Annotated in this window: 93 protein-coding genes and 1 pseudogene (1 of these 94 cut by a window edge); 43 read left to right on the forward strand and 51 right to left on the reverse strand. The window is 65.4% G+C overall.

Translation table 11 applies throughout. The annotated features are described in order from the left end of the window. A protein-coding gene (locus tag ACTIFK_RS14945; RefSeq protein ID WP_439543882.1) for an MBL fold metallo-hydrolase crosses the window boundary here: on the forward strand, window positions 1-773 show its 3' portion. It extends 22 nt beyond the left edge of the window; the window shows 773 of its 795 coding nt (coding positions 23-795); its start codon lies beyond the left edge, outside the window; its stop codon occupies window positions 771-773. Between the two features lie 65 nt (window positions 774-838). Next, on the forward strand, window positions 839-1,207 hold the full coding sequence (locus tag ACTIFK_RS14950) for a GIY-YIG nuclease family protein (RefSeq protein WP_439543883.1): 369 nt from the start codon (window positions 839-841) through the stop codon (window positions 1,205-1,207). A 137-nt stretch (window positions 1,208-1,344) separates the two neighbouring features. On the opposite strand, the gene ACTIFK_RS14955 is transcribed toward ACTIFK_RS14950, so the two are convergent. From ACTIFK_RS14955 to ACTIFK_RS15010, 12 genes are all read right to left on the reverse strand, one after another. Then, on the reverse strand, window positions 1,345-2,106 hold the full coding sequence (locus ACTIFK_RS14955) for an SDR family NAD(P)-dependent oxidoreductase (RefSeq protein WP_439543884.1): 762 nt from the start codon (window positions 2,104-2,106) through the stop codon (window positions 1,345-1,347). Window positions 2,107-2,590: 484 nt separating this feature from the next. After that, window positions 2,591-4,027, reverse strand: a complete 1,437-nt coding sequence (gene purF, locus ACTIFK_RS14960; protein ID WP_439543973.1) for an amidophosphoribosyltransferase — start codon at window positions 4,025-4,027, stop codon at window positions 2,591-2,593. A 237-nt stretch (window positions 4,028-4,264) separates the two neighbouring features. Further along, window positions 4,265-4,831, reverse strand: a complete 567-nt coding sequence (locus tag ACTIFK_RS14965) for a CvpA family protein (protein WP_439543885.1) — start codon at window positions 4,829-4,831, stop codon at window positions 4,265-4,267. Window positions 4,832-4,889: 58 nt separating this feature from the next. Then, window positions 4,890-6,269: a DNA repair protein RadA gene (gene radA, locus ACTIFK_RS14970; protein WP_439543886.1), complete on the reverse strand. Its 1,380-nt coding sequence runs from the start codon at window positions 6,267-6,269 to the stop codon at window positions 4,890-4,892. Next, the gene (gene alr / locus ACTIFK_RS14975) at window positions 6,270-7,394 is read right to left on the reverse strand and encodes an alanine racemase (RefSeq protein ID WP_439543887.1); all 1,125 of its coding nucleotides are present in this window, start codon (window positions 7,392-7,394) and stop codon (window positions 6,270-6,272) included. A 358-nt stretch (window positions 7,395-7,752) separates the two neighbouring features. Continuing rightward, window positions 7,753-9,267: a replicative DNA helicase gene (locus tag ACTIFK_RS14980; protein ID WP_439543888.1), complete on the reverse strand. Its 1,515-nt coding sequence runs from the start codon at window positions 9,265-9,267 to the stop codon at window positions 7,753-7,755. Between the two features lie 222 nt (window positions 9,268-9,489). Next, the gene (rplI, locus tag ACTIFK_RS14985) at window positions 9,490-10,074 is read right to left on the reverse strand and encodes a 50S ribosomal protein L9 (protein ID WP_439543889.1); all 585 of its coding nucleotides are present in this window, start codon (window positions 10,072-10,074) and stop codon (window positions 9,490-9,492) included. 22 nt (window positions 10,075-10,096) lie between these two features. Beyond that, complete coding sequence (locus ACTIFK_RS14990) at window positions 10,097-11,098, reverse strand: DUF2232 domain-containing protein (RefSeq protein WP_439543890.1); 1,002 nt, start codon at window positions 11,096-11,098, stop codon at window positions 10,097-10,099. 81 nt (window positions 11,099-11,179) lie between these two features. Continuing rightward, complete coding sequence (gene rpsR, locus ACTIFK_RS14995; RefSeq protein WP_439543891.1) at window positions 11,180-11,428, reverse strand: 30S ribosomal protein S18; 249 nt, start codon at window positions 11,426-11,428, stop codon at window positions 11,180-11,182. A 2-nt stretch (window positions 11,429-11,430) separates the two neighbouring features. Beyond that, a complete protein-coding gene (rpsF, locus tag ACTIFK_RS15000) occupies window positions 11,431-12,090 on the reverse strand; it encodes a 30S ribosomal protein S6 (RefSeq protein WP_439543892.1) in 660 nt (219 codons plus the stop codon). A gap of 255 nt (window positions 12,091-12,345) precedes the next feature. After that, complete coding sequence (locus ACTIFK_RS15005; protein ID WP_439543893.1) at window positions 12,346-12,651, reverse strand: hypothetical protein; 306 nt, start codon at window positions 12,649-12,651, stop codon at window positions 12,346-12,348. A gap of 18 nt (window positions 12,652-12,669) precedes the next feature. Next, window positions 12,670-12,885 carry a 2TM domain-containing protein gene (locus tag ACTIFK_RS15010; protein ID WP_439543894.1) on the reverse strand — a complete coding sequence of 72 codons (216 nt, stop codon included), beginning with the start codon at window positions 12,883-12,885 and terminating at the stop codon, window positions 12,670-12,672. 223 nt (window positions 12,886-13,108) lie between these two features. Between ACTIFK_RS15010 and fabD the strand changes: the two genes are divergently transcribed. The 8 genes from fabD (at window position 13,109) to ACTIFK_RS15050 (ending at window position 20,845) form a co-directional block, all read left to right on the forward strand. After that, window positions 13,109-14,053 carry an ACP S-malonyltransferase gene (gene fabD, locus ACTIFK_RS15015; RefSeq protein WP_439543895.1) on the forward strand — a complete coding sequence of 315 codons (945 nt, stop codon included), beginning with the start codon at window positions 13,109-13,111 and terminating at the stop codon, window positions 14,051-14,053. A 33-nt stretch (window positions 14,054-14,086) separates the two neighbouring features. Beyond that, complete coding sequence (fabG, locus tag ACTIFK_RS15020; RefSeq protein ID WP_439543896.1) at window positions 14,087-14,830, forward strand: 3-oxoacyl-[acyl-carrier-protein] reductase; 744 nt, start codon at window positions 14,087-14,089, stop codon at window positions 14,828-14,830. 395 nt (window positions 14,831-15,225) lie between these two features. Then, complete coding sequence (locus ACTIFK_RS15025) at window positions 15,226-15,468, forward strand: acyl carrier protein (RefSeq protein WP_020086632.1); 243 nt, start codon at window positions 15,226-15,228, stop codon at window positions 15,466-15,468. Between the two features lie 337 nt (window positions 15,469-15,805). Beyond that, window positions 15,806-17,068: a beta-ketoacyl-ACP synthase II gene (gene fabF / locus ACTIFK_RS15030; protein WP_439543897.1), complete on the forward strand. Its 1,263-nt coding sequence runs from the start codon at window positions 15,806-15,808 to the stop codon at window positions 17,066-17,068. A gap of 213 nt (window positions 17,069-17,281) precedes the next feature. Next, a complete protein-coding gene (gene mltG, locus ACTIFK_RS15035) occupies window positions 17,282-18,634 on the forward strand; it encodes an endolytic transglycosylase MltG (RefSeq protein WP_439543898.1) in 1,353 nt (450 codons plus the stop codon). 96 nt (window positions 18,635-18,730) lie between these two features. After that, window positions 18,731-19,618: a YicC/YloC family endoribonuclease gene (locus ACTIFK_RS15040; RefSeq protein WP_439543899.1), complete on the forward strand. Its 888-nt coding sequence runs from the start codon at window positions 18,731-18,733 to the stop codon at window positions 19,616-19,618. Between the two features lie 75 nt (window positions 19,619-19,693). Further along, the gene (gene gmk, locus ACTIFK_RS15045; RefSeq protein ID WP_439543900.1) at window positions 19,694-20,341 is read left to right on the forward strand and encodes a guanylate kinase; all 648 of its coding nucleotides are present in this window, start codon (window positions 19,694-19,696) and stop codon (window positions 20,339-20,341) included. 18 nt (window positions 20,342-20,359) lie between these two features. Then, window positions 20,360-20,845 (forward strand): GNAT family N-acetyltransferase, encoded by a 486-nt coding sequence (locus ACTIFK_RS15050; protein ID WP_439543901.1) that lies wholly within the window; start codon window positions 20,360-20,362, stop codon window positions 20,843-20,845. Between the two features lie 21 nt (window positions 20,846-20,866). Here ACTIFK_RS15050 and ACTIFK_RS15055 read toward each other — a convergent pair. After that, window positions 20,867-20,983, reverse strand: a pseudogene (locus ACTIFK_RS15055) (helix-turn-helix domain-containing protein); the annotation flags it as partial. A gap of 200 nt (window positions 20,984-21,183) precedes the next feature. Between ACTIFK_RS15055 and ACTIFK_RS15060 the strand changes: the two are divergent. Together ACTIFK_RS15060 and ACTIFK_RS15065 are read left to right on the forward strand one after the other, a co-directional pair. Beyond that, window positions 21,184-22,632 carry an ammonium transporter gene (locus ACTIFK_RS15060; RefSeq protein WP_439543902.1) on the forward strand — a complete coding sequence of 483 codons (1,449 nt, stop codon included), beginning with the start codon at window positions 21,184-21,186 and terminating at the stop codon, window positions 22,630-22,632. Between the two features lie 15 nt (window positions 22,633-22,647). Next, window positions 22,648-22,863, forward strand: coding sequence for a hypothetical protein (locus ACTIFK_RS15065; RefSeq protein WP_439543903.1), 216 nt, complete (start codon window positions 22,648-22,650; stop codon window positions 22,861-22,863). Between the two features lie 232 nt (window positions 22,864-23,095). Here ACTIFK_RS15065 and ACTIFK_RS15070 read toward each other — a convergent pair whose 3' ends face one another. After that, window positions 23,096-23,851, reverse strand: coding sequence for a helix-turn-helix domain-containing protein (locus ACTIFK_RS15070; RefSeq protein ID WP_439543904.1), 756 nt, complete (start codon window positions 23,849-23,851; stop codon window positions 23,096-23,098). Window positions 23,852-24,310: 459 nt separating this feature from the next. Here ACTIFK_RS15070 and ACTIFK_RS15075 point away from each other — a divergent pair, with 459 nt between their 5' ends. From ACTIFK_RS15075 to lpxB, 12 genes are all read left to right on the forward strand, one after another. Then, the gene (locus ACTIFK_RS15075; protein ID WP_439543905.1) at window positions 24,311-24,604 is read left to right on the forward strand and encodes a hypothetical protein; all 294 of its coding nucleotides are present in this window, start codon (window positions 24,311-24,313) and stop codon (window positions 24,602-24,604) included. A 3-nt stretch (window positions 24,605-24,607) separates the two neighbouring features. Next, window positions 24,608-25,018 carry a hypothetical protein gene (locus tag ACTIFK_RS15080; RefSeq protein WP_439543906.1) on the forward strand — a complete coding sequence of 137 codons (411 nt, stop codon included), beginning with the start codon at window positions 24,608-24,610 and terminating at the stop codon, window positions 25,016-25,018. A 15-nt stretch (window positions 25,019-25,033) separates the two neighbouring features. After that, on the forward strand, window positions 25,034-25,219 hold the full coding sequence (locus ACTIFK_RS15085; RefSeq protein WP_439543907.1) for a hypothetical protein: 186 nt from the start codon (window positions 25,034-25,036) through the stop codon (window positions 25,217-25,219). Continuing rightward, a complete protein-coding gene (locus ACTIFK_RS15090) occupies window positions 25,216-26,601 on the forward strand; it encodes an APC family permease (RefSeq protein WP_439543908.1) in 1,386 nt (461 codons plus the stop codon). The genes ACTIFK_RS15085 and ACTIFK_RS15090 overlap by 4 nt, the downstream gene beginning before the upstream one ends. Window positions 26,602-26,695: 94 nt before the next feature. Then, window positions 26,696-27,379 carry a hypothetical protein gene (locus ACTIFK_RS15095; RefSeq protein ID WP_439543909.1) on the forward strand — a complete coding sequence of 228 codons (684 nt, stop codon included), beginning with the start codon at window positions 26,696-26,698 and terminating at the stop codon, window positions 27,377-27,379. Continuing rightward, window positions 27,376-27,654, forward strand: a complete 279-nt coding sequence (locus tag ACTIFK_RS15100) for a hypothetical protein (RefSeq protein WP_439543910.1) — start codon at window positions 27,376-27,378, stop codon at window positions 27,652-27,654. Before ACTIFK_RS15095 ends, ACTIFK_RS15100 begins: the two co-directional genes overlap by 4 nt. 99 nt (window positions 27,655-27,753) lie before the next feature. Beyond that, window positions 27,754-28,650, forward strand: a complete 897-nt coding sequence (locus ACTIFK_RS15105; RefSeq protein WP_439543911.1) for a class II glutamine amidotransferase — start codon at window positions 27,754-27,756, stop codon at window positions 28,648-28,650. 4 nt (window positions 28,651-28,654) lie between these two features. Continuing rightward, complete coding sequence (locus ACTIFK_RS15110) at window positions 28,655-29,341, forward strand: protein GlxC (protein WP_439543912.1); 687 nt, start codon at window positions 28,655-28,657, stop codon at window positions 29,339-29,341. Then, window positions 29,341-30,669, forward strand: a complete 1,329-nt coding sequence (locus tag ACTIFK_RS15115) for an FMN-binding glutamate synthase family protein (protein ID WP_439543913.1) — start codon at window positions 29,341-29,343, stop codon at window positions 30,667-30,669. Before ACTIFK_RS15110 ends, ACTIFK_RS15115 begins: the two co-directional genes overlap by 1 nt. 127 nt (window positions 30,670-30,796) lie before the next feature. Continuing rightward, a complete protein-coding gene (glnT, locus tag ACTIFK_RS15120) occupies window positions 30,797-32,107 on the forward strand; it encodes a type III glutamate--ammonia ligase (RefSeq protein WP_439543914.1) in 1,311 nt (436 codons plus the stop codon). 124 nt (window positions 32,108-32,231) lie between these two features. Continuing rightward, on the forward strand, window positions 32,232-33,542 hold the full coding sequence (locus tag ACTIFK_RS15125) for an LpxI family protein (RefSeq protein WP_439543915.1): 1,311 nt from the start codon (window positions 32,232-32,234) through the stop codon (window positions 33,540-33,542). Continuing rightward, window positions 33,539-34,744, forward strand: a complete 1,206-nt coding sequence (gene lpxB, locus ACTIFK_RS15130) for a lipid-A-disaccharide synthase (RefSeq protein ID WP_439543916.1) — start codon at window positions 33,539-33,541, stop codon at window positions 34,742-34,744. The genes ACTIFK_RS15125 and lpxB overlap by 4 nt, the downstream gene beginning before the upstream one ends. Before the next feature lie 48 nt (window positions 34,745-34,792). Here the strand turns inward: lpxB and gltA are convergent, their stop codons facing one another. Together gltA and gltX are read right to left on the reverse strand one after the other, a co-directional pair. Beyond that, window positions 34,793-36,112, reverse strand: a complete 1,320-nt coding sequence (gltA, locus tag ACTIFK_RS15135) for a citrate synthase (protein WP_439543917.1) — start codon at window positions 36,110-36,112, stop codon at window positions 34,793-34,795. 172 nt (window positions 36,113-36,284) lie between these two features. Next, on the reverse strand, window positions 36,285-37,826 hold the full coding sequence (gene gltX, locus ACTIFK_RS15140) for a glutamate--tRNA ligase (protein ID WP_439543918.1): 1,542 nt from the start codon (window positions 37,824-37,826) through the stop codon (window positions 36,285-36,287). 234 nt (window positions 37,827-38,060) lie between these two features. Here gltX and ACTIFK_RS15145 point away from each other — a divergent pair, with 234 nt between their 5' ends. After that, window positions 38,061-40,331, forward strand: coding sequence for a ComEC/Rec2 family competence protein (locus ACTIFK_RS15145; protein WP_439543919.1), 2,271 nt, complete (start codon window positions 38,061-38,063; stop codon window positions 40,329-40,331). On the opposite strand, the gene lexA is transcribed toward ACTIFK_RS15145, so the two are convergent. The 7 genes from lexA to ACTIFK_RS15180 all read right to left on the reverse strand — a co-directional run bounded on the left by lexA (window position 40,325) and on the right by ACTIFK_RS15180 (window position 46,389). Beyond that, window positions 40,325-41,065: a transcriptional repressor LexA gene (gene lexA / locus ACTIFK_RS15150; protein ID WP_439543920.1), complete on the reverse strand. Its 741-nt coding sequence runs from the start codon at window positions 41,063-41,065 to the stop codon at window positions 40,325-40,327. The genes ACTIFK_RS15145 and lexA overlap by 7 nt on opposite strands. A 230-nt stretch (window positions 41,066-41,295) precedes the next feature. Then, a complete protein-coding gene (locus ACTIFK_RS15155; protein WP_439543921.1) occupies window positions 41,296-42,495 on the reverse strand; it encodes a molybdopterin molybdotransferase MoeA in 1,200 nt (399 codons plus the stop codon). A 4-nt stretch (window positions 42,496-42,499) separates the two neighbouring features. Then, a complete protein-coding gene (gene moaC / locus ACTIFK_RS15160; RefSeq protein ID WP_439543922.1) occupies window positions 42,500-43,009 on the reverse strand; it encodes a cyclic pyranopterin monophosphate synthase MoaC in 510 nt (169 codons plus the stop codon). Beyond that, window positions 43,006-43,806: an indole-3-glycerol phosphate synthase TrpC gene (gene trpC, locus ACTIFK_RS15165; RefSeq protein ID WP_439543923.1), complete on the reverse strand. Its 801-nt coding sequence runs from the start codon at window positions 43,804-43,806 to the stop codon at window positions 43,006-43,008. The genes moaC and trpC overlap by 4 nt, the downstream gene beginning before the upstream one ends. 85 nt (window positions 43,807-43,891) lie before the next feature. Beyond that, the gene (locus ACTIFK_RS15170) at window positions 43,892-44,401 is read right to left on the reverse strand and encodes a hypothetical protein (protein ID WP_439543924.1); all 510 of its coding nucleotides are present in this window, start codon (window positions 44,399-44,401) and stop codon (window positions 43,892-43,894) included. A gap of 326 nt (window positions 44,402-44,727) precedes the next feature. Beyond that, a complete protein-coding gene (gene trpD / locus ACTIFK_RS15175) occupies window positions 44,728-45,753 on the reverse strand; it encodes an anthranilate phosphoribosyltransferase (RefSeq protein ID WP_439543925.1) in 1,026 nt (341 codons plus the stop codon). A 24-nt stretch (window positions 45,754-45,777) separates the two neighbouring features. After that, window positions 45,778-46,389: an anthranilate synthase component II gene (locus ACTIFK_RS15180; protein WP_439543926.1), complete on the reverse strand. Its 612-nt coding sequence runs from the start codon at window positions 46,387-46,389 to the stop codon at window positions 45,778-45,780. A gap of 256 nt (window positions 46,390-46,645) precedes the next feature. Here ACTIFK_RS15180 and kdsA point away from each other — a divergent pair, with 256 nt between their 5' ends. Both kdsA and ACTIFK_RS15190 read left to right on the forward strand, forming a co-directional pair. After that, complete coding sequence (kdsA, locus tag ACTIFK_RS15185) at window positions 46,646-47,491, forward strand: 3-deoxy-8-phosphooctulonate synthase (protein WP_439543974.1); 846 nt, start codon at window positions 46,646-46,648, stop codon at window positions 47,489-47,491. A 249-nt stretch (window positions 47,492-47,740) separates the two neighbouring features. Further along, complete coding sequence (locus ACTIFK_RS15190) at window positions 47,741-49,702, forward strand: hypothetical protein (RefSeq protein ID WP_439543927.1); 1,962 nt, start codon at window positions 47,741-47,743, stop codon at window positions 49,700-49,702. A gap of 43 nt (window positions 49,703-49,745) precedes the next feature. Here the strand turns inward: ACTIFK_RS15190 and ACTIFK_RS15195 are convergent, their stop codons facing one another. Together ACTIFK_RS15195 and ACTIFK_RS15200 are read right to left on the reverse strand one after the other, a co-directional pair. After that, window positions 49,746-50,414, reverse strand: a complete 669-nt coding sequence (locus tag ACTIFK_RS15195; RefSeq protein ID WP_439543928.1) for a ChrR family anti-sigma-E factor — start codon at window positions 50,412-50,414, stop codon at window positions 49,746-49,748. Further along, window positions 50,415-50,948, reverse strand: coding sequence for a sigma-70 family RNA polymerase sigma factor (locus ACTIFK_RS15200; RefSeq protein ID WP_439543929.1), 534 nt, complete (start codon window positions 50,946-50,948; stop codon window positions 50,415-50,417). A 275-nt stretch (window positions 50,949-51,223) separates the two neighbouring features. Between ACTIFK_RS15200 and ACTIFK_RS15205 the strand changes: the two genes are divergently transcribed. From ACTIFK_RS15205 to ACTIFK_RS15230, 6 genes are all read left to right on the forward strand, one after another. After that, window positions 51,224-53,092 (forward strand): cation:proton antiporter domain-containing protein, encoded by a 1,869-nt coding sequence (locus ACTIFK_RS15205; protein ID WP_439543930.1) that lies wholly within the window; start codon window positions 51,224-51,226, stop codon window positions 53,090-53,092. 159 nt (window positions 53,093-53,251) lie between these two features. Next, window positions 53,252-55,270: a transketolase gene (tkt, locus tag ACTIFK_RS15210; protein ID WP_439543931.1), complete on the forward strand. Its 2,019-nt coding sequence runs from the start codon at window positions 53,252-53,254 to the stop codon at window positions 55,268-55,270. Window positions 55,271-55,442: 172 nt separating this feature from the next. After that, window positions 55,443-56,642 (forward strand): phosphoglycerate kinase, encoded by a 1,200-nt coding sequence (locus ACTIFK_RS15215; RefSeq protein ID WP_439543932.1) that lies wholly within the window; start codon window positions 55,443-55,445, stop codon window positions 56,640-56,642. A gap of 293 nt (window positions 56,643-56,935) precedes the next feature. Next, window positions 56,936-57,748: a cytochrome c biogenesis CcdA family protein gene (locus tag ACTIFK_RS15220; RefSeq protein WP_439543933.1), complete on the forward strand. Its 813-nt coding sequence runs from the start codon at window positions 56,936-56,938 to the stop codon at window positions 57,746-57,748. A gap of 3 nt (window positions 57,749-57,751) precedes the next feature. Beyond that, window positions 57,752-58,561 carry a bifunctional hydroxymethylpyrimidine kinase/phosphomethylpyrimidine kinase gene (gene thiD, locus ACTIFK_RS15225; RefSeq protein WP_439543934.1) on the forward strand — a complete coding sequence of 270 codons (810 nt, stop codon included), beginning with the start codon at window positions 57,752-57,754 and terminating at the stop codon, window positions 58,559-58,561. A 298-nt stretch (window positions 58,562-58,859) separates the two neighbouring features. Further along, window positions 58,860-60,131, forward strand: a complete 1,272-nt coding sequence (locus ACTIFK_RS15230) for an MFS transporter (protein ID WP_439543935.1) — start codon at window positions 58,860-58,862, stop codon at window positions 60,129-60,131. A gap of 52 nt (window positions 60,132-60,183) precedes the next feature. Here the strand turns inward: ACTIFK_RS15230 and dgcA are convergent, their stop codons facing one another. Both dgcA and ACTIFK_RS15240 read right to left on the reverse strand, forming a co-directional pair. Then, complete coding sequence (dgcA, locus tag ACTIFK_RS15235) at window positions 60,184-61,170, reverse strand: N-acetyl-D-Glu racemase DgcA (RefSeq protein WP_439543936.1); 987 nt, start codon at window positions 61,168-61,170, stop codon at window positions 60,184-60,186. A 7-nt stretch (window positions 61,171-61,177) separates the two neighbouring features. After that, complete coding sequence (locus ACTIFK_RS15240; protein WP_439543937.1) at window positions 61,178-63,979, reverse strand: hypothetical protein; 2,802 nt, start codon at window positions 63,977-63,979, stop codon at window positions 61,178-61,180. 388 nt (window positions 63,980-64,367) lie between these two features. On the opposite strand from ACTIFK_RS15240, the gene ACTIFK_RS15245 reads away from it, so the two are divergent. From ACTIFK_RS15245 to ACTIFK_RS15255, 3 genes are all read left to right on the forward strand, one after another. Next, the gene (locus ACTIFK_RS15245) at window positions 64,368-64,910 is read left to right on the forward strand and encodes an Hpt domain-containing protein (RefSeq protein WP_439543938.1); all 543 of its coding nucleotides are present in this window, start codon (window positions 64,368-64,370) and stop codon (window positions 64,908-64,910) included. A 195-nt stretch (window positions 64,911-65,105) separates the two neighbouring features. After that, window positions 65,106-65,426: a 2Fe-2S iron-sulfur cluster-binding protein gene (locus tag ACTIFK_RS15250; RefSeq protein WP_439543939.1), complete on the forward strand. Its 321-nt coding sequence runs from the start codon at window positions 65,106-65,108 to the stop codon at window positions 65,424-65,426. 81 nt (window positions 65,427-65,507) lie between these two features. Next, window positions 65,508-66,563, forward strand: coding sequence for an NAD(P)/FAD-dependent oxidoreductase (locus ACTIFK_RS15255; protein WP_439543940.1), 1,056 nt, complete (start codon window positions 65,508-65,510; stop codon window positions 66,561-66,563). A 751-nt stretch (window positions 66,564-67,314) separates the two neighbouring features. On the opposite strand, the gene rsmA is transcribed toward ACTIFK_RS15255, so the two are convergent. The 6 genes from rsmA to lptF all read right to left on the reverse strand — a co-directional run bounded on the left by rsmA (window position 67,315) and on the right by lptF (window position 75,638). Further along, entirely contained in the window at window positions 67,315-68,244 is a 930-nt protein-coding gene (gene rsmA / locus ACTIFK_RS15260) for a 16S rRNA (adenine(1518)-N(6)/adenine(1519)-N(6))-dimethyltransferase RsmA (protein ID WP_439543941.1), read from the reverse strand. After that, window positions 68,241-69,344, reverse strand: coding sequence for a 4-hydroxythreonine-4-phosphate dehydrogenase PdxA (gene pdxA, locus ACTIFK_RS15265; RefSeq protein WP_439543942.1), 1,104 nt, complete (start codon window positions 69,342-69,344; stop codon window positions 68,241-68,243). Before pdxA ends, rsmA begins: the two co-directional genes overlap by 4 nt. After that, entirely contained in the window at window positions 69,344-70,594 is a 1,251-nt protein-coding gene (locus tag ACTIFK_RS15270; RefSeq protein WP_439543943.1) for a peptidylprolyl isomerase, read from the reverse strand. Before ACTIFK_RS15270 ends, pdxA begins: the two co-directional genes overlap by 1 nt. A 259-nt stretch (window positions 70,595-70,853) precedes the next feature. Then, window positions 70,854-73,121, reverse strand: a complete 2,268-nt coding sequence (locus ACTIFK_RS15275) for an LPS-assembly protein LptD (protein WP_439543944.1) — start codon at window positions 73,119-73,121, stop codon at window positions 70,854-70,856. A gap of 207 nt (window positions 73,122-73,328) precedes the next feature. Then, window positions 73,329-74,423: an LPS export ABC transporter permease LptG gene (lptG, locus tag ACTIFK_RS15280; RefSeq protein ID WP_439543945.1), complete on the reverse strand. Its 1,095-nt coding sequence runs from the start codon at window positions 74,421-74,423 to the stop codon at window positions 73,329-73,331. 6 nt (window positions 74,424-74,429) lie between these two features. Continuing rightward, complete coding sequence (gene lptF / locus ACTIFK_RS15285; protein WP_439543946.1) at window positions 74,430-75,638, reverse strand: LPS export ABC transporter permease LptF; 1,209 nt, start codon at window positions 75,636-75,638, stop codon at window positions 74,430-74,432. Between the two features lie 595 nt (window positions 75,639-76,233). On the opposite strand from lptF, the gene ACTIFK_RS15290 reads away from it, so the two are divergent. Beyond that, entirely contained in the window at window positions 76,234-77,772 is a 1,539-nt protein-coding gene (locus tag ACTIFK_RS15290; protein WP_439543947.1) for a leucyl aminopeptidase, read from the forward strand. A 233-nt stretch (window positions 77,773-78,005) separates the two neighbouring features. On the opposite strand, the gene ACTIFK_RS15295 is transcribed toward ACTIFK_RS15290, so the two are convergent. Together ACTIFK_RS15295 and ACTIFK_RS15300 are read right to left on the reverse strand one after the other, a co-directional pair. Next, window positions 78,006-78,761 carry a hypothetical protein gene (locus tag ACTIFK_RS15295; protein WP_439543948.1) on the reverse strand — a complete coding sequence of 252 codons (756 nt, stop codon included), beginning with the start codon at window positions 78,759-78,761 and terminating at the stop codon, window positions 78,006-78,008. A 103-nt stretch (window positions 78,762-78,864) separates the two neighbouring features. Continuing rightward, the gene (locus ACTIFK_RS15300) at window positions 78,865-79,446 is read right to left on the reverse strand and encodes a hypothetical protein (protein ID WP_439543949.1); all 582 of its coding nucleotides are present in this window, start codon (window positions 79,444-79,446) and stop codon (window positions 78,865-78,867) included. A gap of 66 nt (window positions 79,447-79,512) precedes the next feature. Here ACTIFK_RS15300 and ACTIFK_RS15305 point away from each other — a divergent pair, with 66 nt between their 5' ends. Continuing rightward, window positions 79,513-80,133: a DUF2306 domain-containing protein gene (locus ACTIFK_RS15305; protein ID WP_439543950.1), complete on the forward strand. Its 621-nt coding sequence runs from the start codon at window positions 79,513-79,515 to the stop codon at window positions 80,131-80,133. Between the two features lie 83 nt (window positions 80,134-80,216). Continuing rightward, complete coding sequence (locus ACTIFK_RS15310; RefSeq protein WP_439543951.1) at window positions 80,217-81,266, forward strand: MazG family protein; 1,050 nt, start codon at window positions 80,217-80,219, stop codon at window positions 81,264-81,266. Window positions 81,267-81,280: 14 nt separating this feature from the next. Here ACTIFK_RS15310 and ACTIFK_RS15315 read toward each other — a convergent pair whose 3' ends face one another. From ACTIFK_RS15315 to dusB, 9 genes are all read right to left on the reverse strand, one after another. Then, window positions 81,281-82,510 carry an FAD-dependent oxidoreductase gene (locus ACTIFK_RS15315; RefSeq protein WP_439543952.1) on the reverse strand — a complete coding sequence of 410 codons (1,230 nt, stop codon included), beginning with the start codon at window positions 82,508-82,510 and terminating at the stop codon, window positions 81,281-81,283. 36 nt (window positions 82,511-82,546) lie between these two features. Then, window positions 82,547-83,869, reverse strand: coding sequence for a GTPase HflX (gene hflX / locus ACTIFK_RS15320; RefSeq protein ID WP_439543953.1), 1,323 nt, complete (start codon window positions 83,867-83,869; stop codon window positions 82,547-82,549). A gap of 113 nt (window positions 83,870-83,982) precedes the next feature. Continuing rightward, the gene (gene hfq, locus ACTIFK_RS15325; RefSeq protein WP_439543954.1) at window positions 83,983-84,234 is read right to left on the reverse strand and encodes an RNA chaperone Hfq; all 252 of its coding nucleotides are present in this window, start codon (window positions 84,232-84,234) and stop codon (window positions 83,983-83,985) included. A 194-nt stretch (window positions 84,235-84,428) separates the two neighbouring features. After that, the gene (locus ACTIFK_RS15330) at window positions 84,429-85,289 is read right to left on the reverse strand and encodes a D-amino-acid transaminase (protein ID WP_439543955.1); all 861 of its coding nucleotides are present in this window, start codon (window positions 85,287-85,289) and stop codon (window positions 84,429-84,431) included. A gap of 3 nt (window positions 85,290-85,292) precedes the next feature. Continuing rightward, on the reverse strand, window positions 85,293-86,690 hold the full coding sequence (gene ntrX / locus ACTIFK_RS15335; protein WP_439543956.1) for a nitrogen assimilation response regulator NtrX: 1,398 nt from the start codon (window positions 86,688-86,690) through the stop codon (window positions 85,293-85,295). 42 nt (window positions 86,691-86,732) lie between these two features. Next, on the reverse strand, window positions 86,733-89,009 hold the full coding sequence (locus ACTIFK_RS15340) for an ATP-binding protein (RefSeq protein WP_439543957.1): 2,277 nt from the start codon (window positions 89,007-89,009) through the stop codon (window positions 86,733-86,735). A 272-nt stretch (window positions 89,010-89,281) separates the two neighbouring features. After that, complete coding sequence (ntrC, locus tag ACTIFK_RS15345; RefSeq protein WP_439543958.1) at window positions 89,282-90,730, reverse strand: nitrogen regulation protein NR(I); 1,449 nt, start codon at window positions 90,728-90,730, stop codon at window positions 89,282-89,284. 3 nt (window positions 90,731-90,733) lie between these two features. Further along, window positions 90,734-91,906, reverse strand: coding sequence for a two-component system sensor histidine kinase NtrB (locus ACTIFK_RS15350; RefSeq protein WP_439543959.1), 1,173 nt, complete (start codon window positions 91,904-91,906; stop codon window positions 90,734-90,736). Next, window positions 91,903-92,973, reverse strand: a complete 1,071-nt coding sequence (gene dusB, locus ACTIFK_RS15355) for a tRNA dihydrouridine synthase DusB (RefSeq protein WP_439543960.1) — start codon at window positions 92,971-92,973, stop codon at window positions 91,903-91,905. The genes ACTIFK_RS15350 and dusB overlap by 4 nt, the downstream gene beginning before the upstream one ends. Window positions 92,974-93,151: 178 nt before the next feature. On the opposite strand from dusB, the gene ACTIFK_RS15360 reads away from it, so the two are divergent. The 4 genes from ACTIFK_RS15360 (at window position 93,152) to ACTIFK_RS15375 (ending at window position 96,501) form a co-directional block, all read left to right on the forward strand. Then, complete coding sequence (locus ACTIFK_RS15360; protein ID WP_439543961.1) at window positions 93,152-94,333, forward strand: bifunctional 2-C-methyl-D-erythritol 4-phosphate cytidylyltransferase/2-C-methyl-D-erythritol 2,4-cyclodiphosphate synthase; 1,182 nt, start codon at window positions 93,152-93,154, stop codon at window positions 94,331-94,333. A 119-nt stretch (window positions 94,334-94,452) separates the two neighbouring features. After that, a complete protein-coding gene (locus tag ACTIFK_RS15365) occupies window positions 94,453-94,950 on the forward strand; it encodes a MarR family winged helix-turn-helix transcriptional regulator (protein WP_439543962.1) in 498 nt (165 codons plus the stop codon). A gap of 115 nt (window positions 94,951-95,065) precedes the next feature. Continuing rightward, window positions 95,066-95,566, forward strand: coding sequence for a CinA family protein (locus tag ACTIFK_RS15370; protein ID WP_439543963.1), 501 nt, complete (start codon window positions 95,066-95,068; stop codon window positions 95,564-95,566). A 140-nt stretch (window positions 95,567-95,706) separates the two neighbouring features. Continuing rightward, a complete protein-coding gene (locus ACTIFK_RS15375; RefSeq protein WP_439543964.1) occupies window positions 95,707-96,501 on the forward strand; it encodes a pentapeptide repeat-containing protein in 795 nt (264 codons plus the stop codon). A 35-nt stretch (window positions 96,502-96,536) separates the two neighbouring features. On the opposite strand, the gene ACTIFK_RS15380 is transcribed toward ACTIFK_RS15375, so the two are convergent. From ACTIFK_RS15380 to ACTIFK_RS15410, 7 genes are all read right to left on the reverse strand, one after another. Beyond that, window positions 96,537-96,998 (reverse strand): type II toxin-antitoxin system RatA family toxin, encoded by a 462-nt coding sequence (locus tag ACTIFK_RS15380; protein ID WP_439543965.1) that lies wholly within the window; start codon window positions 96,996-96,998, stop codon window positions 96,537-96,539. Window positions 96,999-97,009: 11 nt separating this feature from the next. Next, window positions 97,010-97,978: a lipoyl synthase gene (gene lipA / locus ACTIFK_RS15385; protein ID WP_439543966.1), complete on the reverse strand. Its 969-nt coding sequence runs from the start codon at window positions 97,976-97,978 to the stop codon at window positions 97,010-97,012. A gap of 91 nt (window positions 97,979-98,069) precedes the next feature. After that, window positions 98,070-98,357: a GlsB/YeaQ/YmgE family stress response membrane protein gene (locus ACTIFK_RS15390; RefSeq protein WP_439543967.1), complete on the reverse strand. Its 288-nt coding sequence runs from the start codon at window positions 98,355-98,357 to the stop codon at window positions 98,070-98,072. 169 nt (window positions 98,358-98,526) lie between these two features. After that, complete coding sequence (locus ACTIFK_RS15395) at window positions 98,527-98,823, reverse strand: hypothetical protein (RefSeq protein ID WP_439543968.1); 297 nt, start codon at window positions 98,821-98,823, stop codon at window positions 98,527-98,529. Window positions 98,824-99,054: 231 nt separating this feature from the next. Then, window positions 99,055-99,552: a hypothetical protein gene (locus ACTIFK_RS15400; protein ID WP_439543969.1), complete on the reverse strand. Its 498-nt coding sequence runs from the start codon at window positions 99,550-99,552 to the stop codon at window positions 99,055-99,057. A gap of 274 nt (window positions 99,553-99,826) precedes the next feature. Beyond that, the gene (locus ACTIFK_RS15405; RefSeq protein WP_439543970.1) at window positions 99,827-101,167 is read right to left on the reverse strand and encodes a transketolase C-terminal domain-containing protein; all 1,341 of its coding nucleotides are present in this window, start codon (window positions 101,165-101,167) and stop codon (window positions 99,827-99,829) included. A gap of 26 nt (window positions 101,168-101,193) precedes the next feature. Continuing rightward, window positions 101,194-101,588: thiamine pyrophosphate-dependent enzyme (locus tag ACTIFK_RS15410; RefSeq protein WP_439543971.1), on the reverse strand; the 395-nt coding region annotated here is incomplete at its 5' end.

Genomic DNA, 101,588 nt, shown 5'->3' on the forward strand with positions numbered 1-101,588 from the left:
TCGGCTGCGGCTCATCGGGCGGCGTGCCGCGCATCGGCGCCATGTGGGGCAAGTGCGACCCGTCGAACCCCAAGAATCGCCGCCGCCGTTGCGCGCTGCTGGTGGAGCGCCGCGGCCCGGGTGGCGTGACGAGCGTGCTGATCGATACCCCGCCGGACCTGCGCGAACAGTTGCTGAGCGTGCGCGCCGAAGCGCTCGACGCCGTGCTGTTCACGCACGACCACGCCGACCACACGCACGGCATCGACGATCTGCGCATGGTCGCGTACGCCATGAAAAAGCGCGTGCCGTGCTATTTCGACGGGCCCACGCAGGAAAGCCTCATCACGCGCTTCGCGTATTGCTTCGTGCAGCCGGAGGGATCGACCTATCCGCCGATCCTCGTGCCGCGCCTCCTGACGCATGGTGAGACCGTCCGCGTGGACGGGCCGGGCGGTCCGATCGACGCGCTCCCCATCCGCCAGTTCCACGGCGACATCGAAACGATGGCGTTCCGCTTCGGCAACGTCGCCTATTCGCCGGACGTCTCCGCGCTGCCGCTGGATTCGCTGCCGCTGCTGGAAAATCTCGATCTCTGGATCGTCGACGCGCTACGCCATGAACCGCATCCGAGCCACTTTTCGCTCAAGGAAGCGCTCGCCCATATCGAACGCCTCAAGGCCAAGCGCGCCGTGCTGACCCACATGACGGGTGAACTCGACTACGACACGCTGAAGCGCAACCTTCCGGCGCACATCGAGCCCGCCTACGACAACATGGTCATCGAACTTTGACGGCCTAAGCCGGTTGTCTGTTGACGATCTGCCGAGCGACGGATCTCTTAACGCTCCAACGTCTGGTGGAAGACAGCTACCGCGTGAGCGCGATGAAACACCCGTGCGTTTACATTCTTGCAAGCAGGCCGCTCGGGACGATCTATGTTGGGGTCACAAGCAGCCTCCACAAGCGCATGGCCGAACACACGCAAGGCTTGATCGATGGCTTCACAAAAACATATGGCGTCAAGAGGCTCGTCTATTACGAAATGCACCCGATAATGACCGATGCAATCCGTCGAGAGAAGCAGCTGAGGGTCTGGCGTCGCAAATGGAAGATCAGGCTTATTGAGCAGTCGAACCCGGAGTGGCTCAATCTGTTCGACGAAACCAGTGGCGAAATACATTACGCACCGGCTGACGCTGTACGGCTATTGCGAGAAACGTCTTAAGACTGAAATGGAACTGGACCCTGACCTACGTCAGGGTGACGAAGCGGATGGGCGATCGTAGCGTTCCTGCTCAACGTCATCCTGGCGAAGGCGCTCAACGTCATCCTGGCGAAGGCCAGGATCCAGCCACGCCGAAACTAAGCATCGGTGCCGGCGGCGACCGGCTTGGCGGCCGATCCCGTCGCCGCGCGATAGCGCACCACCGCGCCGTTCTCGGTGGCGGACGCCAGCAGCAGGGGAAGCGCGAACGCGGCGACCGCGTCGGGCTCGGCGAGGTGCGCCTTATCTTCGCCCGGAAACGCCTTGGCACGCAGGCCGGTCCGCATCGGGCCCGGGTCCAGTAGCGAGACGCGCACGGGCGTGTTGACCACTTCCTGCGCATACGTCTTGCCGAGCGCTTCGAGCGCCGCCTTCGATGCCGCGAACGGTCCCCAATAGGCGGTCTCGGCTTGGGCCGCATCCGAGGTGACGAACAGCGCGCGCCCCGCATCTGACAGCTTGAGCAGCGGATCGAGCGTGCGGATCAACCGCCAGTTCGCATGTACGTTGATGTCGAACACGCTTTGCCAGGCGTCGGCGCTGATGTGCGGCAGGGGCGAGAGCGGGCCGAGAATGCCGGCCGCCGCGACCAGGATGTCGAGCTTGCGCCAGCGCTGAAAGAGAAGCGGGCCGAGTTGGTCCACGCGATCGCCCGCGCGAAGATCGAGGCGGAGGATGGTGGCCTTTCCACCCGCCGCGCGGATTTCGTCGTCCACGTCTTCGAGCGACCCGCCGGTGCGCGCCGTAATGATGACGTGTGCGCCTTCGCGCGCGAGCGCGACCGCCATCGAACGTCCCAGGCCCCGGGACGCGCCAGTGACGAGCGCAATGCGATCCTGAAAACGGGCGCGGGGTGCCATTGGAGCCTTTGGGACTGGTGAGTGAAGCCGGCTGGGAGGACTGTAAGCGCGGAAGGGCATCGGAGAGAAGCCCGGCTTTGCCTCTTAGTTTCCAATACGCCATCGGGAGCGGCGCATCGACGCCCGACCCGCGCGCGGGCGTGCGGCCAAAGACCGCCAGCGCTCGGGCCGTCGCCGGGCGTCGGCGAGATCCGATACACACGTCCGAAGGGAAACAGGGGCATTTGCGATTAGGGCGTGATGGCACTTTCCCCCTCCCCGTCATGGCGAAGCCATGCTCCGCGTCATGGCGTAGCCATGCTTCGCATGGGCGACGCGGGGAGGGGCAAGGGGTGGGGGGATGAGCTTGGAGCAATCGACTATCGGGGCTTGAAGACCTTCACCCCACCCCGCGCATCAAGCCTTCAGCATGATGCGCGACCCTCCCCGTCAAGGGGAGGGCGAACAGGCAAGCTCGTCCGATCGAAAATCCGATCGGGAAACGTCAGCCCACTTCCGCCAGCAGAGACAACTGACGCGTGCTGGCCTGGCCGTTCTGGTCGGTGAGTTCGGTCGGGTATTCACCGGTAAAGCAGTGATCGGTGAACTGCGGCGCGCGCCCATCGCGGCCCTCGTAGCCGACCGCGCGATAGATGCCGTCAACCGACAGGAACGCGAGGCTGTCCGCGCCCATGAACGCGCGCATGCCTTCGAGATCGTAGTTTGCGGCCAGCAGCGCCGTCTTGCTCGGCGTATCGATGCCGTAGAAGTCGGAATGCGTGATGGGCGGCGAGGAGATGCGCATATGCACTTCGCGTGCGCCCGCGTCGTACATCAGCTGTACGATCTTCTTAGACGTGGTGCCGCGCACGACGCTGTCGTCGATCAGCACGATCCGCTTGCCGCGGATGACACCGGCGTTGGCCGAGTGCTTGAGCTTGACGCCGAGCTGCCGGATGCGCTGCGAGGGCTCGATGAACGTGCGTCCGACGTAGTGATTGCGAATGATGCCGAGTTCGAACGGCAGCCCCGATTCACGGGCGAACCCGATGGCAGCCGGCACGCCCGAGTCCGGGATCGGCACGATCACGTCGGCATCGGCCGGTGCTTCGCGCGCGAGCTGCACGCCCATCTGCTGGCGTACGTCGTAGACCGAGCGCCCGCCGATGATGCTGTCGGGGCGCGAGAAGTAGATGTACTCGAAGATGCAAGGACGCGCCGGGCGGCGCGGATAGGGGCGATGGCTTTCGAGCCCGGCTTCCGTGATCACCACGACTTCGCCGTTCTCGACCTCGCGCAGGAATTCCGCGCCGACGATATCGAGCGCGCACGTCTCGGAAGCGAGCACGTAGGCGTCGCCCAGCCGGCCGATGACGAGCGGACGGATCCCGATCGGATCGCGCGCGCCGATCATCATGTCGTTGGTCAGCGCCACGAGCGACCAGGCGCCTTCGATCTGGCGCGTTGCCTCGACGAAGCGCTCGACCATGCGGCGCTTCTTTGAGCGGGAGAGAAGATGGAGGATGACCTCGGTGTCCGAGGTGGACGGAAAGATCGCGCCGGACTTGATCAGCTCTTCGCGCAGCGTGAGCGCGTTGGTGAGATTGCCGTTGTGCGCAACCGCGAAGCCGCCGGTGTCGATATCGGCGTACAGCGGCTGGACGTTTTTCAGCGCCGGTTCGCCGGTGGTGGAGTAGCGGTTGTGACCAACGGCCATCGAGCCTTTCAGCCGGTGAATGATGGCCGCATCGTTGAAGTTGTCTCCGACCAGACCGAGGTGCCGTTCGGAATGGAACTGCTGGCCGTCGTAGGAGACGATGCCCGCCGCTTCCTGGCCGCGATGCTGCAGGGCGTGCAGCCCGAGCGCTGTGATGGCTGCCGCGTCAGGGTGCCCGAAAACACCGAAGACCCCGCATTCCTCGCGCAGCCTGTCGTCGCCCATCTTAGACAGGCCGAAATCCGGAAAAGGGTCGTGCTCGTCTCCGAGCGACCGGTCGTGCGTCATGGCTGCCTCCCGCTAAAGCATCCGCCGCAACTGGACTACGCAAGTGTCACGCAACGGGTGCTTGCCGCACGCCACAAAGGGACCGAAGTTGCCCTGCCGTTGCATGCGCGGAATATATGATAATCGCCGGACCGTTAAAGAGGTTTGTTGCAACTGTCGCGTATCTGTCGCGGGCTATTGCGCCGGCGGCTCAGTCGGCTCCTGCGGCGGCTCTTCCTTCGGCTGCGAAAGCGACGTCGGCATATAGGTTTCCAGCGTCCCGCGGATCACATTGCCCGTCGAGCGGATATACGGCGTCGACAGACCATCGCGCACCCAAGGCAGGTGATTCTGCTCATCCGGTACGAAAGACGCATAGAACATATAGGGAATGACGACGAGCAGGAAGCCGCGCGCAAGCCCGAAGACGAAGCCCAGGATGCGGTCGATCATGCCGACGCTGCTGTCGAGAATCGCGTCCGAGATTCGCGACGTGATCAGGTGCACGATGATGAGCACGATCAGGAAGATCACGGCGCCGATGGCGATCTGGGCCACGGCCACCTGAGTGCCCATCTGGGCGGCCATGTCTTCGGCCACCTTCTTGTAATTCAATACGAAATACAGCGTCGCGCCAGCGGCCGCGATCCATGACAGGATCGACATCAGCTCGCGCGTCAGCCCACGGTACATCGCGAGCAGCGCAGAGATGAAGCAGATCGCCAGCACGGCGGCGTCGAGATACGTGAGCGGCCCGATCATGGCCCTAAGCTCCTCGGATAGGTCAGCGACAGCGGAAAGGTTGAGAGTCCCCGTCGTTTCAGTCGCATGGGCCGAGCGCCTCCGCAAGCTCCTTGAGATGGCTGATCCGGCGCAGCTCGAGCCGGTTGGTCTCGCTTACGGCTTCGCCGCCCGCCGGCATGACGGCCTCGCCGAACCCGAGTTTCGCCGCTTCCTTGAGGCGCAGCCCGGTGTGCGGCGCTGCGCGCACCGCGCCCGACAGCGAGATCTCGCCAAAGTAGATCTGCTTCGGGTCCAGCGTCCGGTTGCCGAGCGAGGCCAGCAGCGCCGCCGCCGCCGCGAGATCGGCCGCCGGCTCGACGATGCGCAGCCCGCCCGCGACATTGAGGTAAACGTCATGGTGCGAGAACGAGACCCCGCATCGCGCTTCGAGCACCGCGATCAGCATGGCGAGCCGGCTCTGCTCCCAGCCGACCACGGCGCGCCGCGGCATCCCGAGACCTGACGGCGCGACCAGCGCCTGGATCTCGACCAGGATTGGCCGCGTCCCTTCCATGCCGGCGAACACCGCCGTGCCGGGCGCGTGCGCATCACGTTCGCCGAGGAACAGCTCCGACGGGTTCGCCACCTCGCGCAGGCCCGAGCCCACCATCTCGAACACGCCGATTTCATCTGTCGCGCCGAACCGGTTCTTGGTCGCGCGCAGGATGCGATAGCTGTGGCCCCGGTCACCCTCGAACGAAAGCACGGTGTCGACGACATGCTCGATGGCTTTCGGGCCTGCGATCTGGCCGTCCTTCGTCACATGGCCGACGAGCAGCAGCGCGCATCCGGCCGTCTTCGCATAACGAACGAGCGATTGCGTCGCGGCCCGGACCTGGCTCACGGACCCGGGCGCGGCCTCGAGCGCGTCGGACCACAGGGTCTGGATCGAATCGACGACGACGAGATCGGCGCGCTTCTCGGAGGCGAGGGTCGCGAGAATGTTGGTGAGGCTCGTTTCCGCGGCCAGCGCCACCGGCGCGTCGGCAAGACCAAGCCGCGCCGCGCGCAGCCGCACCTGGGCGGATGCTTCCTCGCCCGAAAAATAGATTGCCCGACGCCCGCTTCGACCCAGCGCTGCCGCGAGTTGAAGCAGAAGCGTCGATTTGCCGATGCCCGGCTCGCCCGCGATCAGCAGCACGGACCCCGGCACGATGCCGCCGCCCGTGACGCGATCGAGCTCCGGCATGCCGGTGAGAAAGCGTGGTGCTTCCTCGGGTGCACCAGCCAGCGTTTCGAGGCGCAGCGCTTTGCCTTTGGTTGCGCCAACGATCCCCGATCCCGGCGGCGCTGCCGCCGAGCCTGCTTCTTCGGCGATGGTGTTCCATTCGCCGCACGAGGCGCACTTGCCCGCCCAGCGCGAGGCGACCGCCCCGCAGCTCTGACAGACGAAACTCGATTTTGCGGCCTTGGCCATCTAAGCCCCTCCGACGTAGCGGCGCGCAAAACGCGCGCCCAACCGCGTCAGCACCTCGTAGCCGATGGTGCCGGCCGCGCGTCCCATCGCTTCGATAGTAAGGCCCGGCCCGATGAGCATCGCGAGATCACCGCGGCGCACGTCGCCCGAAACATCGGTGACGTCGACCGTAATCAGATCCATCGAAACCCGCCCGACGATCGGCGCGCGCTGGCCGGCGACCATGACGACGCCACCGGCTTTCTTTGATGACGCGCTCAAGCCCCGCGCGATCCCGTCCGCGTATCCCGCCGCGACGATGGCCACCCGCGTTTTCCGCGCGGCGACCCAAGTGCCGGAGTAGCCGACGCTCTCTCCGGCTTTGACGGTGCGAACCTGAAGAATGCGCGCGGCGACCGTCACGACCGGATTGACGGGCGTCGCGCCGCCGCGAAACGCCTGGCCGCCGTAGAGCGCATAGCCCGGCCGCACGAGATCGAAATGGAACGGCGCTCCCAGCATCAGCCCATCCGAAGCCGCGAGGCTCGCGGGCGCCGCGGGGAGGGACGCGCGGCGCCGGTTGAAGGCGGCACGCTGGCGCGCATTGAGGGGATGATCGGGATCGTCGGCGCACGCGAGATGGCTCATGACGAGGCGAACGTCGAGCGCGCCGATGCGCTCAGGCGCGTTGGCCAGAAGCTTCACGTCGCTGCCGCTCAATCCCAGTCGATTGAGACCGGAATCGACATGCAGAGCAGTCGGCAAACGCCGCCCGGCCTCACGCGACAGCGCACCCCATTCCTCGATCTCGTCGAGACCGGACAGAACAGGCGCAATGTCGGCTGCAATCAAAAGCCGAGCCGATCCCGGCAGCAAACCATCGAGCGCGAACAGCCGCGCGTCCGGCACCCACACCCGCGCCGCGCAGGCTTCTTCTGCCGTCGCGACGAAGAACGTGCGGCACCCGGCCTTTGCCAGCGCTGGGATGACCTCCGCGGCGCCGAGCCCATAGGCGTCCGCCTTGACCACCGCGCCGCATTCGGCCGGCGCCACGAGCGCGGCAAGCGCGCGCCAGTTGGCGGCGATGGCATCGAGATCGACGGTGATGACACCCGTCGCCTCCGACGGCAGCGCAAACCCGCTCATGGTTTGGCCGCGCTTCTCCCTCTCCCTATTGCCCTTGCAATGGGGAGAGGGTCGGGGTGAGGGGCAGGGAAGCCACCGCGCAAGCGGCCGCCTCTCACCTCATGCAGGAGGCATGGCTCTGTCATGACCCTCTCTCCGTAAGGACGGGGAGAGGGGAATTCGGCGCGACTGCTCACTCGCACCGCTCGGGAAGCTGGAACTCGCGGATGATGCTGTTCAAGCGGCCTGCCTCCGCTCGGCGTCATCCCGGCGCAGGCCGGGACCCACGCCAATCTCAAAGCGCACGACGGCAGCGGATTGCGCAACAGGGCCGATGAGAGCAAAAAATGCACGTCAAACCGCTGCGCCCGCGTGGACCTCACTCGAACCGCTCGGGAAGCTGGAACTCGCGCGCGAGATTGCCGAAGCGCGTGTACTGGCTTTCGAACGCGAGCTGCACCGCGCCCACGGGGCCGTGACGCTGCTTGCCGATGATCACCTCGGCCTTGCCGCTGACAGCCATCATCTGCGTCTGCCAATCGTTGAACTCCGCCGTCCCCTCGCGCGGCTTCTGCCGCTCGACGTAGTATTCCTCGCGAAACACGAACATGACAACGTCCGCGTCCTGCTCGATGGAGCCCGATTCACGCAGGTCAGAGAGCTGAGGCCGCTTGTCCTCGCGCTGTTCCACCTGACGCGAGAGCTGCGAGAGCGCCACGATCGGCACCGCGAGCTCCTTGGCCAACGCCTTGAGGCCGGTGGTGATTTCGGTGATTTCCTGGACGCGGTTGTCACCCTTCTTGGACGATCCGCTGAGCAACTGAAGATAGTCCACGATCAGCAGGTCGAGACCCTTCTGACGCTTCAGCTTGCGCGCACGGGCCGCAAGCTGCGCGATGGAGATGCCGCCCGTCTGGTCGATGTAAAGCGGCGCGCGGCTCATTTCCTGCGATACGGCGACGAGCTTGCGGAACTCGTCCTCGGTGATCATGCCGCGCCGGATCTTCTCGGACGGGACTTCCGCCTGCTCCGACAGAATACGTGTCGCGAGCTGTTCGGCCGACATTTCGAGCGAGAAGAAGCCGACCCGCCCGCCGTCGACGGTTTTCTCGGTCCCGTCCGTCTGCGTCTCGGAGCGGTACGCCTTGGCGACGTTGTAGGCGATGTTGGTGACGAGCGCCGTTTTGCCCATCGACGGGCGTCCGGCGAGAATGATCAAGTCCGAGGACTGCAGTCCGCCCATCTTGTTGTCGAGGTCCGACAGCCCGGTCGCGAGGCCCGACAGATGTCCGTCCCGCTCGTAGGCGGCGTTGGCCATGTCGATGGCGTGCGTCAGCGCCGTGCCGAAAGCCATGAAGCCCTGGCCGTACTTGCCGCGCTCGGCAAGATCGTAAAGCCGGGTTTCCGCTTCCTGGATCTGGCTGTCCGGCGGAAAGTCGATCGGCGCGTCGTAGGCGGAATTGACGATATCCTCGCCAAGCACGATCAGCGAGCGGCGCACGGCGAGATCGTAGACCGTCCGGCCGTAATCGTGCGCGTTGATGATCGACGTGGCGTTCGCGGCGAGCCGCCCGAGATACTGCGGAACGGTCAGATGCTCGTCGATCGGATCGGCCGAATCGAAGAACGTCTTGAGCGTGATCGGGGTCGCCTGCTTGCCGGCCTGGATCATCTTTCCGGCCGTCTCGAAGATCTGCCCGTGCAGCGGATCGAAGAAATGCACCGGCTCCAGGAACGACGAGACCCGGTCCATGGCCTCGTTGTTGATGAGGATCGCACCGAGGAGCGCCTGCTCGGCCTCGATGTTGTGCGGAACTTCGCGGAACTGCTGCGGGTCGGCCGCGCTCGCGGCGTCGCGCAGTTGGTCGGTTTGGAGAAGTGCGGTGTTTGCCATGCGCGGAACCTAAACCAGCGCCCCGAGTCGCCCTAGGCCATCCCCAGTCTCTCCCCGTTACCCACACGCCAAAAACTTACGCCTTGTCTGAGGCGAATCGGCGTCTAGAAAATGCGTGGGCTGCACAACTCGAGCGCGGTGGCGGGCCGGACAAAAAAGTGGCCGGAAGCATGCGCTCCCAGCCACCAATGACTGTCAAATCGACCGCCGTGAAACGTCGGCTTAGGACGCCTCGGTCTCGTCGTCCTCGGCCGGAGCTGCGCCCTCTTCGAAGGCGTCATCCGGCTTGAACGTCTCGATCTCGGGAGCTTCGTCCTTGACCATCGTCACGTCCTCGCCGCGCGCCTGCTTCTCGGCTTCCTCGTCCGAGCGGGCGACGTTGAGAGAAACGCGGACGACGACTTCCGGATGCAGCGCGACCGTGATGTCGTGCAGGCCGAGCGTCTTGATCGGGCGATCGAGCACCACCTGGCGGCGATCGACCGTGAAGCCGCCGGCCGTGATGGCGTCCGCGATGTCACGCGTCGAAACCGAGCCGTAGAGCTGGCCCGTATCGCCGGCCGAGCGAATGGCGATGAACACCTTGCCTTCGAGCTTGGTGGAGATGCCCTCGGCTTCCTTCTTGTGCTCGAGGTTGTTCGCTTCGAGCTGGCTGCGCTGGCTCTCGAACACGGCGAGGTTGTCCTTGGTGGCGCGCAGGGCCTTCTTCAGCGGCAGAAGGAAATTGCGGGCATAGCCGTCCTTGACGTTGACGACGTCGCCCATCTGGCCGAGGCGGCCGATGCGTTCGAGTAGAATGACCTGCATGAAAAGAGCTCCTTTGAGATGATCAAGAGTTGGGGTGAAGCGGAGGGGCGGGCGGCGCCGACGAGCGGGCCCGCAAGTGAAGGACGGTTTCGGCGAGACCGAGAATGGCCACCACGATCCAGATCCAGACGTTGACGACGATCAGCGAGCCGTAGAGCGCCCAGAGCGCGAACGGACGCCACGGCTGCGCGCGCGTCGTGTAGTGAATGATGGCGAGGCCAAGCAGCAGGTAGGCGAGGAACAGACCGCCCGCCATGGCCGAGGCGACGAGGCCCGGATAGCCAGGAAGCATCAGTCCGAGCAGCAGCACGCCGAACGCCAGCGGCGTGCCGGCGGGATAGGTGATGGCTGAGAGATCAGGCCACGGCCGTACGAGCTGGCCCGATGCCAAGGTCACGCGGCCGGCGAGCCACAGGTTGAACAGCAGGCTCGACATCCACGAGAGCGCGGACGCTCCGGGCAGAATGGACAGCGCGACATCCGCCAGCGCGGAGATCTCGGCTTCGCTGAGCTGCACCGGCGGCTGGCTCTCCGGCAGTCCCGCGGGCAGCGCCTGCTTGATGACGTCGCCGAGCGCGCGGCGCAATTGATCGAGATCTTGGCCAAGCAGCGCCAGCGTGCCGATCGCCATGATCCCCGCCAGCACGGCAGCCCAGATCACAACCCGGCCGGGCGGATACCAGTCGAGGGCAGGGGCGTCGTCGTCGGTGTCGGCAAGGTGGCCAGCGTCGTCGGCGGGCCGGCTGAGCATGGCGAGATAGGTGAGGACGGCCATTGGCGCGGCCTGCGTCAGCGCGAAAGCCGCGGCGACGGCAGGCGTCGAGAACACGAATACGAGCGCCGTTCCAACGGCGCCCGCGAGCACAGCCGTGCGCCAGCCCCAGCCGAGACCGGCCAGCGCGATGGCGAGCGGCGTAATGAAAAGAAGGAGAAACCGGACGAACAGCGGACCGGCGGTCGCGGAGGCGAAAACCACCGCCGCGACCAACCCAAGCCCGAGTCCAATGAGAGACGTAGATCTCATTCGTAGCTGTCCCGCATCTTATGCGGTTAGGGAGAGGACGCTCGCGCGTCGCTCACCCAACCTGATTTTGCGCTTCCGCGCTTACTTCAGAACGTACGGCAGCAGGCCGAGGAAGCGGGCGCGCTTGATGGCGCGAGCCAGCTCGCGCTGCTTCTTTGCCGAAACGGCCGTGATGCGCGACGGCACGATCTTGCCGCGCTCGGAGATGTAACGGCCGAGGGTCCGGACGTCCTTGTAGTCGATCTTCGGCGCCTGATCTCCCGAGAACGGGCAGGTCTTGCGACGGCGATGGAACGGCCGGCGCGCGGCGATTTCTGTAATCTCAGCCATGATCAGCCCTCCGAACCGGTGCCGCCAGTCCCACCCGAGGTCGGGCCGGCCGGCTTGTTGTCTCTAAATGCGGGGCGCGGACCGCGCGGACCGGCATCGCCACCTTCACGCGGCGGACGCGGACCACGGTCGCCCTCGCGCGGAGGACGCGAATCGCCTTCGCGCGGAGGACGGGGACGGAACGTCGAGGCGCCCTCGGCACCGCCAGCGCCGCCTGCGCCACCACCACCGCCGAAGCCGCCACGGTCGCCGCCACGGAAACCGCCGCGATCGCCGCCACGGAAGCCGCCGCGATCACCGCCGCGGAAACCGCCACGGTCGCCGCCACGCTCTTCGCGATCCTGCTTGCGCATCATGATCGACGGCTCGGTCTCGAGCTCGTCGAGGCGCAGCGTGATGAAGCGGATGATGTCGGTCGAAAGACCCATGCGGCGCTCCATCTCGTTCACGGCCGCGGACGGCGCGTCGATGTTGAGGAGCGAGTAGTGCGCCTTGCGGCTTTTCTTGATCTTGAAGGCGAGGCCCTTGAGGCCCCAGTACTCGGTCTTGGTGACCTTGCCGCCGCCTTCGACGATGATGTCGGAAAATTCTTTGGTCAGCGTCTCGACCTGCTGTTGCGAGACGTCCTGGCGCGCCAGGAAGACATGCTCGTATAGAGGCATGTTTGGGCCTTTCCTTTCGATGTTGCCGCCACGCCTGAGCGTGCGGGTCACGATGTCCGTTCGGCGCAAAGCCCCTTTTGAGCCCGATAGGCCCAAAGGCACTCAAAGAGCGGAGACACCGGGGGACAGGTCAGGGCTTTCGCCAACAAGCCTTGCCGCCGAGCTGAAATAGCTCCGCGGCCCCGTTCAGCCTCCAACCGAAGCGCGTGACGGCGCGACTTATACGTCAATTCGCCTGTGGAGCAAGGGGGGAAGCTAGGTCATGGCCCTTTCGGCCGCAGCTTTGCAATCCGCCCCGTCGCAGTCGATCCATCGCCCGCTCGGCAACCGGACCTCCCACACCGCCTCGCGCTTCACCGGACCGGGCGCGGGAGACTTGTACAACTCCTGCCGGGACGAGCGATAAAACTGTCGCGTTTCCAGTATCTTGCCGTCGTCGGTCTGAACCGTACCGGTGGCGATCACTTCCCGTGGCAGCAGGTCCCACTGCCACGCCAAGAGATAGAGGCCGATCGCGCCCACGACGACTGCGGCGATCAAGATCACGCGCTTGCCTTTCATCGCTTCCGGCCAGCCGGATTAGTGCCTGAGCGCCAGGGCAGTATGAAGCAGCAGGCCCGCCCCCCAGCCCAGAAAAACCCAATGCGCCCAATAGGGCTCGGCCGTGTACCAGTCGATGAACACGAGCCCGATCATGACCGCAGCGAAGATCTTTGCGTGCAGCAGAACCCCGCCTTCGCGCAGCGCATCGACCCGCAAATCCTTGCTTGAGAACTGCTTGAACGAAAATGCCATGACTGGTTCCTGACCGCTGTGCGCTTTCGGCGCCATTCGAAATTGTGCGTCAACGCGCAATGCTACGTTGTCCCCATTCGCCCCCGCTGTCACCCCGGGCCTTGACAAGGCGACCCCGGACATGTCGAAAGCCCCGGAGTAAGACGCCTGTCTGCGCCCCGGCACAAGGGCACCGCGATGGGCTCTCCCGCCGACCGTCTCAGACATCGACAAAGGAGCGAGCGTGGCACGCGCATTCGTTTTTCCCGGACAAGGCAGCCAGGATGTGGGCATGGGCCGCGAGCTGGCGGAGAATTTCCCAGCCGCCCGCGAGGTGTTCGACGAGGTGGACGATGCGCTCGGCCAGAAGCTGTCGGCCGTCATGTGGGACGGCCCCAAGGACACGCTGACCCTCACCGAAAACGCGCAACCGGCCCTCATGGCGGTGTCGATGGCGGTGATGCGGGTCCTGGAGCGGGAACGCGGCATCAAGCTCGTGGATACTGCCAAATTCGTCGCCGGCCATTCGCTCGGTGAATACTCGGCGCTGGCCGCCGCCGGCGCCTTCTCGCTGGCCGATACGGCACGGCTTCTGAAGCTGCGCGGCAAGGCCATGCAGGCCGCCGTACCGGTCGGGCAGGGCGCCATGGTCGCGCTGCTCGGCGTCGGCATAGATGTGGCCCGCGTCGTCGCGGCCGAAGCGGCCCAGGGCGACGTCTGTCAGGTCGCCAACGACAACGAGCCGACGCAGGTCGTGCTCTCGGGCTCCAAGGCTGCAATCGACCGCGTCGCCGAGATCGGCAAACCGCACGGTGTCCGCCGCGCCGTGTTGCTGCCGGTATCTGCACCCTTCCACTGCGCCCTCATGCAGCCCGCCGCCGAGGCGATGGCCGCCGCGCTGGCCGACGTTTCCATCAAGACGCCCGTTGTCCCGGTGGTCGCCAACGTCATCGCCAGCGCCGTGAGCGATCCCGACGAAATCCGCAAGCTTCTCGTGCAGCAGGTCACGGGCACGGTGCGCTGGCGCGAATGCGTCGGCTACCTCGCCGCCAACGGCGTCACGGACGTGTTCGAAATCGGCTCCGGCAAAGTGCTGGCCGGTCTCGCCAAGCGCATTGAAAAGTCTCTCGAGGCGATGAGCCTCGGCACCCCCGCAGACATTGACGCCGCGATCGAGAAATTGGCCTGAGGGCCGGTCTCGTCTTCGAAAAGGATTGAAACCATGTTCGATTTGACTGGCAAGAAGGCCCTCGTGACCGGCGCCACCGGCGGCATCGGCGAAGGCATCGCCCGCGCGTTCCACAAGGCCGGCGCCGAGGTCGCAATCTCGGGCCGCCAAGTCGCGAAGCTCGAAGCCCTTGCCGCCGCACTCGGCGACCGCGTGCACGTCGTGCCGTGCGATCTCGCCGACAAGGCGCAGGTCACGAAGCTCATCGATGAAGCCGTCGCCAAGCTCGGCCGCGTCGACATCATCGTCAACAACGCCGGCCTCACCAAGGACAACCTGTTCATGGTGATGAAGGACGAGCAGTGGGACGACGTCATCGCCGTCAACCTCACGTCGACCTTCATGCTGATGCGCGCCGCCACCCGCCACATGCTGCGCTCGAAGACGGGCTACGGCCGCGTCATCAACATCTCGTCGGTGTCGGGCATTATCGGCAATCCCGGGCAGGGCAACTATGCCGCCTCGAAGGCCGGCATGATCGGCATGACGAAATCGCTCGCCCGCGAGGTCGCCAACCGCGGCATCACCGCCAACTGCATTGCCCCGGGCTTCATCGCCACCGCCATGACGGACGTGCTCAACGACAAGCAGAAGGCCGAGATCTCGCAGCACATTCCGGCCCAGCGCTTCGGCTCGCCGGATGACATCGCCGCCGCGGCCATTTACCTTGCCAGCAACGAAGCCGGTTACGTGACCGGCCAGACGCTGCACGTGAATGGCGGCATGGCCATGGTTTGATTGAGAAAAACGCTTAAGTTTCCGCACGTCCGCGACAAACGCGAAGTGCGGTGTCAAAGTGTCACTCTCCAACCGGAGCGAGTGCCGTGCCACCACACGGGCAGCGGTGCTGGCCAGGCATCCGGAGATATGTTAACGAGCCTCGTTTTTTTGCTGCGCGTGCGATGGAAAAGCCCTAACGATCGACGCTTGCGCGCTGTCGTGCGGGTGTCCCTGATGGAATCCGCGGCATTCGGCATGAGGCAGAACGAAACTGCGAGCGTACGATCGGAAAGTCGGAATAGGGCTTTCTGATGAACGCCATCGAAGTTACCAAACGAACTTGAGTGCCCCGGCAAACGACGGGACCCGAGAAAACGATAGCAACGAAACTAGCAGGGACACGAGGGAAGACGATGAGCGATGTCGCAGAGCGCGTGAAGAAGATCGTTGTTGAGCATCTTGGCGTAGAGGCCGACAAGGTCACGGAAAACGCCAGCTTCATCGACGATCTCGGCGCCGACAGCCTTGATACGGTCGAACTGGTTATGGCCTTCGAGGAAGAGTTTGGCTGTGAAATCCCCGACGACGCCGCAGAGCACATTCTGACCGTTGGCGACGCGGTCAAGTTCCTCGAGAAGAACGCCACGGCGGCTTAAGTTTCGCGACGGCTCGCACGTCGGCGGGCATGCTCCAGGTTCGGGGCCGCCCAGAGGGCATGCGGGCCTCGATCGTGGCAGTCCGGTCGTCTCGCGGGATGCCCTCGCGGAACACCACGCCACCGGCCAATACGCGGGACCGCTCCGCGATTGCGGAGCCGACGGCAAACGACCGCCGGCGAAACCGAGACGGCATAACATCGGAGAGGCGTGACCGGACGAGTCCGACGCGCCTCCCGAATACCAGCAGCGGACGAGGCTCTCCGGGCTCAGACAAAAGCCGACTGGGCATGGACGGGCAGCGCTCTCACTCACCGGGGGAACGAACTTGAACGGCATGCGGCGCGTCGTCATTACGGGACTTGGCCTTGTCACACCTGTCGGATGCGGTGTGGAAGCGGCCTGGAGCAATTTGCTGGCCGGCAAGAGCGGCGCACGGCGCATCGAGGAATTCGACGCTTCCGACCTCTCCTGCCAGATCGCGAATTTTGTGCCGCGCGGCCCAACCTCCGAGGGCAAGTTCAGTCCCGACGACTGGATGGAGCACAAAGAGCAGCGCAAGGTCGACGACTTCATCATCTATGCCGTGGCAGCTGCCGATCAGGCGCTCGCGGACTCAGGCTGGAAAGCCGATACCCCCGAAAAGCAAGAAGCGACCGGCGTCCTCATCGGCTCCGGCATCGGCGGCCTGTCCGGCATCGCCGACACGTCGATCCTGCTCAAGGAAAAGGGCGCCCGCCGCGTCTCGCCATTCTTCATTCCAGGCCGTCTCATCAACCTCGCCGGCGGCTACGTTTCGATCAAGCATCAGCTCAAGGGCCCGAACCATGCGGTCGTGACCGCATGTGCCACCGGCACGCACGCCATCGGTGACGCGGCCCGTCTCGTCGCGCTGGGTGACGCCGAAGTCATGGTCGCGGGCGGCACGGAAAGCCCCATCTGCCGCATCGGCATGGCCGGCTTCGTCGCATGCCGCGCCCTCTCGACCGGGTTCAACGATCGCCCGCATGAAGCCTCGCGCCCCTACGACAAGGATCGCGACGGGTTCGTGATGGGCGAAGGCGCCGGCGTCGTCGTGCTCGAAACGCTCGAGCACGCCCAGGCACGTGGCGCCAAGATCTATGCCGAGGTCATCGGCTACGGCATGTCGGGCGACGCCTACCACATCACGGCGCCCTCCGAGACCGGCGACGGCGCGTTCCGCTGCATGCGCGCCGCCCTGAAGAGCGCCGGCCTCGCTCCGAGCGACATCGACTACATCAACGCGCACGGCACCTCGACGCCCATGGGCGACGAGATCGAGCTCGGCGCGGTCGAACGCCTGTTCGGCAACACCCAGGCCAAGGCCTCCATGTCGTCGACAAAGTCGTCGATCGGCCATCTGCTGGGCGCAGCCGGCGCGGTCGAGGCGATCTTCTCGGTCCTGGCCATCCGCGACCAGATCGCCCCGGCCACCTTGAACCTCACCAATCCCTCCGTCGAGACGGCCATGGACTTGGTCCCCCAGACGCCACGGAAGCGCGAGATCACGACCGTTCTCTCGAATTCGTTCGGCTTTGGCGGCACCAACGCCTCGCTCATCATGCGCAAGGTAGCCTGACGCCCCGCGCCGGAGGGATCGACGCCGATTGACCGGGTTTTGCCACAATCCCAAGGTCACGTCGGCCCGTAAGTCATGTGGCGCTTGAGACGCGGCACGCAGAGTATGGACACCGCCCGCTCCCGGCAACGAGGGCGGGACGGCACACGGGGCACTTTCGCGCACGACCGACGCCTGACACCAAACGGGGCGACGCGAAATGGGAGCTGATCGATGAGTAATCTCCGCCGCGATGTGTCGCCGACGTTGTCGCGACGCGACGGCATGCGCCCGCGCAGTCCCGCCGAGGCTCTGGAACCGGGACGCGCCCCGCCGCGTCCGCACGGGATGCGCCAGCGCAAAGAATCTCGCGTCGTCGCTGGCTTCGCGCGCGTCGTCAGCGGCGTGATGACCCTCGCACTCGTGATCATGCTGGCGGGCGGGGCTCTCACCCTCTTCACGGGCCATCTTTACACCCGCGCCGGTCCCCTGACGGCGACCCAGACCATCGTCATTCCGAAAGGCACGAGCACCAACACCATCGCCGACGATCTCGAGCGCGAAGGCGTCGTCTCGAGCCGGTGGGCGTTCATGGTCAACTATCTCGTGCAGAGCCGGATGCACCCCGGCGAGGTCGTGCTGAAGAGCGGCGAATATCTCTTCAAGCCTGGTGTCAGCATCCGCGACGTGATCGCGATCCTCTCCGACGGCAAATCCGTCCTCTACAAGGTGACGATTCCAGAGGGCCTCACGAGCCAGCAGATCGTCGAGCGCCTGAAGGCCGAGGAAAACCTCACCGGCGACGTGGCGCAGATCCCGACCGAGGGCTCGCTGATGCCCGAGACCTACAGCATCGAGAAGGGCATGTCGCGCCAGGAGCTGCTGGAGCGGATGCAGGCGAAGCAGAAGCAGGTGCTGGACGCCGCTTGGGAACGCCGCCGCGAGGGCCTTCCGCTGCAGGCGCCGGAGCAGGCGGTGGTGCTGGCGTCGATCATCGAAAAGGAAACCGGCCGCGCCGACGAACGCGAACGCATCGCCGGCGTCTTCTCCAATCGCCTGACGAAGGGCATGCCGCTGCAGTCCGACCCGACGATCCTCTACGGCATCTACGGCGGCGGCGTGCAGTGGGGCAAACCCATCCTCCAGTCGGAGAAGGACGCCAAGAACGCCCACAACACCTACCAGATCAAAGGTCTGCCGCCGACGCCGATCTGCAACCCAGGACGCCCCGCCCTCGAAGCAGCCCTCAATCCCTCGCAGCACGGCGACGTCTTCTTCGTCGCCGACGGCACGGGCGGCCACATCTTCTCGGCGACCCTCAAGGACCACAACGCGGCCGTCGCCAACTGGCGCAAGGTCGAGAAGGACATGCGCGCGCGCCAGTCCGCAGCGACGCCGGGAGCAGCCGAGCCGGCCGCAGACGGCGACGCCGCACCGGCAGGCGCAGCTGCGACGGCGGGCAATCCCGTGACGGAAATTCCGAATCCGCCGGCCGAGGACGCCCCGGCCCAGGCGAGCGCACCGGCCCCGGCCGGCACAACGATCCTTTCCGAGATCCCGCTTCCGATCCGGAAACCCAAAAAGTAGCCGCCCGCCCTTGCAGAGCGCTGCCCGCGCCCGTACTGGTGACGCGCGTGCCCGCGCACGCGTCCTGTTTCTCAATTCCTCCGGACTGAAATCGCCATGAGCCTGCAAAGCATGACCGGGTTCGCCCGCCGCGACGGCGCGCGCGAGGGAACCACCTGGCATTGGGAGCTGCGCAGCGTGAACAATCGCGGCCTGGATGTGCGCCTGCGCATGCCGCCCGGCTATGAGGCGCTCGAGGCCAAGGTTCGCGAAAAGCTGTCGAAGACGATATCGCGCGGCAGCGTCAACGCCAACCTCAGCCTCACGCGCCGCGCCCAGACCGCGGACATCAGCGTCAATCAGGCCGCACTCGATCACGTGCTGGCGATTGCGACCCGTCTCGCCAAGGAGATCGGTGCCGAAACGCCGCGTGCCGAGGCGCTGCTGGGCCTCAAGGGTGTGCTCGACATCGCCGACGACACCGCCGACCCCGATGCACTGGCCGAAGAGCAAGCCGCCGTCCTTGAAAGTCTCGATTCCGCCCTCGCCGATCTCGTCGCCGCGCGCCGCGACGAAGGCCGCCGCCTCACCGAGGTCCTTAACCGCCAGATCGACGAAATCGCGCGCCTCTCGCATAGCGTCGAAATCGCGCCCGCGCGGTCCGTCGAAACCATTCGTGCCCGTCTTGCCGAACAGGTCGCGCGCCTGATGGAGACCGGCCAGTCGTTCGATCCGGCACGCCTGCATCAGGAAGCAGTCTTGCTCGCCACGCGCGCCGACGTCGAAGAAGAGCTGAAGCGCCTCAACGCCCACGTCGAGGCAGCGCGTGCGCTCGTGCGTGATGGAGGCGCGGTCGGCCGCAAGCTCGATTTCCTGGCGCAGGAATTCAACCGCGAAGCCAACACGCTGACGTCGAAGGCCGCCGACCAGGACATTGCGCGCATGGGCCTGGCCCTCAAGGTGGTGATCGACCAGCTGCGCGAGCAGGTCCAGAACATCGAGTAGGACTGGACCGGGGGCGGGCGAGCCCGTATCAACGGCGAGAAATCCAACGACAACGACGCGCGCGCGGAGCCGCTTATGACGACCGAAAATCCGAGCATCGAACGGCGCGGGCTGCTGCTCGTGCTGTCGTCGCCGTCGGGCGCCGGAAAGACCTCGCTCGCCCGCGCGCTGCTGGAAAGCGATCGCGACATCGCCCTCTCGATTTCCGTCACCACGCGCACGCCGCGACCGGGCGAGGTGGATGGGCGCGATTACTGGTTTGTGGACGAGGCACGCTTCAAGGCCCTGCGCGACGCCGATCAGCTTCTCGAATGGGCGACCGTGTTCGGCAACTTCTACGGCACCCCGCGCGCACCGATCGAGAAGGCCGTTGCCGAAGGGCGCGACGTGCTGTTCGACATCGATTGGCAAGGCACGCAGCAACTCTCCGAACGCATGGCTGGCGACCTCGTGCGCGTCTTCGTGCTGCCGCCGTCTGGCGGTGCGCTCGAGGCGCGTCTCCAGCAACGCGCGCAGGACCCGCAGGACGTCGTCGCCAAGCGCATGGCCAAGGCAGCGTCGGAAATCAGCCATTGGGCCGAATACGACTACGTCATCGTCAACGGCGACCTGACGACGAGCATCGCGGGGCTCAAGGGCATCCTTGCGGCCGAGCGCCTCCGCCGCGATCGCATGACGGGGCTGTCGTCCTTCGTGCGCGGCCTCCAGTCCGCCCTCGAATAGAACCCAGAGTGTAGCGTTGTGCGGATCGAACTCGAAACGTCGGACCAGGCAGCCGGAATACGGTCATTGCTCGTCGAGGCTTTTCCAACGCCGGTCGAAGCCGACTTGGTCGAGCGGTTGCGGGACGGCGGGCACACCGAAATCGGGCTCATGGCCATCGAGGGAAACCGGGTCGTCGGCTACATTTTGCTGTCCCGAATGAGCGCGCCAATGAAGGCGCTGGGCCTCGGGCCGGTGGCGGTGTCAGCCGGCAAGCGGCGGCTGGGCATCGGCCGATCGCTGATCGAAGCCGGCTTGGAACGGGCGCGACGAGCGGGCTGGGAGGCCGTCTTTGTTCTCGGTGAGCCGGATTACTACGCGCGCTTCGGGTTCGCGGTAGACGAGGCGGCCGGTTACGAGACGCCCTATGCGGGTGCGTATTTCATGATCGCTTCGCTGACCGGGAACGCTCTGCCGCGGCGCGGGCGCGTCGACTACGCGCCGCCCTTCGCCGGCCTGTCCTAGCGTTCGCGTTCGCTGAACCTGCTAGGGCAGATCGCGCGCGTAGCTGATGATGGAGAGAAACCGGATCGGAAGCTTCAAGAGCTCTTCCGGACCGTGCGGCGCATCCGCGTCGAAGAACAGGCTCTCACCCGGCTCCATCGTTCGGATTGAGCGTCTCGGAACCTCCCGAGCGAGGGCCGTGAGTCGCCCTAGAACTGCACAAGCATTAATCAATATGATCAAGTATTGATCAATATGGCGGCCAAATGCACGGCAACCTTGACAACCCGCGTCACACCGTCGCAGATTTCCCCTCAAAAAAAACAATTGACTGACAGTCAACAAAAAAGGGGAGCGCTATGGGAGATCAATTAACCACAACATCAACGGTGTTCATCGAATTCTATTACTGGGTCACCGTCGTCGTCATGTTTCTCATCCACGTTGGCTTCTGTGTTTATGAGACCGGCGTAAGTCGACGGCGCAATCATATGCACACTCTCATGAAGAACACGATGGCTATTCCAATAGTCACTATTACGTTCTACTTCTTCGGGTGGTGGATTTACTTTGCGTTCCCCAGCGGATTTTACTGGTTCAACTTTGTAGCTGATGCGCTTCCGTACGATCCTAACCTGGTCGCCGCTCCCTGGAGCCCGCTGATGGCGACACATCTGTCAGGTGTCAATGCAACCGACGCCGCGGCGGGCATTACGGCGGACGGCGTCAACGGAGCGGCGACGTGGCACCGCTTGAATGGCGTGTTCTGGGCCGCGTTCCTGTTGTTTTCGATCACGACGGCTTCGATTATCTCCGGCGCGGTCATTGAGCGCATTCGTTCCGGCGCGTTCTGGATCTTCGCCGTCTTCGTCGGCTCCGTCACATGGATCACCGACGCCGCCTGGGGCTGGAGCGCAACCGGCTGGATGGTCAAATATCTCGGCTATCACGACGCGTACGCATCCGGCGTCGTGCATGCCATCGCCGGCGGATCGGCCCTGGCCATTCTGTTCGTGCTCGGCCCCCGGATCGGGAAATTCCGCGCCGACGGCACGGCGCGCGAAATCCCGCCTCAGAATCCCTGGCTGGTCACCATCGGCCTGTTCCTCATCTACACGGGGTTCTGGGGCTTCTACGCCGCGTGCAACATCCCGATGATCGCGCCGGCCACCATCGCCGGTCAGATCACGGGAGAAACGTGGACGGCGACAAACATCTATCTCGCTCCCACGACGTTGAGCGCCATTACATTCAACTTCCTCATGGCGCTCTCGGGCGGCATGATGGCCGGCTACATGATCTCCAAGGGAGATGCGTTCTGGACTTATTCACTCGGACTGGCGGGCATCATTGCGGCTTCGGCCGGCAACGATCTCTACCATCCGATCCAGGCCATGTTCATTGGCGCGATCGTGCCCTGCATCGCCTACAAAATGCATTATTGGGTCGAGCGCGTGTTCAAGATCGACGACGCGGTCGGCGCAGTCGCGGTTCACGGGTACACGGGCTTTCTTGGAGTGGTCGTTGCGGGTTTCGTGCTCTGGGGCGCGCCAAGTTCGCCCTACGAAGGCTTTGCGACCATCTCTCCGCTCGGCAATTTCCTGGGCGCCTTGATCATGTTCTTCGGTCTGGGCTTCTTCCCCTGCCTAATCCTGGCGTGGATCCTCAAGGCCATGGGAATCCTCCGTGTCCCTCTGCGGGCAGAAATCGCCGGCCTCGATTTTGAGGGGCACAACGCCTACGAGGCCGCGATGGCGGAAGTAAAAGCAGCCGAGCAATCCGCACTAGCCACTTCGAACGGCCGCTAATCAAAGGAGATGACGATGTCGACAATTGGATATTCGAATTGGGCCGTCGATCTCAAGGACGTCGGCGCGATCTACCCCTTCCAGGGATTTGAAGTGCCGATGGTGCTGGCTGGCATCGCGTTCTGGGTGATCTGGCATATTTGGCAGATCCGCTTCGAAAGCGCGGACCTGAACGCGACGCGGGTTGACGCCGACGCCCGTAAGGCAAGCGACGCGATCGAACGCTACTGACGAAGCTAATCGCAGCCCGGCCGTCTCCGCCAACGACCGGGCTGCACCTTCTTATGCTGCTGCCGATTGCACCGGCAGGCATTGTGCTTTTTCGTCGGGACACCGCCGCACCTCGGCTATGCGGTTGTGTATTTCATGATCGCATCGCAGACCGGGAACGCACTGCCGCGTCGCGGGCGCGTCGACGACGCGCCGCCCTTTGCCAGCCTGTCATAGTGTTCGCTGAACCCTGCTAGGGCAGATCGCGCGCGTAGCTGATGACGGAGAGAAACCGGATCGGAAGCTTCAAGAGCTCTTCCGGGCCGTGCGGCGCATCCGCGTCGAAGAACAGACTGTCACCCGGCTTCATCGTGTAAAGCTTGTCGGCGTGGCGGTAGACGACCTCGCCTTCGAGCACATAGATGAGTTCGAGCCCGCCGTGCTGGAACAGCGGGAACACATCGGATTCTTCGGTCAATGTAATGAGGTAGGGCTCGACGACGACCCCGCCTGAGACGCCGCCGGTATGGCCGAGAAGTTGATACTGATGCCCGGCGCGCGTGCCGCGGCGTTCGATGAGCAAGCCCTGTCCCGCCGACACGAACACCGCATCGCGCCGCTCCTCGAAGCGGCGGAAGAGGGCCGTGACCGGCACACCGAGAGCTTTCGACAACCGCTGCAGGGTCGTGAGCGAAGCGCTCGTGACGCCGTTCTCGATCTTCGACAGCATCCCGAGCGATAACCCGGCCGCCTTCGCCAGATCCGAGGCCGTGATGCCGAGCTTGTTGCGGAAGGCGCGCACCTCCCGTCCGATCGCGACCTCGAGCATGCTGTCGCGCGAGCCCTGCAGGGCGTGGGGATCCTGATCCTTGGTCTCCGGGCGTTCGGCGACATGGGTGAGACCCGTCGCGGCTTGCGCCTTGGACGGCTTGGTATCGACCAGGGCATCCTCAACGATCGAAATCGCTGCGAGTGCTTTTTTGCCGGTTCCGCTCGGTCGTTGGTTCATTTCGTGTCAATTCCGCTTTTCGCGTGGTGCGTAATCGGGAGAAATTCGAGCGACCTACGGCGAAATGATTGGAGAAATGAACTAAATCGCCGTTTTCGTATCGAACCACGTCCCCGCGCATGTTGGCAACCGACGCCTGAAGAAATGCACGCCTAAAGGTCGGATGGTCGAGCGGGCGACGCAGCCCCACCTCGCTGGTCTCCCCTCCGCAGCAATCCCGCCGGCACGGCAGCCGCCGGTAAGGGCCACCTGCCCCAACGCGCAAGATAGTTTCCACACGTTCAAGATCAAATCAAATCCGCTGAAAGCCCCGAAAATAGGCAATCGGGTCGCGGATCTGCATGAAAGTCGTTCAATCACCCTTGACAAGGTGCGTCTAGCTGCCGCACATATTTTCCGCACATCAAAAACAATTGCCTCACAGGCAACTTCCGAGTGGGGCGACAACTGGGGAAGCGCATGCAACAAAACGTGTCAGATCCACGCATACACAAGATGTTCTCAGGCGACCGCATATGGGCTTTTGGCGCCGTCGCAGTGCTCTGGGCCGTCTATGGCTTCGTCTTTTATGAAATCTCCAAGAACGCCAGCGCCGAAGGCGTAATGCTTGCTCTCGGCATCTCCGGAGCCCTCGTTCTGCTCTTTTGCACCGCCTCGATCGTCGCAATGATCAGTCATTACGCGGAAGATAAAGAGCACATCTACGGCCTCGACATTCATTATCTCGACGAAATGAAAAAGGCTCGGGGGTAAGCGATGGCAAAAGCACCATATCAACCGCCGGTCCAATCGAAATTCGGCCAGGTTTTCGACTCGCTTTTCTTGCTCGCGCTCGTCATGGCGGCCCTCTTTGTGCCGCTGTACTTAGGGCTAGCAGGCGGCGGTAAAACCACTCTAGAGCTGACGGACAAGTCCTGGGCGGGCATGCAGCAGAACGCCACCATGCAGGCGCAGTGGGAAAAGCTCGGCTACATCGACGGCGCCGAGGCGAAGGACGGCAAGACACCCGCCGCCGACCTGATCGCCACCCGCTTCGACTACAGCTTCGAGCCGATCGAGCTGGGTCTGACCGCACTCATCGTCATCGCCTACTTCTTCATCGTCTTTCACTGGTCGAAGAAGGAATACCGCGACGTGATCGATGAACGCTTCAACAACAGAAAATAGTGGGGAGGGGACCTCGTGAACAATTTCGTACTGCTCGAATACGCCGCCTGGGCACTCTCTGCGCTCCTGGGGCTCTGGATGCTCATTGATCTTATCTACACCGATCGGACGTACTCGGAAGAAATTCTGACGTCGTCGCAGGAAGGCGAGATCGAAGATGCGCTGGTCATCGACCCGACTCATCAGGGAGGTCGCCAGTGACTCAGACAACCGCAATCCACGGCGAGAGAATCTCGCTGCTTCGCGTTCTCGGCCCCGGTCATGTGTGGGCCCTCGGCGTCGGCATCGTTCTCGTCGGCGAGTACATGGGTTGGAACTTCGCGGTCGGCAAAGGTGGCGCGATCGCGGCACTCTTGGCGTGCTGGTTCGCAGGCCTCCTCTACACCTGCGTTGCCATGATCGACTCGGAGGTGACCTCGACCGTCGCCGCCGCCGGTGGTCAGTACGCCCAGGCCAAGCACATCATCGGGCCGCTCATGGCCTTCAACGTCGGCTTGTTCCTGGTCTTCGCCTACACGATGCTCGAAGCGGCCAACGCGATCACGCTCGGCTACCTCGTGCAAACCGTGGGGTCGATGTCCGGGTTCGAGAACACGCATGATAAGCCGTTCATCGTGCTGACCATCATGTTCCTGGCCTGGCTGAACTACCGCGGCGTCTACGCGACGCTGACGTTCAACCTTGTCATCACCGCCATCGCCTTCATCGCCATCTGGGTGCTGTTCTTCGCAGTCCAGCCCTGGTCCAGCGTCTACATGAAGCATGACCAGCTGCTCACCGGCTTGCCTTACGGCTGGCTCGGCGTGTTGGCCGCCATGCACTTCGGCATGTGGTACTACCTCGGCATCGAAGGCACGACGCAGGCCGCCGAGGAAGTGCGCTCGCCTGCACGCGCTTTGCCGCTCGGAACCATGACCGGCATCATGACGCTGCTCATTGCCGCGACCATGACCTGGTACATCTGCGCCGGTCTCATGCCGTGGGAATATCTCGGCCAGGCCGTGACGCCGCTGTTCGATGCGGCGCGCCTCACGGACTCGACAGTGCTGATGGTGCTTCTGTTCATCGGCACCATCTTCTCCACGCTGGCCTCCGCCAACGGCTGCATCAACGACGCGTCTCGTGCCTGGTTCTCGATGGGCCGCGACCGTTATCTGCCGCAGGCATTCGGCGCGGTTCATCCGAAGTACCGCACGCCCTACCGGTCGATCGTGTTTCTCGTTCCGGTGGCTCTCGTGTTCGCGATCTTCGCGCCGCTCGACCAGGTCATCACGTTCTCGATCCTGTCCGGCCTGCTCGAGTATACGTTCATGGCCTTCAACGTCATGATGTTCCGCCAGAAGTGGCCGCTCGGCACGATCAAGCGGGGCTACGTCCACCCGTTCCATCCGCTGCCGGCCATCGTACTGTTGGTCCTGTGCTCCGTGACCTACTTCGCGGTGTTCCTGGGCTACGGCACGCAGCTGATCGCGATGATGGTCTTCTACATCGTGGCATCGCTCTGGTTTGCGTTCCACCGCTACAAGTTCGTGCGGCGCGGCGCGCAGTTCACGATGCCGTGGCCGAAGCCGGTCGGGTACTAAAACTCACGCGATAGAAGAAGCGCGGCTTGGAAGCCTCCAGGCCGCGCTTTTCACACCCGAGATCGACCGCTGCGTTTCCGGAGGCAGGTAGCCCGTGTCAATTGATCCAGCCTTCATATTCGTTGCCATCATCGCCGGGCCGCTGGCCTGGCTCGCAATCCGCGACCACCGAAAGCTGCGCGCGAGCCGCATGGGCCTGCTCGACGACTGCAAGCGGCTGTTCAATCGCCCCGTGCTCACCCATGGCGGCGACAGTTTCCCGAGCCTCAGCGGCGATGTCGGACATCACCGCGTAGACGTACGCCTCATCAGCGACACCATGACGATCCGCCGCTTGCCTCAGCTCTGGCTGCAGGTGACCGCGCTCGAACGCCTGCCTGACGTCACCGGCGTGGCCGTTCTCGTCCGCCCGTCGGGCTATGAATTCTACAGCCTCACCACAGGCTTCAACCACGTCATGGATACCCCGCCGTCGTTTCCGCGCGAGGTCCTCGTGCGCGGCGAGAACCCGCGCGCCGAGCGGACCTTGGAGATGCTCACGGAGCCCATGGCGGCAATTCTGTCCGATCCCACCGTCAAGGAGATCGCGGTGACGCGGCAGGGATTGCGCGTCATCCGCCAGGCAGGCGAGGGGCGTAAGGGCGAATATTTGCTCCTTCGCCAGGCCGTTTTCGATGAGGCCGCCGTCACGGCAACCGCGCTCGAAGCCGCTCTCGCCGAAATCGACACGCTCCGGCGAGCCGCCACCACCAAGAAACAGGAACGCACCTACGCATGACGTCCCCACGCGAGCCTTGGAATCCGTATGCCGTTCTCGCCTTCGCGCTTGCCGCGCCCGGCGCAGGTCATGTCGCCGTCGGTCAGCCTCAGCGCGGCTTCGGCTTCGCGTTCTTCTCGCTGCTGCTCGCGCTCGTCTCCTGGCACACCACGACGCCGGATCACTCCTTTATCGGCCGCTCCGCGGCGGGCCTCTTCGTGTGGGCGATCTCGATTCCGGACGCCTATCGCCTGGCCCGGCTTCAGTACGAGCAGTGGCGGAAAAGCACCCGCTGAAATATCCTCGTAGGAAAATTTCATTCATAGCAGTTGAATGCGACAAAGTTTCCTGCTAAGAAAGATTTAAGAACAGAAACGCGGAGGTAGTTCGATCCGATGTGCGGAATTGTAGGCTTATTCATCAAAGACAAGGCTTTAGAGCCACGGCTCGGCGAGTTGACCGCCACGATGCTGGCAACGATGTGCGAACGCGGTCCAGACTCGGCCGGGTTTGCCATCTACGGCGATGCGAAATCGGGCAAGGCGAAGATTACGCTTCAGTCGCCGCAGGCCGACAAGGACTTCGCCGGGCTGGCCAAGGCCGTCGGTGACAAGATCGGCAGCGCCGTTTCACTGGACATCAAGTCCAGCCACGCCGTTCTCACCTGCGCCGCAGGCAGCGTGGACGCCGCTCGCGCGGCGGTTCGCGAGATCGCTCCTGGCGTTCGCATCATGGGCCGCGGCGACGTCATCGAGATCTATAAGGAGGTCGGCTATCCGACCGAAGTGGCGAGCCGCTTCGATCTCAAGAGCATGACCGGCACCCACGCCATTGGCCACACGCGCATGGCGACCGAAAGCGCCGTGACGACCCTCGGCGCCCATCCGTTCTCGACAGGACCGGACCAGTGCCTGGTCCACAACGGATCGCTCTCGAACCACAACAACCTTCGCCGCGAACTGATCCGCGACGGCATGATCTTCGAGACCGCCAACGACAGCGAAGTGGCGGCGGCCTACCTGACCTGGCGCATGAACCAGGGTCTTAATCTTGGCCAGGCACTCGAACGCAGCCTGGAAGATCTCGACGGCTTCTTCACCTTCGTGGTGGGCACCAAGAACGGCTTCGGCGTTGTCCGCGATCCGATCGCCTGCAAGCCCGCCGTGCTTGCTGAAACCGACCAATACGTAGCTTTCGGATCCGAATACCGCGCCCTCGCTGGCCTGCCCGGCATCGAGAACGCCAGGATCTGGGAGCCTGAGCCCGCCACTGTCTACTTCTGGGAGCGCTAAGAAAATGAGGTCGATCGATTTGGCGAAGACGCCGCTTCGGGAGTTGAACCAGAGCTTGCATGCCCTGAAGGACGGCACCAACGAAACCGAATGGGAGGTGCTCAATCCGCGCGGCCAGCACGCCGTGGCGGCGGGCGTCGATGCCCCGGTGAATGTCAACATCCGCGGCTCGGTGGGCTACTACTGCGCCGGCATGAACAAGCACGCGACGGTTGTCGTGCACGGCTCCGCCGGCCCCGGCACCGCCGAGAACATGATGTCCGGACAGGTCATCGTCAAAGGTGACGCCAGCCAGTATGCCGGCGCCACCGGACGCGGCGGTCTGCTCGTCATCGAGGGCAACGCATCGTCGCGTTGCGGTATCTCGATGAAGGGCATCGACATCATCGTGCGCGGCAACATCGGCCACATGTCGGCCTTCATGGCTCAGACCGGCAACCTCGTCGTCCTCGGCGACGCCGGCGACGCACTCGGAGACAGCATCTACGAAGCGAAGCTGTTCGTACGCGGTTCCGTCAAGAGCCTCGGCGCCGACTGCATCGAGAAAGAGATGCGCCCCGAACACCATGAAGCGCTTTCGGCCCTCTTGAAGAAAGCCGGCGTCAACGGAGTGAAAACGTCCGAGTTCAAGCGTTACGGCTCGGCACGCACGCTCTACACGTTCAACATCGACAACGCGGACGCCTACTGATGACCTATCATAATCCGCCGACCACGCCCCGCAAATCGCACACCTTCGACGACTATACGCTGTCGGAGATCCGCCGCGCCGCCCAGACCGGTATCTACGATATCCGTGGCGGTGGCGCGAAACGGAAGTTGCCGCATTTCGACGATCTGCTGTTCCTCGGCGCGTCGATGTCTCGCTACCCGCTCGAGGGCTACCGCGAGCGTTGCTCGACGGCCGTGACCCTCGGCACGCGGTACGCCAAGAAGCCGATCGAGCTCAAGACGCCGATCACCGTTGCCGGCATGAGTTTCGGTGCGCTGTCGGGCCAGGCCAAGGAGGCGCTCGGACGCGGCGCCACCATCGCTGGAACTTCGACCACCACCGGCGACGGCGGTATGACGAATGAAGAGCGCGGTCATTCGAAGACGCTCGTCTATCAGTATCTCCCGTCGCGCTACGGCATGAATCCGGATGACCTCCGGCGCGCCGATGCCATCGAACTCGTTGTCGGCCAGGGCGCCAAGCCCGGCGGCGGCGGCATGTTGCTCGGTCAGAAGATTTCGGATCGCGTCGCCGAAATGCGCACGCTGCCGAAGGGCATCGACCAGCGCTCGTCGTGCCGCCATCCCGACTGGACCGGTCCCGACGATCTCGAGATCAAGATCCTCGAGATCCGCGAGATCACCGACTGGCAAAAGCCGATCTACATCAAGGTCGGCGGCGCTCGGCCGTACTATGACGTCGCTCTCGCCGTGAAGGCTGGCGCCGACGTGGTCGTCGTCGACGGCATGCAGGGCGGCACCGCCGCCACGCAAGAAGTGTTCATTGAGCATGTCGGCCAGCCGACGCTCGCATGCATCCGTCCCGCCGTGCAGGCGCTTCAGGACCTCGGCATGCACCGCAAGGTGCAGCTGATCGTCTCCGGCGGCATCCGCAATGGCGCGGACGTCGCCAAGGCCCTGGCACTCGGTGCGGACGCAGTCGCTGTCGGCACCGCCTGTCTGGTGGCGTTGGGCGATAACGATCCGGCTCTCGAGGACGAGTACCGGAAGCTCGGAACGACGGCGGGTGCCTACGACGATTGGCACGAGGGTCGCGACCCTGCCGGCATCACGACGCAGGATCCGGAGCTGTCGAAGCGGCTCGATCCGATCCGCGCCGGACGCCGCCTCGCCAACTATCTGAAGGTGATGACCCTCGAGCTGCAGACCATCGCACGCGCCGCGGGCCACAACCACGTCCACAACCTCGAGCCGGAGGATCTGTGCGCTCTCACCCTGGAAGCCGCCGCCATGGCGCGCGTTCCGCTGGCGGGCACGAGCTGGATCCCGGGACAAGGAAATTTCTAGGTAAGTAGTCACGCTTCGGATCCTGTGATCCGAAGCGTTTCATTGTGCAAAATTACAAAAAAACAAGACCAAGCATCTAGGGGACTGAAACACCAGTCTTGCGTCAACCCAAGTGGGAAAGCATTCAATGTCACACGATCTCGCTAAGCTCGCGAAAGAGCGCGGCATCCGCTATTTCATGATCTCGTTCACCGATCTGTTCGGCTACCAGCGCGCAAAGCTGGTGCCGGCGGCGGCGATCGCAGACATCCAAAAGGACGGCGCAGGTTTCGCCGGCTTTGCAACCTGGCTCGATATGACGCCAGCGCATCCGGACATGCTGGGCATGGCCGATCCGGCCGGAATGATCCAGCTGCCCTGGAAGCCGGAAGTGGCCTGGGTTCCGGCCGACTGCGCGATGGAAAACAAACCCGTTTCCCAGTCGCCGCGCGTCGTCCTGAAGAACCTGGTCAGCAAGGCCGCGTCGATGGGCCTGCGCGTCAAGACGGGCGTGGAATGCGAATTCTTCCTCGTCAATCCCGATGGCACCGCGATCTCGGACGCCGCGGATTACGCGTCGAAGCCCTGCTACGATCAGCAGGCCCTGATGCGCCGTTATGATGTCATCGCCGAGATCTGCGACTATATGCTCGAGCTCGGATGGGAGCCCTACCAGAACGACCACGAGGACGCGAACGGCCAGTTCGAAATGAACTGGATCTTCGACGACGTGCTGCTGACCGCGGACCGTCACTCGTTCTTCAAGTTCATGGCCAAGTCCGTTGCCGAAAAGCACGGCATGCGCGCGACCTTCATGCCGAAGCCCTTCATGGCGCTCACCGGCAACGGCTGCCATGCGCACATCTCGGTCTGGGATGCGGCGACCGGTAAGACCAATATGTTCGCCGACAAGACCGATGAGATGGGCCTGTCGAAACAGGGCTACAACTTCCTCGGCGGCATCATGAAGCACGCCGAGTCGCTCGCAGCGATCACCAACCCGACGGTCAACTCCTACAAGCGCATCAACGCGCCGCGTACCATCTCGGGCGCGACCTGGAGCCCGAACTCCGTCACCTGGACCGGCAACAACCGGACCCACATGGTCCGTGTCCCGGGTCCGGGTCGCTTCGAGCTGCGCCTGCCGGACGGCGCCGCAAATCCTTACCTGCTGCAGGCCGTCATCCTCGCAGCCGGTCTCGACGGCATCGAAAACAATTGCCACCCAGGCAAGCGTTACGACATCGACATGTACCAGGATGGGCACACCATCACGGACGCGCCGAAGCTGCCGCTCAACTTGCTCGACGCGATCCGCAACTTCGACAAGGACGAGAGCCTCAAGCAGGCCCTCGGTACCGAGTTCTCGAGCGCCTACATCAAGCTCAAGAACAAAGAGTGGAACCAGTTCGCCACCCACTTCACGCAGTGGGAACGCGACAACACGCTCGATATCTGACACTCGGCAGCGGGTAACGGCAGGCAACGGCGGCAGAAGACCTCTGCTGACCGTTGCCTGTTGGCCGTTGCCTGTCCTATAGCCATGCCCTGGCGCGCGGAGTGGGCGCGCCGAAAGGGGGCGCATGGACGCGCGAAGGCGGCTTGGAATTCTGGCCGGAGGCGGCACGCTTCCGCGCGAGATCGCCGATAGTGCCGTAAGGCGCGGCATGCCCGTGACCATCGTGGCCATCGACAGCGAAGCCGACGGCGATTTCGGCGCCCATGCGGTGACGCGTGTGTATTGGGGCCAACTGGGCGGCATGATCCGCGCGTTCAAGGCGGCCCGGGTGACGGATTTGGTCATCGTCGGCCGCGTACAACGCCCCGAGATCGGCATCATGCGGCCGGACTGGGGCTTCTTCCGCCATCTCCCGCGCATCCTGCGCATCGTCGCCTCCGGCGGCGACGACGGCGTGCTGCGTCACGTCGTGCGATTCTTCGAAGGGCAGGGGATCCGGGTCATCGGCCCGGACATGGCCGCCCCGGAACTCGTCATCGGCGAGGGCACCATGGGAGCCGCGCGCGCCGCCCCCGGCGACCAGACGGATATACAACAGGGAATGGCTCTGATCCGCGCGCTCGGCGCTTACGACATCGGCCAGAGCGTGGTCGTCGCCGAGGGACGCATCGAGGCGATCGAGGGTGTGGAGGGGACGGACCGCATGCTCGCGCGCGCCGCCGCTCGCCGCGCCGATCCGAACCACGACATCGCCCTCAAGGGCGGCGTGCTCGTCAAGCGCTCGAAACCCGGCCAGGACCTGCGCGTCGACATGCCGGCGATCGGCCCTGCGACGATCAAAGGTGCCCAGGAGGCAGGCCTCACCGGTATCGCCGTCGAGGCCAACACCGTCGTCGCGGCGGAACGCGTCCGCACCGTCCGCGAGGCGGACGCCGCACACATCTTCGTCCAAGGCGTCAAGGAGGAGAACCTTGGCCCCGCAGGACGGCGTTTCAATCCACGCCTCGTCGCCATGCGCTTCCGCCGCGCGAGCCGCGTCACGCCCGCCGAGCACGCGACGCTCGACGCGATCAAGGGCCTCACGGTCGTCGATGCGCTGGCAGCCTTCTCCGTCGGCCGCGCCGCGGTCGTCGTGCGCAATCATGTGCTGGCCGTCGAAACGGGCGAGGGGGCGGAAGCCACGATCTTACGCGCGTCGGGGCTACGCCAATGGGCCAGCATCACACGCCGCAGGCGAGGCGTCGCCAGCCTCCGCGATATGCAGGATCTCACCCAGAGCTTCGTCACGGCCGTGGCGGATGCAGGCTATGCCGGCATCGCCATCGGCGGCGCACTCTATGTCGCTGACGCAATCCGGGAAGCCGCCATCGCCGACGCCGAAGAGCGCGGTCTGTTCGTCCTCGTGCGCGAGTCTGGCGATCGGAACGGCCCATGACCCGCCAAGCGCCTCATGACAGCGGCGATGTCCGCATTGTCCTCATTGCCGGCGAGCATTCGGGCGACGCGCTCGGCGCCCACCTCATCGCGGCACTCCGGAGCCGGCTCGGCAACCGCCTCAAGCTTGCGGGCGTGGGTGGAGCCGACATGCAACGCGAAGGCTTTGTGTCGGATTTTCCGCTGGCGGATGTCGCAGTGATGGGCCCGCTCTCGATCCTGCGCCACTTGCCGCGCATCGTGAGCCGCGTTTACGCCACCGTCGATCGCGCCATTGCTTTCGATCCCCACGCCGTCGTCATCATCGACAGCCCGGAATTTACCCATCCAATCGCCAAACGCATCCGCAAGCGCCGCCCGGACATCCCGATCATCGATTACGTGAGCCCGAGCGTGTGGGCATGGCGGCCCGGCCGCGCGGCGAAGATGAAGCCGTATGTCGACCACATCCTGGGCCTTCTGCCGTTCGAGCCTGCCGCCCACGAACGTCTCGGCGGACCGCCGTGCACGTACGTCGGCCACTCGCTGATCGAACGGCAATCCTGGCTCGATGCCCTCGATCCCGAGCCTTTACGCGCCCGTCTCGGCCTCGACCCGGCGCGCCCCGTCATCGTCGCGCTGCCGGGCAGCCGCACGTCCGAGGTCGGCCGCCTGATGGAGCCGTTCGGCGATACGCTGCGTATCTTGATCGAGCGCGGCGTGACGCCGGAAGTGCTTCTTCCGTGCGTTCCGCATCGTCGCGCCCTGATCAAACAGCTGAGCCGCACCTGGCCACTTCCTCCGCACATCATCGAAACCGACGACGACAAATTCCGCGCCTTCAAGCTGGCCCGCGCCGCGCTCGCCGCGTCCGGCACCGTTACGCTGGAACTCGCCCTCGCCGGTACGCCGATGGTGGTGGCCTATCGCGTCGATCCCGTCGCCGCGCCATTTCTGCGCCGCATGATCAAAGCGCCGACGACCGTCCTCGCCAACCTCGTGCTGGGCGAGAATGCGTTTCCGGAATTCCATCAGGAAAAGAGTTCGCCGGAAAACCTCGCGGCCGCGCTGTTGCCGTTGCTGAAGGCGTCGCCTGAGCGGGACGCGCAGCTCGCTGCCCTCGCACGTATTCCCGGCCTGATGCACATCGAGGGCGGCCATCCGAGCGAAGCCGCTGCCGAAATCGTGCTCGACTATGCGCTGAAACAAAAACGCGAGGCGTAACGTCGCCTCGCGCTCTGGATTTCGACATTCGATCTCGCGACGTGCGGATCAGCCGCCGGCCTTCGGGAAATCGCGGCGCGGCGGGCCGATGTAGAGCTGGCGCGGACGGCCGATGCGCTGCTCGGGATCCTCGATCATTTCCTTCCACTGCGCAATCCAGCCGACGGTGCGCGCAACCGCGAACAGCACGGTGAACATCGACACCGGGAAGCCCATCGCGCGCAGCGTGATGCCCGAATAGAAATCGATGTTGGGATAGAGCTTTTTCTCGACGAAATACTCGTCCTGCAGCGCGATGCGCTCGAGCTCCATGGCGACCGCCAGCAGCGGATCGTTGCGCTTGTCGAGTTCGTCGAGAACCTGATGGGCCGTCTTCTGCATCACCTTCGCGCGCGGGTCGTAGTTCTTGTACACGCGATGGCCGAACCCCATCAGACGGAACCCGGACGACTTGTCCTTCGCCTTCTTGATAAACTCGGGGATGCGATCGACGGTGCCGATCTCTTCGAGCATGTTGAGGGCCGCTTCGTTTGCGCCGCCGTGCGCCGGACCCCAAAGGCAGGCGATGCCGGCCGCGATGCACGCGAACGGATTGGCGCCCGACGAGCCCGCGAGGCGCACGGTCGACGTCGACGCGTTCTGCTCATGGTCGGCGTGCAGAATGAAGATGCGGTCGAGCGCGCGCGCCACCACGGGATTGACGATGTACGGCTCGCACGGCACCGAGAAGCACATCTGCAGGAAGTTCGACGTGTAGTCGAGATCGTTGCGCGGATAGATGAACGGCTGGCCGATGGAATATTTGTAGGCCATCGCCGCGATGGTCGGCATCTTCGCGATCATGCGATGACTTGCCGTTTCGCGCTGCCGCAGGTCGTTGATGTCGGTGCTGTCGTGATAGAACGACGACAGCGCGCCGACCACGCCGACCATGACCGACATCGGATGCGCGTCACGACGGAAGCCGGTGAAGAACTTCGTCATCTGCTCGTGCACCATCGTATGGCGCGTGATGGTGAGGCGGAAGTGCCTGAACTCCTCGTTCGTCGGCAGCTCGCCGTGCAGCAGCAGGTAGCAGGTGGCGAGGAAGTTCGAATTTTCGGCCAGTTCGTCGATGGAATAGCCGCGATAGAGCAACTCGCCCTTGTCGCCGTCAATGTAGGTGATGCGCGACGAGCAGTTGGCCGTCGACGTGAAGCCCGGATCGTAGGTGAAGCAGCCGGTGTCGCGATAGACCTTCGCGATGTCGATCACGTCGGGACCGATCGTGCCGCTGCGCAGATCCAGCGAAACGTCCTTGCCGTTAAGCCTGAGTTCGGCCTGGCGGGCTGCCTCCCCGGTGGGGGTTGAGCTATGGTGAATGCTCATGCCGCTTCTCTCCTGTTTGCGCCTGGGTCTCCGACCCGGATGGCACTTTGCCTCCGGCCCTGATCGCGCCTTGCCTACGGCCACTGCATGCAGCGGCGAATGCTGCACTGCAGTATAAACAAATCGGATCGCAACGAAACGAAGAACTACACCGTGAAACTACGCAGCCAAATCAAGCGCCGAGATCGCGCAGCCGACCTAGTGTTTCCTCACGTCCCAGCACGGCCATCACGTCGAATACCGGCGGCGAAACGGTCCGCCCCGTGAGAGCCGAGCGAAGCGGCTGTGCCACCTTGCCGAGCTTGGTGCCCGTTTCCTCGGCATAGGTGCGCACGAGCGCTTCGAGGGCGGCGGCAGACCAGTCCGGCGTGTCGTGCAAGCGTGTCGTCAGCGCCGCCAGAATCGCTTGCCCGTCAGCATCCATCAGCTTCCGGGCTTTGTCATCAAGGGTGAGCGGACGGCTGGCGACAATGAAGAGCGCTTGGCCGATCAGTTCGGCGACCGTTTTGGCCCGCTCCTTGAGCGCCGGCAGCGCCATGCCGAGCGCGTCCCAGCCCTTGGCCTCGAACAACGCGGCAAGCGCTAATCCGGTTGCAATCCCCGGCGCCTGGGCCGCCACCTCATGTGCCAGCGCCACATCGGACCGCGGCGGAGCCTTGGGATCGACGGGCAGCGCCTTGAGCGTCTCGAAGTCGAGATGCGGCAGCACGGCCTTGATCGCGTCCAGCAGCGCGCCATCCGGCGCCTCGCGCAGATAATGCCCGTTCAAATCATCGAGCTTCTTGAAGTCGAAGCGCGACGCGCTCTTGTTGATGTTGTCGATGTCGAACCAGGCGATCAGGTTCTCGGGCGAAATGATCTCGTCGTCACCATGGCTCCAGCCCAGCCGCACCAGATAATTGCGAAGCGCGACGGGCAGATACCCCATCGCGCGGTAATCCTCGACGCCCTGCGCGCCGTGGCGCTTCGAAAGCTTGGCCCCGTCCGCGCCGTGGATCAGTGGCACGTGGGCCCACTCCGGCACGTCCCAGCCCATGCCGAGATAGATCTGCGCCTGCCGCGCCGCATTGGTCAGGTGATCGACGCCGCGGATGACGTGCGTCACGCCCATGTCGTGGTCGTCCACGACGACGGCCAGATTGTAGGTCGGGTTGCCGTCGCTGCGCAGGATGATGAGGTCGTCGAGTTCCTTGTTCTGGAACACGACGCGGCCCTGCACATGATCCTGCACGACGGTCTCGCCTTCGCGCGGCGCCTTGAGGCGGACCGTATAAGGCGCACCGGCCGGCGCCTCCGAGGCCGCCCGGTCGCGCCATGGCGAGCGGATCGTCAGCGGACGCTTTTCGGCCTCCGCCTGCTTGCGCATCGCATCGATCTCTTCGACGGTCATGTAGCAGCGGTACGCCCCGCCGCGTTCGAGCAGCGCCAGCGCCACCTCGCGATGCCGGTCGGCGCGCGAGAACTGCGACACCGGCTCGCCGTCCCAATCGAGGCCCAGCCAACGCAGCCCGTCCAGGATCGCGGCCACCGCCTCAGGATTGTTGCGCTCCCGGTCCGTGTCCTCGATGCGCAACAGGAACGTCCCGCCCTTGGCCTTCGCATATAGCCAGTTGAACAGGGCCGTGCGCGCGCCACCAATGTGCAGGTAGCCGGTCGGAGAGGGGGCAAAGCGGACGACGGGACCGCCGGCGTGCGTGGTCGTGGAATCGGTCATGGAGTGATCGGCTCGGGTTTCAGAGGGATGGCCCGCCATGTAGCATGGCCGCGCAAGGGGAGACCAGCTTCATTGGCTGGGGCGGGCGGGGACTGAGGTCCGCGGCCAGCCGCCCCGAAAGGCCAGCGGCTCCACGCAATGGCCGTCGGCTCGGAGAGGCCAGGAGCCCGGAGAGGGAGGCGCGTGGACAGCGGGCGCTTAGAGGAACCGGGCGTAGACGGGCCGGGATCGGGATTGCCCCCATCCTCCGGACCTGCGGCCGCCGCGCGCCGCTTCGCAGCCGGATTTCCCGGGTCCGCCCTCGTGATGGAGCAACTCGAGCGCGAGCGGGCCCGTTGGTTTGTCTGGCTGCCTGTTGCGTTCGGCTCGGGCATCGCGATCTATTTTGCCCTTCCGTCCGAACCGGACCTCTGGAGCACGCTGGCCCTGCCGGCGATCGCCCTCGGCCTGCTGCTCGCCTCCCGCAGCGCAAGCCTCGCCTACGTTGCGGGCCTGATGCTGTTCGTCATGTCGCTCGGCTTTGCCGCCGCCAAGGTGCGCACCGAAACGGTGCGTGCGCCCGTGCTCCAGCAGGAACTGCGCTATGCCGATGTGGAAGGCGTGGTCGAGCTGATCGAGCCGCGCCCGACGCGCGGCGAACGGCTCACGCTCCGCGTCACCACAATCAAGGGTCTCGCGGCCGACCAGCAACCCGCGCGCATCCGCGTCCGCGCCATGCGCAAGACGGAGCGGCTGCGGCCGGGCGATACCATCCGCCTGCGCGCGACCCTGCGCCCGCCCGCGCTACCCGCGATTCCCGGCGGCTACGATTTTTCGCGATGGGCCTGGTTCCAGGGATTGGGCGCCACTGGGTTTTCGCTCGCGCCGGCCACGATCGTCTCGCAGCCACCCGGCGGCGGCGCCCACAGCCTGGCCCGAGAGGCGCGAGAACATCTCGAACGCATCCGCCACGCTATCGGTGAACGCATCCGCGCGACGGTGCCGGGCGAGTCCGGCGCCATTGCCGTCTCGCTCATCACCGGCGAGCGCGGCGGCATCACGGAGCAGACCAACGACGCCTATCGCGACTCGGGCCTCGTCCACATTCTCTCGATCTCCGGCCTGCACATGGTCATCATGGCCGGGTTCGTGTTCGCCTTCGCGCGCATCGCGCTCGCCGCGTTCCCGTCCATCGCGCTGCGCTACGCCACGAAAAAATGGGCGGCGGCCGCAGCGTTGCTCGGCGCGATCAGCTATCTTTTGATCTCCGGCGCGGCCATCGCCACAGTCCGCGCGACGCTGATGATCGCCATCATGTTCGTCGCCGTCATGCTCGACCGTCAGGCGCTCGCCATGCGCAACGTCGCGATCGCGGCTCTTCTCGTCCTGATCGTCCTTCCCGAGAGCCTGCTCGACGCAGGCTTCCAGATGTCGTTCGCCGCTGTCGTATCCTTGATCGGCGCCTACGAAGCGGTCCGCGAGCGCACCGGCCAGCAGAGCCGCGGCGGCTGGCTGCGCCCCGTCGCGTTTTTCCTCGGCGGCATCGTGCTGTCGACCGTCATCGCCAGCATCTCGGTCGCGCCGTTCGGCGTCTATCATTTCCACCGCAGCCAGCAGTACGCGCTGATCGCAAACATGATTGCCGTCCCGATCTGCAACCTGGTCATCATGCCGTCGGCGCTACTCACGCTGATCGCGCTGCCCGTCGGCCTCGAAGCGCTCCCGCTCGCCGTCATGGCGAAAGGCATCGATGTCATGACCGCGACCGCCTATTGGGTCGCGAGCCTGCCCGGCGCGATCCTCCACATCGGCGCGATCCCCGAAATGAGCTTCGCCCTGTTGGTGTTCGGCGGCCTGTGGTTGATGCTGTGGCAGACGCGCTGGCGCGCGCTGGGCCTGGCTGCCATCGGCGCGGGCATCCTGACGTCGGGCGGCGCGGAGCATCCCGACATCCTCGCCGGGCGCGGCGGCGCGCTGGTTGCGGTCCGCGGAACCGATGGCCGCTATGCGGTGATCGGCAGCCGCGCCGGCAGCTACGAGCTCACCCGCTGGCTGGAACGCGACGGAGACAACCGCCCCGCGCGCGACGCGTTACGCGCCAAAGGCGCGCGATGCGATGGCGTCGGATGCATCATCGAAAAAGATGGACTGCGCATCGCCGTGGCGCAGCACGCGTCGGCGACGGACGAGGATTGCCGCAACGCCGACATCCTGATCGGTGGCCCGCGCCGCCCGAGGGGCTGCACGCGCCCGCTCGCCGTGCTCGACCGCTGGTCGTTGCGGGACGACGGCACCCACGCCATTTTTCTCGCGAAGGATCCGGACGCGTCTCGGGCCCGCATCGTGCGCGTCGAAAGCGTCACCCAGCGGCGCGGCGCACGGCCCTGGACCGAACGTCCACAACGGCGGATGGAGCGAAAGGCCAACCACGAGCGCCCATCGGCGGGGGAGAGGGACAATAGCACGGTTCCCGAAGCCGGGAATTCAAACTCCGCCCCGCATATCCCCGATGACGACGATCAATAGCGCCGGATGAGTCCGACGAGACGGCCCTGGATGTCGACCTGATCCGGCCCGAAGATGCGCGTCTTGAATTCCGGGTTGGCCGCTTCGAGCGCGAGCGTTGAGCCCTTCTTGCGCAGCCGCTTCAGCGTCGCCTCTTCCTGCTCGATAAGCGCCACAACGATGTCGCCGTTCTCGGCCGTGTCGCACCGGCGGATGATCACCGTATCGCCGTCGTGAATGCCGGCCTCGATCATCGAGTCGCCCTTCACCTCGAGCGCAAAATGCTCGCCGTTGGTCAAGAGATCGGGCGGGCAGGCGATATCGTGGCTGTGGTTCTGGATTGCGGAGATCGGCACGCCAGCCGCGATCCGCCCCATGACCGGGACCGATACGGTGCGGCTGTCGAGCATGTGCGAGGGCGGCGTCGAGATGTTGCGCGATTTCGTGCCTTCGATGACGCTGGGCTGGAACCCGATGCGCCGCTGCGGCTCGGCGGACGCCGCCGCAGCCGACGAAGCCGCCACGACCGACAACGTCGAGGTCTCGGGCAGCTTCAGCACCTCGATGGCGCGCGCCCGGTGCGGCAGGCGGCGAATGAACCCGCGCTCGACGAGCGCCGTGATCAAGCGGTGAATGCCGGATTTGGATTTGAGATCGAGCGCGTCCTTCATCTCGTCGAAGGAGGGCGGCACGCCGTCGGCCTGCATGCGCTCGTGGATAAAGAGCAGGAGCTCTTTCTGTTTCGAAGTCAGCATTGTGCCTCCCGTGCAAGGCCCGGACGCATAGGATTGCGTCACTCCAAGGCCGAGAGCAGTTTCAATTTCCACGCACGCCACGAACGACCGCAAGGCAATCGGCTCCGCGACACGTGATGCTGCATCGCAAGACTCACCTAAACAAAGCGTGAATGTACGCTAATCGTTCTTGCAAGGTTCCGTCAAGGCCTTGTTGTGCGCAGATGAATATCCGTGTGCGGATGTGAATTTTAGAGCCGTTCCACACGCGCCGCCTCACCAACCCCCGCAGCCTCTGCCCCCGGCTCGCGCCAGATCAGGCAATCGGCGTCCACCAGCGCGGAGAGCAACGAACTGTCCTGCGACGGCATCGGCGTGACGGTCGGCGCGCCGGTCGCGTCACGGCCGAGCTTGGCGCGCATGAGATGCAGGCGCGGGCCGTTGGCTTCGAGAGCCTGCGTAAGAATGGCCGTCTCGCGCGCTTCGGTATCGGCCGCGATCCCGACCAGCGCATGGATCAGCGGCACGAGAAACACGCGCGCCGTGATCAGCGCCGAAACCGGATTGCCCGGCAAGCCCAGCACGCGCGTCGGACCGAGCCGCCCGAACATCAGCGGTTTGCCCGGCCGGATCGCGACCTTCCAGAACGCGAGGTCGATGCCCTCAGCCTTGAGCGCGGGCCCGACGAGATCGTGATCGCCGACCGACGCCCCGCCGATGGTGACGAGAATGTCCGCGCCGCGCGCTTCGGTAATGCGAGCACGAAGATCGTCCATGCGATCCGCGACGATCCCGAGCTGCAAGGCAACGCCACCCGCTCGCACAACCAGCGCCGCAATCCCCGCCGGGTTGGACGACACGATCTGATCCGCACCCGGCCGCACTCCGGGCTGAACAAGCTCGTCGCCGGTCGCGAGAATGGCGACCACCGGACGGCGCGCGACCGGAACCTCGCCATATCCCATCGCAGCCGCCAGCGTAACGCCGTGCGGATCGAGCCGATGCCCGCGCTTGAGAAGGAGAGCGCCCTCCGAAAAATCGTTTCCGGCGGGGCGAATGTTACCTCCCGCAGCCGTCGCGTCGGTGGCAACGATGACGTCGCCGCTGCGTTCCACGTCTTCCTGGATCACGACCGTGCCGCAGTCCGCCGGCACCGGAGCGCCCGTGAAAATGCGCACCGCTTCGTCCGGAGCGACGCGACCGGCAAAGCTGCGTCCGGCTGCGGATTCTCCGATGACCGTCCAGCGCGCGCCGACCGGCGCCGCGTACGCGCCGTGCACCGCATAGCCATCCATGGCCGAGGCCGCGAACGGCGGTTGCGTGAACTTCGCCGCGAGGTCGCGCGTCAGCACGCGCCCGTCGGCCTCGAATACGGAGACCGTCTCCTCGACGGGAGCGCCAATACCGGACAGAATCTGTTCGAGCGCGGACGCGACGGGGAGCAGCGCCACAGGCTCAACTCCTGGATTTTGCAGGCGCAGCGTTGTCGCTCGCCCGGTAGTCGCCAGAGCGCCCGCCCGTTTTGCTGACGAGCCGCACGCCGCCGATTTCCATGCCGCGGTCGGCCGCCTTCAGCATGTCGTAGATCGTGAGCGCGGCGACGGAGACCGCCGTCAGCGCTTCCATCTCGACGCCCGTCGGCCCCGTGACGCTGACCTCGGCGCGGATATGCAACCCGGCAGGCGCGTCGCTCGGCGCGAACTCGACCGACGCCTTGGTGAGGGCGAGGGGATGGCAGAGCGGAATGAGCTCGCTGGTCTTCTTGGCCGCCATGATGCCGGCGATCCGCGCCGCGGCCAGCACGTCGCCCTTCTTGGCCTCGCCCGAGACAACGAGACCGAGCGTCTCCGCCGTCATGGAAATGAAGCCTTCGGCGACGGCGGTGCGCGTCGTGGAGGCTTTCTCGCCGACGTCCACCATGCGCGCCCGGCCCTTGTCGTCCAGATGCGTGAGCTTGCCGGTCATGCGGCCTCCGGTGTGAGCAGCGTGCGCGTCGCGGCCGTGACGTCGGCCTGCCGCATGAGGCTTTCGCCGACCAGGAACGTACCGACGCCCGCGCGGTTCATGCGCGCGATGTCGGCCGGCGTGAAGATGCCGCTCTCGCTGATGACAATACGATCAGGAGGCACGCGCGGCGCCAACTCTTCGGTGGTCGCGAGCGTGGTCTCGAACGTCTTGAGATTGCGATTGTTGATGCCGATGAGACGGCAATCTAGACGCAGCGCGCGATCCATCTCGGCAGCGTCGTGTACTTCGACGATGGACTCCATCCCCCAGTCGCGGGCGGCGGACGCGAGATCGGCGGCCAGCGCATCGTCCACTTCTGCCAGGATAATGAGGATGCAGTCAGCCCCCCAGGCGCGCGCTTCGGCCACCTGATAGGTGTCGATCATGAAATCCTTGCGCAGCACAGGCAGCGAGCAGGCGGCGCGCGCGCGGGTGAGATAGTCGGGCGCGCCTTGGAACGACGGGCCGTCGGTCAGGATCGAGAGGCAGGCCGCCCCACCGGCTTCATAAGCCTGGGCGAGGGCTGGGGGATCGAAATCGGCGCGGATCAGGCCCTTCGACGGCGAGGCCTTCTTGATCTCGGCAATCAGCGCCGTCTGCCCGGCCGCGTGCTTGGCGTCGAGAGCGCCCGCGAACGAGCGCACGCGCGGCGCACTGCGCGCATATTCCGCCAGCACCTGCAGCGGCAGCAGCTCGCGCGCGCGGGCGACCTCTTCCCGTTTGTAGGCGGTGATTTTCTCGAGAATATCGGCCATCGGCGGAGCCAACCTGAGTAAAGGGCGAAGGCTACCTTCGTAAAACGTGCGTGCTACCGGCCCGCCGCCTCGGGGTCAAGCGTGCTCATTCCCCGCCGGCAGGCTGGTCGTCGCGGGGCCCGAGGTTCGCCGTCTCCTTCTGCAGAAGGTCGCGGCCGAGGTCGAGGCATTCGGTCGCGATGGCATGAGGGATCATATCGGTGCCGATGTTGTGACCCCCGGTCGAGAGCGCCCATTTCATGTCGATGCAATTCTTGATAATCGCGGCTACATGGCGCGCCGCCACGGCTCCGTCGAAGCGCGTCTGCTCGGAGAGCACGGCGCGAAAATCGGTATAGGCCGCTTGCAACTTGGCATAGGCGTCAATGTGCTTCTGCCGGTACACGCAGACATCTTTCACGGCCTGGTCCATCTCGGCCTTTTCCCACTCCACCATGTCGACGACGAACGCCCGGCAGGATTTCTCCGAGGCATCGACCTTGCCCTCGTCCTCGTAGCCGATGACGAGTGAAGGAGGCATGGGAGCGTGGTCCTGCGCCGCGGCCAGCGCCGAGAGGAGAGAAAGAGAGAGAAGGGCAACAACGGAGCGGAGCATGCGAGTCCTCGGGACAAAGGGGGCACTCGGACGATCCTAGCACACAACAGGCCCGGTCGATCCCGCACCCCGCGAGGACGTGGTTAGTGCATTTTCCGATCTGGCGGAATCACAACGCGATACCCCTCCCCGTCATGGCGAAGCCATGCTCCGCATGGACCCGGGGAGGGGTAAGGGGTGGGGGAGAACCAAGAGACTTACGTCGGTTTTCTGGCCTCACCCCGCCCGGCGCCGTCACGCCGGCGCCACCCTCCCCGTCAAGGGGAGGGTGGAGAACGTGCACGCCTGTGTGAACCGAAAATGCTCTAGTGCGTCGGCAGAAAAAGTTAAGCGGCCGACTGACTGATGGCGACGAGACGGTCAAGCGCGGCGGCCGCGCGGCCGGACCGGATGGCCTCCTCCGCCAAGCTCACGCCCTCCGGCAGCGAGCCGGCCTTGCCGCCAACGATGAGCGCGGCAGCGGTGTTGAGCAGCACGATATCGCGGTACGGCCCCGGTGCACCCGCGAGCAGGTCCCGCAGCGCCTGCGCATTGTGCGCACCGTCCCCGCCCTTGAGGTCGGCCAGCGACACCCGCGCGAGCCCCGCGTCCTCGGGCGTCACCTCGAACGTCGTGATCTTGCCGCCCTCGAGCGCCGCCACCGTCGTCTCGCCCGTTGTCGAGAGCTCGTCGAGCCCGTCGTGGCCGTGCACGACCCAGGCCCGCTCGGAACCGAGCGCGCGCAGCGCTTCCGCCATCGGCATCACCCAGGCGTGGTCGAACACGCCAAGCACATGATGGCGCACGCCCGCCGGATTGCAGATCGGCCCGAGCAGATTGAAGAGCGTGCGGATACCGAGCTCGGCGCGCGGGGCCGCCCAAGCCTTCATCGCGGGATGGTGAGCGGGCGCCCAAAGGAAGCCGACGCCCGCGTCCTCGATCGCGCGCCGGATCAGGGCCGGGCCGCAATCGAGCTTGACGCCCAGCGCCGACAGCACGTCCGAAGCGCCCGACAGCGACGACACCGAGCGATTACCGTGCTTGGCGACCTTGAGCCCTGCGCCCGCCGCGACGATGGCCGACGCCGTCGAGACGTTGAACGTCCCATGGCCGTCGCCGCCCGTGCCGACGATATCGACAGCGCCTGGCGCGACCTTCACGGCCGACATCCGGCCCCGCAGCGCGCGCGCCGCACCCGTGATCTCGTCCAGAGTTTCGCCGCGAACGCGGAGCCCCATCAGAAACGCGGCCATCTGCGGCGGCGTCGCCTCCGTCGTCATGAGATCGACGGCGGCGGCCATGGCGTCGGCCGAAAACGTCTCGCCTGACGCGACCGTCTGAATGAGGGCCTTGACGCCCGCCGCACTGGTCATGCTTTCCCCCAAGGCCGTCGTGGATCAGGCCGCGTTGCGCGGGCGCGGCGCGATGCGGCGCGGATTGAGCCCGGCAAGCTCGAGGAAATTGGCGAGCAGCGCGTGGCCCTGCTGCGACGCGATGCTTTCCGGATGGAACTGCACGCCATGCACGGGGTGTGTCTTGTGCTGGAGGCCCATGATGATGCCGTCGCTGGTCTCGGCGGTCACTTCGAGGCAGTCGGGCAGGCTTTTGCGTTCCACGATGAGCGAGTGATAGCGCGTCACTTCGATCTCTTTCGGCAGGCCTTTGAAAAGTCCCTTGTCGGTGTGCGTGATGGTCGAGAGCTTGCCGTGCATCGGCGCATCGGCGCGAATGACCTTGCCGCCGTAGGCCTGCCCGATGGACTGGTGGCCGAGGCAGACGCCGAGCAGCGGAATCTTCGCCCCGGCCTTCGCGATCAGGTCGAGGCAGACGCCTGCCTCGTTGGGCGTGCACGGACCCGGCGATAGCACGATCGCCTTGGGCTTCATCTTGAGAACCTCGTCCGCCGTCACCTTGTCGTTGCGGATGACCTCGGATGTCGTCCCAAGCTCGCCCAGGAAATGCACGAGATTGTAGGTGAAGCTGTCGTAGTTATCGATCAGGACGAGCATCGGAGAGCGGGCCTCGCGGGCTTGCTGAGCGCCGGCCGGTCCGGCGTCGCAATGCGCTGATGTGGGTGTAGAAACCTGAGCCGCAAGCGTCAAGCGGCGTCCGGGTGGCCTTCTCCTCGGCCGCGAGCCCGAAAACCCGCGTCTCGGGGCCGCAAACCCTAGTCTAGGGCAACTGCGTCCGGCCTCTCGCCCCGGCCGCGCATTTTCCCTATATAGGGGCCCCATGACCCAGACAAACATGACCCAGCCCGACCCGATGAAGCCCAACGCCAGCGTCGCCATCGGCGCGCTGTCCGTCTCGAATACGTCCCCGATCGTCGTCTTCGCGGGGCCGTGCCAGATGGAGAGCCGCGCCCACGCCCTCGAAACCGCCGGTGCGCTGAAGGACATCGCCCAGCGCCTGGGCCTCGGGCTCATCTACAAGTCGTCGTTCGACAAGGCGAACCGGACGTCGCTCTCCGGCAAGCGGGGCATCGGCCTCGACGCGGCCATCGCCGTATTCGCCGAGATCCGCGAGACGCTCGGCCTCCCCGTCGTCACCGACGTGCACGAGAACGACCAATGCGCCGCCGTGGCGCCCGTGGTCGACGTGCTGCAGATCCCCGCCTTCCTCTGCCGCCAGACGGATCTGCTCGTCGCCGCCGCCAAGACGGGCCGCGTCGTGAAGATCAAGAAGGGACAGTTTCTCGCGCCCTGGGACATGAAGAACGTCGTCGCCAAGGTGGTGGGCTCGGGCAACCCCAACGTGCTGCTGACGGAGCGCGGCTCATCCTTCGGCTACAACACGCTCGTCGTCGACATGCGGGCGCTGCCGCAGATGGCCGAGACGGGCGCGCCGGTGATCTTCGACGCCACCCACGCCGTGCAGCAGCCGGGTGGGCTCGGCGGCAGCTCGGGCGGAGACCGCCGCTACGTACCGGTGCTCGCGCGCGCGGCTGTGGCGGTCGGCGTCGCCGGCCTCTTCATCGAAACGCATGAAGCGCCCGACACCGCGCCGTCCGACGGACCGAACATGCTGCCGTTGCGCGATTTCGAACCGCTGATGCGCGAGCTCATGGCGCTCGACGCTCTGGTGAAGCGGCGCGATCCCGCGACCGCGTAGAGCCACTGCGCAATCGCGCCCCCGCAATCGAGCGAACCACAACGCTGGCGCCCAAGCGCCGGCGCGGCCGAGGTTTATCTCGTTTTCGAGCAAAGCTTTTGGCTCACTTTGGCCTTCATATTAAATTCTGATTGCCGTTCGATGTGTCTGCGCGTTGTGCAACACAGGGCTCCGGTGCAGATGGCAGCCGTGCACGCATGAGCCCTCACGGATTTCGGGTCGCGTCGTTTGTTTTTGTCGGAGCCCGTTATGCCAACAGATCTTGAATGCGGCGACACGCCCGCGTTGCTCGCCAATCTCGAAGAACACACGGTCGAGCACGTGCAGGCGGGAGTACGTCTCCACGAGCGTCGCCCGCACGAACGGCGACCACACGAGCATTGGGTTTCAACGCGCATGAGCGCGGAGCCCGCGCCCGATGCGCCGGAGTTCCCTCCTGAGATCGAGGGAGAGACTTCGCCCGCCCGCACCGCACTCTCTGCGCAAGCGCGCGCGTCGATGGGGACGCATTGGCTGTCGGAGAACATGAGCGCTGACCCGGCGCCCGGACCGTGGACGCTGCCAGCAGAACCGCCGGCTCCCGAAGTCAATCCTCTCGCCAGGATCGAGAGCATTGAAGACAAACTGAGCGCCGCCGAAGCCGCGCCCGCGATTCCGCGCAACACGGCCGCCTCGCACGTGCTCTATGAACCGCCGCCGTTCCTGGGCGACGCTCACGAGACGATAGAGACCCCAAACTTGCCCGTGTTGGTGCCGACGCGCGCGCCGGAGCAGCAACCGGTCTCTCCGCCGAAGCTGGGTTGGAGCATGGCCGCAGCCGCGGCAGGGCTGGCACTTTTCGCAGGCGGCATCGCCCACACGCGGCTTACTGCTATCGAGAACGCAGCATGTGACGGCGCGCCGTGCGGGACCACGGCACCGATGATGTTCGGCCAGATCGCGCGCGCGTCCCTGGCGTCGAGTACGTCCCAAACGACGAGCGCCGCGCCGGGCTTGACCATTGCCAGCGCGCCGTCATCTGTCGGCACGCCGCCTGAGCCCGCATTTGATCCCCTGGAAACGATCACCGTCCGCGACCTGCCTCCGGACGTCAAACTTACGGCCGGAGAAAAAATCTCGGACACCGATTGGACGATCGCGCCGAGCGAACTCGCCAATGTCGGGTTCGTCGTTCCGCACGATCACACGGAACCCGTCCGCGCCGAAGTCGAGTTCAAATCTCGCGAAGGCGTTGTCATGGCGCGCTTCGGCCTCGGAATCGTCAATGAACCGCCGCCCGTCGAAGCACCCGTCTTGAACGAGACGGCAGTCCCAAACGAGAGCTTGAAGGAGAGGGCAGTCTCGAAGGAAAGCACCGAGACGGCAGTCTCAAAGGAAAGCACCGGGACGGCAGTCTCAAAGGAAAGCACCGGGACGGCAGTCTCAAAGGAAATCGTTGCGACGTGCCTAGGCCAGCCCTGCGGCAGTCTCGAGCCCGCCATGTATGCGATCATCGCGAACCACGCCCTGCAACCTGAGGACCGCTTGCATCCGGGCATCGTTCTCGTGGCTGACGGCGACGCGGCCGCGCAAGCGCCCGAGCCCGCCGTCGAGCAGCCGGAGAGCGTCACGGTGAGCGGCCTCCCACCGGACGTCGAGCTTTCGGCCGGAGAACGGATCTCGGAGACCGGCTGGAAGATCGCCGCTGATGAACTCGCCGACGTCGGGGTCGTCATCCCGCACGATCAGATTGAGCCGGTCCGCGCCGAGATCGAGTTCAAGTCCGACGAGGGCATTGTCATGGCGCGCCTCGGTCTCGATATCGTTCACGCTCAGCCGCCGCCCGTAGCCGAGGTCGCCACCGAACCCGCCAAACCGTTCGAAGCGAACGACGCGAACGATGAGCAAACGGGCGCGCAGCAGCCGCTCGCAATCCGGCCCACGCCGCGTGCGAAAAAAGGCAGGGCGGCGGCCGTGAGACAGCAGCCCGCAGCAGCCGCGGGTTCGCGCAAGGCCGCGGCCCCCGCGATCCAGCCGCGCGGCCTGTTCCAGTTCGAACCGCCGCAGAATTCGGCGAAGCCGAAACCAGCGCCAATTCCAAAAGCGGAAGTGAAAAAGCCCGAGAAGAAGGCTCAGGCGCCCGTTGCCGAGAAACAGGCATCGGCAGCGCCCGTGGGAACCGAGCAAGCCCCCGGCTTCCGGATTCAGTCGACACTCGACCGCCCAAACTGATCGCCGCGCCCCAACTGATCGCTGCGCGAGGCGAGCATAATGCTTAGATGCCGATCAATGGCTGAAGCAGACGCGCAACGCTGCCCGTGAAGCGCAGCTTGCCGTCCTTGGCAGACAGGCAGATGCAACCTTCCTTCGGGCAGGCGATCGGAGTGTGCTCGACGTCGGAGTCGAGATCGGCGACGTCGCCCACGCCGAATGTGCCGAGCTTGTCCGTGTAGCTGCCGCGCAGGATGATCGTGAGCTCCTGGCCGGCGTGGCCGTGTTCGGGCATTTTCTTGCCGGGCGCGACCTTGATCAGCATCAATTCGCCGTCCGCATGGACCGAAAGCGGCACGGAATGGGTCCAGATGCCGGGGGCCTTCCAACTCCACGCCAGATCGTCCAACCGCGCGCCCAGGACCGCGACGAGGGGGCCCGGTATGTCGCCACGAGGTCCGTCGCCACCGGTCCGAGCCGCACGCGGCTCCTCGATCACGCCAGTTTCCGCTTCGCCCGCGCGCATGGCAACGACGGGCGCGCTTGAAACCACGTCGGCGGGCGGCAAGGCATCGAACAGCGCAACACCGATCTGCTCCATACGCCCGACTTCCGCACGGCACTCCGCACAGACGGAGAGATGCGAGGCGATCACGGCCGCAAACGCCTCCGGCTGGCTGCCGGCAGCGCAGCCCATCAGCGAAGCAAAATCCGGATGGTGGCGGATCGTCATCTATCTCAAGTCCTCAAGCGCATCGCGAATTTTGTGATAGGCAAGGCGCATCCGCGATTTGACGGTGCCAAGCGGCAAACCGAGACGGGCGGCGATCTCGCTGTGCGATAAGCCCTGAATAAACGCCAACGTGACCACTTCTGTCTGTTCGGGCGGCAACTCCGCCATAACGGACCGCACACGTTCCCCACGCTCGCGCTCCGACAACTCCTCATCGGGCCCGGGCTCGGGCGACGGCTGCTCGGCGTTGTTCTCCGGCAGCGGCTGCCAAGCCACCTCTCTACGCAGCCTGTCGATCCTTAGATTACGCGCGATCGTAAATATCCACGTTGTCGCGCTGCCTTTCTCGTCCGAATAGAGCGCCGCCTTTCGCCACACGGTCAGCAAAGTTTCCTGCGACAGCTCCTCCGCAGTCGCGGAGTCGGCCCCTTGGCGCAGCATGTAGGATTTGATGCGGGGGGCGTAGACCTTGAACAGCGCCCGGAATGCGTCGACGTCGCCGTTTGCAGCCACCCGTTGCAGAAGATCAGCCATTGTCCTCGGAGCATGTACGGCGAGGACCCGCAGAACGCGGCCCTCCTGGAGACCCTGAAGCATAGCGCAACCTCGCCGCCGCGCCAGTAACGTGCTCCCGGATGCTCGCCGTTCACGTGGCGCTCGCAGCCGCGCATGTCGCCCATACGGCCGGGCCGGGCGCCCGGATCTGCGTCACATCGCGGCCAGCACGACAATCTTGGTGGACGCGCGGCCCCCCGACCTGGGAAAGTGACATCCAACCCCAAACCCGGTGCCCGATGCCGAATGTAACGTTGACCGAAGTCGCCCTGCTGCTGGCCGCGATGGCCATCGCGCCGCCGTTGGCGCGTCGCTTCGGCATTGGCACGGTGCTCGGCTACCTGCTGGCCGGCATCGCGCTCGGACCGCACGGCATTCGCCACGTCTTCTCGAGCTACGAAGCGCACGAAATCCTCGAGTTCTCGGAATTCGGCATCGTTCTCTTGCTGTTTCTGATCGGCCTCGAGCTCCGCCCCCGGCGGCTGTGGGCCATGCGCCAGGGCATCTTCCGGCTGGGTGGCGCGCAGGTGGCGCTGACGGCCCTTCCGCTCGCTCTTGCTGCGGCGCTGTTTGTCGAGCAATGGCAGGCAGCCCTCTTCATCGGCCTGGCGCTCGCGCTCTCCTCGACTGCGTTCGCTCTTCAGGTGTTGGAAGAGCAGGGGGATCTCGCCGCACGGCACGGGCGGCTCGCCTTCGCGGTTCTGTTGTTCCAGGACCTCGCCGCAATTCCGCTGATCGCCCTGGTGCCGCTGTTCGCCTCCGCGACCGGCGCCGTGACCGAACCGATGGACCTGGCCGCTGCGATATGGGGTCTTGGCACCATCGTCGTCGTCGTGCTGTTCGGCTATTTCGGGCTCGATACCTTCATGCGCCTCGTCGCGCGCACGAACGTCAAGGAGGCGATGACGGCCGCGGCGCTGCTCACCGTGGTCACCGTTTCGCTGCTGATGCAGAAGGCCGGCTTGTCCGCCTCGCTGGGTGCGTTCATCGCTGGCGCGCTGCTTGCGGAAAGCTCTTATCGCCACCAGCTCGAAGCCGACATCCAGCCCTTCCAGGGACTGTTGCTGGGCCTGTTCTTCACGGCCATCGGCATGTCGCTCAACGTCGCGCTCGTGCTCGAAAGGCCGTTCCTCGTCTTCGGCCTCGCCATGGCTCTGGTCGCGGTCAAGGCCGTCATACTTTACGCACTGGGCCGCCGTGCAGGCCTGGCCGAGCGCCCAGCGCGCCGCCTCGGTCTCTCTCTCAGCCAGGGCGGCGAATTCGGCTTCGTCTTGTTTACGGCCGGTCTGAGCGCGGGCGTCATCGACGATCCAACCAGCGACCTCCTCATCGCCGTCGTCACGATCTCGATGGCGGCGACGCCTGTCCTCCTCGCGATCGAGCGCCGCCTTGCCGCGCGCGCGGCAGGTGACCCATTACTCGCCTTCGACCAGCTCCCGAACCGCGACGAGCATGTCGTCATCGCCGGTTTCGGCCGCTTCGGTCAGATCGTGGCCCGCGTGCTGCGCGGCAAGAAGATCCCCTTTATCGCGCTCGACATCTCGGCCGAGCAGGTCGAGCTGGTGAAAAACTTCGGCGCCCAGGCGTTCTATGGCGACGCAAGCCGTGCCGAGATCCTCGAGGCCGCGCAAATTGCAAACGCCCGCGCGTTCGTTCTCGCCATCGACGACATCGACGCCTCGATGCGCGCCGCCGAGTTCGTCAAGCGCCGCTATCCGGATATGCCGATCTACGCCCGGGCGCGAAACCGCAATCATGCCCTGCGGCTTCTGGACCTCGGCATCACCACGGTCCAACGCGAGACGTTCCTGTCCGCACTGGAAACCACGCGTCAGGTGCTCGTCGGCCTCGGATACACGGAGCGCGAAAGCGAGCGCGTGACCAAGACGTTCCGCGCGCACGACGAGCGGCGCCTGATCGAGGACTACGCCCACTACAGCGACATGGAAAAACTGCAGGCCAAGGCCCGCAGCGACGTTGCGACGCTGGAGCGCCTGTTCGAGGAGGATGCGGCCGACAACCTGGGCAATGACGCTCCGGCGAGGCCCGCAAAACCCGTGAAAGCACCGCCCCCGGCCCAGAAGGAGCCGGAGAAAGGTCCGACCAGCAACGAAGTGGCCTGACGGCTCTGGTCGCGATGGGAGGGCAAAGACGGGAGGGGCGAAGACGGGAGAGGGCAGGGCCGCGGGGGACAGCGCGGTAGACGCCACCGGCTCGCCCGGCTAAATGTGCCCCCAGCAAATGGGCGAAAGCCTTTATTTCTGCCAGGGGACAAGCGAAACATGGGCGAGGCGCAAGACACAACAATGACAAACGGCGCCACAACCAGAGATATGGCCAACGCAATCCGCGCCCTCGCCATGGACGCGGTGCAGAAGGCCAATTCCGGACATCCCGGCATGCCGATGGGCATGGCGGACGTTGCGACCGTCCTTTTCACCGAGGCACTGCGTTTCGATCCAAGCGACCCCACTTGGCCCGACCGCGACCGGTTCGTGCTGTCGGCCGGCCATGGCTCGATGCTGCTTTATTCGCTGCTCTATCTGACCGGCTACCCGGAGATGGAGATCGGCCAGCTTTCGAACTTCCGCCAGCTCGGCTCCAAGACAGCCGGTCATCCCGAGTACGGCTATGCGCCGGGCATCGAGACCACCACCGGTCCCCTCGGCCAGGGCCTCGGCAACGCGGTCGGCATGGCGCTGGCGGAACGGCTGCTCAACGCACGCCTCGGCGACGGCCTCGTCGGCCACTACACCTACTGCCTCGCTGGCGACGGCTGCCTGATGGAAGGCATCAGCCACGAAGCGATCTCGCTCGCCGGCCACCTCAAGCTGGGCAAGCTCATCGTCATGTGGGACGACAACTCGATCTCCATCGACGGCCCGACGTCGCTGTCCGTCTCGGACGATCAGGTCAAGCGCTTCGAAGCCTCCGGCTGGAACACGATCCGCGTTGACGGCCACGATCCGAAGGCGATTTCCGCCGCTCTCGCCAAGGCCCGCTCCGACAGCTCGAAGCCCTGGCTCATCGCCTGCAAGACGGTGATCGGCTACGGTGCCCCCACCAAGGCGGGCAAGTCGTCGACCCATGGCGAACCGCTCGGCGTCGAAGAGATCAAGGGCGCGCGCGAGAAGCTTAGCTGGAGCGCCGCGCCGTTCGAGATTCCGGAGCCTGTCCTCAACGCCTGGCGCGCGCTGGGCACAAAGGGCGCGGCCGAGAACGCAGCTTGGAAGGCACGGCTCGCCAAGGCGCCAGCCGCAGCAAAGGCCGCGTTCGAAAGCCCGGCCGCCGCGTCGCGCGCGAAAGACCTCGCCGCCGCCATCACCGCTGCCAAGGCGCAGTTCGCAGCCGACGCGTCGAAAAAGGCGACGCGCGTCTGGTCGCAGCTTACGCTTGAGCATCTTGTCCCGGCTATTCCGGAACTGCTCGGCGGCTCGGCCGATCTCACGCCCTCGAACGGCACCCGCACCAAACACCACACGGCCGTCGAGCCCGGCAACTTCGCGGGCGACTACATCCACTATGGCGTGCGCGAGCACGGCATGGCCGCCGCCATGAACGGCATCGCGCTGCACGGCGGGTTCATCCCGTACGGCGCGACGTTCCTCGTCTTCACGGATTACTGCCGCCCGTCGATCCGCCTCTCGGCGCTGATGCACCAACGCGTCATCTACGTCATGACGCACGACAGCATCGGTCTCGGCGAGGATGGCCCGACGCATCAGCCTATCGAGCATCTGGCCGCACTCCGCGCCATTCCGAACCTGCTCGTGCTGCGTCCTGCCGATGCGCTCGAAACGGCGGAGGCCTGGGAAATCGCGCTGTCCCATCCGACACGCCCGACCGTCATGGCGCTCTCGCGCCAGGCGGTGCCGACCATCGTTCGCACCGGCGTCATCGAAGAGAACGCGTCCGCCAAGGGCGGCTACATCGCGAGCGGCGGCAGCGCCAAGCGCGACGTCACGCTCATCGCCACGGGCTCCGAAGTGGGCCTCGTCGCGGAAGCAGCCGCGGCGCTCGCGAAAGAGGGCATCAACGCCGCCGTCGTCTCGATGCCGTCGTTTGAACTGTTCCGCGCCCAGCCCGAAGCCTACCGCAACGAAGTGCTCGGCACGGCCCCGCGCATCGCCGTCGAAGCGGCCGTCGCCCAAGGCTGGCACGAATGGCTCCGTCCCGGCGATCGCTTCATCGGGCTCTCGGATTTCGGCGTGTCCGCGCCGGGCCCGAAGGTGTTCGAGCATTTCGGCCTGACCGCCGCGAAGATCGCCGACGCCGCCCGCGCTATCACGAAGAATGGCTAACTTGATACGCATCTGGATCCCGGCCACCCTTGCGGAGCAAGGCTTCGCCATGACGCCGGGATGACGTTGAGGGTATGCTAGCGGATTGCCCCAAATTCTCCGTCACCCCGACGAAGGTCGGGGTCCAGACACATCAAAATAGAAGTCACGCGCACAAACTCGCTCGGAACCCATGAATCTCGATAAGCTCAAGACGACGGACGGCCTCGACCTTGCCGGCAAGCGCGTGCTCGTGCGCGCCGATCTCAACGTGCCGGCCAAGAACGGCGTCGTCACAGACGCGACGCGCCTCGAACGCGTCGTCCCAGGCCTGAAGGCGCTCGCGGCCCGTGGCGCGCGTGTGATCGTGCTGTCGCACTTCGGCCGCCCGAAGGATGGACCCGATCGCGAGAACTCGCTCGCCCCCGTCGCGGAAGCGCTCGGCAAGCTCGTCGGCGCGCCCGTAACGCTCGCCCCGGACTGCGCCGGCGAGGCCGCGGCAAAAGCCGTCGCGGCGCTCCCGAACGGCGCCATCCTCGTGCTCGAGAACACGCGCTTCCACAAGGGCGAAGAAAAGAACGATCCCGAGTTCGCCAAGGCGCTCGCGGCGCTCGGCGACATCTTCGTCAACGATGCTTTCTCGGCCGCGCATCGCGCGCACGCCTCGACCGAAGGCATCACGCATCTGCTGCCGTCCTACGCCGGGCCGCTGATGATGGAAGAGATCAACGCGCTCCGCACCGCGCTCGAACAGCCGAAGCGCCCGGTCGCCGCTGTCGTCGGCGGCGCCAAGGTCTCGACCAAGATCCCGGTGCTCACCAATCTTTCGGCCAAGGTCGACAGGTTGATCATCGGCGGCGGCATGGCCAACACGTTCCTGCTCGCAGGCGGCGTTGAGATCGGCAAATCTCTGGCCGAGCCGGATCTCGTTGAAACCGCGCGCGAGATCATGCACGCCGCCAAGGCCCGGCACTGCGAGATCGTGCTGCCGCAGGATATCGTCATTGCATCGCGCTTCGAAGCCGGCGCACCGTCGCGCACCGTGCCGACCATCGAGTGTCCAAAGGACGAAATGATCCTCGACGTCGGCGCCAAGACGGTCGCGCATTACGTCGATGTGCTCTCGCGTTGCGAGACGCTGCTCTGGAACGGCCCGCTCGGCGCCTTCGAGATTTCCCCCTTCGGTGAAGGCACGTTCGCGCTCGCGCGCGCTGCCGCCGAGCGCACCAAGGCCGGCACGCTCGCGTCGGTGGCGGGCGGTGGCGATACCGTCGCCGCCCTCAACTCGGCCGGCGTCACGGACGATTTCACCTATGTGTCGAGCGCCGGCGGTGCGTTTCTCGAATGGCTCGAAGGGCGCGAGCTTCCCGGCGTCGCGGCCCTGACGCGATGATGGCGATGATTCACTTAGCCTCACCCCCTCACCCGACGCGTTCCGCGCCGGCCTCTCCCCGAGGGGAGAGGCAAGACTGGAGTGCCCTCTTCACCTCTCCCCCTGGGGAGAGGTGGGTAACCGTCCTAATATCTCGTCCCGGTGGTGGGGGGCGGGTCGTTGAAGGCCCCCCCCCCCGGGGGCGAGCCCAACGCGGGGGGCCCCCACCACCCCCCCCCGGGGGGTTTTGGGCCGACATATAACTACGTGGGGTGGGGGGGGGGGGGGCCGCGGATCTTGGAAGGCCACACCTGATGTTCGCAGAAGCTCATCTTTATCTCGGCGTCGCGCTGGCTGGTCTGGTGAGCTTTCTCTCGCCCTGCGTTCTGCCCCTCGTGCCGCCCTACCTCGGCTACCTCGGCGGCACGACCTTCGAGCAGCTCTCCGACGAAAAGGGCCTCGAACGCAACGTCTGGCGGCGCGTCGTTTTCGCGTCGATCTGCTTCGTGCTCGGCTTCTCGACCGTCTTCATCGCGCTCGGAGCCAGCGCCTCTCTGATCGGCCAGTTCATCCAGACTTGGCGCGCCGAGCTCTCGATTGCGGCCGGCATCGTGATCATTCTGTTCGGCCTGCACTTCCTGGGCGTGCTGCGCATCCCGTTCCTGCTCGTCGAAAAGCGCTATCAAACGGACCAGCAAGGCGCGAGCCTCGCCGGCGCCTACATCATGGGCCTCGCCTTCGCGTTCGGCTGGACGCCGTGCATCGGCCCCATCCTCTCGACCGTGCTCGCACTCGCCGCCAACGAAGCGAGCCTCGGCGCGGGCGTACGTCTGCTCGCGGTCTACTCTCTCGGCCTCGGCATTCCATTCGTATTGGCCGCCATCGCCATCCGCCCGTTCCTGTCCTTCATGCAGCGCTTCCGCCGCCACCTCGGCCTCATGGAAAAAATCATGGGCGCGCTCCTGGTCCTTACGGGCATCGCCTTCCTGAATGTGTTCGACTGGTTCTCGATCCAGGCGATCGGCCAATGGCTGATCGAGACCTTCCCCGGTCTCGCCCGCATCGAGGAGATGATGACGCCCGCCACCCTGCAACAGGACCTGCGCAACTTCACCCCTGGACCCTGAATTGTGGCGCATACACCCATAGCCCTGACGATCGCCGGCTCCGACAGCTCGGGCGGCGCTGGCATTCAAGCGGACCTCAAAACGTTCACGGCTCTCGGCGTCTACGGCGCCTCCGTCATCACCGCGATCACGGCGCAGAATACGCAGGGCGTGCAGGACGTATTCACTCTGCCCGCCAGCATCATTTCGGCGCAGATGACATCCATCGCGGACGACCTCGCCGTCCACGCCATCAAGACCGGCATGCTGGCCGACCGCGCGACCGTGGAAACCGTCGTGCGCGGTCTCGCGCGCTTCAACGGCGTGCCGCTCGTCGTCGATCCCGTCATGGTGGCAACCAGCGGCGACGTGCTGCTCGAACCCGATGCCATCGACGCCGTACGCACGCAGCTCTTTCCGCTCGCCGACGTGGTGACGCCCAACCTGCGTGAGGCTGCGCGCCTGCTCGATGCTCCGGTCGCGACGTCGCTCGACGAAATCGAGGAGCAGGCCCGCCGGCTTCTCGCGCTCGGACCGAAAACCGTTTTGATCAAGGGCGGCCACTGCCAGGGCGACGACGCCACTGATATCCTTGCATTTCAATCGGGTTCGTTGCGCTTCTCCGCCCCGCGCATCGACACGCGCAACACGCATGGCACCGGCTGCACGCTCGCCGCCGCCATCGTCGCCCGGCTCGCCGTGGGCGACAGCGTGCCGACGGCCGTGAGCGCCGCGAAGGCGTTCGTGTGGGCCGCAATCGACGCCGGACGCACGTTAAAGATCGGAAAAGGCGACGGTCCCGTCGATCATCTGCATACGACGCGCCGCCATTAACTGTTGCCCGCCTGCATCGCGGGGTGATCAATGCTACCCGGTGCTCTTGAAAGCCGATCGGGCTTCTGCAACTCTCCCGCTCGTGCAGCAGCCGGACGTCGGGGGGCGGATCGCGCAGCGCACACACTGCACTCTTTGGGGGGAGCAGGACGGCGATCAGGGACGCCGCGATGCTCGGCAAAAAACCGGTCCGGATTCATCCGGGCCGGTTTTTTTCTTATTGCCCCTCACGTCTTGGGCGGGCCTCTGCTAAAGCCCGCTCGCCGGGAGATCGGCCGGGGCAGAGGGTCGAACCAAGATGTGCAGCGAGGGGCATGAGGGACCGGAGCGGGACGCAACCGCCGTTTCTCCGCGCGCGTCCTACAGCCTGCGCCTCGCCGTCTTCTACGGCGCGCTGTTCCTCATCTACGGCATCCACCTTCCGTATTTTCCCGTCTGGCTCGACTGGCGGGGGCTGACGCCTGAACAGATCGCCCTCATTACGGCCGCGCCATTCTTCCTCCGCCTGTTCGTCACGCCGGCGGTCGCGATCCTCGCTGACAGCACCGCGCGCCATCGCTCGCTCGTGATCGGGCTCACGGGTCTGACGCTGATGCTCGCTATTGTTCTGAGCCAGATGGAAAGCTTCCTTTTCATCCTGCTCGTCTCGCTCGCCTTCGCGATCTCGCTGTCGACCGTGGTGCCGCTCACCGAGACCATCGCCATCGCCGGCGTCCGCGCTCACGGGCTGGATTACGGGCGTATGCGCCTCTGGGGTTCGCTCACGTTCGTCGGTGTCGGATTTGCCGGCGGCTGGTTGATCGACCACGTCGGCCCGAATGCCGTCATCGGCTGCATCGTCGCCGGCACAGCCGCCACCGCGGCCTCGGCTTGGCTCCTTCCAGATCCGGTCTTGGGCGCACAGCAGGCGGCACCTGCCTCCACCGGATCGCGCCCGTCCGGTTCCGGGCGGATGCAAGAAGCGGCGAAGCTCGTTCGATCGCCGGTGTTCCTGGCTTTCCTGTTGGCGGCCGGTGCCGCTCAAGGCGCGCACGGCATGTTCTACACGTTCGGTGCGCTGAGCTGGAAGGCGCAGGGCATCTCCACGTCGGCTGTGGGTGTGCTGTGGGCCATCGCCATCGCAGGCGAGGTCGCGCTGTTCGCCTACTCGAGCCAGGTCGTGCTCCGATGGGGCCCCGTCACCCTGATCGTCGCCGCAACCGCAGCCGCGATGCTCCGCTGGGCCCTCATGAGCCTGTCGCCGCCGCTCCCGGTTCTCGTCGCGCTGCAGACCTTGCACACGCTGACCTACGGCGCGTCCCACCTCGGCGCGATGCATTTCATCTCGCGCGCCGTCCCCGAGAGCGCTCAGGGAACGGCCCAGGCGCTCTATGCAACTGTCGCGTCGGGCGTGCTGATGGGAGTCGCCACGCTCACATCGGGCTGGCTCTACGCCCGCATCGGCGCCCACGCCTACTGGGCCATGGTGGCGCTGGCCGGCTTCGGTCTCGCGGGTGCATTGTACGTCCGAGCCCGCTGGGCCGGTGGCTTGCTGTGGGGTGAGACGAGCCCTGCGGCCGCGCAGGCGTAGGCGAGACTCTTGTCTGCAAACCGGCGAGGGGAGGGAGGCGAGAGGAAGGGCGTCAGCCCCAGAGGCGCGACGGCGGCGGTAGCATGAGTCCGTCCGCAAATTGCACAGGAGGATCGCGGTCGGTCGCCAGCAGCAGCGGACCATCGAGATCCACCCAGTCCGCGCCCGCCGCCAGCGCAAACGCAGGCGCCACAGCCAGCGACGTCGCCACCATCGAACCGATCATAACGCGGAAGCCCGCAGCCTTCGCAGCGGCCGCCATCGCCAGCGCTTCGGTGAGCCCGCCGGCCTTGTCGAGCTTGATGTTCACCGCTTCGTAGCGCCCGATCAGGCTGCGCACGTCGGCGGCCGTGTGCGCGCTCTCGTCGGCGCAAACCGGCACCGAGCACATCAGCCCTTCGAGAATGTCGTCGGCGTCGACCGGCAACGGCTGCTCGACCAGTTCGAAACCGCTTTCGGCCGCCGCCGCGAGAAACGGCCCCACCATGTCGTCCGTCCAGGCCTCGTTGGCATCGGCGACGAGGCGCGCATCGGGCCGTGCTTGGCGCACAGCCGCCATGCGCTCGATATCGCCAGCGCCACCGAGCTTGAGCTTCAGGAGCCGATGCCCCGCGGCCTCACGCGCCGCGATGGCCATGGCCCCCGGCGATCCGAGACTGAGGGTGAAACACGTTTCGACGCCCAGCATAGGATCGAACCCGAGCCGCTCCGCCACGCTGACGCCGCTGCTCTTGGCTTCGTAATCCCACAGCGCGCAGTCGAGTGCGTTCCGCGCCGCCCCCGGCTTCAACGCGGCTGCCAATGCAACTCGGGACCCGAGAATATCCGGACGCGCCGACACCGCCTCGATCTCGGCCGCCACGCTCTCGGGCGTCTCGCCGTAGCGGGCGTAAGGCGTGCATTCACCGCGGCCGCTCACCTGTCCGTCCGTGACGGACACGGCGACGACGACGGCGTCGGTTTTGGCGCCCCGCGAGATGACGAACGGCACCTTGAGCGCAAAGCGCTCGACGGACACGGACAGCGTGAGATGGGTCATCGCGAGCTTAGCTGATGCGCCCGCTCATATGAGCGAGGAACAGGTAGACGCGCCCCATGTCGGACAGCAGATGCGCGTTGACCGCGCGGCCCGACGGATCGCGCTGCTCGGCGTCGCGGCGGATGTTCTCGAAATCCATCAGGTAGTGATTGATGGTCTGCTGCAGGTCACCGTCGGTGCGATAGCGCACGCTGAGATCGTCGAAGATCGCCTGGCCTTCGAGGGAGTAGATGCTGCGCACCATCACGCCGCGCTGGCCCGTCGCGATCCGCTGCCAGAGCGCCGCCGTCGTCGCCGGATCGAGCGCGCGGGCGATGACCTCGATCTGATTGTGGAACGGCATCGGTTGCGGAGCGGCAGGAGCCTGTACGCCGCCATGCTGGCCTTCGTCGTCCAATGAGGCGCGCTTGAGAAGATCGCCGAGCGACCAGGCGTCCCGCGTTTCCTGGGGACCGGGCGAGGGCGCCGACGGGCGGGGCAGAGCGGCTTGATAGGGCGGCACCGGCGAGCGGCCGCCGTTGCCCCATGCAGATTGCGCGGCAGCCGGCGCCGGCCTGTAGCTGTCCTGCGTACGCGCTTCGGACACGTAAGAGCCGGTCAGCGAGGACGGACCTGCTCCGGAAGGAATGGGCTGCGGCAACGATACGTCGCGCGCGGAGAGCGAGCGCGTCGTGAGGTTGGACAGATGCTCGATGGCCCGGAGCTGGTCTTGCAGGGCGCGGCGCATCTGGTCCGCGCTTTCCCGCGACGCGGCCGGCAGCCGGTCCATCTGCTCCTTGAGCCGGACCTGCTCGGCCGCGATGTCGGCGGCGGCCCGGCGCGCACGCTGGCGAACCTCGTCCGAAGTCTGGTCGATGCGCGTCGTGAGCGACGACAACTGCTCGCTGACCACGCTCGAGATCGACGAAAAGCGGTTCTTCATTTCGTCGAGGGCGCGGTCACCTTCGACGCCGGCCTCGAGCCGGAACCGTTCGAGATCGGCCAGCGCCGAATGCTTGGCGGCCTCGGTGCTCGCTCTCAACTGCTCGGTGGTCGCGCGGGCGCGCTGTTCGGCGCTGGTCAGAGAGCCTTCCATCGAGGTCGAGAAGCCTTCGACGAAACGGCCGAATTCGTCGGCCTTGCCGGAGAGCTTGTCCATCGTCGAAGACAGCTCGGCATGTCGGCCCTGGAGCGTCGTCTCGATCTTGAAATTGGCGTTCTCGAGCGAGTTGGCGGCCCGCATGATGGCCTGGCCCTGGCCCTCGAAGCGGTTGGTGACGGCGTTGACCTGCCCGAGCAGGTTTTCCGACACGCGCTTCAACATCTCCGATTGCCCGGCGAGGCCTTCGATGGCCTTCATCGACTGGCGCGTGATGTTCTCGCTCGTCCGGCGTACGGAGTTGATGCCGTGCATCAGGCTCTCGTCGAGATTGACGGCCTGACGCGAGATCGTCTCGCTGAACGTGCGCGCGTGGTTGTCGAGCGCGCTCGTCAGCGCGCGCGCCTTCTCGGCCACCGCGGAATCGATCGTCATCGTCGAGCGCACGATGGACTCGTCGAACGATTTGAGCCGCTGCCCGAACGCCATGTCGAGCGCCTTGGTCCGCTCCACGAGCTGGATGTCGAGCGCCTGCGCCCGATTGGTGAGCGAGGTATCGAGCGCGCGCGCGTATTCCTCGAACACGAGCTGCAGCTTCTCGGTGCGGTTGGAGAGCGACGTATCGAGCGTTTCGACGTAGCCCGAGATGGCCGTCTGTAACTGCTCGGTGCGCGCGCCCAGCGCCATCGCGAGGCCGGACGTGTAGCCTTCCAGCATGTTCTGCAACTCTTCGGTCTTGCCGCCGAGCGCCGTTTCGAGCCGCGTCGTGCTCTGGCCGACGGCGGATTCGAGCGCCGTCAGGTTGTCGCCCGCGCCCTTAATGATCTGCGCCAGCGTCATCTGCTGCGACGAAAGCCGGTCGATCAGCGCTGGGATGTCCGTACCCAGCGTCTTCAGCGTGTCGGTAACGCGCTCGCTGGTGTCGACCAGCGCATGGCGCTCGCCGGACAGCTCCTGAATGAGCCCGCGGATCTTGCGTTCGTTCTCCTCGTAGGAGCGTTCAAGCGCCGTCACCTCGTTGTGCACGAGCGCTTCCAGTTCGCCGGCCCGGCCGAGCGCGCGCGAAATGGCGTCGTTCATGAACGCAACCTGCCGCCGCACGGCTTGGCCGAGCGAGGCGACCGACTGTTCCGCCATGCGGTCCGGCTCGGCGAGGCGGATCGCGACCTCGGTCATGGTCGAGGATCGCAGCTTTAGTTCGTCCGAGCGCCACGCCAGCAGCGCCAGCGCCCACAGCACCGCAATCGGGACGATGATCGCCGTCGCCACCAGGAACGTGCTTGGCTTTTCGATCAGCGACATCAGCGAAGCGCCGTTGTCGAGTTCGGCTCGCACGATCAAGTAGGAGAAGCCGAGACAGATCACGGACCAGACGGCGGTCGCGATGCCGGCATACTTGAACGGCGCCGATGAGGGCTTCTGCTCCAGCGCGTAGATCAGGCCGCCGATCGACGGCGCATCGTCGTTGGCGGCGATCTTGCCGCGCGGTGGACCCGCCGGGCGTCGCCGCGCCAGCCGGCGCATGCCCGGCTCCACAGGCTGGGCATCGGCAGTGCGCGGGTTGACCGGCAAGGCCAAGGCCTGCGCGGCCATGTTCGGGAGCGGCGGCGGCAGCCGGTGATTGACGGTCGCCAGCGGCGATCCGAGGTTGGGAGCAGACGGCTCTGACGCGACGAGCGACAGCGAGTCGGATAGGGAGCGCACGCCCTCGGGGGTGGAGGAGGGGGCCATGGCGCCCGCATCGCGAGGCACGGCGGATGCAGGCGGGGGAGGTGGTCCTGTCGGCGCAGCCGGGCTCTCGGAGCCACCGGACAACGGGGCCGTCAACTCGGGCGGCGCTTTTTGCGACGCCGCCGCGCCTGATTTCTGTTCCTGACCCATCCACCCGTCCGAACCGGCCGCACGCCGGTGCCCCGCACCATGTTATCGCAACCGGAGGGTTCTGCTCAAACGGGATTTCGCCCGCCGGCCGTCCCGTCAACGCTCTTTTTTAGGCCGGCCGATCCGCGCCACATGACGCCCGATAGGCCGTTTTTAGGGCCAAATGAAGTTCCCGTTCCGGCGCTCCCCGGGCAGCATGGTTAATTGGTTCTTGCATTACCAGCACTAAGTAGAGATAATGGATTTACAAACATTTAGTCTATTGAGTTCAGAGTTTAGTACAGATTTGCGCCCTAAGGCACGAGCCTTGAGGGGTAAACACAACTCGACCACCAATTCCAGGACCGAGGCCATGGGCTCCGAGCGAAATCCGGCTTTCCAATATTCCCAAAGTGGCATTTCGCCGGAGGCGCAGGCCGTCCTCGCCGATGCGCTGCCGCCGATCGACCGCTTGCACCTCAGCCGCTACACGCTTGGCAGCCTGACCCTGGAGCGGGAAATCCTCGGGCTCTTTCTGGCTCAATTGCCGCTCAGCATCGAACAGCTCCGTTTCGCGGCCACCGACCGGGAATGGCAGATTGCCGCACATACGATCAAGGGTTCGGCCAAAGCCGTGGGCGCCCGCCATGTCGCCCGCATCGCCATCGACGCCGAACGGACCTCCGGCGTCATGGACGAGGAGGAGAGGGTGCGCATCCTTGCGGCCCTTGAAGACGCCTGCGAAGCGATCGAGACCTATGCCGAAGAGGCGTTTGCTCCCCAAGAGCCCATCCACGCCTGAGCACCGCTCCCCAACCTCGCCAAAGCCCGGCCCGCATCCGAATTCCCCTAACATGCGGAGCACGGAGCCATTTTCACGGGTCGCAATCCGAGGCGACGCGGCGCGAGCACCCTTGAATTCAAACCATGACGCCATTAATCCTGCCGCCACCGCTCCCGGGACGGGACGGATCACGCACGCTGGAGTAAGCCGCCGATGGTCAAACTAACGTTCATTCAGCCGGATGGCGCCAGCCAGACGGTGGAGGTCGAGCCCGGCCTCACCGTCATGGAAGCGGCCAAGCTGAACGACATCGCCGGTATCGAGGCCGAATGCGGCGGCGCCTGCGCCTGTGCGACGTGCCACGTCTATATCGATGCGGACTGGGTCGACAAAACCGGCAAGCCCGCCGACATCGAAGAGGATATGCTCGACTTCGCGTTCGACGTCCGCAAGGAGAGCCGCCTGAGCTGCCAGATCAAGGTGACGCCCGACCTGGACGGCCTCACCATGCGCGTCCCCGCCAAGCAGTTCTGACGCTGCGGCTGGAGCATTTTCCGACGAAGTCGATACCGGTTCGTCGTCAGAAAATGCGATAGTGAATTTAGGAGAAGAAGAATGGCCCTGGACGAGGTCCCTGAGGCGACGCAAGCGGGCGCAGCCGTATTCGACGCCATCGTCATCGGCGCCGGTCCTGTCGGCCTTTTCGCCGTGTTCGAACTCGGCCTGGTCGACATCAAGACGTGCGTCATCGACATCCTCGGCAAGCCCGGCGGCCAGTGCTCGGAGCTCTATCCGGAAAAGCCGATCTACGACATCCCCGCGCTCCCGTCCGTCACCGGCCAGGAACTGACCGACCGTCTGATGGAGCAGATCAAGCCCTTCGGCGCGGAGTTCGTCTTCGGCGAACGGGTCGACGAATTGCAGCGCGGCGAGGACGGACGCTTCTTCCTCAAGACCGACGCCGGCCGCGAGATCGTGGCCAAGGTCGTCGTCATTGCCGCCGGCGGCGGTTCGTTCACGCCGAAGCGCCCGCCACTCGAAGGCATCGAGGGCTACGAGGGCAAATCGATCTTCTATGCAGTACGCCGCATGGACGACCTCAAGGGCCGCGACGTCCTGATCATCGGTGGCGGCGACAGCGCCCTCGACTGGACGCTGAGCCTTGCTCATGTCGCCAAGTCTCTGACGCTGCTCCATCGCCGCGACGAATTCCGCGGCGCGCCGCACTCGGTCGACAAGATGCGCTCCCTCGTCGCCGAAGGCAAAGTACGCCTCGTCATCGGCCAGGTGACGAAACTGCACGGCGACGGCACGACCCTCGCAGGCGTCACGGCCAAGACGGCATCCGGTGAAGAGCATCTCACGGTCGATGCCGTGCTGCCGTTCTTCGGCCTTACCATGAAGCTCGGGCCGGTCGCGTCCTGGGGGCTGAACCTCAACGAAAACCTCATCCTCGTCGATACCGAGAAGTTCGAGACGAGCGAGAAGGGCATTTTTGCGATCGGTGACATCAACACCTATCCCGGCAAGCTGAAGCTCATCCTGTCGGGCTTCCACGAGGCCGCCCTGATGGCGCAGCAGGCGCACAAGTATGTGCATCCCGACAAGAAGTTGATGTTCCAGTACACGACCTCGTCGTCGAGCCTGCAGAAGAAGCTCGGCGTGAAGTAACCTCTCCCTTTCCCGTCACATGCGCTGGGGGGGGGAGGGTTGGGGTGAGCGGCAGACGCTGGCGCTCCTGCGCGCGCCGGGTGTTCTCTCGCTGCGACGCTGCGGGTCAGTCGCAGCCGATAGCGATGGCACAACGATGCCTTCCCCTTGACGTCATGCAGGCGAAGGACGGGGCGACGGTGCGGGTCAATCGCACGCGATGGCGAGGACGCAACGTTGCCTCCTACTCGACGTCATGCCGGCGTCATGGCGGAGCCATGCTTCGCATGGAAGGCCGGTACCCACGCAAGTCTCCGCGAATGCGACGGTCGATGAGCAGTTGGCTCCGACCACAGTTGGAGGCGCGCGCCGATATTGTCTTCCGTCGTCAAGCGAAGATTCTCGTTTAGTTGTCATCCTCGGCTTTATGCCGAGGATCCATGGATCTAAACGGGAAGGCTGTGAAGGTGCTGGTGCACTCGGCTATGCGGCCGGTGACTGCCCTGTGGAGGAATGGGTCCTCGGGACAAGCCCGAGGATGACGGCTGGTGGACGGCGCGACGGTGCCCGTCAATCGCACGCGATGGCGAGGACGCAACGTTGCCTCCCACTCGACGTCATGCCGGCGTCATGCCGGCGTCATGGCGGAGCCATGCTTCGCATGGAAGGCCGGTACCCACGCAAGTCTCCGCGAATACGACCGTCGATGAGCGTGGGTCAGTCGCACGCGACAGCAGCAGATGTCGGCGCGATGTTGCCGACCCCTTGTGGCCTAACGCCCCGCGATGGAGCGTTCGTAGACGAGCGCGAGCTTGGCGAAGTCGCGAACGGGAATTTGCTCGGCGCGCTGCGTCGGCGAAATGCCGGCCGCATCGAGCAGCTCTTCCGGATTGGGAACGAGCGTCTTCAGCGATGCCCTCAGCATCTTGCGCCGCTGTCCGAACGCTGCCGCTGTGACGCGCCCGAGCGCCGTGACCGTACACGCCGGCTGCGGCGCGCTGCGCGGCGTGAACACCACGACGGCCGAGGACACCTTGGGCGGCGGCGTGAAAGCTTCCGGCTTGAGATTGAGCGCGATATGCGCGTCCGCCCGCCACTGCGAGATCACCGACAGGCGGCCATAGGTCTTGCTGCCCGGAGCCGCCACGATGCGCTCCGCGACCTCCTTCTGGAACATCAGCACCATCCGGTCCCACCAGGGCGGCCAGGGTTCCGCTTCGAGCCAGCCGATCAGCAGCACCGTCGCCGCGCCATAGGGCAGGTTGGCGGCGATGATGGCCTTGCGCGCGCCGCCGAGGAGCGCGCCCCAATCGGCTTCGACCGCATCGCCCTCGTGGACGGCGAGACGACCCGGATAGCGCGCGCTGATTTCAGCCAGCGCCGGCAGGCAGCGCGAATCCCGCTCGACCGCGATGACCCGCTCCGCGCCTTCGAGCAGCAACCCGCGCGTCAGCCCGCCAGGGCCCGGTCCGACCTCGACCACCGTGCGCCCGTCGATTGGGCCGCCCGCGCGTGCGATGCGCCGCGTGAGGTTGAGGTCGAGAATGAAGTTCTGGCCGAGGCTCTTCTTCGCTGCAAGATCGTAACGGCGAATGACCTCCCGCAGGGGATCGAGTCCGTCGGGGCTCGAGCCGCCGCGCAAGGACGCTCCGATCGGCTCAAGATCGTTGTCGTCCACGTCGTTGTCGTCCACGTCGCTCATGATGCCCCCGCAGCCACCGCGCGATCGCGCTTTTGCGCAATCGCATCGGCAAGTCTGAGCGCTTCGATCAGGCTCGTCGCCTGCGCCTTGCCGGTGCCCGCGAGCGAAAATGCCGTGCCGTGATCGGGCGACGTGCGCACGAACGGCAAGCCGATCGTGACGTTGACGCCGCGATCGAACGCGAGCGTCTTGATCGGGATCAGCGCCTGGTCGTGGTACATCGCCAGCACCGCGTCATAAGTCGTCCGCGCGGCCGCATGGAACAGCGTGTCGGCCGGGTAGGGGCCCGTGACGTCGAGCCCATCGCGCACGAGTGCGGCAATCGCAGGCGCAATGATGGCCTGGTCCTCGGCGCCGAGCCTGCCGTCCTCGCCCGCATGCGGGTTGAGGCCCGTCACCGCGATCCGCGGCCGCGCAATGCCGAAATCGGACGTGAGCGACGCGTCCAGGATCTTCGCCGTCGCGATGATGGCCTCTGATGTGATCGCTCCCGCCACGCGCGCCAAGGGAATGTGCACCGTCAGCGGAACCACGCGCAGCTCATCGGACGCCAGCAGCATCACCGGGTTCGGGCTAGCGACGCCGAAATGCGCTGCTGCCAGCGCGCCGAGGTATTCCGTATGGCCGGGATGCGTGAATCCGTCCGCCATCAGCACGGACTTCGCGATCGGATTTGTGACGACGGCGCGCGCGCGCCCGTCGCGTACGGCCAGTACCGCGCTGTCGATCGCCGCCACGACCGCACGCGCATTGCGCGCGTCCGGCGCGCCCGCCTTGACCGGCGCATCGCAGCCGACGTCGCAGACAGGAAACCGCGTTGCGAAAACGTCGGCCGCCTCGCGCGGGTCGGAGATCGCCGTCGTCGGCACATCGAGACCGAGCGCCTGCGCCCGCGCCGCGAGCGCTTCGCCGTCGCCGAAGAACACGAACGGCGCAAGTCCCCGCCGGTCACGCGCCAGCCAGGCGGAGAGAGAGATGTCGAGGCCGATCCCGGCCGGATCGCCCATCGTCAGCGCCAGCGGCAAAGCCTGTCGTGATGGAGAGGCCGGCCGAGCCACGGCCGATGCGGCCGGACCCGCGCCGGAAACCGAGCCGGCCATCAACGGATCTCGATGGCCGCGTCCTGCCGCAGATCCTTGAGATGCTTCTGGGCCAGGACGTCGAATTCCTTCTGGCGCAGCTCGTTCCCCGCGGCTTCGCGCCGCGACATGTCCTGGCCGCCCGCGGATTTACGCCCGCACAGCGCCCAGAGCTCGATGCCGCCCGCACTCACGCTTGCCGGCAGCAGACTGCCCTCGGTCGCGTTCAGAAGCAGGCTTCGGGTCGGCTCGGGAATGGTGGTCGGCTTGCGGAGGCCAAGGTCTTCGTGACGTGCACCTGCGGCCGACGCGATTTCAGCCATGGAGCCGCAACCCTGGAACCGCTGCGCCAACGCATCCGCTTCGGCGATGCGTTGCGCGATGACGGACTGGTCGACGGCCGATGGCAGCGGCAGCGTGATCCGCTGGACCTGCAACTCGACATTGTCGTCGGCAACGACCGTCGTCGCCACGAAATCGTCAACGTCCCGCTCGGTGATCGCAATCAGATGCCCGAAGCGCTTGCGCACCACCTCGCGCCAGGACATCTCCGCCCGGAAGCGCGCCTTCATCGTGTTGATGTCGACGCCCATGCCCTGCATGTGCTTGCCGAACTGCTCGAGGTTCATCTTGTTGCGCTCGGCAATGCCCGTGATGATCTTGTCGACGTCGGCATCCTCGGTCACCGCGTTCTGCTTGCGGGCCTCTTGCAGCTTGATCTTCTCCTCGATCAATTCCTGCTCGGCCTTGGCCTTGGAGCCCGACACCGCACCGGCGCGCGCTTCCTTCTTGAGCTGCGCGACCATGTTGCCCTGCAGCTCCTTGATGTACTTCGTCTGCAACGCGCGCGCTTCTTCCTGCGTCTGCACTTTGTTCTTCTCGAGCAGCTGCTTGAAGCGTTCGTTGGTCTTGGGATCCTGCACGATGGATTTCCAGCGCGCCTCGGCCTTCGCCTTGAAATCCGCGCCGCCGCCGCCGCTCTGGAGCGCGATGAACGAAGCCCGCTGCTCGATCTCATAAGCCGTGATCGGCTCGTCGTTGACGAGAATGGCGATACCCTGAGCGCCCTTGCGGCGCGTGATCTTGCCGCCCTCGGCGGGATTGACCAGCTCGACATTGCCCGTGCCGGGATTTTCGGCCGCGGGTGCGGGGTTGGCCGCCGCCTGCTGGCGCTTCGGCTCCTTCGCCGCGCAAGGGGTCACGACCGCAACGCCGGCACACAGCGCGAGGGCCGCGGTCGTCCGTATCAGATCATGAAAGTTAACAGGCATGGGCCCAGTCTCTAATGTAAGTCCACGGTCATCACCCGGTCACGCGACGCATTCTCTCGAAGCGGCTCTCGACGGCGAGCGTTGGCCGGATATCGCGGATTCGCCAGCGCCGAGCCAACTGACAATAGCGCCAGCCGAAGCAATCGCAAACTGCGGTGGTGTTATCCACATGAACCGTGGCGGCGCAATGGCGTACCCGGCTTCATCTTAAATCAAGTTGGGCTGCCGAGCAGTTAGCCGAACGCGAGACGCGGCGATCCTATTGCCGGACCGGAGCCGACCCGTCTTCGCCGCCCAGGAAGTCGACGACGTTGGTCTGGTAGTTGAAGCCGCCCAGATTCTTCAGCTCGAAGCGCAGCATGACCGTGCGGTCCGGCTCGATGAAGCGATCTGGATCGCTGATGTAGGTCTCGCTGTAGGTGGCGCTCAGCATGAAGCATTCGTCGAGATAAGCGAGCCGGATCGAATCCGTCAGCACGTTGGCCGCGTCGAGATCGTAGCGGATCGAGCCTGACACGGTCCACCGGTCGGTGAGGCGCAAGGCGGCGAAGCCCAGGATGTCTTGTTGCGCATCGTAGCGCAGCGTATCGGTGTTGAAGACATCACCGTACGTGTAGGTCGCGGACGCCATCAGCGGGCCGTAGTTGAAGCTCGCAGTCAAATCCTCGCGGCGCAGCGTCATGTCGTCTTCGTCGAAGCGCGATTGGGCGATGACGCGGAATACGTCGGTCGGCGCGAGGTAAATGCCCAGCACATAGTCGGACTTGTCTGTTTCCAAGCCGCTGCGGGGATTGAACTCGTCGGAATTCTCGTTGTAGGCGTTGTCGCCGCTGAGATGGAAGCTCTGGCCGGCCAGGACGCGAGCGTAGCCCACCGGGCCCTGGAACGTGTACTGCACGCCGACGTTGGCGCGCACGCCGGTTTCCAATCGGTCGTAGCCCGAGAACTTGCTCGTTTCGAACAGATTGGTGTCGTCGAAGATCAAGCTCTTTGCGTCTTCGTCCGGCAGGTCGTCCTGACGAACGCTTGAGTTGTGGGCGACGAGCTGGCCGATCGGCTCGATGACGTGAGACGTCGATCCGGCGTTGGCAATCCACGGATAGGACACCGTCGCGCCGCCTGTCGCCAAGCCGCGCGTGAAGGTCTCATCAATATTGCCAAACAGCGAATCTTCGTAGTTGATCTGGTAGATGTCGCCGCGCAATTCGCCGAATGGCGTGTAGGTAATGCCGATCGCGTCCGTGAAACGGCGACGCCACTTCACTTCAGTGATGACGCGGTTCATGTCCTGAGAAACCAGATCGGCGCCGGGCGTCAGCCGAAAATCAGAGCGCGACAAGCTCAGCGCATTCGAGCGCCAGGTGAGTTCGCCGCCGGCAATCGGATCCTTGAAGACATAGTTGTGGTCGATCACCGGATGCACGAGCGACTCTGACTCGGCCGTATCGTTCACGAGCAGCCCACCGAACTGATAAGCCTTCGCGCTAAAATAGCTTCTGTCGCCAATGCCGACCAGCCAGAGGTCGTTGACGCGGTCGGTGAGCAGCACGCTGTCGAGCTTGTAGAAGCGGCGGAAGGAATCGTCGCTCTCGACCGTCACGTCCCAGCCGTAGCTCCACCAGCTCGAGAGCGAGAACCGGCCGCGCGTCTCGACGCTGCCGCGCCAGCCGTCGAGGTTGCGGCGCGAATCCGGATCGACGCCAGCACTAATCGGAAGATCGGTGAAGTCCTGGTCGATGCCGGCCAGATTGATGTAGTACTCGCCGTTCGCGAGCTTCTGGCGCCAGTCGCCCTGCCACAGCACGCCCTGCTCGGTCATGTAGCGCGGACGGAACGTGAAGTCGTAGTTGGGCGATAGCGCATAGTAGTAGGGAAGCTCGACGAAGATGCCGAGATCGTCCGAGTTGCCGTAAGTCGGCGCCAGGAAACCGCTCTTGCGCTTCACCGAAGGGTCGGCGTGCTCGAAGTACGGCATGTAGAAGACTGTCATGCCATACAACTTGAACTCGGCGTCCTGATACGAAATCGTCGCCGCCGCTTGGTCGTGGATGATGCGCTTGGCGCCGATGCACCACAGCGGCGGAACATTGCCGTCGCTCTTGCAGGCCGTGAACGTGGCTTCCGAGAATTCCGTGACATTGCCTTCTCGCCGCTCGCCGCGCTCTGCGGTGATGCGTGAGTCATCGCGTGTCACCACCGACAGCGACTGCACGAAGCCGTCGCGGAAGTCGTCCGTCAGCGTGTAGCGGTCGGCGCGGATGACGTTGCCGTTGGCTTCCTTGAGCTCGACGTTGCCCGAAGCCGTAAGCGTGTTCGCGCTCTGATCGTAGATGACCTCGTCAGCCGTCAACACGTTCTTGTTGTAGTAGATTTCGACGTTTCCGCGGGCGATCACGCGGTTGCCCTTGGTGTCGTAGACCAGCTCGTCGCCCTGCAGGTAGAGCGGCAGCGACTTGTCGAGCTGTTGCGGCTTGCCGAACATTCCGCCCTGCGGCTTGGGGAATGCCGAGCCTTCTTTGGCGCTCACGCCGTCGCGCTCGCGAGTGCTTTGGTAAGCACCGGATTTTTGCGCCGCAACAGAGGTGGTCAGGGCGGGGAGGACGAAGAGTGCCGTGGCTGCAATCGCAAGGGCCGCGAACATGCGCGAACGCCCGCGTTCCACCACCGATCGGCAGGAACCCGCTGGGCAGAACTCAGTGCATGTCGGCAGCAATTTGCGCGCAACACGCATCACTTAGCCGTCCTCCTGGTGCAAGAGCACCGTGACTGAAACCAGGATTGCAAGAAGGACCGGAACCCACACAGCCGCCCACACCGGGGCAAGTCCAGCAGTTCCGATTTGCCTTGAAATCTCCGCGAAAAGGAAGAACCCAAAGCCCCCCACCATTCCAGTTACGACCATAGTCTGGATCCCCCCGGAGCGGAATGACCGCAACGACACAGTGGCCGCCAAAAAGACCATGGCGACGCACAGCAGCGGCCGGCTCAGGAGGAGTTCATATTGGATTCGCAAGCGCGAAGCCGAAAGTCCTGCCCGTTCCGTCACGTAGATGAGGTCGGGCAGCTCCCAGAACGACACCGAAATGACGCTACCGAGGGCATCGACCACACGCTCCGGCGTGAGGTAGGTGGACAGCAAATAGGAATTGAATTTTTCCGGCTCCCGGCCCATGCGCGACACCAGCGCGGGACGGAGCAGCCAGAACCCGTCGTAGAGCCGCGCTTCCGCCGCGTCGACGCGCTCCGAGAACCGGCCGTTCTTGTCGTAAACGAAGGCGGTGACCGTGCCGAGCACGGCGCCCTTTTCCTTGGCCGAAGAGGCCGTCAGCACGGACTGCCCGTCGGTCCCGTCCTGGCGCAGCCACGTGCCGGCAGCGCCTTTTCCCAAGGGACTGGATTCGCGACCGAAAGCCTTCGAATACACCTTTTCGGAGCGGTCCCTCGCGTTTGCGGCGAGCGGGTTAAAGGCCGTGGAACTCAGGAGGCCGAGCAGCAGACCGACGCACGCGCCGGGCCGCAGGATCTGCCAGACCGACATGCCGCCCGCGCGCATCACGGCGAGCTCGCTTTTGCGGGACAGCATGAGCAGCGCACTGATGGAGCCGACGAGAACGGCAAACGGCAGCAGGATTTCGGTGTAGGCCGGTAGCCGGAGCAGCGTGATCCACGCCAGCTTATAGCCGGGAACACTGCCGTACTTGCCCGCCTGGCGCAGCAGCTCCACGAAATCGATCATGAAAATCAAGACCGTGCACAGCCCGAACACGCCGAAGATGGCGAGCAGGAAGCGCGTCCCGATGTAGACGGAGGCTGTCGAAACCAAGGGCATGATGCGCTACCCCCCGGCCCGGCCGACGGCCGCCGGTTGACCGCGCGAGAAACGTTGTTTGAGACCGGCGACGAATGCCGCCAAGGCATCCGCGATGCGCTCCAGCCGCGGGTTGGTTCTCCGGGCACGCGCGCCTCGTACGATCAGAAACAGAGAAATCCCGATCGCCGTCAAGGGGATGATATAGAGCACGGGAACCGCCCCGGCGTGCAGCGTCACGATGTTGTTGACCGCGAGCCCCGTCAACCGGATCCCGACACCCGCCAGGAAGCACAGTCCCATCCGCATATTCCGGTTCTGCCGGGTGCTCTGCGCTTGCCCAATCACAGCGATCGCCATCAGGACGAAGGCGAGGGGATAGAGCGCTCCGGAAAAGCGCTCATGCAACTCGGACCGGAAGCGCCCAAGCTCAGTCTTGTAGGAGGCTTCCTTGGGATTCGGATAGACAAGCTCCGTGAAGTAGCGTTCGCGCGCCTTGAGATCCGGCGGCCCCGACGCACGCTCCTCGAGCCGGTCGAGATCGACGGCGTACTTGTCGAAGGCGATGATCTGCGTGGGAACGGTGATCCCGCCCGCGCGGCGCAGGATGTGCCCGTCCATCATGAACAGGTAGGCGCCGCTGTCGTCCTTAACCAACACGCCTTTGTCGGCGAGGTAGGACTGAGCCTGCTTCTGATCGCGCAGGTCGTGCATCACGAGGCCATACAACGTGCCGTCGGATCCGCGCTCGCGGATATGGAACGTCAGCCCCGCTTCCGGCGACGTAAATCGGCCCGGCTGGATCACCTGGGTGAGAAGGTCCGTGCGCACCTCGACGACGATGTCCCGCAGCAGCCTGAGGCTCCACGGCATCGCGTAGTGATTGACGAACGAAATGAAGACCACGACGATCATACCGAGCGCAACCAATGGCTTGGTGATCGTCCACGCGGTCGCCCCCGAGGCGGTCAGCACAATGATTTCGCTATCGCTGTTGAGGCGATTGAGCGTGTGTATGGCCGTGATTAGCAGCGCGAACGGCGTGATGACGGCGACGAAGCTCGGCAGGCCGAGGGTCGTCATTTTGATCAGGGTCAACGCGCCCTGGCCCTGGCTGGTGACGACGTTAAGTTCGCGCAGCGCGAGCGAAATCCAGACAATGCCCGTCAGCGACAGGAGCACCAGCAGCAGCGCGCCGCTCGTTTGCCGGAAGACATAGCGCGAGAAGATCGTCATGCAGCGCCCGCCAGAGAGCCCGTGAGACAGCCCGGGGCCGGAAAACCCGTGGGCTGGTGTTGAGGATCGAGCGAGCCGAAGCGATCACGAGACCGCCCGGCGCGCAATTCGGCAGCCGCTACGGGAGGGCCCATAGGCACTGAAGCGCGGCGCCGAAACGGCGTGCACGCGCGAAGCTGAAACCCTGGTTTGCCTGCCGGCACGGTCCCCGATCCCCCGACCTCGGTTCGATGCCCCATGTCACGTAGTGACGGTCGCGCAACGATGGTCACGCCACAATGGCGGAATTCCGGCCCGTCTCCAAGCTTTTGCGTGCAACGCAGCATACGGCCGAACCCGGGAGCCGGCGACGGCGCGGCGGCCCAATCCGGCCGTTTACCCAAATCGTTATAATTGCCGTCCCGCCGGGTTTTGGACGGTGCCCGCCTTGCACTTCCCCGGCAAGCGTCTAATTTCCACAGCGAAGATCGAAAAACCACACCTGCCAGTGCCGCTGTCCAGCGCTCGGGCCTTGGCCTGCGAGACGCCGCCGTCCCACGGGGCCGTTCTCACCAAACCTTCCGTCCTGCCGTTCCTTGAGGAGCACCCTTCCCACATGACTACGCCGCTCGACATCACGTTCGTCCGTCTGGACGCCGCGCCGGCCGCAACCTGCGCCGCATTTGCCGCCAGCGACCTGACGCTTTCGCCCGCCGTGCAAGCCTTGAACACCAAGAGCAACGGGTTCGTCCTCAAGGCTGCGGAAGCCGCCGAGTTCAAGGCCAAGGCGAAATCGTCCATCGAAATCCTGGTGCCGCAGAAGCTGGACATCCAGCGGCTGATCCTGATCGGCGTGGGCAAGGCGGGCGAGCATAACGAAAGCGATTGGGCCAGCCTCGGCGGCTATACCTTCGGCCAGATCACCGCGCGCAAGGCGCGCGAGGCGAGCCTGATCGCGGAAGTGACCGGCGCCGACCAGAAGCCTGAGATCGTCGCCGCAAACCTCGCCTACGGGGCCATGCTGCGCAACTACTCGTTCAAGAAGTATCTCACCAAGAAGAACGGCGACGACACTGCCAACGGAGCCGACGCCGGCGCCGAACGCGGCATCAAGCTCACCATCCATTGCGCCGATCCCGACAAGGCGCGCGCCGCCTTCGAGACCAAGCGCGCGATCGCAACGGGCATCTGCTTCGCCCGCGACCTCGTCAACGAGCCCGCCAACATCTTGGGACCGGTCGAGTTCGCAGACCGCGTCAAGGAGCTGGAGAGCATCGGCCTCGAAGTCGAGATCCTCGATGTCGAAGCGCTGACCGCCCTGAACATGAACACGCTGTTGTCGGTGGCCCAGGGCAGCGTCCGCCCGGCCCGCGTCGCCATCATGCAGTGGAACGGCGCCAAGTCGAAGCGCGCCAAACCGCTCGCATTCGTCGGCAAGGGCGTGGTGTTCGACACCGGCGGCATCTCGATCAAGCCTGCTGCCGGCATGGAAGACATGAAGGGCGACATGGGCGGCGCCGCCGCCGTCACCGGCCTCATGGTCGCGTTGGCCGAGCGCAAAGCGCCCGTCAACGCCGTCGGCATTCTCGGCATCGTCGAGAACATGCCCTCGGGCTCCGCCATCCGTCCGGGCGACATCGTCGTCTCCATGTCCGGCCAGACCGTCGAGAACTTGAACACCGACGCTGAAGGCCGCCTCGTGCTGGCCGACGTGCTCTGGTACGCTCAGGAGCGCTTCAAGCCCCGCCTCATCATCGATCTCGCGACGCTCACAGGCGCCATCATGATCGCCCTCGGCAAGGACTTCGCCGGCCTGTTCGCCAACGACGACAAGCTGGCCGACCAGCTCATCGCCGCATCCAAGACGAGCGGCGAGAAGGTGTGGCGCATGCCGCTCGACAAGGCCTACGACAAGCTCATGGACAGCAAGAACGCCGACGTGAAGAACATGGGCGGACGCTGGGGCGGGGCCTGCACGGCGGCAGCCTTCCTCAATCGCTTCATCAAGAAGGACGTGCCGTGGGCGCATCTCGATATCGCGGGCACGGCGATGGACGCGCCCAAGAACGAGATCAGCACGAGCTGGGCGTCAGGCTGGGGCGTGCAGCTGCTCGACCGGTTTATTGCCGACAACTACGAGAAGGCCGAGAAGTAGGCCGGAGCGGCGGACGGCTTGACGGCCGTCCGCTGTAATTCATATCGGTCGAGCCGACGGCCAGGGCCATAACGCACTGACACACCACACTCCCTCATCATTATTTTCCATAATATATATTATGCGAACGACGGATTAGGTGTTCCGCGCGCTGGATATTGAGATCGGCCGCCTGTTTCCGGCAGCCGCCGCCGCGCTCTGGCTCCGATCCGATGATCGATCCAACGTCGGCGTTACGGCAGCCGCTCCTCGGCCCCACGGACGAACGCAGCGATCGACGCCGCATAGACGGACGCGACGAAGCCCGTCAGCACGTTGACGCTCACCACGACGCCCGCGATCCGAGCCCACGCCTCCGGCAGCACCGTCTGGAGCACCGTGACGATGAAATCGTCGAACGCCTGCTTGATCTGAAAGAAGAGCTCGCTCACCTGGCTGATCGACGGCCGCTGCGGCAATTCCCACACGAGCTTCCACCCGATGTCCCCGACGCTCGCCGGCGTCAGGATCTGGAGCGCCGCCAGCACAGCGAGCCCCGCCGAGAACGCGAGCCCGAGCGGCGCCGCCAATCGGAAGTATCCCCACCGCCACGGCTCGGCATGGAGCGACACCGACAGCGCCCGCAGCATCGTCGAGCCGGCATACGTCGTGAGACCGAACACGACCGCGACCCACAGCAATCGATCGCTGTCCGTCCCGGCAAACGTGAACAGCGCCGCCAGCCCTGCGAGCACGCCCTTCATCATCGCTTCGACAGAACCGACCAGCGCCACCAGCACCCGCCGCGGCGAGCGCGCGCCCTCGAAATAAAACGGCAGCTCGAATGAGAGCCGCGCCATTTCCAATCTCAAGCCCAACAGGAAGCTCAGCCCGGCCGTCACCGCGGCGAACAGGAAAGGATGCCAGTAGCCGAGCATGGCGACGGCAACCACCGCCGCAATCTCGGCGGCCATGATGAAACCGTTGAGCAGGATGCGAAGCACTATCATGCGGCAGGCGTCTCACGCTGTGTCGCGCCGCCCGGCCGATTGCGAAATCCGCACGCCTGCAAACGCCCTCAAGACTTAGAGGGGTTCCGGCAAACTGGAAACATCAATCCAGAAGCGAGATGGCCGTTTCCGGCTTGCATGTCGGCTCACCCGCGCGGGCCAGCGTGGCGTTGAACGGGAACGAGCGGCGGAACATGCGGAACTCGCCACCCGTATCGCCCGCGATCTGCAGATCCCGGTCCGGACTGCCCTCGCGCCCTCCCGGCACGACGTAAACCTCGACGACGTAAGGCTCCGTACCCTTGGCCATCTCGAGCGTCCCGCGATACACGGGCACGGTGCTGCCTGCGGCCGACGTGCCGCCGTCCAGCTTGAGCGCGGTCGCTCCGCAGCGCTTGTCACCGTCGAGCACCTCGACGCCACACCAGCCGGTCGTGCACTTCATGACGTCGAGGGTCAGCAGGCAGCGCGTGCCGCTGCAATCGGATTCGCGGCGCGACAACTCATAGCTGCGGCCCTGCCAGCGGCCGGAGAGATCCGCGCCTCCAGAAGTCTCTTCCGCCGGCACCGGAGCGTCACCCGCCAGCGCCGATCCACCTGTCGCCAGCACCGCCCCCGCCGCAGCCAGAACACAAAGTGCGGCGAAGCTCGAAACGATCCGGTTACACCGTGTTCCCAAAACCATGGCGCGAACTCCAGCCTCCAGAAAATGATCACGGAACCGATCAAATCATCCGGCCCAGGCGAAACTGTGTCGCGCTTTCTGCTCGGTGCCGCCATTTGCGGCCTGATCACCCTAGCTATCCCAACCGGCATTGTCGCGCTGGTTCAGGGCGCGGGCCTCATGCCCCTTCCCTTCAATCTCCAGATCGTCGTCGAACGCCTGCCCGGCATTTTCCAGTTCCACATGCTCGCATCCGGCGCGGCCCTGTTGTTGATCCCGCTCGCAATCGCCACCCGCCGCAACCGTGCGTGGCATCGCCCCATCGGACGCCTTGCCGCCGTGTTCGTCATCGCGGGAGCGCTGACAGCATTTCCCGTCGCCTATGAAAGCACGTCCGGCGTCGTCGCCCGCTTTGGCTTCGCGGCCCAGGGTACGGTCTGGCTCGGCCTCGTCCTAGCCGGTGTCCGCGCCATCCGCCGCAAAGACCGCGCACGCCATGCCGCGCTCATGCTGGCGATGGCCGCCGTCGCCTCCGGCGCCATCTGGGTGCGGCTCACCACGGCCGTCGCCACGTCGTACGATCTCCCGTTCGCTCCCGTGTACGCGTGCGCCACGTGGCTCGGCTGGCTGCTGCCGCTGACGATCGTTCTGGCTGTCGTGTGGCCGCGCCGGCCGCGTCCTGCGCGCGCCGCTGCTCTCGCCACCTGACGCACGCTTCGCTAGGGTCGTCGCGCGCAGAGCGCGCCAACGATCAAGGCAACGCCGGACCTTCCATGCCCCCCAAGAATGACATGACCCCTTCCAACGACATCATCCGCCTCCTCGACATCATGGCGGCACTGCGCACGCCCGAGACCGGCTGCCCGTGGGACATCGAGCAGACGTTCGCAACGATCGCGCCTTACACCATTGAGGAAGCCTACGAGGTAGCCGACGCCATCCAGCGCGGCGATCTCCCGGATCTCAAGGACGAACTCGGCGATCTCCTGTTGCAGGTCGTCTATCACGCGCGCATGGCCGAGGAGCAGGATGCGTTCGCGTTCGGCGATGTCGTCCACGCCATCACGAGCAAGATGATACGCCGCCACCCGCACGTGTTCGGCACGCCCGAGGAGCGCGCCGCAGGCGCCGCGCCTGGCTTCTGGGCACGCATCAAGGCCGAGGAGAAAGCGGCGAAGGATGCCGAACGCGCTACCACTTCTCCGTCCCCCTCGTGGGGGAGGTCGGGAGGCGAGGCCACTCCCACTTCTCCTCCCCCCTCGTGGGGGAGGCCGGGAGGGGGGGACGCCGCAGCTTCAGCCGTTGGGATTCCCCCCACCCCTAACCCCTCCCCAAGTCGTGACGAAGCCGCGCCTTCGGCAAGAGGGGGAGGGGGACCAACGCCTCGAGCGCATGCTAACCCAGGACTCCTCGCCGACATCCCGGTTGCCCTTCCCGCCCTCACGCGCGCCGTCAAGTTGCAGGACAAAGCCGCAAGGGTAGGCTTCGATTGGTCCTCCCTCGCTCCCGTCTTCGACAAGATGCGTGAGGAACTCTCCGAGCTGGAAGACGTCGCCCGCCCCGCCGATCCGCGCGGCGCAGCGCCAGATCGCTCAGCCGAGCGCATCGCCAAGATCGAGGAAGAGTTCGGCGACCTCCTCTTCGTGATGGCCAACGTCGCCCGCCATCTGAAACTCGATCCCGAAGCGGCCCTCCGCGCCGCCAATCAGAAATTCATGCGCCGTTTCGCCCACATCGAGCGCCGTCTCGCCGAGGATGGCCGCTCACCGGCAGACTCCGATCTGGCCGAGATGGATGCGCTTTGGGATGAGGCGAAGGCGATCGAACGCGCCCCCGGCTGACGGGCCGAACGAACTCAGCCGCGCCCCTCGCGAATGAAATCCGCCACGTGCTCGCGGCGCACGCCGAGCCCGAGCACGCGCGCGGGGATACGTTGCAGCACGGGAAAGCGCTGCATCAGGCGCAGCGCCAGCGGCGGCTTCGGCTGCTCACGCAGCGAGAGCGTCGGACCGATGATGTTGTTCTGTGCCGCGACCTGGATTGCCTGCGTGACCCGCGTCGGGAACATGCGGCGCTTCTGCACTTGGCGCAGATCCTCAAGCCCGACCGTCCCGGCCTTCAGGGGCTTGGCGAGAATGTTTGCTGCCGCCACGGCGTCCTGCACGGCGAGGTTCACGCCCACGCCTCCAATCGGGCTCATGGCGTGCGCGGCGTCGCCTATGCACAGGAAGCCCTTTTGGTACCATTGCAACAGCCGGTCGACGCGCACCGTCAGCAGCTTCACGTCGTCCCATGAAGCGATCGTGTCCATACGCAAGCGCTCGAACGACGAGGCCAGCGCGATCCTGTTGCGAAAGGCCTCGATTCCCTCAGCCTTGACGTCTGCCAGTGACCCTTTCGGGATGACGTAGGCGCATTGCCAGTAATCACCGCGAAACAGCATGACGAGCAGATAGCCCGCCCCGAAAAGCGCCTTCGTATCACCGACGTCCGCTGCAAGCGCGGGGAGCCTGAACCACAAGACATCCATGGGCGCGCCAATATCCTCGATCGCGAGCCCGGCGCGTTCACGGAGCTTTGAGCCGCGTCCGTCAGCCGCCACCACGACATCGGCCATGATGTCGCGGTCGCCCTCAGGCGTCTTGACCCGCACGCCCACCACCGTATCGCCGCGCTCGATAAGATCGGTCGCCTCGGCGTTCATCAGCAGCGTGAAAGTCGGGAGCTTCGCAGCCTCGGCCGCAATGAAGTTCAGGAAGTCCCACTGTGGCATCAGGGCGATGTACTTTTCGCGCACGGGAAGATGCGAGAAATCCACGATGGTGACCGGCGTCTCACCAACCTTGCCGCCGACGCGCTCAACCTTCTGATGCGGCAGCTTGAGGAACCGGTCGATCAGACCCAGCTCGAACATGATTTCGAGTGTCGAGGGATGCACCGTGTCGCCGCGAAAGTCGCGCAGAAAATCCGCGTGCTTCTCAAGCACGGTGACGCGCACACCGGCGCGCGCCAGCAGATAGCCGAGCATCAACCCGGCCGGGCCTCCGCCTGCGACACAACACTGGGGCTGAGAACCGTCTGCCATTGGAACCTCCGAACCGGGACCAAGGCCGCATTCTTACTACGGATACGGAAGACCCGCACGCTGGAGTTCCTGCATCAGCCGCATCTTCTTCTCGGACGCGATGCGCACACGCACCGCGATACCGCCTGCGTCGTCCGAACTTTGATCGATCACATCAGCGTTCTGGTGCAGCCAGGCGAGAAGGCGCCCCTCATGCGCCGGCAGCGTCAGCACCACTATCTCGTCCGCCGCGCCGAGACGGCGGTCGATCCGGTCGAGCAGCGCCGCGACACCCTCCCCCGTCACCGCCGACATCAGCACCGGCTCCGGCTTGCGGAAGCGCGCCGCGCCTTCGGCTTCCGCGCGCACGTCCGGTGCCAGCAGGTCGACCTTGTTCCACACTTCGAGGATGTGGCCGTCCGCGGCGACCGTATCGACGCCGAGGTCGCGCAGGACCCCTTCGACGTCTTTCGCCTGCGCTTCCGTTTCCGCATGCGCAATGTCGCGCACGTGCAGCACGAAGTCGGCTTCGATCACCTCTTCAAGCGTTGCTCGAAAGGCCGCCACGAGTTGTGTCGGCAGATCGGAAATGAAGCCGACGGTGTCCGACAGAATGATGCGCCGGCCGGACGGAAGCCGCACTTCCCGCATCGTCGGATCGAGCGTCGCGAACACCTGGTCCATCGCCAGCACGCCCGCTCCCGCGACACGATTGAACAGTGTCGATTTCCCGGCGTTCGTATAGCCGACGATGGCGACGACCGGATACGGCACCTTGCGCCGTCCCTTGCGGTGCAGATCGCGGGTCCGCACCACGCCTTCCAGCTCGCGCTTGATCGCGATGATCCGTTCGTCGAGCATGCGCCGGTCGAGTTCGATCTGCGCTTCACCGGGACCACCGAGGAAGCCGCGTCCGCCGCGCTGCCGTTCGAGATGGGTCCAGGCGCGAACCAGCCGGCCCTTCTGATAGCTGAGATGCGCGAGCTCCACCTGCAGGCGGCCCTCCCGCGTCTGCGCGCGCCGTCCGAAAATTTCGAGAATGAGCCCGGTGCGATCGAGCACCTTGGCCTTCCACGCGAGTTCAAGATTGCGCTGCTGTCCGGGCGTAATGGCATGATCGACGATCACGAGCCCCACCTCGAGCTCCTCGATGAGAGCCCTAAGCTCCTCGACCTTCCCCGAACCGAACAGCGTTGCCGGATTAGGCTGCGGTACGGGAACGAGAAGCGCTGTGCGCACATCGAGGTCGATAGCCTCGGCGAGGCCTTTCGCCTCGGCCAGCCGATCTTCCGGAGAATGCATCGACGGCTTGCGATCAATACGCCCCGGCAACCCGGTTCTGGTTCGCGAGACGACCGGGACAAGCACCAGCACGCGCATCGGCTGCTCCTCGCGGACGTGACCGCGAAGCTTTGCAGATTTTGCGCCCGTTGGTTCGGGACTGCTCTCGGCCGGATCTAGATCCGGCTTGTCGTTGTGGGCGATGGAACGCGTTACCCTTGCTGGCCGTCTTGCTCGGCTTCCATGAGATGGACCGGAGCACCCGGCATGATGGTCGAGATCGCGTGCTTATAGACCAGCTGCGAGTGACCGTCCCGGCGTAACAGGACACAGAAATTGTCGAACCAGGTGACGATGCCCTGCAGCTTCACACCATTGACGAGAAAAATCGTGAGTGGAGTTTTGCTCTTGCGGACGTGATTGAGAAACGTGTCCTGAAGGTTTTGAGCGCGTTCTGCGGCCATTTTCTATTGCCTCTTTTTATTTAGCCACGCCTTGGAGCTGGATCGCGGGAGCGATCGAAGCGCCCCAAACGCACCGCAAGCTCGCCGAAAGCTCGCCGAAAGCTCGCAGTCACAAGCAGCTAACATATCCTGAGCGCGAGACAATAGGCATGACGATGACGGACCACAACACGTAGAATTGATAGAACTCTCGGTCAGGAAGAAAGTTTGGCAGCTTGATGAAACTTTGAGCGCAGACGGAGGGTCAACTGACCCGGATGCCCATTTCCGACAGGCGCTCCATCGATGGCGACGACGGGCATCACAGTGCCAGAAGCTGAGGTAATGAAGGCCTCGCGCGCATGTCGCGCTTCATCGACGTGAAAGGGCCGTTCGGAATACGGGACATTTTCCCGAATAAGCAAATCAAGAAGCGTTCTGCGTGTAACGCCGGGCAGGATTGCATTTCCGGTGGGCCTCGTAACCAGTGTACCCGTTTTGTCGACGATCCACGCGTTGCTGGAAGCGCCCTCCGTCACGAATCCCTCGGCATCGACGAGCCAGGCTTCATAAGACCCGTCGCGCGCAGCTTCGTTTTTTGCCAGCACCGCCGGGAGCAGCATCACAGTCTTGATGTCACACCGCCCCCACCGGATGTCCGGCATCGTCGAGACGGAAATCCCCGCATTGGCGCGTGCTTCGCGCTTATCCCCGTCGAGCCCGCGCGCCAGGCACACCAGCGTCGGCTTGAGGCCGCCGGCCGGAATGGAAAAATCGCGCGGCGCCGATCCCCTCGAGACCTGCAGATAGAGAAGCCCCGTCGCAACCCGATTGCGGCGAACGATCTGCCGCATGATCTGCCCGAGAGCGGCCCGCGACATCGGCATCGGGATAGCCAGCTCGCCGAGCGAGCGTTCGAGCCGTTCCATGTGGCGCGCTTCGTCGACGAGGCGCCCGCCGTATATCTCGCACACCTCGTAGATGGAATCGGCGAACTGGAATCCGCGATCCTCCACATGCACGCCGGCTTCTCCGTACGGCAGGTACCGGCCGTTCACGTAGACGATGCGCGTCATCGATCAGCCGACTTTCATCTCGTTGCCGCGCTGATCGGAAGAAACGCCGAGTGCGCGCAGCTTGCGATGCAGCGCCGACCGCTCCATGCCGACGAACTCCGCCGTGCGCGAAATGTTGCCGCCGAACCGGTTGATCTGGGCCAGCAGGTATTCGCGCTCGAAAATCTCGCGCGCTTCGCGAAGCGGCAGGCTCATCAGGTGTTCAGCGCCGCCGTTGACCGGCAGCGGCACGTTGGAGCCGATTTCTTCCGGCAGCATGTCGGCCGTGATGATCGTCGAAGGATCGCCGCCCGCAAGGATCATCAGGCGCTCGATGTTGTTGCGCAACTCGCGCACGTTGCCCGGCCAGTCGTGCGCCTGCAGCACGGCGATGGCATCCTCTCCGATCCGCCGCGGCGACAGACCCGATGCCGACGAGAGCTGCGTCACGAAATATTGGATCAGCTCTGGAATATCTTCGCGCCGCTCGGCGAGGCCCGGCACGCGCAGCGGTACGACGTTGAGACGGTGATAGAGATCTTCGCGGAACCGCCCCTCGCTCATGTCGCGTTCGATATCGCGGCTGGTCGACGACACGATGCGCACATCGACCGAGACCTTTTGCGCGCCGCCGAGGCGCTGAAACTTCTGCTCCACGAGCACACGCAGCACCTTGCCCTGCGTTTCGAGCGGCATGTCGGCGACTTCATCGATGTAGAGCGTGCCGCCATGCGCCTCTTCGAGAGCGCCGACCTTGCGCGGCCCTCCCGAACGGTCCTCCGTTCCGAACAGCTCTTCTTCCACGCGGTCCGGCGCCATCGAGGCCGCGTTGAGTACGATGAACGGCCCGTCCGCCCGGTGCGACTTCTGGTGCAGGAGACGCGCGGCGAGTTCCTTGCCGGCACCCGACGAGCCACGGATCAGGATGCGGCTGTTGGTCGGCGCCAGCCGGTCGATCGCGCTCTTCAGCTGATTGATCGCCGCCGACTTGCCGATCATCTCAGCCGAGACCGTCGAGCGTTCCTTGAGTTCGCGAACCTCGCGCTTGAGCTGCGAGGCCTCGAGCGCGCGCAGCGTCACGAGCACCAGCCGGTCGGCCTTGAACGGCTTCTCGATGTAGTCGTAGGCGCCGCGCTTGATCGCCGTCACCGCCGTCTCGACGTTGCCGTGACCCGAGATGATCACCACCGGCAGATCCGGATACGTCCGCTTGATGACCGACAGCACCTCGAGACCGTCGAGGCGGCTTCCCTGCAGCCAGATGTCCAGAATGACGAGATGCGGCCTGCGCTCCTCGATGATCCGCAGCGCCTCGTCACTGTCGCGCGCCACGCGCGTCCGGTGCCCTTCATCCTCGAGGATCCCCGCGACGAGTTCGCGGATGTCCGCCTCATCGTCGACAATCAGAATATCCGCAGCCATTGGTTTACTCCTCGAAGTCTTGTCGTGGTTCGTTCTGAAATCTCATTCGGCCGCGCGGATCGGGCTATTGCCCCCCGCCACAACCTTGTCGGTCGTCAACATGGAGCGCGGGAAAGACAGCGTCACACGCGCCCCCGAAACCCGCTCCGCCGTCACTTCCGCGTCGTCGAGCAGCAACTGTCCGCCGTGCTGCTCGGTGATTTTCTGGACGATGGCAAGGCCGAGTCCCGTCCCCTTGTGGCCTTTGGTCGTCACGTAAGGCTCCAGCAGCCGCGAGCGGTTCTGCTTCGGCAGCCCCGGGCCGTTGTCGGACACCGAGATCTTCACCGTTTCGCCTATGCTGAGTTGCACGTCGACCCGCGCCGTGCGGGCTTTGTCGCCTTCCGCCGCGCCCTCGACGGCTTCCGTCGCGTTCTTGACGAGATTGGTCACGGCCTGCGTCAACAGCCTGCGGTCGAAGGATCCGAGCACCGGCGTCTCCGGCAGCGAAAGCCCGTACACGACGCCGCCATGGCTCTCGCGGAACAGGATCACGGAATCGGTCACCGCATCTCTGAGGTCGCCGTGCTCCATGACGGGCTTCGGGATCCGCGCGAAGGATGCGAACTCGTCCACCATGGTCTTGATGTCGCCGGCCTGCCGCTCGATGGTGGCGGTGAGCTTGTCGAACGTCTCGCGGTCTTCGACGATCACCTTGCCGTACTTGCGCCGGATGCGCTCGGCCGAAAGGATGATCGGCGTCAGGGGGTTCTTGATCTCGTGCGCGATGCGGCGCGCGACATCGGCCCAGGCCGACGTACGTTGCGCCGAGACGAGCTCCGTAATGTCGTCGAACGTCACCACTGAGCCGACGTCTCCGGGACCGGCCTTCTCGCGCGTGACGCGCACGGCGAACGTCCGTTCCTCATCGCCGATGGTGACTGAAATCTCCTGCGCGCCGCGCTGCTTCATGCCCGGCTCGTCGCGCCTTTCGAGCGCCTGGGCCAGCATCGGCATGGTGTCGATCAGCCGCTTGCCGACGACCTCCGCTTCGGGGATGGCGAGCAACTGCTCCGCCGCGCGCGACACCAGCGTGATCCGGTCCTGGCTGTCGAGGCCGATGACGCCGGCGGAAACGCCCGACAGCACGGCCTCCATGAACCGGCGCCGGTCGAGCAACTGCTCGTTCGCCGTCATGAGCGCGTCGCGCTGGTGCTTCAATTCCCGCGTCATCGTGTTGAAAGTCGTCGAGAGACGGCGAAGATCGCCCTCGCCGCGCCGCTCCGGCAGCTCCACCGCAAGATTGCCGCGCGAAACCTGTTGGGCCGCTTCGATGAGGCGTCGGATCGGGGCGACGAACCGGCTGGCGAACCACAAGCCCACCCAGATCGCGGCGAGCAACGCCGTCATCGAGATCATCGTATAGATGAGGCCGTGCGCGAGCTTGAGCCCGCCCCGCGCGCGCCGCAAAAGGTTGTACTCGTCGACGCTCTGCTCGGTCTGCTGCAGGTGCCGCATCACCTTCGCGCTGAGCACGCGCGAGACGTAAAGATAGCGGTCGGGATACCGGTTCAGCTTGGCGATTGCCGAAACCTGGGACGTGTCGTTTGGCGTGAACAGGGCCACTTGCCCTGACTCTGCCTGCTTGACGTAGTAGAGCGGTACGGAGGTGAACGGCAGCTTCTTGTCTTCGAGCGCGGAGATCACGCGTTTGGCTTGTCCATCGAGAACGTAGGCGACCGGCAAATCGCGCAGCCCCGCCTGGGCGATGACCTGCTGCGTGAAGAGCGGTGAATCGATCGCGACATGGTCGGCTGCCGCATCGATGTCGCGCACCATGTTGGCGATATCCGTACGCAAGAGCAGCCCATGCTCTTCCACGTAGGCCTGCGCCACCTCGACCGAGTTGTTGATGATCGCGCGCGTGCGGGTCGAAAACCAGCTGTCGAGCGAGCGGGAAAACGTCGTCGTCGCCGCCACCGCGAGAAGCATCGCCGGCACCGCCGCCGTGATCGAGAACAGCAGCACGATCCGCACGTGCAGGCGCGCGCCGGGAAGTTTCGCGCGCCAGGCGCGCCACATCCCGTAGAATTGCCACGCAATCACCGTGATCATCGCGACGATCAGCACGACATTGACGAACAGAGCGCCGAGCACGACGTCATCGCGCGGCGCAATCGGCGTCAACCCAGTGAGAATAAGGTAGGTCGCGAACGCCGAGACGACCGACAACAAGACGACGACGAGGCCGATCCAGAAGGCGCGATCCGTCAAATCGAGCAACGGCGCGGCGGCGCCCTCGGTCGGCGGAATCTTGGATAGGGTGCCGTTTCCGACCATGAGGCCTTCAGTGCTCCGGTGTGTATGCGTCCCCACAGGTGTTACAATCCGACAACGCACCGAACGTGTCGGTCTTTGCGAGTTGCCATTTCTGCAACTGGGGCTGGCGTGCAGCGGGCACAACTGACACCGTAACTGTGACATTCCTGCGACGCAACACGTCAACACGCAGATTTAGTGCAACGCGTCGCACCGCCCAGCGCGCAGAGACCAGTCCGCAACGAGCTGCCGGGAGTTGTAGAGCCCAGCAGCCGGCCGGCCTCGCCGGCGTCTCAGCTCATGGGCGTCCGGAACACCCGGATATCGAGCGCCTTGATGCGGCTGCGCAGCGTATTGCGGTTCAGCCCGAGCAGTTCCGCCGCGCGGATCTGATTGCCTCGCGTGGCCGCCAGCGCGGCCGACAGCAACGGGTGCTCCACCTGCCGAATGACCCGGTCGTAGAGCCCCGGCGGCGGCAGCTCCTTGCCGAACCCGGCGAAATACTGCGCCAGGTGCCGCTCGATCAGCTCCGAGATGTCCTTCGGCTCCGTCTCCGACTGGGTGCCCCGCTTCGGCAGCACCTCGATCAGCTCCTGCTCGATGATCTGCTGCGTCAGCGTATCCTGCGTGTAGAGCGCGCCCACGCGGCGCACGAAGTTCTCGAGTTCGCGCACGTTCCCGGGCCACGGATGGGTTTTGAGCCGGTCGATCGCCGCGGTCTCGATCGATTTCTGGCCAAGTCCCTCCCGCGCGGCCTGGCGCAGGAAGTGGCGCACGAGGTCGCCGATGTCTTCCGTCCGCTCGCGCAGCGGCGGCAGCCGCAGCGGCACGACGTTGAGGCGGTAGTAAAGGTCCTCGCGGAAGAGCCCCTGGAGAATCTGGTTGCGCAGGTCGCGATGCGTCGCGGCGATGATGCGGACGTTGGTCTTGATCGGCGTGCGCCCGCCGACCGTCGTGTATTCGCCCTGCTGCAGCACGCGCAGCAGCCGCGTCTGCGCTTCGAGCGGCATGTCGCCGATCTCGTCGAGAAACAGCGTGCCGCCTTCCGCCTGCTCGAAACGCCCCGGCGTGCGCGTCTGCGCGCCCGTGAACGCGCCCTTCTCGTGGCCGAACAGTTCGCTCTCGATCAGTTCGCGCGGAATGGCCGCCATGTTGATGGCGACGAACGGGCCCTGCCGGCGCTTGCCGAAGTCATGAAGAACACGCGCGACCAGCTCCTTGCCGGTGCCGCTCTCGCCCTGGATCATGACTGTGAGATCGGTCTGCGTCAGGCGCGCGAGCGCGCGATAGATATCCTGCATCGCGGTGGAACGGCCGATCAGCGGCAGCTCCTCGCTTTCCATGTCGGACGGCGAGACCGGACGGGGACGACGCCCCTGCCCGGCGAGCGCGCGGCTCACCACCGCGACGACCTCGGAGAGATCGAACGGCTTGGGCAGGTATTCGTAAGCGCCCTTCTCGGCCGCAGTGAGCGCCGTCATCAACGTGTTCTGCGCGCTCATGACGATGATCGGCAGATCCGGCCGCACCTTCTTGATGCGCGGAATGAGATCGAATGCGTTCTCGTCCGGCATCACGACGTCGGTGATCACCACGTCGCCCTCGCCCTGGCTCACCCAGCGCCAGAGCGTCGCCGCGTTTCCGGTCGCGCGCGGGGCATACCCTGCCCGCGCCAGCGCCTGGTTCAACACCGTTCGAATGGCCGAATCGTCGTCCGCGATTAGGATGGTGCCGCGCGCCATGTGTCAGCCTTTCGTGTCTTTGACAGCGACGGGCTTGGTATAGACCCCGTCTTTGCGAATCCGGTCTTGCATCGGCAGAAGCACGCGAAACACAGTGCGCTTGGCCTCGCTCTCGCACTCGATGATGCCGCCGTGATCACCGATGATCTTGGCGACGAGCGCCAGGCCGAGGCCCGTTCCGTTGTGCTTGGTCGTCACGAACGGATCGAAGAGATGCGGCTTCAGGTGGTCGGGCACGCCCGAGCCGTTGTCCTCGATCTGGATCATGAGCGGCAGGTTGATGCGCTGATCCGATCCGGGCACCGACAGCCGCACGCCCGGCCTGAACGAGGTCTGCATGATGATCCGCCCCTGGCGGTCATCGGTATCGACAATCGCCTCCGCAGCGTTCTTGATCAGGTTCAGGAACGCCTGCACCAGCTTGTCGCGATTGCCGGGAATGGGCGGCAGCGAGGGATCGTAGTCCTCGATGATGCGCACGCCGCGCGCGAATCCCGACTCCGAGAGCCGGCGCACGTGGTTCAGCACGTCGTGAATGTTGACCGCTTCCTTGGTCAGCGGCCGCTCGTCGCCGAACACTTCCATCCGGTTGACGAGATTGCGGATCCGCTCCGTCTCCGAGCAAATGAGCCGCGAAAGCACCCGATCCTCGTCCGAAAGATTCTGCTCGAGGAGCTGGGCCGCGCCCTTGATGCCGGACAGCGGGTTCTTGATCTCGTGCGCCAGCACCGCCGCCATGCCCGACACCGACCGGGCCGCCGCGCGATGCGTCAGCTGGCGTTCGATCATCTGCGCCATCGTGCGCTGCTGCAGCATCACGACGATCTGCGACGGGCTGTCCATCATCGGCCCGGCGTACACATCGACGAGCTTCGGCGTGGCGAACTTCGGGCTCGCCATCTCGATCCCGTATTCGTTCACGGTGGAGCCGTGCTCGCGCACCTGATCGACAAGCGTCAGCAGCGGACAACCGAACGCGACCACATCGTCGAGACGCTGGCGCGTCAACATTGCGTTGCTGGTCGAGAGAAACCCCTCGGCCGCCGCGTTGCCGTAGAGGATTTGATTGTTGTCGCTGACGACGAGGATCGGGTGCGGCAGAGCCCCGAGCAGCACATCGTGTTCGACGACCGGGGTGCGTAGTGGAATGGCCAGTTCTGCCGATCGCTTACTCACGCTGCGTCCTCCACTAGGGTCTCGTCCCGTGCATCGCTGTAAAAGGCCGCGAGAAGCGCCAGCACCCGCGCGGGGTCGGTTTCCGTGCAAAGGCGTTGCCGCCAGGCCTTCAGCACGTCGGCCCGATGTCCGCTCGAAGCGAGATACCAGCCGATGTGCTTGCGCGCGTTGCGAAGGCCGAGGAAGTCTCCGTAATAGGCGAGCATCGCCTCCACATGGGCCGAGGCAATGCGGCACTGCTCGTCGAGCGGCGGCGCGCCATCTGCGTCCGGAGTGCCGATCTGCGACGCCGCATCGGCGGCCCATGCGCTGTCGGCGGCCCGTACGCTATCGGCAGAGAGCGCGCGCGCAATCTGTCCAGGCAGCCACGGTGCGCCATAGGCGCCCCGGCCAATCATGACCCCGTCCGCGCCCGACTGCGCCAGCGCCGCGCGCGCGGCGCCAATGCTCGTGATGTCGCCATTGACGATCACCGGAATGCCGACGGCGTCCTTGACGGCCCGCACGTGCGTCCAGTCGGCGGTCCCCTTGAAGAACTGCTGGCGCGTGCGCCCATGCACCGTGACGAGCTGCACGCCCGCCGCTTCGGCTCGCCGCGCCAGCTCCGGCGCGTTGCGGGTTCTGTCGTCCCAGCCGAGCCGCATCTTGAGCGTCACCGGCACGGTCACGGCGCCCACGACCGCCTCGATCAGGGACAGCGCATGATCGAGATCGCGCATCAGCGCCGACCCGGACGCCTTGCCCGTCACCTCGCGGGCGGGACAGCCCATGTTGATATCGATGACTTCGGCGCCCTTTGCTTCGGCGATGCGCGCGCCCTCGCCCATCCACTCCGCTTGCGATCCGACCAGTTGCACCACGAACGGCGCAAGCCCTTCGCCGTCGGCGCGCCGCACGACATCGGCGCGGTTGCGCACCAACTCGGCGCTGGCGACCATTTCTGAAACCACGAGGCCCGCCCCATGCGCGTGCGCCAGCTGCCGGAACGGCAGATCGCTCACCCCCGTCATCGGTGCCAGGAACACGTTATTCGCGGCAATCTGCGATCCAATCGCAAGTTGAGGCAACGGCCTGACCCCCTGTTTGCCTATAATATAGGCACTCTCTATTATGCCTCGCTTTTAGGCACAATAAGCTGCCTGATCTTATGACGCAAGCGCGAAGACGACGGAGGCGATTGCCCAATTGCCGCGCCGCGGGCTAACTGCGCCGGCAGTTTCCAGGACATCGAGGCCGAATAGGGTCGTGACAGCAGCCGTACTCATCGTTGCCGCGGGCCGCGGCGCCCGCGCCGGCCGCGACGGGCAAGCACCGAAACAGTTCGCGTTGCTCGCGGGCCGCACCGTGCTCGCCCGCGCCATAGCGCCGTTCGATGCCTGTCCGGCGATCACCTCGATTACGGTCGTCATCCACCCGGACGACCACGAGTTGTATGCAGCCTCCAATTTAGGCCATTTCACGAAGCTGACGCCCCCCGTGACCGGCGGCGCCACCCGCCAGGACTCCGTCCGCCTCGGCCTTGAGGCGCTGGACGCCGCCGCGCCGGACGTCGTTCTCATTCACGACGCCGCCCGTCCCTTCGTAACCCAGGACATCATTGCGCGCGTCCTCGCCGCCCTCGCGGACAATGACGGCGCCCTCGCCGCCGTCCCCCTGGCCGATACCCTCAAACGGGAGCGCGACGCCGCCCTCGTCGACACCACGATTCCGCGCGGCGGACTTTGGAAAGCGCAGACGCCGCAAGGCTTCCGCTTTTCCGCCATTCAGGCCGCCCACCAGACCGCCGCCAACGCCGGCACGCCCGTTTTCACCGATGACGCATCCATCGCCGAGTGGGCCGGCCTGTCCGTTGCGCTGGTGCACGGCGCCGAGCGCAACTTCAAACTCACCACATCGGAGGACATGGCCATGGCGGAGGCGCTTCTCGGCGCGGGGCCTCTCGGCTGGGAGCCGCGCACGGGCACGGGCTTCGACGTGCACGCGTTCACCGCCGGCGATCACGTCTGGCTGGGCGGCATCCGCATCCCGCACGATCAGGGCCTCGATGCCCACTCCGATGGCGACGCCCCGCTCCACGCCCTCACCGATGCTCTTCTCGGCGCCCTCGGCGACGGCGACATCGGCCAGCACTTCCCGCCGTCCGATCCGGCCTGGAAAGGCGCGCGCTCCCGCATCTTCGTCGAGGATGCGGCCCGGCGAGTCGCCGCTCGCGGCGGCCGGATTGCCAACGTCGACGTGACCATCCTGTGCGAAGCCCCGCGTATCGGCCCCCACCGCGACGCCATCCGCGCCGAGATTGCGGACATGCTGGGGCTTGACATCGGACGCGTTGCGGTAAAAGCCACGACCACCGAGCGTCTCGGCTTTACGGGCCGGAAAGAGGGCATCGCGGCGCTCGCAACGGCCACACTGCTGCTGCCGTTTTGACGGTTGCCTACTTTTCCTCAGCCTCTCGTTCGCCCTGCGTTGACCCCCCTCCCAGAATCGCGGCATCACCAGGGCTAGGCGGTTGTATCGCCACAAGCTATTCCCTGGGGGCCAAGTCTATGAACCTGATGACCCACACGCTGGAGCGTCCCGTATCGGAGCCCGCGAGCGGCACGAACATCACCGACATCGCGGAAACCACGTCGGCGACCTGCCTCGCCACGCGCGTCCGCCAGCTCTCGCGCATCATCACGCGTCTTTACGATGACGCCATGCGCCCGCTCGGCATCACGGCCAGCCAGTATACCCTGCTCGCGCAGCTCGCCTCGCGCGACGGCATCACGGCCGTCGAGATCGGCCACGAGCTCGACATCGAGAAGTCGACCCTCTCGCGCAACCTGAAGCGCCTTCTCGCCCTCGGCATGATCATCATGGATCCGCCCGCCGGCCGCCGCGGCCGCGGTCTTCACCTGACGACGAAGGGTTCCACCGTGCTCAAGGAGGCCTATCCGGTCTGGCAGGCAGCCCAGGCGCGCTCCGTCGCCGCCATGGGCGTTGACACCCGCGCCAAGCTAGACGACCTGCTGCGCGTCGCGGAAAAACTCATCGCCGACTGATACGGGCTGGCCGGCCATTGCGCCGCTGCTCGCTGTCGCTAAGTTCAACGGAGCGCACCCGAACGGTGACGCTCCGTTTTCTTTTTGCCGCCCGCCATCGACAGGAGGCCGCGCCATGTTTGCGACCGAACGGATCGCGCAAGCCGAGCAACTGCTCGCAGCCCTGCGCGCCCGCGGCCTGAGGCTGGCGACGGCGGAAAGCTGCACCGGCGGATTGATCGCCGCCCTTTTCACCGAGATCCCGGGTGCGTCGGACGTCTTCGAGCGCGGCTTCGTCACCTATTCGAACGCCGCCAAGATCGGCGACCTCGGCGTGGACTACGATCTCCTCGCCCGCCATGGCGCCGTGAGCGCGGAAGTGGCAGCGGCGATGGCGGCCGGAGCGCTCCGCGCCTCGGCCGCCGATGTCACCGTCTCCGTCACCGGTGTGGCCGGCCCCGGCGGCGGCTCGCCCGAAAAGCCGGTCGGCCTGGTTCACATCGCGCTCGCCACCCGCACGCGTGATGCACCCGTCGTGCGCACCTTCCGCTTCGGCGGCATCGGCCGCACCCAGATCCGGGAAGCGACCGTCGCCGAAGCGCTGCGCCTGATCGAGGACGTGCTGGAGTCTCGATAAAGGCCTCCGGATCCAAAACCTTCCGCTGCGCGTATAAAACTGTCCGAAGGCCGTTTCCTGGCGTTTGGGCCGCCGCCCGCCTAGTGTCAGGCGAGGCGCGTCGGGCGAGGCTGATTGCGCGGCAAATCGAGAGGTGATCCTTGGCACGTCGTATCAGCCGGTTCTTGATCGTGCCTTTCGCCATGGCGATGGCCGGCGCCGCTGCGGCCGCCGATCTCACCGCCCGCCAGGTCACCGAAGAACTCTACAAGGCCACCGATACAGCCCCGCTCGATTTCACGCGCCGCGACCTCACCGGGCTCGATCTGGCCGGCCTCAAGTTCAAAAAAGCGAAGCTGACCGAAGCGAACCTGTTCGGGGCTGATCTCAGCGGCGCCGACCTCTCCCACGTCGATCTGCACGCCGCGCGCCTCGACCGCGTCAACATCATCGGCACCCGCTTCGATCACGCCGACCTGAGCGAGGCCAGCATCCTGCGGCCCACGAGCGCCACATCTTTTGAGGGCAATCGGGCCGAAGCCGCGAGCTTCGCGGGCGCCAACCTCACGAAGGCGCGGATGTTCGGCGTCTTCACCGGCGGCAGCTTCGCCAAGGCGCGCATGGTGGGCGCCACTCTGGCCCCCTTCAGCGACACCGGCTTCATCGAAGTGTTGTGGCGATCCCGCCTCGACTCCGCCGACCTGAGCGGCGCCGATCTGTCGGGCGCAGATCTCTCGCACGTGTCGTTCCGCTTCGCGAACCTGCAGGGCGCGAAGCTCACGGGTGCACTGCTCGTCAATGCCGACCTCTCGCACGCCGACCTGACCGGCGCCGACCTGACCGGGGCGGACCTGAGCCGCGCGGATCTCGACCGCGCCATCCTGACGGGCGCCAAAGGCCTCGACAGCGTCGGCGGTCTTTCAACCACGGTAAACCGCGACAAGGCCATCAACTGAAGCCGCGACTCGAAGGCTTGAGCAGCCAACGCGGCTCAGGCCGTCGCGCGCGGACCGTAAAGGCTTCGCGCACGCCCCTCGAACGCCTCCGTGTAGCTGCGCACGGCCTTGTCGAACGCGCCCCCCACGATCATCTGCAGCATCGTCGAGCGGAACGCGTAGTCGATGAAGAACTGCACATCGCAGCCCCCAACGGCCGGCACGAAACGCCATTCGTTTTCGAGATGCGTGAAGGGCCCGTCGAGATGGCGCGCCCGGATCAATGCAGCGTCAGGATCGAGCAGCACCTGCGTCGTGAACTGCTCCGTGATTGCGCCATAGCCCACCGACATCGTCGCCGTGAGTTCGGCACCGCCGTCGCTCGTGGCTTCGCGCTTCGTCACGGTCAGCGCTTCGCAGAGCGGCAGGAATTGCGGATAGCTCTCGACATCGGCGACGACTGCGAACATCTGCTGCGGCGTGAAGGGCACGCGCCTGACGGTACGGAAGCTCGGCAAGGCTGAGGGTCCTATGGAGAGACGGAGAGCGACGCGGCGCGCGCGGCCTTGAGGCGGCGGAAGTCGTCACCGGCATGAAACGAAGACCGCGTCATCGGGCTGGCGGCCACCACCTGAAAGCCCTTCGCGAGCGCCACCCGCTTGAGATCGTCGAACTCGTCCGGCGGCATGAACCGCTTCACCTCGGCGTGCTTGGCCGACGGCGCGAGATACTGCCCGATCGTCAGAAAGTCCACGTTGGCCGACAGCAGATCGTCCATGACCTGGAGGATCTCGTCGCGCGCCTCCCCGAGGCCGACCATCAGGCCCGACTTCGTGAAAACCGCCGGATCGATCTCCTTCGCGCACTGCAGCACGCGCAGCGAATGGAAATAGCGCGCCCCGGGCCGGATGCGCACGTAGAGCGCCGGCACGGTTTCGAGGTTGTGGTTGAGCACGTCCGGCCGCGCCGCGATCACCTGCTCAAGGGCGCCGTCCTTGCGCAGGAAATCCGGGATCAGCACCTCTATGCTCGTCGCCGGAGACGACGCGCGAATGCCCTCGATCACCGCCGCGAAATGGGCAGCCCCGCCGTCGTCGAGATCGTCCCGGTCGACGGACGTGATGACGACGTGTTCGAGACCGAGCGCCGCCACGGCATCCGCCACCCGCTGCGGTTCGCTCTCATCGAGCGGCCTGGGACGCCCTGTCGCCACGTTGCAGAAAGCGCAGGCGCGCGTGCACACGTCGCCCATGATCATCATGGTCGCGTGGCGCTTCTCCCAGCACGTGCCGATGTTGGGGCAGCCCGCCTCCTCGCAGACGGTGGCCAGGCCATGCGCGCGCACGATGGCGCGCGTCGCGAGATAACCCTCCGACCCAGGCGCCCGCACGCGTATCCACGCCGGCTTGGCCGGCATCGGCTGATCGGGCCGGTGCGCTTTCTCGGGATGACGCGCACGCGGGGCGCCGTCAGCGCGCGTATCGAGGATGGTGACCATCAACCTTCTCTGGCCGCGGACTCATGTGATCCACCGACCATAGCTCAGGCCCAAGCTTGGACCAAACGCCCGCTCCGCCCTGGAGCGGCGCTCAGCGGCCACCCAAGAAGCGCGCAATGAGAACGACGAGCATGGCGCCGATCGTCGAAACGACGATCTGGTTGCCGTAGGGAACGTAGGCGTCGAAGTTGTACGGCAGGTTGAGCAGTCCGGCCGCCACGAGATAGCCGCCCACGACCGCGCCGATCAGGCCGACGAACAAATTGCGGATCAGTCCGCCGCCGCCGAGCAGCAGCCCCGCCAGCCAGCCCGCGATCAGGCCGTTGACGATCATGACGATCCAGACCTGATTGTCGGTCGCGAATTGCCAGTAATCCATGTCGTCCTCCCCCGTGTGATCCTCAGCGCCCACCCGTCGCCCCCTTGGACGCGAGAGTTGTGTCAGCGCGGCAAAGACTAGCGCGGCTCCCGCCCCCGCGCCATGCCCAACGGCTCCCGGCGCGAGCGCAGGAGCATGCAAGGGAGAGCCTCAGGACGCAGCGGTTGCCTCAGACGTGGCAGCGCGCACCCAGGTAGTCGTTCAGGAGACGATTGTAGAGATCCGCATCCGCCTTCTGCTGGCCGGAAAGCTTCTTGCCGGACGCTTCCGCCTGCACGGACGACGGCACGCCCCTGGCGTCGAGCTTGTTCAGCTGCGACTTGATCGAGCCACAGGTTTCGCCGTTAGCCAGTTGCTTGCTCGTCGGACCGTTCGAGCCACCCGATGCGCAACCGCCGATCGACACGGCCGCACCCAAGGCGCAAAGCATGGAAAGACGCAGCGCGCCGCGCAACCCCGCAGTCATGAATCTCTTGCCCTCTCGAAGCATTAACCGTTGCGTCACGTTAGGTGGTTCAACGGGGCAGTTGAACCCCTGGGCCTTCATCTCAGGCCATTCGCGCCAAAGTGTGGCCCCGAAGCCGCAGTTTGGCTGTGGTCGGGACTTTGGTCAACGTCTCGAAACTGAAAATCCGAACGGGACCAGACTCTGGCCCCGCTCGGATTGGGGAATCGCGGCGGCAGAAAACCGTCGGCGTTAGCGCTGCTGCACGACGATCGGCGGCGCGACCGACGCCTGCGGGGTGGTCGCAGCCACGACATGCGCGCTGTTCGCGGTTGGGGTTGCGGCCGTCACGGTGCCGGTCGCGATCGGCGCTGCGGCGGCCTGGACCGGCCGCGGCCCGAAGGTCGAGCAGCGGGCCTGGAACTCGGCATTGGCCTTATCCAGTTCGGCGGCCTGCGCGAGCGACGCGCGCTTCACCGCAACCGTCGCGGACTTGCCGACCGAGGCCTTTTCGATGCGTTCCGACACGCCTTCCTTGCGGAGCACGTCGATGCGCTGCGCGAGCGAATAGCACTGCGGATCGATCTTGTTCGCGACCGGGGTCGGCGTTGCCGCGCCACCGTCGGTCGAGGCCATGCCGATGGATTGAGTGGTGAGCGAATTTCCGAACAGAGCGGTGTCTGATGAACATCCGGCGAGCATCGTGACGCCGATAGCGGCACATATGACCGTTGCTGACAATTTCTGCATTGTGTCCCCCGTAACGCCTTCGAACGAGCGTTGCCTGTACGTAGTTTGGTCTACGGTCGACTCCGAGCTTGTCACAAGAAGCCCGGCCCAAAATGACCGTGTATGGACCAAATTGACAGACCCGAATCTGTGGAAACTCTTGCCCCGTGGCGGGCCAGACACATCAAGCGGACGCCTGACCGGTCGCGCGGAGCGCAAAATCGCCCATACGGCCGCGACTCACCCCTGACAGAGAGCGGTCGCTCGAAATTGCCCAAGAAAAACAGTTAGCGCCTTACGGACCGCCGCGCACCGCGGCGCGCACGGCACGGGTCAGCGCATCGGCGTCCGGCAGGGCGACACCCTGCAGCTCCTGCGCATAGGGCAGCGGGACCTGCATCCCGCTGAGCTGAACCGGCGGCCCCTTGAGCGCGCCGAAGCAACGGGACACGATTGCGGCCGTCAGTTCGGCCCCGATCCCCCAGCCTTCTTCGATGGTGACGAGACGGCCCGTCTTCGACACGGAACCGGCAACACGGTCGATATCGAGCGGACGCACGCTCATGAGATCGATCACCTCGGCGTCGATCCCCTCATCGCTCAGGCGATGCGCGGCCTCGATCGCGGCCAGCACCGCATGCCCCGAGGCGGCAATGGTCACGTCGGACCCGGCGCGCGCGATCCGCGCCTTGCCGAGCGCGAACGCGTGCACTTCGCTTGGCGCCGCCACGTAAAGCTCGCGGCTCGCGTAAAGCAAATCATGCTCCAGCACCGCAACCGGACCGGAGCTTCGGATCGCGGCCGAAAGCAGGCCACGGGCCGCCGAAGCCGTCGCCGGCTGCACGACCGTGAGCCCCGGAATTTGCGCGAGCGTCGCCGCCACGCACCGCGCATCCTGCCCCGTGGCACCCGGTGTAAATCCGTTCGGGCCTCGAAACACGATCGAGACGGGAAGCGTCCCGCCCGAAAGATAGAACGCCTCGGTCGCCTCTGCGAGATAGGGCAGCATCACGTCAAGCGCGCGCCCCCACGACGCAACCTCGACGACGGGCTTCAAACCCGCCATCGCCGCGCCGACGGCGAGACCGAACAGCGCCTCGTCGAGCGCCGGAACCGTGACGACGCGCGAGGGACCGAATTCGTCCTCGAGCCCCTGCGCAACCTTGAGCGCGCCGCGGTTCTGCGCCACGTCGACACCGATCAGCAGCACGCGGTCATCGGCCCGCATGTCTTCGGCGAGCGCGTCGCGCAACGCCTCGCGATAGGTCTGGTCGGCGCCAGCGCCATGCCCCGCGCCGCGTGTGCGTGCCCTGGGCGCCGGAATGGGCGCCGCAGCAGCCAGCGTATCGGCACGCGGGCCGGGAAGCGGATCGAGCGCCGCGAACGCGAGCGGCAGCGCATCGCGCCTCCGCGCATCGGCCAGCACAACGGCGATCGGTGTGTTGACCTTCACGCCCTCCGTCCCGGCAGGCACGAGAATGCGCTCGACCCGGCCTCCGTCTTCGGCCTCGATTTCAAGCGTCGCCGTCGAGGTTGCGATCTCGACCAGCACGTCGCCCGCGGCCACGGCCTGCCCCTCGGCCACGTGCCAGCGCGAAATCTTGCCATGCACCATCGAGGGCGTCACAGGCGGCATGAGAATTTCCCGGCGCATCTGCCCGCTCAAGCCTCCAGCGCCGAATAGAGTTCTGCAGGCTCCGGCGGCGGTTCGGAGCGCGCTGCGAGCGCCGCGCTGCTGATCGTGTCACGAACTCCCTTTTCGAGCGCCCTGAGATCACGCTCCGAAAGGACGGACGACGAGAGAATACGCGCCCGCGCCTTGGCGACCGGATCGGCTTCGGCGATGCGACGCTCGGCGGTGCCGGGCTGCGCCGCCGCGCCATGGCCGCGATAACGGAACGTCAGCATCTCCAGCAGCGTCGGCCCGTCGCCGGCCCGCGCCCGCGCGATTGCGCGCCGCCCGGCCGCCCGGACACGCCGCACATCGATGCCATCGACCTGCTCACCGGGAATGGCGAACGGCTTGCCGCTCTCGGCAATCGCCGACGGCAATGCGC

Origin of the sequence: Hyphomicrobium sp. (genome assembly GCF_051860585.1) — a bacterium.
In the GTDB taxonomy this organism is placed as follows: domain Bacteria; phylum Pseudomonadota; class Alphaproteobacteria; order Rhizobiales; family Hyphomicrobiaceae; genus Hyphomicrobium_C.

Bases quoted from the DNA above. Each gene is read 5' to 3' on its own strand.
- ACTIFK_RS15025 (WP_020086632.1), top strand. From the start codon at position 15,226: ATGAGCGATGTCGCAGAGCGCGTGAAGAAGATCGTTGTTGAGCATCTT.
- ACTIFK_RS15115 (WP_439543913.1), top strand. From the start codon at position 29,341: ATGACCTATCATAATCCGCCGACCACGCCCCGCAAATCGCACACCTTC.
- ACTIFK_RS15315 (WP_439543952.1), bottom strand. From the start codon at position 82,510: ATGGCAGACGGTTCTCAGCCCCAGTGTTGTGTCGCAGGCGGAGGCCCG.
- rsmA (WP_439543941.1), bottom strand. From the start codon at position 68,244: ATGAGCGACGTGGACGACAACGACGTGGACGACAACGATCTTGAGCCG.
- rplI (WP_439543889.1), bottom strand. From the start codon at position 10,074: ATGCAGGTCATTCTACTCGAACGCATCGGCCGCCTCGGCCAGATGGGC.
- ACTIFK_RS15220 (WP_439543933.1), top strand. From the start codon at position 56,936: ATGTTCGCAGAAGCTCATCTTTATCTCGGCGTCGCGCTGGCTGGTCTG.
- lpxB (WP_439543916.1), top strand. From the start codon at position 33,539: ATGACCCGCCAAGCGCCTCATGACAGCGGCGATGTCCGCATTGTCCTC.
- alr (WP_439543887.1), bottom strand. From the start codon at position 7,394: ATGAGCGGGTTTGCGCTGCCGTCGGAGGCGACGGGTGTCATCACCGTC.
- ACTIFK_RS15110 (WP_439543912.1), top strand. From the start codon at position 28,655: ATGAGGTCGATCGATTTGGCGAAGACGCCGCTTCGGGAGTTGAACCAG.
- ACTIFK_RS14965 (WP_439543885.1), bottom strand. From the start codon at position 4,831: ATGATCGGGCCGCTCACGTATCTCGACGCCGCCGTGCTGGCGATCTGC.
- ACTIFK_RS15395 (WP_439543968.1), bottom strand. From the start codon at position 98,823: ATGACTGCGGGGTTGCGCGGCGCGCTGCGTCTTTCCATGCTTTGCGCC.
- lptG (WP_439543945.1), bottom strand. From the start codon at position 74,423: ATGCCCTTGGTTTCGACAGCCTCCGTCTACATCGGGACGCGCTTCCTG.
- glnT (WP_439543914.1), top strand. From the start codon at position 30,797: ATGTCACACGATCTCGCTAAGCTCGCGAAAGAGCGCGGCATCCGCTAT.
- radA (WP_439543886.1), bottom strand. From the start codon at position 6,269: ATGGCCAAGGCCGCAAAATCGAGTTTCGTCTGTCAGAGCTGCGGGGCG.
- ACTIFK_RS15405 (WP_439543970.1), bottom strand. From the start codon at position 101,167: ATGCCGCCTGTGACGCCCTCGATGGTGCATGGCAAGATTTCGCGCTGG.
- ACTIFK_RS15390 (WP_439543967.1), bottom strand. From the start codon at position 98,357: ATGGATTACTGGCAATTCGCGACCGACAATCAGGTCTGGATCGTCATG.
- trpD (WP_439543925.1), bottom strand. From the start codon at position 45,753: ATGACCAGTGCGGCGGGCGTCAAGGCCCTCATTCAGACGGTCGCGTCA.
- ACTIFK_RS15290 (WP_439543947.1), top strand. From the start codon at position 76,234: ATGACTACGCCGCTCGACATCACGTTCGTCCGTCTGGACGCCGCGCCG.
- mltG (WP_439543898.1), top strand. From the start codon at position 17,282: ATGAGTAATCTCCGCCGCGATGTGTCGCCGACGTTGTCGCGACGCGAC.
- ACTIFK_RS15180 (WP_439543926.1), bottom strand. From the start codon at position 46,389: ATGCTCGTCCTGATCGATAACTACGACAGCTTCACCTACAATCTCGTG.
- ACTIFK_RS15215 (WP_439543932.1), top strand. From the start codon at position 55,443: ATGAATCTCGATAAGCTCAAGACGACGGACGGCCTCGACCTTGCCGGC.
- ACTIFK_RS15250 (WP_439543939.1), top strand. From the start codon at position 65,106: ATGGTCAAACTAACGTTCATTCAGCCGGATGGCGCCAGCCAGACGGTG.
- hfq (WP_439543954.1), bottom strand. From the start codon at position 84,234: ATGGCCGCAGAACGCGCTCAAAACCTTCAGGACACGTTTCTCAATCAC.
- ACTIFK_RS15070 (WP_439543904.1), bottom strand. From the start codon at position 23,851: ATGAACCAACGACCGAGCGGAACCGGCAAAAAAGCACTCGCAGCGATT.
- ACTIFK_RS15105 (WP_439543911.1), top strand. From the start codon at position 27,754: ATGTGCGGAATTGTAGGCTTATTCATCAAAGACAAGGCTTTAGAGCCA.
- ACTIFK_RS15365 (WP_439543962.1), top strand. From the start codon at position 94,453: ATGAACCTGATGACCCACACGCTGGAGCGTCCCGTATCGGAGCCCGCG.
- lptF (WP_439543946.1), bottom strand. From the start codon at position 75,638: ATGACGATCTTCTCGCGCTATGTCTTCCGGCAAACGAGCGGCGCGCTG.
- ACTIFK_RS15240 (WP_439543937.1), bottom strand. From the start codon at position 63,979: ATGGCCCCCTCCTCCACCCCCGAGGGCGTGCGCTCCCTATCCGACTCG.
- ntrC (WP_439543958.1), bottom strand. From the start codon at position 90,730: ATGGCGCGCGGCACCATCCTAATCGCGGACGACGATTCGGCCATTCGA.
- ACTIFK_RS15400 (WP_439543969.1), bottom strand. From the start codon at position 99,552: ATGCAGAAATTGTCAGCAACGGTCATATGTGCCGCTATCGGCGTCACG.
- ACTIFK_RS15100 (WP_439543910.1), top strand. From the start codon at position 27,376: ATGACGTCCCCACGCGAGCCTTGGAATCCGTATGCCGTTCTCGCCTTC.
- tkt (WP_439543931.1), top strand. From the start codon at position 53,252: ATGGGCGAGGCGCAAGACACAACAATGACAAACGGCGCCACAACCAGA.
- gmk (WP_439543900.1), top strand. From the start codon at position 19,694: ATGACGACCGAAAATCCGAGCATCGAACGGCGCGGGCTGCTGCTCGTG.
- lexA (WP_439543920.1), bottom strand. From the start codon at position 41,065: ATGCTGACTTCGAAACAGAAAGAGCTCCTGCTCTTTATCCACGAGCGC.
- ACTIFK_RS15075 (WP_439543905.1), top strand. From the start codon at position 24,311: ATGCAACAAAACGTGTCAGATCCACGCATACACAAGATGTTCTCAGGC.
- ACTIFK_RS15005 (WP_439543893.1), bottom strand. From the start codon at position 12,651: ATGAAAGGCAAGCGCGTGATCTTGATCGCCGCAGTCGTCGTGGGCGCG.
- hflX (WP_439543953.1), bottom strand. From the start codon at position 83,869: ATGCGCGTGCTGGTGCTTGTCCCGGTCGTCTCGCGAACCAGAACCGGG.
- ACTIFK_RS15300 (WP_439543949.1), bottom strand. From the start codon at position 79,446: ATGGTTTTGGGAACACGGTGTAACCGGATCGTTTCGAGCTTCGCCGCA.
- ACTIFK_RS15040 (WP_439543899.1), top strand. From the start codon at position 18,731: ATGAGCCTGCAAAGCATGACCGGGTTCGCCCGCCGCGACGGCGCGCGC.
- ACTIFK_RS15295 (WP_439543948.1), bottom strand. From the start codon at position 78,761: ATGATAGTGCTTCGCATCCTGCTCAACGGTTTCATCATGGCCGCCGAG.
- trpC (WP_439543923.1), bottom strand. From the start codon at position 43,806: ATGGCCGATATTCTCGAGAAAATCACCGCCTACAAACGGGAAGAGGTC.
- ACTIFK_RS15080 (WP_439543906.1), top strand. From the start codon at position 24,608: ATGGCAAAAGCACCATATCAACCGCCGGTCCAATCGAAATTCGGCCAG.
- ACTIFK_RS15370 (WP_439543963.1), top strand. From the start codon at position 95,066: ATGTTTGCGACCGAACGGATCGCGCAAGCCGAGCAACTGCTCGCAGCC.
- moaC (WP_439543922.1), bottom strand. From the start codon at position 43,009: ATGACCGGCAAGCTCACGCATCTGGACGACAAGGGCCGGGCGCGCATG.
- gltA (WP_439543917.1), bottom strand. From the start codon at position 36,112: ATGAGCATTCACCATAGCTCAACCCCCACCGGGGAGGCAGCCCGCCAG.
- ACTIFK_RS15330 (WP_439543955.1), bottom strand. From the start codon at position 85,289: ATGACGCGCATCGTCTACGTGAACGGCCGGTACCTGCCGTACGGAGAA.
- ACTIFK_RS15195 (WP_439543928.1), bottom strand. From the start codon at position 50,414: ATGACGATCCGCCACCATCCGGATTTTGCTTCGCTGATGGGCTGCGCT.
- ACTIFK_RS15230 (WP_439543935.1), top strand. From the start codon at position 58,860: ATGTGCAGCGAGGGGCATGAGGGACCGGAGCGGGACGCAACCGCCGTT.
- ACTIFK_RS15310 (WP_439543951.1), top strand. From the start codon at position 80,217: ATGACCCCTTCCAACGACATCATCCGCCTCCTCGACATCATGGCGGCA.
- ACTIFK_RS14990 (WP_439543890.1), bottom strand. From the start codon at position 11,098: ATGAGATCTACGTCTCTCATTGGACTCGGGCTTGGGTTGGTCGCGGCG.
- fabF (WP_439543897.1), top strand. From the start codon at position 15,806: ATGCGGCGCGTCGTCATTACGGGACTTGGCCTTGTCACACCTGTCGGA.
- ACTIFK_RS15190 (WP_439543927.1), top strand. From the start codon at position 47,741: ATGCCAACAGATCTTGAATGCGGCGACACGCCCGCGTTGCTCGCCAAT.
- pdxA (WP_439543942.1), bottom strand. From the start codon at position 69,344: ATGGCCGGCTCGGTTTCCGGCGCGGGTCCGGCCGCATCGGCCGTGGCT.
- ACTIFK_RS15255 (WP_439543940.1), top strand. From the start codon at position 65,508: ATGGCCCTGGACGAGGTCCCTGAGGCGACGCAAGCGGGCGCAGCCGTA.
- ACTIFK_RS15340 (WP_439543957.1), bottom strand. From the start codon at position 89,009: ATGGTCGGAAACGGCACCCTATCCAAGATTCCGCCGACCGAGGGCGCC.
- dgcA (WP_439543936.1), bottom strand. From the start codon at position 61,170: ATGACCCATCTCACGCTGTCCGTGTCCGTCGAGCGCTTTGCGCTCAAG.
- lipA (WP_439543966.1), bottom strand. From the start codon at position 97,978: ATGGTCACCATCCTCGATACGCGCGCTGACGGCGCCCCGCGTGCGCGT.
- ACTIFK_RS15200 (WP_439543929.1), bottom strand. From the start codon at position 50,948: ATGGCTGATCTTCTGCAACGGGTGGCTGCAAACGGCGACGTCGACGCA.
- kdsA (WP_439543974.1), top strand. From the start codon at position 46,646: ATGAAGCCCAACGCCAGCGTCGCCATCGGCGCGCTGTCCGTCTCGAAT.
- ACTIFK_RS15170 (WP_439543924.1), bottom strand. From the start codon at position 44,401: ATGCTCCGCTCCGTTGTTGCCCTTCTCTCTCTTTCTCTCCTCTCGGCG.
- ACTIFK_RS15010 (WP_439543894.1), bottom strand. From the start codon at position 12,885: ATGGCATTTTCGTTCAAGCAGTTCTCAAGCAAGGATTTGCGGGTCGAT.
- purF (WP_439543973.1), bottom strand. From the start codon at position 4,027: ATGGGCGACGACAGGCTGCGCGAGGAATGCGGGGTCTTCGGTGTTTTC.
- ACTIFK_RS15065 (WP_439543903.1), top strand. From the start codon at position 22,648: ATGTCGACAATTGGATATTCGAATTGGGCCGTCGATCTCAAGGACGTC.
- ACTIFK_RS15270 (WP_439543943.1), bottom strand. From the start codon at position 70,594: ATGCCTGTTAACTTTCATGATCTGATACGGACGACCGCGGCCCTCGCG.
- ACTIFK_RS15125 (WP_439543915.1), top strand. From the start codon at position 32,232: ATGGACGCGCGAAGGCGGCTTGGAATTCTGGCCGGAGGCGGCACGCTT.
- rpsF (WP_439543892.1), bottom strand. From the start codon at position 12,090: ATGCCTCTATACGAGCATGTCTTCCTGGCGCGCCAGGACGTCTCGCAA.
- gltX (WP_439543918.1), bottom strand. From the start codon at position 37,826: ATGACCGATTCCACGACCACGCACGCCGGCGGTCCCGTCGTCCGCTTT.
- ACTIFK_RS15060 (WP_439543902.1), top strand. From the start codon at position 21,184: ATGGGAGATCAATTAACCACAACATCAACGGTGTTCATCGAATTCTAT.
- ACTIFK_RS15245 (WP_439543938.1), top strand. From the start codon at position 64,368: ATGGATTTACAAACATTTAGTCTATTGAGTTCAGAGTTTAGTACAGAT.
- ACTIFK_RS14955 (WP_439543884.1), bottom strand. From the start codon at position 2,106: ATGGCACCCCGCGCCCGTTTTCAGGATCGCATTGCGCTCGTCACTGGC.
- rpsR (WP_439543891.1), bottom strand. From the start codon at position 11,428: ATGGCTGAGATTACAGAAATCGCCGCGCGCCGGCCGTTCCATCGCCGT.
- ACTIFK_RS14980 (WP_439543888.1), bottom strand. From the start codon at position 9,267: ATGGCAAACACCGCACTTCTCCAAACCGACCAACTGCGCGACGCCGCG.
- ntrX (WP_439543956.1), bottom strand. From the start codon at position 86,690: ATGGCTGCGGATATTCTGATTGTCGACGATGAGGCGGACATCCGCGAA.
- fabG (WP_439543896.1), top strand. From the start codon at position 14,087: ATGTTCGATTTGACTGGCAAGAAGGCCCTCGTGACCGGCGCCACCGGC.